Origin of the sequence: Micromonospora sp. NPDC005206 (assembly GCF_040608175.1) — a bacterium.
Taxonomy (GTDB): Bacteria; Actinomycetota; Actinomycetes; order Mycobacteriales; family Micromonosporaceae; genus Micromonospora.
In genome coordinates, this window is record NZ_JBEXHU010000017.1 from 64333 (window position 1) to 179675 (window position 115343).

103 protein-coding genes and 3 pseudogenes (2 of these 106 only partly in view) are annotated in these 115343 nt (G+C 70.9%); 57 read left to right on the forward strand and 49 right to left on the reverse strand.

Features of this window, described 5'->3' with window-relative positions; genetic code table 11:
* The 3 genes in view from ABZU69_RS25155 to ABZU69_RS25165 are tightly spaced (at most 29 nt apart) and all read left to right on the forward strand, a layout consistent with a single transcriptional unit that may run on beyond the window.
* Nucleotides 1–321 carry the final stretch of an iron-siderophore ABC transporter substrate-binding protein gene (locus tag ABZU69_RS25155; protein WP_354966803.1) on the forward strand. Its footprint begins 663 nt before the window's first position, so 321 of the gene's 984 nt are visible here — the last part of the coding sequence; the start codon falls outside the window, past its left edge; it ends in the stop codon at nt 319–321.
* 5 nt (nt 322–326) lie between these two features.
* Nucleotides 327–2429, forward strand: coding sequence for an iron ABC transporter permease (locus tag ABZU69_RS25160; RefSeq protein WP_354966903.1), 2103 nt, complete (start codon nt 327–329; stop codon nt 2427–2429).
* A 29-nt stretch (nt 2430–2458) separates the two neighbouring features.
* Nucleotides 2459–3364, forward strand: a complete 906-nt coding sequence (locus ABZU69_RS25165; protein ID WP_354966804.1) for a siderophore-interacting protein — start codon at nt 2459–2461, stop codon at nt 3362–3364.
* Here the strand turns inward: ABZU69_RS25165 and ABZU69_RS25170 are convergent.
* The 9 genes from ABZU69_RS25170 to ABZU69_RS25210 all read right to left on the reverse strand — a co-directional run bounded on the left by ABZU69_RS25170 (nt 3331) and on the right by ABZU69_RS25210 (nt 15315).
* Complete coding sequence (locus tag ABZU69_RS25170; RefSeq protein WP_354966805.1) at nt 3331–4653, reverse strand: M50 family metallopeptidase; 1323 nt, start codon at nt 4651–4653, stop codon at nt 3331–3333. The two genes, ABZU69_RS25165 and ABZU69_RS25170, sit on opposite strands and share 34 nt — an antisense overlap.
* Nucleotides 4650–5696: a lantibiotic dehydratase C-terminal domain-containing protein gene (locus tag ABZU69_RS25175; RefSeq protein WP_354966806.1), complete on the reverse strand. Its 1047-nt coding sequence runs from the start codon at nt 5694–5696 to the stop codon at nt 4650–4652. The genes ABZU69_RS25170 and ABZU69_RS25175 overlap by 4 nt, the downstream gene beginning before the upstream one ends.
* A complete protein-coding gene (locus tag ABZU69_RS25180) occupies nt 5689–8499 on the reverse strand; it encodes a lantibiotic dehydratase (RefSeq protein ID WP_354966807.1) in 2811 nt (936 codons plus the stop codon). Before ABZU69_RS25180 ends, ABZU69_RS25175 begins: the two co-directional genes overlap by 8 nt.
* Before the next feature lie 79 nt (nt 8500–8578).
* On the reverse strand, nt 8579–10195 hold the full coding sequence (locus ABZU69_RS25185; RefSeq protein WP_354966808.1) for a SagB family peptide dehydrogenase: 1617 nt from the start codon (nt 10193–10195) through the stop codon (nt 8579–8581).
* Between the two features lie 10 nt (nt 10196–10205).
* Nucleotides 10206–12173 (reverse strand): TOMM precursor leader peptide-binding protein, encoded by a 1968-nt coding sequence (locus tag ABZU69_RS25190; RefSeq protein WP_354966809.1) that lies wholly within the window; start codon nt 12171–12173, stop codon nt 10206–10208.
* A 92-nt stretch (nt 12174–12265) separates the two neighbouring features.
* Nucleotides 12266–12451, reverse strand: a complete 186-nt coding sequence (locus ABZU69_RS25195) for a thiazolylpeptide-type bacteriocin (protein WP_089021435.1) — start codon at nt 12449–12451, stop codon at nt 12266–12268.
* A gap of 77 nt (nt 12452–12528) precedes the next feature.
* Entirely contained in the window at nt 12529–12744 is a 216-nt protein-coding gene (locus ABZU69_RS25200; protein ID WP_307871652.1) for a hypothetical protein, read from the reverse strand.
* 190 nt (nt 12745–12934) lie between these two features.
* A complete protein-coding gene (locus ABZU69_RS25205) occupies nt 12935–13117 on the reverse strand; it encodes a hypothetical protein (RefSeq protein WP_046564715.1) in 183 nt (60 codons plus the stop codon).
* Nucleotides 13118–13170: 53 nt separating this feature from the next.
* Nucleotides 13171–15315: a TOMM precursor leader peptide-binding protein gene (locus ABZU69_RS25210; protein WP_354966810.1), complete on the reverse strand. Its 2145-nt coding sequence runs from the start codon at nt 15313–15315 to the stop codon at nt 13171–13173.
* A 445-nt stretch (nt 15316–15760) separates the two neighbouring features.
* Here ABZU69_RS25210 and ABZU69_RS25215 point away from each other — a divergent pair, with 445 nt between their 5' ends.
* From ABZU69_RS25215 to ABZU69_RS25235, 5 genes are all read left to right on the forward strand, one after another.
* Nucleotides 15761–16717, forward strand: a complete 957-nt coding sequence (locus ABZU69_RS25215) for an ABC transporter ATP-binding protein (RefSeq protein ID WP_354966811.1) — start codon at nt 15761–15763, stop codon at nt 16715–16717.
* A complete protein-coding gene (locus tag ABZU69_RS25220) occupies nt 16714–17556 on the forward strand; it encodes an ABC transporter permease subunit (RefSeq protein ID WP_354966812.1) in 843 nt (280 codons plus the stop codon). The genes ABZU69_RS25215 and ABZU69_RS25220 overlap by 4 nt, the downstream gene beginning before the upstream one ends.
* A gap of 17 nt (nt 17557–17573) precedes the next feature.
* Nucleotides 17574–17807 carry a hypothetical protein gene (locus ABZU69_RS25225; RefSeq protein ID WP_354966813.1) on the forward strand — a complete coding sequence of 78 codons (234 nt, stop codon included), beginning with the start codon at nt 17574–17576 and terminating at the stop codon, nt 17805–17807.
* A 129-nt stretch (nt 17808–17936) separates the two neighbouring features.
* Nucleotides 17937–19397 carry an SDR family NAD(P)-dependent oxidoreductase gene (locus tag ABZU69_RS25230; RefSeq protein WP_354966814.1) on the forward strand — a complete coding sequence of 487 codons (1461 nt, stop codon included), beginning with the start codon at nt 17937–17939 and terminating at the stop codon, nt 19395–19397.
* 105 nt (nt 19398–19502) lie between these two features.
* Nucleotides 19503–19982: a heme-degrading domain-containing protein gene (locus ABZU69_RS25235; protein WP_354966815.1), complete on the forward strand. Its 480-nt coding sequence runs from the start codon at nt 19503–19505 to the stop codon at nt 19980–19982.
* A 41-nt stretch (nt 19983–20023) separates the two neighbouring features.
* Here the strand turns inward: ABZU69_RS25235 and ABZU69_RS25240 are convergent, their stop codons facing one another.
* Both ABZU69_RS25240 and ABZU69_RS25245 read right to left on the reverse strand, forming a co-directional pair.
* Nucleotides 20024–21400, reverse strand: coding sequence for an FAD-dependent oxidoreductase (locus ABZU69_RS25240; protein ID WP_354966816.1), 1377 nt, complete (start codon nt 21398–21400; stop codon nt 20024–20026).
* 151 nt (nt 21401–21551) lie between these two features.
* Nucleotides 21552–22256, reverse strand: a complete 705-nt coding sequence (locus tag ABZU69_RS25245; RefSeq protein WP_354966817.1) for a TetR/AcrR family transcriptional regulator C-terminal domain-containing protein — start codon at nt 22254–22256, stop codon at nt 21552–21554.
* 105 nt (nt 22257–22361) lie between these two features.
* On the opposite strand from ABZU69_RS25245, the gene ABZU69_RS25250 reads away from it, so the two are divergent.
* Nucleotides 22362–23075: a DUF4386 domain-containing protein gene (locus tag ABZU69_RS25250; RefSeq protein ID WP_354966818.1), complete on the forward strand. Its 714-nt coding sequence runs from the start codon at nt 22362–22364 to the stop codon at nt 23073–23075.
* Nucleotides 23076–23087: 12 nt separating this feature from the next.
* Here ABZU69_RS25250 and ABZU69_RS25255 read toward each other — a convergent pair whose 3' ends face one another.
* The 4 genes from ABZU69_RS25255 to ABZU69_RS25270 all read right to left on the reverse strand — a co-directional run bounded on the left by ABZU69_RS25255 (nt 23088) and on the right by ABZU69_RS25270 (nt 26564).
* The gene (locus tag ABZU69_RS25255; protein WP_354966904.1) at nt 23088–23465 is read right to left on the reverse strand and encodes a MerR family transcriptional regulator; all 378 of its coding nucleotides are present in this window, start codon (nt 23463–23465) and stop codon (nt 23088–23090) included.
* 159 nt (nt 23466–23624) lie between these two features.
* Nucleotides 23625–24923: a D-alanyl-D-alanine carboxypeptidase gene (locus tag ABZU69_RS25260; protein ID WP_354966819.1), complete on the reverse strand. Its 1299-nt coding sequence runs from the start codon at nt 24921–24923 to the stop codon at nt 23625–23627.
* A 107-nt stretch (nt 24924–25030) separates the two neighbouring features.
* A complete protein-coding gene (locus ABZU69_RS25265; RefSeq protein WP_354966820.1) occupies nt 25031–25939 on the reverse strand; it encodes a hypothetical protein in 909 nt (302 codons plus the stop codon).
* Between the two features lie 13 nt (nt 25940–25952).
* Complete coding sequence (locus tag ABZU69_RS25270; protein WP_354966821.1) at nt 25953–26564, reverse strand: hypothetical protein; 612 nt, start codon at nt 26562–26564, stop codon at nt 25953–25955.
* Nucleotides 26565–26794: 230 nt separating this feature from the next.
* Here ABZU69_RS25270 and ABZU69_RS25275 point away from each other — a divergent pair, with 230 nt between their 5' ends.
* A complete protein-coding gene (locus ABZU69_RS25275; RefSeq protein WP_354966822.1) occupies nt 26795–28951 on the forward strand; it encodes a glycogen debranching N-terminal domain-containing protein in 2157 nt (718 codons plus the stop codon).
* Between the two features lie 70 nt (nt 28952–29021).
* Entirely contained in the window at nt 29022–29966 is a 945-nt protein-coding gene (locus ABZU69_RS25280; RefSeq protein ID WP_354966823.1) for a PfkB family carbohydrate kinase, read from the forward strand.
* Here ABZU69_RS25280 and ABZU69_RS25285 read toward each other — a convergent pair.
* A complete protein-coding gene (locus tag ABZU69_RS25285) occupies nt 29952–30545 on the reverse strand; it encodes an XRE family transcriptional regulator (RefSeq protein ID WP_354966824.1) in 594 nt (197 codons plus the stop codon). The genes ABZU69_RS25280 and ABZU69_RS25285 overlap by 15 nt on opposite strands.
* Before the next feature lie 95 nt (nt 30546–30640).
* Here ABZU69_RS25285 and ABZU69_RS25290 point away from each other — a divergent pair, with 95 nt between their 5' ends.
* The 5 genes from ABZU69_RS25290 to ABZU69_RS25310 all read left to right on the forward strand — a co-directional run bounded on the left by ABZU69_RS25290 (nt 30641) and on the right by ABZU69_RS25310 (nt 36066).
* The gene (locus ABZU69_RS25290; RefSeq protein ID WP_354966825.1) at nt 30641–31276 is read left to right on the forward strand and encodes a class I SAM-dependent methyltransferase; all 636 of its coding nucleotides are present in this window, start codon (nt 30641–30643) and stop codon (nt 31274–31276) included.
* Nucleotides 31277–31567: 291 nt separating this feature from the next.
* Nucleotides 31568–32044 carry a hypothetical protein gene (locus ABZU69_RS25295; protein WP_354966826.1) on the forward strand — a complete coding sequence of 159 codons (477 nt, stop codon included), beginning with the start codon at nt 31568–31570 and terminating at the stop codon, nt 32042–32044.
* A 34-nt stretch (nt 32045–32078) separates the two neighbouring features.
* Complete coding sequence (locus ABZU69_RS25300) at nt 32079–33905, forward strand: glycoside hydrolase family 15 protein (RefSeq protein WP_354966827.1); 1827 nt, start codon at nt 32079–32081, stop codon at nt 33903–33905.
* Between the two features lie 73 nt (nt 33906–33978).
* Nucleotides 33979–35172 (forward strand): erythromycin esterase family protein, encoded by a 1194-nt coding sequence (locus ABZU69_RS25305; RefSeq protein WP_354966828.1) that lies wholly within the window; start codon nt 33979–33981, stop codon nt 35170–35172.
* A 138-nt stretch (nt 35173–35310) separates the two neighbouring features.
* Nucleotides 35311–36066, forward strand: coding sequence for a DinB family protein (locus ABZU69_RS25310; protein WP_354966829.1), 756 nt, complete (start codon nt 35311–35313; stop codon nt 36064–36066).
* A gap of 154 nt (nt 36067–36220) precedes the next feature.
* On the opposite strand, the gene ABZU69_RS25315 is transcribed toward ABZU69_RS25310, so the two are convergent.
* A complete protein-coding gene (locus ABZU69_RS25315; protein WP_354966830.1) occupies nt 36221–36883 on the reverse strand; it encodes a helix-turn-helix domain-containing protein in 663 nt (220 codons plus the stop codon).
* A gap of 72 nt (nt 36884–36955) precedes the next feature.
* Between ABZU69_RS25315 and ABZU69_RS25320 the strand changes: the two genes are divergently transcribed.
* The 3 genes from ABZU69_RS25320 to ABZU69_RS25330 all read left to right on the forward strand — a co-directional run bounded on the left by ABZU69_RS25320 (nt 36956) and on the right by ABZU69_RS25330 (nt 39090).
* Entirely contained in the window at nt 36956–37117 is a 162-nt protein-coding gene (locus ABZU69_RS25320; protein WP_354966831.1) for a hypothetical protein, read from the forward strand.
* A gap of 91 nt (nt 37118–37208) precedes the next feature.
* A complete protein-coding gene (gene folE, locus ABZU69_RS25325) occupies nt 37209–37805 on the forward strand; it encodes a GTP cyclohydrolase I FolE (protein WP_354966832.1) in 597 nt (198 codons plus the stop codon).
* 28 nt (nt 37806–37833) lie between these two features.
* The gene (locus ABZU69_RS25330) at nt 37834–39090 is read left to right on the forward strand and encodes an FAD-dependent oxidoreductase (RefSeq protein WP_354966833.1); all 1257 of its coding nucleotides are present in this window, start codon (nt 37834–37836) and stop codon (nt 39088–39090) included.
* A 51-nt stretch (nt 39091–39141) separates the two neighbouring features.
* Here ABZU69_RS25330 and ABZU69_RS25335 read toward each other — a convergent pair whose 3' ends face one another.
* The 12 genes and pseudogenes from ABZU69_RS25335 to ABZU69_RS25390 form a co-directional block, all read right to left on the reverse strand.
* A complete protein-coding gene (locus tag ABZU69_RS25335; protein ID WP_354966834.1) occupies nt 39142–41415 on the reverse strand; it encodes a S8 family serine peptidase in 2274 nt (757 codons plus the stop codon).
* On the reverse strand, nt 41412–43310 hold the full coding sequence (locus tag ABZU69_RS25340; protein WP_354966835.1) for a copper resistance protein CopC: 1899 nt from the start codon (nt 43308–43310) through the stop codon (nt 41412–41414). The genes ABZU69_RS25335 and ABZU69_RS25340 overlap by 4 nt, the downstream gene beginning before the upstream one ends.
* Nucleotides 43294–43836, reverse strand: a complete 543-nt coding sequence (locus ABZU69_RS25345; RefSeq protein WP_354966836.1) for a hypothetical protein — start codon at nt 43834–43836, stop codon at nt 43294–43296. The genes ABZU69_RS25340 and ABZU69_RS25345 overlap by 17 nt, the downstream gene beginning before the upstream one ends.
* 14 nt (nt 43837–43850) lie before the next feature.
* Nucleotides 43851–44831 (reverse strand): multicopper oxidase domain-containing protein, encoded by a 981-nt coding sequence (locus ABZU69_RS25350; protein ID WP_354966837.1) that lies wholly within the window; start codon nt 44829–44831, stop codon nt 43851–43853.
* 29 nt (nt 44832–44860) lie between these two features.
* A complete protein-coding gene (locus ABZU69_RS25355) occupies nt 44861–46873 on the reverse strand; it encodes a multicopper oxidase domain-containing protein (RefSeq protein ID WP_354966838.1) in 2013 nt (670 codons plus the stop codon).
* A gap of 34 nt (nt 46874–46907) precedes the next feature.
* A complete protein-coding gene (locus ABZU69_RS25360; RefSeq protein ID WP_354966839.1) occupies nt 46908–48053 on the reverse strand; it encodes a multicopper oxidase domain-containing protein in 1146 nt (381 codons plus the stop codon).
* Nucleotides 48054–48222: 169 nt separating this feature from the next.
* Complete coding sequence (locus ABZU69_RS25365) at nt 48223–53436, reverse strand: hypothetical protein (RefSeq protein ID WP_354966840.1); 5214 nt, start codon at nt 53434–53436, stop codon at nt 48223–48225.
* Between the two features lie 378 nt (nt 53437–53814).
* Complete coding sequence (locus tag ABZU69_RS25370; RefSeq protein ID WP_354966841.1) at nt 53815–54906, reverse strand: HAMP domain-containing sensor histidine kinase; 1092 nt, start codon at nt 54904–54906, stop codon at nt 53815–53817.
* Entirely contained in the window at nt 54878–55546 is a 669-nt protein-coding gene (locus ABZU69_RS25375) for a response regulator transcription factor (RefSeq protein ID WP_354966842.1), read from the reverse strand. Before ABZU69_RS25375 ends, ABZU69_RS25370 begins: the two co-directional genes overlap by 29 nt.
* 478 nt (nt 55547–56024) lie before the next feature.
* Nucleotides 56025–56273 carry a hypothetical protein gene (locus tag ABZU69_RS25380; protein ID WP_354966843.1) on the reverse strand — a complete coding sequence of 83 codons (249 nt, stop codon included), beginning with the start codon at nt 56271–56273 and terminating at the stop codon, nt 56025–56027.
* 622 nt (nt 56274–56895) lie between these two features.
* Nucleotides 56896–57583, reverse strand: a pseudogene (locus ABZU69_RS25385) (leucine zipper domain-containing protein); the annotation flags it as partial.
* A 109-nt stretch (nt 57584–57692) separates the two neighbouring features.
* Nucleotides 57693–59048, reverse strand: a complete 1356-nt coding sequence (locus tag ABZU69_RS25390) for a hypothetical protein (RefSeq protein WP_354966844.1) — start codon at nt 59046–59048, stop codon at nt 57693–57695.
* Nucleotides 59049–59411: 363 nt separating this feature from the next.
* Between ABZU69_RS25390 and ABZU69_RS25395 the strand changes: the two genes are divergently transcribed.
* The 8 genes from ABZU69_RS25395 to ABZU69_RS25430 are packed head-to-tail and all read left to right on the forward strand — an operon-like array spanning nt 59412 to nt 68484.
* Nucleotides 59412–60458, forward strand: coding sequence for a LacI family DNA-binding transcriptional regulator (locus tag ABZU69_RS25395; RefSeq protein WP_354966845.1), 1047 nt, complete (start codon nt 59412–59414; stop codon nt 60456–60458).
* A 39-nt stretch (nt 60459–60497) separates the two neighbouring features.
* Nucleotides 60498–62093: an FAD-dependent oxidoreductase gene (locus ABZU69_RS25400; RefSeq protein ID WP_354966846.1), complete on the forward strand. Its 1596-nt coding sequence runs from the start codon at nt 60498–60500 to the stop codon at nt 62091–62093.
* Nucleotides 62094–62118: 25 nt separating this feature from the next.
* Nucleotides 62119–63402, forward strand: a complete 1284-nt coding sequence (locus tag ABZU69_RS25405) for a sugar ABC transporter substrate-binding protein (RefSeq protein ID WP_354966847.1) — start codon at nt 62119–62121, stop codon at nt 63400–63402.
* Nucleotides 63403–63413: 11 nt separating this feature from the next.
* The gene (locus ABZU69_RS25410; RefSeq protein WP_354966848.1) at nt 63414–64361 is read left to right on the forward strand and encodes a sugar ABC transporter permease; all 948 of its coding nucleotides are present in this window, start codon (nt 63414–63416) and stop codon (nt 64359–64361) included.
* Entirely contained in the window at nt 64351–65193 is an 843-nt protein-coding gene (locus tag ABZU69_RS25415) for a carbohydrate ABC transporter permease (protein WP_354966849.1), read from the forward strand. The genes ABZU69_RS25410 and ABZU69_RS25415 overlap by 11 nt, the downstream gene beginning before the upstream one ends.
* Nucleotides 65190–66086, forward strand: a complete 897-nt coding sequence (locus ABZU69_RS25420; protein ID WP_354966850.1) for an ROK family protein — start codon at nt 65190–65192, stop codon at nt 66084–66086. The genes ABZU69_RS25415 and ABZU69_RS25420 overlap by 4 nt, the downstream gene beginning before the upstream one ends.
* Nucleotides 66087–66133: 47 nt before the next feature.
* The gene (locus ABZU69_RS25425; protein ID WP_354966851.1) at nt 66134–66841 is read left to right on the forward strand and encodes a putative N-acetylmannosamine-6-phosphate 2-epimerase; all 708 of its coding nucleotides are present in this window, start codon (nt 66134–66136) and stop codon (nt 66839–66841) included.
* Between the two features lie 2 nt (nt 66842–66843).
* Entirely contained in the window at nt 66844–68484 is a 1641-nt protein-coding gene (locus tag ABZU69_RS25430; RefSeq protein ID WP_354966852.1) for a DUF4127 family protein, read from the forward strand.
* Between the two features lie 295 nt (nt 68485–68779).
* On the opposite strand, the pseudogene ABZU69_RS25435 reads toward ABZU69_RS25430, so the two are convergent.
* Nucleotides 68780–69190 (reverse strand): annotated as a pseudogene (locus ABZU69_RS25435) (copper homeostasis protein CutC); the annotation flags it as partial.
* A 119-nt stretch (nt 69191–69309) separates the two neighbouring features.
* Between ABZU69_RS25435 and ABZU69_RS25440 the strand changes: the two are divergent.
* From ABZU69_RS25440 to ABZU69_RS25455, 4 genes are all read left to right on the forward strand, one after another.
* Nucleotides 69310–69642 (forward strand): GNAT family protein, encoded by a 333-nt coding sequence (locus ABZU69_RS25440; RefSeq protein WP_354966853.1) that lies wholly within the window; start codon nt 69310–69312, stop codon nt 69640–69642.
* Between the two features lie 31 nt (nt 69643–69673).
* The gene (locus ABZU69_RS25445) at nt 69674–70054 is read left to right on the forward strand and encodes a VOC family protein (protein WP_354966854.1); all 381 of its coding nucleotides are present in this window, start codon (nt 69674–69676) and stop codon (nt 70052–70054) included.
* Nucleotides 70055–70215: 161 nt separating this feature from the next.
* Nucleotides 70216–70992 (forward strand): hypothetical protein, encoded by a 777-nt coding sequence (locus ABZU69_RS25450; protein WP_354966855.1) that lies wholly within the window; start codon nt 70216–70218, stop codon nt 70990–70992.
* A complete protein-coding gene (locus ABZU69_RS25455) occupies nt 70931–71233 on the forward strand; it encodes a LuxR C-terminal-related transcriptional regulator (RefSeq protein WP_354966856.1) in 303 nt (100 codons plus the stop codon). Before ABZU69_RS25450 ends, ABZU69_RS25455 begins: the two co-directional genes overlap by 62 nt.
* 88 nt (nt 71234–71321) lie before the next feature.
* Here ABZU69_RS25455 and ABZU69_RS25460 read toward each other — a convergent pair whose 3' ends face one another.
* From ABZU69_RS25460 to ABZU69_RS25470, 3 genes are all read right to left on the reverse strand, one after another.
* Nucleotides 71322–74279: a M4 family metallopeptidase gene (locus ABZU69_RS25460; RefSeq protein ID WP_354966857.1), complete on the reverse strand. Its 2958-nt coding sequence runs from the start codon at nt 74277–74279 to the stop codon at nt 71322–71324.
* Between the two features lie 305 nt (nt 74280–74584).
* Nucleotides 74585–76087, reverse strand: coding sequence for a guanitoxin biosynthesis pre-guanitoxin forming N-methyltransferase GntF (gntF, locus tag ABZU69_RS25465; RefSeq protein ID WP_354966858.1), 1503 nt, complete (start codon nt 76085–76087; stop codon nt 74585–74587).
* A 253-nt stretch (nt 76088–76340) separates the two neighbouring features.
* Complete coding sequence (locus ABZU69_RS25470; RefSeq protein ID WP_354966859.1) at nt 76341–78041, reverse strand: AMP-binding protein; 1701 nt, start codon at nt 78039–78041, stop codon at nt 76341–76343.
* A gap of 99 nt (nt 78042–78140) precedes the next feature.
* Here ABZU69_RS25470 and ABZU69_RS25475 point away from each other — a divergent pair, with 99 nt between their 5' ends.
* Both ABZU69_RS25475 and ABZU69_RS25480 read left to right on the forward strand, forming a co-directional pair.
* The gene (locus tag ABZU69_RS25475; RefSeq protein WP_354966905.1) at nt 78141–81653 is read left to right on the forward strand and encodes a BTAD domain-containing putative transcriptional regulator; all 3513 of its coding nucleotides are present in this window, start codon (nt 78141–78143) and stop codon (nt 81651–81653) included.
* A 167-nt stretch (nt 81654–81820) separates the two neighbouring features.
* Nucleotides 81821–82837: a hypothetical protein gene (locus tag ABZU69_RS25480; protein WP_354966860.1), complete on the forward strand. Its 1017-nt coding sequence runs from the start codon at nt 81821–81823 to the stop codon at nt 82835–82837.
* 65 nt (nt 82838–82902) lie between these two features.
* Here ABZU69_RS25480 and ABZU69_RS25485 read toward each other — a convergent pair whose 3' ends face one another.
* Nucleotides 82903–83394: a DUF2231 domain-containing protein gene (locus tag ABZU69_RS25485; protein ID WP_354966861.1), complete on the reverse strand. Its 492-nt coding sequence runs from the start codon at nt 83392–83394 to the stop codon at nt 82903–82905.
* 145 nt (nt 83395–83539) lie between these two features.
* Nucleotides 83540–84037 (reverse strand): YcxB family protein, encoded by a 498-nt coding sequence (locus ABZU69_RS25490; RefSeq protein ID WP_354966906.1) that lies wholly within the window; start codon nt 84035–84037, stop codon nt 83540–83542.
* Nucleotides 84038–84083: 46 nt separating this feature from the next.
* Here ABZU69_RS25490 and ABZU69_RS25495 point away from each other — a divergent pair, with 46 nt between their 5' ends.
* Nucleotides 84084–84452, forward strand: a complete 369-nt coding sequence (locus ABZU69_RS25495; protein WP_354966862.1) for a YciI family protein — start codon at nt 84084–84086, stop codon at nt 84450–84452.
* Nucleotides 84453–84610: 158 nt separating this feature from the next.
* Here the strand turns inward: ABZU69_RS25495 and ABZU69_RS25500 are convergent, their stop codons facing one another.
* Entirely contained in the window at nt 84611–85888 is a 1278-nt protein-coding gene (locus tag ABZU69_RS25500) for an RNA polymerase sigma factor (protein ID WP_354966863.1), read from the reverse strand.
* A gap of 100 nt (nt 85889–85988) precedes the next feature.
* On the reverse strand, nt 85989–86420 hold the full coding sequence (locus ABZU69_RS25505) for a YciI family protein (RefSeq protein WP_354966864.1): 432 nt from the start codon (nt 86418–86420) through the stop codon (nt 85989–85991).
* A 426-nt stretch (nt 86421–86846) separates the two neighbouring features.
* On the opposite strand from ABZU69_RS25505, the gene ABZU69_RS25510 reads away from it, so the two are divergent.
* Both ABZU69_RS25510 and ABZU69_RS25515 read left to right on the forward strand, forming a co-directional pair.
* Nucleotides 86847–87815: an NAD(P)-binding protein gene (locus ABZU69_RS25510; RefSeq protein ID WP_354966865.1), complete on the forward strand. Its 969-nt coding sequence runs from the start codon at nt 86847–86849 to the stop codon at nt 87813–87815.
* Nucleotides 87812–88087: an FAD-dependent monooxygenase gene (locus ABZU69_RS25515; protein ID WP_354966866.1), complete on the forward strand. Its 276-nt coding sequence runs from the start codon at nt 87812–87814 to the stop codon at nt 88085–88087. Before ABZU69_RS25510 ends, ABZU69_RS25515 begins: the two co-directional genes overlap by 4 nt.
* A 155-nt stretch (nt 88088–88242) precedes the next feature.
* On the opposite strand, the gene ABZU69_RS25520 is transcribed toward ABZU69_RS25515, so the two are convergent.
* Nucleotides 88243–88587 carry a DUF1801 domain-containing protein gene (locus ABZU69_RS25520; protein ID WP_354966867.1) on the reverse strand — a complete coding sequence of 115 codons (345 nt, stop codon included), beginning with the start codon at nt 88585–88587 and terminating at the stop codon, nt 88243–88245.
* A 241-nt stretch (nt 88588–88828) separates the two neighbouring features.
* Here ABZU69_RS25520 and ABZU69_RS25525 point away from each other — a divergent pair, with 241 nt between their 5' ends.
* The 3 genes from ABZU69_RS25525 (at nt 88829) to ABZU69_RS25535 (ending at nt 90728) form a co-directional block, all read left to right on the forward strand.
* Nucleotides 88829–88990 (forward strand): hypothetical protein, encoded by a 162-nt coding sequence (locus tag ABZU69_RS25525; RefSeq protein WP_354966868.1) that lies wholly within the window; start codon nt 88829–88831, stop codon nt 88988–88990.
* A gap of 255 nt (nt 88991–89245) precedes the next feature.
* Complete coding sequence (locus ABZU69_RS25530) at nt 89246–90427, forward strand: low temperature requirement protein A (RefSeq protein ID WP_354966869.1); 1182 nt, start codon at nt 89246–89248, stop codon at nt 90425–90427.
* Nucleotides 90428–90485: 58 nt separating this feature from the next.
* Complete coding sequence (locus ABZU69_RS25535) at nt 90486–90728, forward strand: helix-turn-helix transcriptional regulator (RefSeq protein ID WP_354966907.1); 243 nt, start codon at nt 90486–90488, stop codon at nt 90726–90728.
* Nucleotides 90729–90774: 46 nt separating this feature from the next.
* Here ABZU69_RS25535 and ABZU69_RS25540 read toward each other — a convergent pair whose 3' ends face one another.
* Nucleotides 90775–90918, reverse strand: a complete 144-nt coding sequence (locus tag ABZU69_RS25540; protein WP_354966870.1) for a hypothetical protein — start codon at nt 90916–90918, stop codon at nt 90775–90777.
* 70 nt (nt 90919–90988) lie between these two features.
* Between ABZU69_RS25540 and ABZU69_RS25545 the strand changes: the two genes are divergently transcribed.
* A complete protein-coding gene (locus tag ABZU69_RS25545) occupies nt 90989–91726 on the forward strand; it encodes a VOC family protein (protein ID WP_354966871.1) in 738 nt (245 codons plus the stop codon).
* Between the two features lie 430 nt (nt 91727–92156).
* Entirely contained in the window at nt 92157–92630 is a 474-nt protein-coding gene (locus ABZU69_RS25550; protein ID WP_354966872.1) for a hypothetical protein, read from the forward strand.
* 21 nt (nt 92631–92651) lie between these two features.
* On the opposite strand, the gene ABZU69_RS25555 is transcribed toward ABZU69_RS25550, so the two are convergent.
* The 3 genes from ABZU69_RS25555 to ABZU69_RS25565 all read right to left on the reverse strand — a co-directional run bounded on the left by ABZU69_RS25555 (nt 92652) and on the right by ABZU69_RS25565 (nt 94499).
* The gene (locus ABZU69_RS25555) at nt 92652–93626 is read right to left on the reverse strand and encodes a hypothetical protein (RefSeq protein WP_354966873.1); all 975 of its coding nucleotides are present in this window, start codon (nt 93624–93626) and stop codon (nt 92652–92654) included.
* Between the two features lie 116 nt (nt 93627–93742).
* Entirely contained in the window at nt 93743–94048 is a 306-nt protein-coding gene (locus tag ABZU69_RS25560; protein ID WP_354966874.1) for a DUF302 domain-containing protein, read from the reverse strand.
* Nucleotides 94049–94349: 301 nt separating this feature from the next.
* A complete protein-coding gene (locus ABZU69_RS25565; protein ID WP_354966875.1) occupies nt 94350–94499 on the reverse strand; it encodes an alpha/beta hydrolase in 150 nt (49 codons plus the stop codon).
* A gap of 83 nt (nt 94500–94582) precedes the next feature.
* Here ABZU69_RS25565 and ABZU69_RS25570 point away from each other — a divergent pair, with 83 nt between their 5' ends.
* The 8 genes and pseudogenes from ABZU69_RS25570 to ABZU69_RS25605 all read left to right on the forward strand — a co-directional run bounded on the left by ABZU69_RS25570 (nt 94583) and on the right by ABZU69_RS25605 (nt 101958).
* Nucleotides 94583–95392 carry a hypothetical protein gene (locus tag ABZU69_RS25570; RefSeq protein WP_354966876.1) on the forward strand — a complete coding sequence of 270 codons (810 nt, stop codon included), beginning with the start codon at nt 94583–94585 and terminating at the stop codon, nt 95390–95392.
* Nucleotides 95393–95737: 345 nt separating this feature from the next.
* On the forward strand, nt 95738–98215 hold the full coding sequence (locus ABZU69_RS25575; protein ID WP_354966877.1) for a M14 family metallopeptidase: 2478 nt from the start codon (nt 95738–95740) through the stop codon (nt 98213–98215).
* A 480-nt stretch (nt 98216–98695) separates the two neighbouring features.
* On the forward strand, nt 98696–99751 hold the full coding sequence (locus ABZU69_RS25580; protein ID WP_354966878.1) for a CapA family protein: 1056 nt from the start codon (nt 98696–98698) through the stop codon (nt 99749–99751).
* Nucleotides 99752–99881: 130 nt separating this feature from the next.
* A pseudogene (locus ABZU69_RS25585) lies at nt 99882–99971 on the forward strand (transposase); the annotation flags it as partial.
* Nucleotides 99972–100066: 95 nt separating this feature from the next.
* On the forward strand, nt 100067–100423 hold the full coding sequence (locus tag ABZU69_RS25590) for a hypothetical protein (protein WP_354966879.1): 357 nt from the start codon (nt 100067–100069) through the stop codon (nt 100421–100423).
* A complete protein-coding gene (locus ABZU69_RS25595) occupies nt 100420–100863 on the forward strand; it encodes a MerR family transcriptional regulator (protein WP_354966880.1) in 444 nt (147 codons plus the stop codon). The genes ABZU69_RS25590 and ABZU69_RS25595 overlap by 4 nt, the downstream gene beginning before the upstream one ends.
* A 291-nt stretch (nt 100864–101154) precedes the next feature.
* A complete protein-coding gene (locus ABZU69_RS25600; RefSeq protein ID WP_354966881.1) occupies nt 101155–101487 on the forward strand; it encodes a YnfA family protein in 333 nt (110 codons plus the stop codon).
* Between the two features lie 273 nt (nt 101488–101760).
* A complete protein-coding gene (locus ABZU69_RS25605; protein WP_354966882.1) occupies nt 101761–101958 on the forward strand; it encodes a hypothetical protein in 198 nt (65 codons plus the stop codon).
* 67 nt (nt 101959–102025) lie between these two features.
* Here the strand turns inward: ABZU69_RS25605 and ABZU69_RS25610 are convergent, their stop codons facing one another.
* The 5 genes from ABZU69_RS25610 to ABZU69_RS25630 all read right to left on the reverse strand — a co-directional run bounded on the left by ABZU69_RS25610 (nt 102026) and on the right by ABZU69_RS25630 (nt 106875).
* On the reverse strand, nt 102026–103294 hold the full coding sequence (locus ABZU69_RS25610) for an MFS transporter (RefSeq protein WP_354966883.1): 1269 nt from the start codon (nt 103292–103294) through the stop codon (nt 102026–102028).
* Nucleotides 103294–104712, reverse strand: coding sequence for an FAD-dependent oxidoreductase (locus ABZU69_RS25615; RefSeq protein WP_354966884.1), 1419 nt, complete (start codon nt 104710–104712; stop codon nt 103294–103296). Before ABZU69_RS25615 ends, ABZU69_RS25610 begins: the two co-directional genes overlap by 1 nt.
* Before the next feature lie 75 nt (nt 104713–104787).
* Nucleotides 104788–105285 (reverse strand): N-acetyltransferase family protein, encoded by a 498-nt coding sequence (locus tag ABZU69_RS25620; protein ID WP_354966885.1) that lies wholly within the window; start codon nt 105283–105285, stop codon nt 104788–104790.
* On the reverse strand, nt 105285–105614 hold the full coding sequence (locus ABZU69_RS25625; RefSeq protein WP_354966886.1) for a metalloregulator ArsR/SmtB family transcription factor: 330 nt from the start codon (nt 105612–105614) through the stop codon (nt 105285–105287). Before ABZU69_RS25625 ends, ABZU69_RS25620 begins: the two co-directional genes overlap by 1 nt.
* Before the next feature lie 10 nt (nt 105615–105624).
* Entirely contained in the window at nt 105625–106875 is a 1251-nt protein-coding gene (locus ABZU69_RS25630) for a M28 family peptidase (protein ID WP_354966887.1), read from the reverse strand.
* 508 nt (nt 106876–107383) lie between these two features.
* On the opposite strand from ABZU69_RS25630, the gene ABZU69_RS25635 reads away from it, so the two are divergent.
* Nucleotides 107384–107761 (forward strand): metalloregulator ArsR/SmtB family transcription factor, encoded by a 378-nt coding sequence (locus ABZU69_RS25635; protein WP_354966888.1) that lies wholly within the window; start codon nt 107384–107386, stop codon nt 107759–107761.
* Here the strand turns inward: ABZU69_RS25635 and ABZU69_RS25640 are convergent.
* Nucleotides 107733–108845: an NAD(P)/FAD-dependent oxidoreductase gene (locus tag ABZU69_RS25640; RefSeq protein WP_354966889.1), complete on the reverse strand. Its 1113-nt coding sequence runs from the start codon at nt 108843–108845 to the stop codon at nt 107733–107735. The genes ABZU69_RS25635 and ABZU69_RS25640 overlap by 29 nt on opposite strands.
* A 62-nt stretch (nt 108846–108907) precedes the next feature.
* Here ABZU69_RS25640 and ABZU69_RS25645 point away from each other — a divergent pair, with 62 nt between their 5' ends.
* The 5 genes from ABZU69_RS25645 (at nt 108908) to ABZU69_RS25665 (ending at nt 112821) form a co-directional block, all read left to right on the forward strand.
* The gene (locus ABZU69_RS25645; protein WP_354966890.1) at nt 108908–109237 is read left to right on the forward strand and encodes a metalloregulator ArsR/SmtB family transcription factor; all 330 of its coding nucleotides are present in this window, start codon (nt 108908–108910) and stop codon (nt 109235–109237) included.
* Nucleotides 109238–109443: 206 nt separating this feature from the next.
* Nucleotides 109444–110145 (forward strand): helix-turn-helix domain-containing protein, encoded by a 702-nt coding sequence (locus ABZU69_RS25650; protein WP_354966891.1) that lies wholly within the window; start codon nt 109444–109446, stop codon nt 110143–110145.
* Nucleotides 110146–110382: 237 nt separating this feature from the next.
* Complete coding sequence (locus tag ABZU69_RS25655) at nt 110383–110790, forward strand: arsenate reductase ArsC (RefSeq protein ID WP_354966892.1); 408 nt, start codon at nt 110383–110385, stop codon at nt 110788–110790.
* Between the two features lie 175 nt (nt 110791–110965).
* On the forward strand, nt 110966–112042 hold the full coding sequence (arsB, locus tag ABZU69_RS25660; RefSeq protein ID WP_354966893.1) for an ACR3 family arsenite efflux transporter: 1077 nt from the start codon (nt 110966–110968) through the stop codon (nt 112040–112042).
* 134 nt (nt 112043–112176) lie between these two features.
* A complete protein-coding gene (locus ABZU69_RS25665) occupies nt 112177–112821 on the forward strand; it encodes an arsenate reductase ArsC (protein WP_354966894.1) in 645 nt (214 codons plus the stop codon).
* A 231-nt stretch (nt 112822–113052) separates the two neighbouring features.
* On the opposite strand, the gene ABZU69_RS25670 is transcribed toward ABZU69_RS25665, so the two are convergent.
* Nucleotides 113053–114594 (reverse strand): FAD-dependent monooxygenase, encoded by a 1542-nt coding sequence (locus ABZU69_RS25670; protein ID WP_354966895.1) that lies wholly within the window; start codon nt 114592–114594, stop codon nt 113053–113055.
* Between ABZU69_RS25670 and ABZU69_RS25675 the strand changes: the two genes are divergently transcribed.
* Entirely contained in the window at nt 114526–114861 is a 336-nt protein-coding gene (locus ABZU69_RS25675; protein ID WP_354966909.1) for a hypothetical protein, read from the forward strand. The two genes, ABZU69_RS25670 and ABZU69_RS25675, sit on opposite strands and share 69 nt — an antisense overlap.
* 220 nt (nt 114862–115081) lie before the next feature.
* Nucleotides 115082–115343, forward strand: partial view of a PLP-dependent aminotransferase family protein gene (locus ABZU69_RS25680; protein WP_354966896.1) — the beginning only. The gene runs 1178 nt beyond the window's last position; 262 of the gene's 1440 nt are visible here — the first part of the coding sequence; it begins with the start codon at nt 115082–115084; the stop codon falls past the right edge of the window.

The window sequence follows — 115343 nt, forward strand, 5'->3', positions numbered from 1 at the left end:
GGCGCGCTCGTCTCCCAGATCGGCATCCAGCTCGGCCTCACCAACGCCTGGACCGGCAAGACCGACGAGGTGTGGGGCCTCGGCCAGACCGACGTCGAAGGCATGACCGTCCTCAAGGACCCGAACCTGCACCTCTTCTACAACGCCTCCGACGGCGACGACGTGTTCGCCGACGGTCTCGCCGGCAACGCCATCTGGAAGTCGCTGCCCTTCCTGCAGCGGGGCAACCTGCACAAGATGCCCGACGGCGTGTGGACCTTCGGCGGTCCGCTGTCCGGCAAGCAGTACATCGACCAGCTCGTCAAGACCTACACGGTGTGACCGTGCTGATCGCACCCCCGCGCCCGGAGCCGGCCACCCGGCCAGCTCCGGGCGGGCGGCTGGCCGTACCCCGCGTCGTCGCCGTCTTCCTCGCCGCGACCCTGCTGCTGCTCGTGGTCGGCGCGGTGCACCTCACCCAGGGCACCTCCACCGTCGGCGCCCTGGACCTGCTGCGGCTCGCCGCCGGCGCGGACGACGAGGCGGCCCGCGTCCTGGTCGCCTCCCGGCTGCCCCGACTGCTCGCCGGGCTGGCCATCGGCGTCGCGCTCGGTGTCGCCGGAGCCGCGCTGCAGTCGATCGCCCGCAACCCACTCGCCTCCCCCGACACCCTCGCCGTCAACGCGGGCGCCCACCTGGCGATCGTCTCGGTCGCCGCGTTCGGCGTCTCGCTGCCCGCACTGCCGGCCGGCGCACTGGCCTTCTGTGGAGGACTGGCCGCCGCCGGCCTGGTGATGGCCATGTCCGCCGGTGGACAGACGGGCACCACCCGACTCATCCTCGCCGGCTCGGCGACCGCGGTGGCGCTCAGCTCGGTGACCACCCTGCTGCTGCTCCTGTTCGAGCAGGCCACCATCGGTATGTTCGCCTGGGGCAACGGTTCTCTGGTGCAGAGCGACCTGGTCGCGCTGACCCAGCTCGCCCCGGTGATCGTCGGCGCGATCATCGTGCTGGTGCTGCTCGGCCACCGCCTGGACATCCTCGCCCTCGGCGACGACACCGCCACTGTGCTCGGCCTCGACGTCCGGCGTACCCGACTCACCGTCACCGTGCTGGCGGTGCTGCTGTCCGCCGCGGCGGTGACCCTCACCGGCCCGGTCGGCTTCGTCGGCCTGTGCGCCCCGGTGATCGTCCGGCTGCTCGCCCCCGTGGTGCCCGGGGTGCACCGGCACCGCGTCCTGCTGCCGCTGTCCGGCATCGCCGGGGTGGTCATCGTGCTCGGCTCGGACGTGCTGCTGCGCGCCATCATGGGCGGGCAGGCCGGGGTGGAGGTTCCCACCGGCGTGGTCACCACCCTCTTCGGCGCGGCGATCCTCATCTGGTTGGCCCGCCGGCACCGCGACGCCGGCCCCACCCGCCGCCCGCCCGGCGGGCACGCGGCCGTCCGGTCCCCGGCATCCCACCGCACCGTCGTCGCCGTCACCGCCGTGGTCACCGTCGCCGCCGTGACGGTCGGCATGCTCGCCGGCGACACCTGGGTGCTCCTCGGTGACTTCGTCAACTGGGTCAACGGCACCACCGGGCCCGCGTACACCTTCGTGCTGGACCAGCGGTGGCCGCGCGTCGCGGCGGCGGTCCTGGCCGGCGCGGCGCTCGCGGTCGCCGGCACCACCGTGCAGGCGGTCTGTCGCAATCCGCTCGCCGAACCCGGCATCCTCGGCATCACCGCCGGCGCCGGACTCGGCGCGGTCGCGCTGCTCACGTTCGTGCCGCTGGCCGGCGTGTGGGCTGTCTCCGGCGTCGCCGGGCTCGGCGCGATGCTGGCGTTCGCCCTGGTCTACGGCCTCGCCTGGCGGGGCGGCGGGCTCAGCTCCGACCGGCTCGTGCTGATCGGCTTCGGCGCCTGGCAGGGCGGCACCGCGGTGATCACGTACCTGATCGTCGCCTTCGACCCGTGGAACACCGGGAAGGCGCTGACCTGGCTGTCCGGTTCCACCTACGGCCGCACGTCCACACAGGTGCTTCCGGTGCTGATCGCCCTGCTGGTGCTCACGCCGGCGGTGGTCGCCGCCCGGCGCGAACTCGACCTGATGACGCTGGACGACGACACCCCCCGGGTGCTGGGCGTCCGGCTGGAGCGCACCCGGCTGGTCGCGCTCGGCGCGGCGGCGCTGCTCACCTCCACCGCGGTCTCCGCCGTCGGGGTCATCGGCTTCGTCGGCCTGGTCGCCCCGCACGCCGCCCGGGCGCTCGTCGGCGGCCGCCACTCCCGGGTGCTTCCGGTGGCCGCCCTGCTCGGCGCGGCGCTGGTCAGCATCGCCGACACCCTCGGCCGGACGTTCATCGCTCCGGCCCAGATCCCCGCCGGCCTGGTCACCGCCATGATCGGCACCCCGTACTTCGTCTGGCTGCTGTGGCGCTCCCGCGCCGTGGCGAACCACCCCCGATAACACGCCGGCCCGAGCCCCAGAGAGGCACCATGACCGAGACCATGCCCATCACCCCGTGGCGCCTGTTCACCGTCGAGGTCCGCGCGGTACGCCGGCTGAGCCCGTCGTTCGTCCGGGTGACCTTCACCGGGTCGGACCTCGACCGCTTCGCCGACAACGGTTACGACCAGCGGATCAAGCTGGCGCTGCCGCTGCCCGGCCAGCGCGAGGTGCGTCTACCGGAGGGACCGGACTGGTACGCGAAATGGCGAGCCCTGCCCGAGCACCTGCGCAATCCCGTACGCACCTACACCGTACGGGCGGTCCGGCCGGACCTGGCCGAGGTCGACGTCGACCTGGTGCTGCACGGCGACAGCGGCCCGGCGACCCGCTGGGCCGCGAGGGTGCGCGCCGGCGACGAGATCGCCATCCTCGGGCCGGACGCCGGCTACGACGGTGACCACGGCGGGATCGAGTTCCAGCCGTCAGCGGCGGGAAGCCTGCTGCTGGCCGGCGACGAGACCGCCGTACCGGCCATCAGCGGCATCTGCGAACGGCTTCCACGCGATGCGCGTGGCACGGTCGTGCTGGAGGTGCCCGACATCGACGACGTGCTGCCGCTGGCGGCTCCGCCGCGAGTCGAGGTCCGCTGGCTGGTCCGAGGCGCGGACGGGCACGGCAGCAGGCTGGTGCCGGCCGTCGCCGCCGCGGCGGGGGAACTGCTGGCCGGCGACGCGACGGGGGCCGCCCAGCCCGTCGCGGACGTGGACGTCGACACCGAGATCCTGTGGGAGGTCCCGGACGAGGTGCCACCGGTTCCGCTGTACGCGTGGCTGGCCGGGGAAGCCGGCGTCATCCGGACCCTGCGCCGGCACCTGGTCGCGGAGCGGGGTCTCGACCGACGGGCCGTGGCCTTCATGGGCTACTGGCGGCTCGGCCGCGCCGACCCGGTCTGAGTCGTCGCCGTGCCCGCCGCCGAAGCGCCCCCGCCCGCCGCCGAAGCGCCCCCGCCCGCCGTCGAAGCGTCACCGCCCGCGGCGCGTCGACGGCGGGCCAGGTAACCGGCGAACACCAGCAGCAACAGGGCCTCGGCGAGCAGCACGACGACCGCCCGGCCAGGCCCGAGCCAGCCGGACAGCGAGACATACCAGAACCGCACCAGCAGCGTCAGCACGGTCACCGCGAAAGCCGCCGATGCCAGGCCGTATCCGGTGTAGATCAACCGTTCCCGGCGGCGGTAACCGGCGACCGTGGCAGGGCCGCCGCGCAGCAACCGACCCCAGAACCGGTAGGTGTCGGCCCGCAGGTCAGCCAGGTTGAGGGCGTGGCTGAGCATGTGGTAACCATCCAGGCGCAGGAACGGCACCAGGTTGAGCGCGGCGGTCGCGGCACCGAAGAGCAGCATGGTGCCGGCCAGGTCGCGCAGCGCGCCGGGCCCCACCCAGGCCCGGATCGCGGCGAACGGCACCAGGGCCAGCATGCTGACGAACACGCCGGCGAACGCGGTGGCCACCCGCCGCCGGGGGGTGAAGAGCACGATGTCGTCGACCTTGCAGTACGGCGCCAGCAGCGGGAACCGCCACATCACCCCGATCTCGGTGACCCGCCCGCCGAAGTGCCGGCAGGTCAGCCCGTGCGCGCACTCGTGCAGGAAGACGATCACCCAGGTGATCACCACCGCCGCCACGATCGCGGCGAGCGGGCGGTGTCCGCCACCCACCCCGTCCATCAGGTCCCGCAGGTGCACCGCGACATAGCTGGTCACGGCTATCACGGCCAGCAGGGCGGGCAGCACGAACCCCCAGCTGAACAGCGCGCCCAGCCGAGGAAGCAGCCGGGTGAAGAGCCGGTCCGGGTCGAAGAGCGGCCACCGGGCCGACAACGGCCCGCGCCGGGCCTTCGCGGCGCCCTCGGCAGCCGAGGCGGTCAGGCGGGCGATCGTCTCCGGGTCGGTGGCGTCGGCGAGCAACTGACGGCGGTGCAGCATGCCGAAGAGCTGCTGCCAGTTCTCCGGCCCGAGCCGGCGGCGGTACGTCGCGGCGTACTCGGCGGCGAGATCGTCGAGCGTGCGGGTGCCGTCCATCCGGGAGAGCAGGAAGTGTTCCCGTGGCCCGACCCGGTAGTACCAGCCGGTCTCGCCGTCCTTGACGTGGTGCACGAGCTTCTCGCCCCGCCACTGGCCGGGGCCGAGCACGACCGTGGCGCGCAGACGGGGGCGGGCCCAGGTGGCGTCGACCGTCGTCATCGCGCGCCGGCCGGTGCGTCGTCGAGCAGCGCGGCACGCATCAGGTACGACAGGTAGATCTCGTCCAGGATGCTCACTCCGAGCCGGTTGTTGGTCATGTGCACGTACGAGCTGAGCAGGATGGGCAGCGCGGCGTCGAGATCCGTGAGCGGGGTGGGCTCACCACCGCCGCGCTGGAAGACCAGCTCGCCGTCTCGGGCCAACGCCACGACCCGCTCGCGCAGCGCGCGACAGTGCGCCAGCCAGCGGCCCTCGACCCCACCCACACGCGCGGTCGACTGCTCCCGGGCCGCCACGCGGATGTCGGCGAGCCGACCCCGCAGCGCGGCGTCCATCCGCCGGTAGCTGGTGTCGAAGCTGGCGTGGTAGTCGTCGCTCGGCTCCGAGTAGGAGACCTCCCAGAACCGTCGGTACTCGTCGAGGAAGCCGGCTATCCGCCGGTCGTCGTCGAGGAAGACGGCGCACATCATCATGGCGAGCTGGGCGGAGAGCCCGAGCAGCACCGGACGGACGTGCACGTTCGTGGTGGCCAGCAGGTCGAGCACCACGTCACTGGACTGCTCGAAGTGCCACTCGGCCAGCTCGACGCCGGCGGGACCGCCGTACCGGCCGTACTCCCGTTCGTACGGGATGTGGTGGTAGCTGTTGTTCGCCCGCATCGGCATGACGCCGTCCGGGCCGTACTCCTCGTCCCACCGCTGTGCGCCGTACTCGGCGAGGAACATCTGCTTGTACAGGTCACCCAGCCCCGCGCTGTCCACCTCGTAGAGCGCGGGCCGGCGGCGCAGGAACGCGCCGATGGCCGCGTCCACCCGGGCGCGGACCACCGCCGGGTCGACGCCGGGGGCGGGCAGCACCCGCAACCGTACGTGCGGGCCCTCCATCCAGTACTTGATGAAGAAGTACCGGCTGATCAGGCCCTCGGCGCGCAGCTCGTCCACCAGCGGACGAACCCCCTCGACCAGCATGGGGTTGGCGTTGCTGGCGTAGAAGACGTGCACGCTGAGCCAGCCGTGGGCGGTCGGCGCGGGGTGGTCAGTCATGGTCTGCTCCAACTCGGACACCGTTGAGTTCGACGGTCAGTTCGGTGACGTACGTGCCGGTGCCGTCGCGCAGCACCTGCTCGTCGCGGCCCGGCAGCATCTCGGTCAGCACCAGCCGGCTGCCGGCGGCACGCGCCGTCGCGTCCAGCAGGTGCAGGGAGAAGTGGCTGTCGAAGTCCACGTAGAGCGGCTTGTGGTCCGGCCGGGCCCCACCCTGCGCGGCCGGCCCGGCGGCGTCGTCCCCGGCCGCCGGGGCGAGCCGGGTGCCCTCCGGGGTGGCGAACACGCGGCGCGGCAGGCCGTTGTCGCGCCGCCACCGCTGCCACCCGAGGAACCACTCCGCGTCGCTCTGCCCGGCCGTACGCGGCGGCAGGTGATCCGGGTGCAGCTTCCACATCCGCCGTTGCAGCACCAGGTCGCCGTGCACGATGCGGGGGTATCCGGCGATGCCCCGGCCGGGCAGCGGCACGGTCGTACCGGCCCACAGGTCGGGTTGGGCCATGCCCAGGTAGGCGAAGGTGAGCAGCACCTGTTGCACCTCCGGCAGCGCCATCGGCAGCAGGAACCCGAGGTAGACCGGGATGACCTCGGCGTCGAGCCGCCGCGAACGCAGCAGCAGCCGGTCGGCGACCGGGTCGTGCTCCACGCTGAGGTCGTCCATGTCGATCTGCTCGGCCGCCGGCCGGTGGCTGATCTCCCCCGGGCAGACCAGCTCGTACGGCGTGACCACGGGGTGCAGGTTGAGGTTGGTCGCGTCGTACCCGCCCTTGAGCTCGGCGAGCACCGCGCCGGGCGGCTGGAGCCGGACGAGTTCGGCGCGGAGCGCGCCGGCGAGGTCCTGCTCGGCGAAGAGGTGCGCGAAGCGGGAGAAGAGCAGCGTCATGCCGGAGTAGACCCGGTTCACCACCACCCGGTGCCGTCCACCCTGGTCGGCGAGCTGGAGGAAGAAGGACCGGGGGTCCAGCGTTCCGAGTGTCTGCGGCACCATGGCGGCGATGTCGGTCATGAAGGCGTCGTCCAGGGCCAGCTCCTCGGCGCCGGCCGGCAGCCGGTCGTACGCGTCGTTCATCCGCCGGGCCACCTCCAGCCGGGCGTCGTCCAGCGCGGTGATCTCCTCCTGCCGGAACCAGTTCTCCTGCCGCACGTAGCGGTTGTCCGCGTCGAACGCCCGGCGGCGCATCATCCGGCCGCTGTAGTGCTCGAAGAAGTCCTGCTGGAACTCGTGGGCGAAGGTGAGCAGGTCGTCGCAGCGACCGCCGGCGCCGTACCGGGCCCGGAAGAAGCCCTTGGTGGCCAGCCGGCGGGGCAGGTTGATGTCGAACACCGGCATGATCCGGGCGAGCGCCCGCAGGCCGGGTAGGACCTCCCGCTCCCAGCGCTCGCGGTCGGCGGTCACCGGGGCGCCGGTGTGCCGCGTGGCATCCTCGTAGACCAGGGTGCGGGGGGCCGGGACATCGGGGCGGCCGAGGTCGGTGTGGGCGGCGATCAGCTCGTCACGGATCCCGTCGAACGCCCGGCGACGCCCGGGCAGGTCCGCCACCGGATAGGCGGTGGCCAGACGGTTCGCCGTCGCCACCCGCTCGGCGAGCCGGTCGGACCAGTCCCGGCCGATCCGCCGCAGCGCCGCCGCGTACCCCTGGACCGGGTCGTCGGCGTGGATGTCCAGTTGCAGGTTCGGCACCACCAGCAGACCGACCCGGAGCAGGTGGTGCAGGTACTGGGCGATCTCCTCGGCCGGGCGTCCGTCGCTGGTCAGCTCGGTGACCAGGTCGTCCATCCGTCGTACCAGTCCGCCGTCGAGCGCGTCCAGGATGTCGTGCAGCACCCGGCCGGTGGGGAGCACGAAGAGCGACTCGTGGATCGACTCCAGGGTGATCGCGGCGTCGCCGTCCTCCGAGCTGGTCCGGCGGCGGCGCAGGTAGCGCAGCCGGCCGTGGGCGATGCGCCAACCGCTGGTCACGGTCACCGGAAGGTCGGCGCGGAGCGTCTCGTCGGCGAGCACGATGCTCGACAGGCGACCCAGCGCCGCCAGGTTGAGCCGGGCGCTGCCCCGCGTCGCCGTGACCGCCTCGTCGGTGCTCGGCGCGTCGGTGCTCGGCGCGTCGGTGCTCGGCGCGACGTCGAGGAGCCGGCCGGCGCCGGTTTCGAGGGTGCCGACGTTCACGGTGGTCAGGGTGCTGAACGGGCTGGTCTTCGCGGCAGCGCGGTAGGCGTACTCCAGCAGCGACCGCTCCACCCGGCGGGCCCGTTTGCCGAGCGGGCCGGTCCCGGTGAGGTAGCCGGTGAGGTACCGGTCCAGCGACGGGGAGGCGAGCAGGATGCCACCGCGCAGGTTCGGGTCGTCGGCGAGGGCACGCAGCACGGTCCGCCGCCGCCCCAACTCGTCGTCCAGCACCGCCCGGCCGGCGGCCAACTCCCGGCGGTACGCGGCGAAGGTCTCCAGCCAGTGGGCCAGGTCCCGGTGGGTGTCCGGCCCCAACGCGGCGACCGGCCAGGCCGACGGGTCGGCCGGTCGGGGCGGGCGGAGGTTGAACACGTCCCGGCGCAGCCGGATCAGCCGCTGCCGCAGCCCGTCATCGGTCAGGTTCCGGCCCACCGCGACCTGGAGCGCGTCGGCCAGGTCCCGGCCGGTCACCCGGAGCCGGTCCTCCAGGTCGAGCACGCGGCGGGACCAGTCGGCGGTCCGGTCGAAGGCGAGCTGGTCGGCGACCTCGATGGGCAGTCCGGCGGTGCGCAGCATGAACACCCCGGGCATCCGCCAGGAGACCGGGGTCACCGGGGGTGCGGGCAGAGACACCGTCACGGGTTTCTCCTTCGTCGACGGATGGTCACGGATCGGGCGTCCGCCGCTGGCGTCTGCGGAGCGGCGCGGGACGGGGTCGTCACAGTCGGTACGCCAGGTCGGCGGTGGCCTCGGGATGCCGCCCGAGGAGCAGGAAGAGCACGGTGCGTTCGTCGGTGCCGTCCAGCCCGAGGGCGGTGTTCATGGCGACGTTGTCGAAGCCGAGCACCGCGCCGCAGCCCAGGCGTTGCGCGGTGGCCGCGCAGTACGCCCGCTGGGCGACGGTGCCGACCTCGGCGTTCAGCATCCGGTAGCCACGGGGGCCGAACACGTCGAGGACCGCGTCCGGCCGGCCGGAGATGGCCAGCACCGCGCCGACCTGACCCATCGTGTAGTTGGTGAGGAAGTACTGCTGCTGCAGGAAGGCGGACATCCCGTCCTCGGGTTCGGGGCCGGCCGGCAACAAGGCGTGCCGCCGCTCGCAGTAGGCGTAGCCGCCGCCGGGCAGCCCGTCGACGTGGTTGGCGAAGACCCAGAGCCGGGTCAGCTCGGGCCCGCCGTCGGTTCGCTTGATGTCCGCCGGGTAACGCCGGGCGGCGGCGGCGAAGGCGAGCGTGGTGCCGAGGTCGGCGGCGGTCAGCTCAGGCGGCCGACGGAACCGGCCGAAGCTGCTGGACCGGCTGGCCAACACCGCCGACAGTGGACGGTTGAGCCGGTCCAGCTCCGGCTCGGGCAGCGCGACCGGCTCGCCCGGCAGGTCCCGGGGAGCGGCGGAACCGACGGTGTCGGGGGCGGGAACGGCCGACGTGGCCGCCGCCCGGTGGACCGCGGTGACCGCGGAGAAGTCCCGCACCCGACGGGACCGTTCGAAGGCGGGGTACCGGGCGCGCACCCGCGCGACGGCGTCCGCCGGCACCACCGGTGGGCGCGTGTCGGCGCCGGTCCAGTCCATCGGCACGACCGCGAAGATGCTCTCCGCGTCGCTGTCCAGGTCGAGCAGCCGGTCCAGGGGCGCCGGATCGAAACAGAGCAACCGCCGCAGGGGTACGCCCAGCGCCGGTGCCAGCAGGTCCCAGGAGCCGAGCAGAGCCCCGAGGTCCTGGGTGACCACGTGATAGCAGAAGCTGTTGTACTTGAACGAGTTCTTCCAGAACCGGATACCGGCCAGCAGGTAGCTGTCGCCGGCGGTCCCCGGGCCGTCGGCGCCGAGGGCGGCGCGGACGGTGCCGGTGACGTCGCCGAGCAGCAGCCGCTCCAGCACGTGCGCTCCGGTGTGGTAGTGGTAGACGCCCGGCAGCAGCGGCCCACCCGCCCCCACCACCAGGTACAGCTCCACCGGGTACATCCCGCCCCCGGACGCGGTGCCGCGTCCCCACACCGCGTGCTCGAGGTGCGCCCGCTTGGCGACGTCCTGGTTCCAGTTGACCGTCATCCGCCGGTCCAGCACCCCGTACGACAGGCGCAGCAGGGCGGCCAGCCCGGCCAGCGACCAGCGGGTGGTCGCCGGCAGGTTCTCCCCGGTGTGCAGGTCGCTCAGGGTGGGCAGCTCGGGCAGCTCGGCGGGCAGCGGCAGCCGGGACGCGCCGCGGTAGCTCTTGTGCCGGGACGGCTGGTCGGCCCAGTCCACCTCGTGGTTGAGCGGTTCCATCGGGGTCCGGGCCCGGCGGAACACCGCCTCGGTGTAGTCCCGGACGACCTCGCGGGCCTCCTGCTGCATGTCGCTGCTCCTACGGAAAGGGGTGCGGGTGGGGGTTGCGGCCGGTGGCGCCGAGCCCGTCCGGTCCGTGCCGGCCCCGGGCCAGGTACCGCTCCAGCCGGTCGCTCCACAGCACCCGCTGCCGCTGCCAGCCGAAGTCGATGGGGACCAGGGCCGGAGCCACGACGGCCATCGTGTGCACCCCGGCGACCTCCTGCTCCGGGCAGGTCTGGTCGACGGCGACGACGTCACCGCCGAGGCTGGCGATCAGGCCGGCGAGGTACGTCATGTCCGCGCGCAGGTCGTCGTGGTCAGGTCGGACGGCGAGCCAGTCGCCGTAGAGCTCCGACATGGTCCGCAGCGGCGGGTCGTCCAGGAGGAACGCCGCGTGTCGCGCCATCTCCGGCAGGCCGTAGAGCAGCGCGTGGTGGCTCAGCTCGGTGACCCGGGTGTAGTCGCGGACCATCTCGCGCAGCTCGGGTTCGCTGGCGGCGACCCGCTCGTCGAAGCCGGGGACGTAGGAGGCGGTCTCGCAGAGCGCCGCCCGGACCGCGTCGTCCGGGTCGAGGCTCGCGCCGGCGGCGAAGCAGAGCTGGCCGAGCCCGTCGCCGCGCTTGACCGCGACCGCGGTGACCACCGGGACCGGCAGGTCGGCGCGGGTGTCGAAGAGCCGGATGTCGTAGCCGAGCAGGTCGACCCGGTCGAGCATGAAGTGCACCCGCTCGTCGCGGCAGGTCGCCGGGTCGATCTCGGCCAGCCGGGCCGAGCCGTACCAGGCGAGCAGGAAGGCGTCCCGCTCGATGAGTTCGAGCATGCCGTGCAGCAACGCTTCCTCCGGGCAGCTGCCGCTGGCGCAGCCGTTGGAGCACTCCTGAACGAACTTGCGTTGGTCGGTGCGGCGGTCCAGGTAGTAGACGATCTGTTCGGGAACGAGGCGGGGCGTGCTGTCGCGCAGCGACCACCCCCAGACCCAGTGCATCGGCTCGTCCGGCGAGTACGGGGTGTAGTAGAGCCCGTGCCCCTGGTAGAAGGCCGGGTGGTAGCCCAGGCCGGCCGGGTCGAGCGCGTCGGGGGCGAGGTTGGCGTAGCTGTCGAAGACCTCGGTGCGCTTGGCCCGCGGGAACTGGCCGGCGTAGCGTTCCAGCCCCTCCAGCAGCGCGTACGTCTCACTGCCGCCGTAGCTGTTGTCGTGCCCGCTCCACCACATCTCGTGCAGGTCGTACCGGCTGCGGACCCGGAAGTAGCCGGTGACCGGTGCGGTGGCGGTGGCGTTGTACGCCCGCAGCGCGTTGCCGCCCAGCGCCCCGGCGACCGGGTTGGCCAGCGCAGCGACCGGCAGGTCCAGCTCGCCGGCCGCACGCAGCCGGTACGCGGTCGGGTCCGGCTTGGGCCGGCGGGTCAGCGGGATCACCGCCGCCTCGGCGGTGTCCGCACGGGTGGTCGCGCAGGCGGGGCATTCGGAGTCGGCGAGCACCTCGACCAGCGTCGTCTCCAGGGTGTCCATCCGCAGCTGGTGCAGCCGCGCCACACCGGGGCGGTCGGCCCGGGAGCGGCACGCCTGCCGGAACAGCTGCCAGAGAGCGTCGACCGCGAACGGCGTGAGGTGCGGCAGGGGCGCCACCGTCCCGACCTGAGCGCCGTGCTCCAGGGCGTGCCGCTCCTCCCGGAGCCGGATGGCCTGCCAGCGCCGTTGGACGCAGAGCGGGCACGGCCCGGGTCGGGTCGGCACCGGGTCACCGGCGCCGGTCCAGCGGGGGCCGACCAGCGCGGTGGCGCCGTGCAGCCAGATCGGCACCACGTCGCCGGTGAGCCCCTCGCCGCCGTCGGCGTACGCGTCGGTCAGGCCGAGGGCGGCGATGCGGACGGTGATCCCGGCGGGTGACGGGCCGTCGCCGGCCGGCTGGCCAGCGTGGTTCTGGAGCCGCTCGTGGAACGCCTCGCCGAGCTGCTTGAGGCTGGCGTCCCACCCGGTGGAGGTGGTCCGGACATCGACGATCATGCGGTTCACCTGTCTGCGGTCGCTGCGGGTCTGGTGTCGGGACCGGGGCTCCCCGCCGGCGTGGCTCGCCGGCGGGGACGACTGCGGTGCGGTTACCCGCCGCCGCATCCGGTGCTGGTGCTGCTGCTGCAGCAACTGGATGTGCTGCAACTGCAGCAGCTGGAGCAGGAACAGCTGGAGCTGGACCAGTCCATGACCATCGCGTCGATCGCGTCGACGTCCTCGATCTCGAACGTCTCGGTCTCCAACGCGCGGAGTTCCTCCGTCAGATCCGGCATTTCCCTCTACCTCCCCTCGGGGCGTATGCGGGCCTCTGCGTCGTCCGACCGTCCGGAGCGGCCGGTGGCGCCGAGGCTCAGCTGGTGCTGCTGCAACTCGACGAGGTGCAGCTGCAACAACTGGACGTGCTGCAGCTGGAGCAGCTCGACGTACTGGTGCTGCTGCTGCAGATGTCCATGTGGTCAGCGGACAGATCGGCGATGTCCTCGACCTCGAACGTCTCGGTCTGCAGGTCCCGCAGTTCGCCGCGGACCGATTCGGACAGCGCGGCGGATGACAGGGGTTGTGTCACGGGCCTCTCCTTGAGCCGCGGTCGGCGCCAGTCGTGGTGGGTCTGCGTCCGCACCACCACGGTGGAGCCAGCGGAGGCACGCAGGGGCTACTCGCCGGTGTCGGCCGGCGGCGGTTGGTGCGTTCAGATGCGACGTCCCACCGGGGACTGGACTGCGTCAGCGCTGTGGGGGTCAACCCCGTTCACCCGGTCAGCCGCAGCTGGAGGTGCTGGTGCTGGTGCTGCAGCAGCTCGACGTGCTGCAACTGCAGCAGCTCGAGCAGGAGCAGCTGGAGCTGGTAGCGGCGAGCGCCTCGCCGCCGTCCTCAACCTCCTCGATCTCGAAGGTCTCGGTCTCCAGCTCGCGGAGCTCGTCGTTCAGGGTGATCGGCATGTTTCCACCTCCTTCCACGGTGCGTGCCTCGCTCGGACCACTGGTGTGGTGGTTCAATCGGCCGCCAGGCCGTCGTGCCGCAGCAGGACCACGCCGCTGCGGAACGCGCCGCTGGCCCGCAGGTCCCGGGTGGTGGTCTCGATCAGCAGCGCGCTGATCCCCCGCTCGGCGAGGGCGGCGAGCACCGCGTGCCGGTCGGTGCCGCCGACCGCCGCGGTGCCGTTGGCGGCGCGGCCGGTGAGGGTCGCCGGATCGAGGTCCGCGAGCACCGGATCGCCGAGGTCGGCGTCGGTCCCCTCGAAGTGCCGCACCTGGATTCGTCCGACCAGGTCGCGGAGGGCGCTGAGCCGCGTGGCGACCGGGTCGAAACCGCCGGCGAGCCGCCAGTCGCGGTCCCCACCGCCTGGTGCCTCGCTGACGGCGAGCACGGCGTGCGCCGGTGCCGCGCCGGGAAGAGCGAAGACCGCGAGCTGGTGGCCGAAGCGGTGGGCCGCCTTCACCACGAACGCGGTGTCCTCGTCGGCGACCAGCTCCTCCTCGCCGAGCGCGGCGAGACCACCGTCGCCCCGCATCGCCGCGGTCAGGGCGTGGTACGCCAGCGCGTCCGCGAGGCCCTGATCGATGACGCCGTCGAGACTGTCGGCGGCCGCCGCGCCGGCGTGGGTCCGCTCGGCGAGGCCCTCGCCGTTGGCAGCGGAGGTGGGCAGGGCCAGTGCCGCCGGAACCCACACCCTCTCCGGACGGCCCAGCACGGTCGCCGGCAGCCAGCGGACCGCTCGGCGCGGGTCGTACGGCACCGCGCCGGTCGCGCTGTGCAGCTCGGTCCACGGCACCGGTTGCCCGCCACGCTCACGCAGTTGCTCGGCCGAGGCCAGGACGCCGGCGCGTGGGTCGGCGTACCGGGCGGCGTGGTCACACACCGCCACCCGGTAGGCGGCCAGCCGGGCGCTCAGCACGGTGTGCACGTCGAACGCAGTCACCTCGCGTGGCCCACGCCGGCCGGGCAGCCGCAACCGGGCCGTCTTCAGCGGCGCCTGCTCCAGCGGGTCGTCCACGAACCGGGTGAAGACGCCGGCGTTCGGTGACACCAACGCCTGGGCACGCTGGTAGGTCTCGTCGTCGGAGCTGCCCGCCCCGGCCGGCTCGGGCACGTCGACGTCCCGACAGACCGGGCAGGCCGGATGCGGCAGCACCCGTTCCCGGGCGGCCTCCAAGGTGGACCGGTCCAGTAGCAGCACGCCGTCGGCCGTGTCCGGCGCCAGCGCGCCGGTGAGGACCCGGAACAGCTCGAACGCGGCGGCGTTGCCGACCATCCGCGCGGTCACCTCCGGCAGCGGCGCGGGCGCGTCGGCGCCGGGGCCGACGGCGAGCTGCCGCCAGAACTCGGCGGCGACGGCGGCATCGGCGGCGGCGGTGAGCCGCAGCTGGGCACAGAGCCAGCAGGGGGTCCCGCCCGGTTCGACCGTCGGCCCCACCACCGCCCGCTCGTCGTCCCAGACCACCGGAACCAACAGCGGGCCGTCGCGGTGACAGGTGCGAGCCAGCTCGGCCAGGCCGGCCAGGTCCGTCCGGTCGGCGCAGTACACCACCGCGTCCGCTCCGCTCAGCTCGACCGGGCCGTCGTGCACTCGCAGCGCGGCCGCCAGACCGTCGTCGCGCAGCTCCTCCACCTCCGGCCGCAACGCCTCGGCGTAGCGCGACGGGTCGTCGTACGGGTACAGGTCAAGGTGGAGGCACCCGTTGCGGAGCAGGCCGCTCGCCGCGGCCAGCAGGGTCGCTCCCCCACCGACCAGCGCCACGCGGGCGGTGTGCAGGCGCAGGAAACGGCCGGTGGGATCGTCGGCGAAGTGGTCGATGAACTCGATCTGCGGGGCGAACCGCCGGCCCACCGCCTCGGCCAGCTCCGTACGGTCGCCGGCGTCCTTCGCGAAGCCACGGGCGAGCAACGCGCGGACCAGGGTGAGCACCGTCTGCCGCTGGCCCTGGTCCAGGGACGCGGTGAGCTGTCCCAGGGTGTGCTCCCCGGTCAGGTACGGGCTCAACGAGGTCAGCCAACGGAAGGCGGACCATCCTTTGATCAGGAAGGCGGTGTCCGGCCCGCGCAGGTAGGCGCCGGCCGGCGCGTCCAGGAAGACCACGTCGTGTCGCAGCTTGGGTCGCACTTCCAGGTTCTCCGCACCGTCCCGCGGCAGGCTCATCCGGGCTCCTATGCCAGCGATCACCATCGACTCGAAAGTGTCTACATGCTGCCCATGGTCAATTCATTCGTCAACAGATTGTTTCGTCGAGGGCAGCGGCGGGAGTCAATTGGATGGCACTGAGCTGCGGCTAGGGGAAATTTTTCCGCACCCCACCGCTGCGGGCCTTCCGGCACCGATCAACCTCCGCTACTCTGTGGGCGTCATCGGCACCTCCGCAGGTCAGGGACTTTTACATCGTTCCAGGCAAAGGCGGGCCGGTGGCGCGATCCCGAGGCTGGCGGTGCCCCACCGCCACCGCGACCGTGCCTTAACGGTCAGTTAGTTGACTGTGCACAATTAACCGTGTGTTGTGGGTCGGGAATCAGTGAGGACCGTCAGATGAAGACGATGGAAAATCTCCTCGGCGGCATCCGCCACACCGTCCGACGATTGCGGCAATCCGTTGGGGAATGACCGATTCGCCATCGAATTGCACGACGTCACCAAGCGTTATCCCGGCGACGTCACCGCGGTCGACCGCCTCGACCTGCGGGTGCCCGAGGGGACGGTCTTCGGCTTCCTCGGCCCGAACGGCGCCGGCAAGACGACCACCATGCGGATGCTGGTGGGGCTCGTCCGACCGACCTCCGGCCGGATCCGGGTGCTGGGCCAGCCGCCTGGCACCCCGGACCAGCTGGCCCGGGTCGGTGCCCTGATCGAGTCACCGGCGTTCTATCCCCATCTGTCCGGTGTGGACAATCTGCGGTTGGCCGCCCGCTACGCGGGAGTGCCCGACAGCGCCGCCGACCGGGTGCTGGCCGAGGTGGGCCTGACCGGACGCGCACGCTCGGCGTTCCGGACGTACTCGCTGGGCATGAAGCAGCGGCTCGGGGTGGCGGCCGCGTTGCTCAAGGACCCGAGCCTGCTGATCCTCGACGAACCCACCAACGGGCTCGACCCGGCCGGTGTGTCGGAGATCCGGGAGCTGCTCCGGTCGCTCGGGCAACGCGGGCGCACCGTGCTGCTCTCCAGCCACGTGCTCGGTGAGGTGGAGCAGGTCTGCGACCGGATCGCCGTGATCAACCGCGGCCGCCTCGTCGCTGACGGCACCTCGGACGAGCTGCGCGCCGCGCTCGGCGCCGGGGAGCTGCTCATCGCCGCCGATCCGGTCGACAAGGCCGCCGCGTGCCTGCGTGACCACCGGAGCGTCCGCGGGGTGGAGACGGTCGACGGCCGGCTACGGGTCAGCGCGGATCCGGCGCTGGCCGCGGAGCTCAACCGGCGGCTGGTCGAGGCGGGCATCGACGTACGGGAGCTGCGGCCGGTGCGCCACTCGCTGGAAGAGGCGTTCCTGGAGCTGACCGGGCCGGACCGGGCCGGTCGGGAGGAGTCGACGACCATGACGGGGGGCAACCGGTGATCGCCTCGGTACGCGCGGCCTGGTTCGCGGACCGGAAACGGCCGGCGGTCTGGACCGTCACCCTCACCTGGATCGTGTTGGCGCTCGCCTTCGGCGTCGGCGTCCCGTACCTGGTGCACCTGGCGCTGGCCGGCGATCCGGAGCAGGCGGCCTCGGCCGCGTCCCTGCTGGACGCCGTGCTGCCCGGCCAGCTGGTCACCACCGGAATCGGGCTGTTCCCGCTCTTCGGTGGGGCGATCGTGGTGATCCTCGGCGCTCTGGTCGTGGGCAACGAGTACCGCTGGGGCACGCTCAACCTGATCTTCACCCAGCGTCCCCGGCGGGCGCAGGTGCTGGCCGGGCACGCCGTCGCGCTCTGTGCCCTGACCCTGCTGCTCGTCGCGCTCACCTTCGCCGCGATGGCCGGGGTCACCGCGCTGCTCGCGCTGATCGAGGGACGCGGCCTGGACTGGCCGGCGACGAGTGACCTGGCGGGGGCCGTGGGGGCCGCCTGGCTGATCTGCAGCGCGCACGCCAGCGTGGGTTACTTCCTCGCGATCGTGTTCCGCAGCACCGCCACGGCCATCGCCGTCGGCCTGGTGTGGACGCTGGTGCTGGAGAACGCGATCAGCGGCCTCGCCCTGGTACTGAGCCCGCTGGAGACGGTCCAGAAGCTTCTGCTCGCCCCCAGCTCCGGCGCGCTGGCGGGCGCGCTGGGAGCCCCATCGCAGTTCGACGGGGGCACGCCAGGGGTGATCGAGTCGACCGGCGCCGGGCTGCCCGCCGCCGTCCTGGCGGGATACGTGGTGCTGATGTTCGGCCTGGGGATCTGGCTCGCGGCACGCCGGGACGTCAACTGATCGGAAAGGATGTCGAGATGGACTTCCTCCTTGCCTTCGCGTTGACCGGACTGGTGGCCTGCGGTGGCTGGATCGCGTGGGCCGTGGTCCGCGCCTTGGCCCGGGCACGCGACCGGCGACACGAGCTGCGCCTCGCTCAGGCCCGGTCGGCGGTCGAGCTGCGCCAGGCGGAGCTGACCGCCCGTGTTCGGGAGCAGGAGCTGGCCAACGAGACCTACCAGGACTTCGTCCGGCGCCACCCGGAGAGCTGACCCCGGGCGGCTTCGGGGCGAGCAGGGTGTGTGGGGTGCAGCGGAGGCCCTGCGGTGCGTACAATTCCGGGTCGGACTTGGGGTGGGCCGGCTGGATCCGGCGCAGGGAACGGGACGAGACAGACACGCATGACGGCGGACAACGGTACGGAAATCGGTCAACCCGGGATTGACCGGAGCCAGCTGGAGACCTGTCTCGGCGTCTTCGAGGCGTTGGAAGCTCTGCCGTCCGATCATCCCGACGTGGTGCGGGTGCAGCGCGCCACTGCGAAGCTCTACAAGGTGATCAAGCAGCGGCGACGCGAGGAGCGGCGCGACGCCATCGTGACGGCCGACCGCGCGGTGACGGCGGCCACCGCCACGGGCGCCCCCGGCCGGATCGACGATGAGACGCAGGGCATCCCGCTCGCCTCGCCCACCGCGTGCGCCACGGCTGGCGTCCTGCACAATCCGCGCGGCTGCTACGTCTGCAAGCAGCGCTACCGCGAGGTGGACGCGTTCTACCACCAGCTCTGCCCGTCCTGCGCCGCGCTCAACCGGGAGCGCCGGGACGCCCGCACCGACCTGACCGGCCGGCGCGCGCTGCTCACCGGCGGCCGGGCGAAGATCGGCATGTACATCGCGCTGCGGCTGCTGCGTGACGGCGCGCACACCACCGTGACGACGCGGTTCCCGCACGACGCGGTCCGCAGGTTCGCCGCGATGCCGGACAGCGCGGACTGGCTGCACCGGCTGCGGATCGTCGGGATCGACCTGCGCGACCCGGCCCAGGTGATCGCCCTCGCCGACTCGGTCGCCGCACAGGGACCACTCGACATCCTGATCAACAACGCGGCGCAGACCGTACGGCGCTCGCCCGGGGCATACTCGCAGCTCGTCGCGGCGGAGGCCGCCGCCCTGCCGGAGGGCCCGCTGCCGGAGCTGATCACCTTCGCCAAGTCGGGCGGCCAGGGCACCCCGGCGGGCAGCCTGACCGCCGGGCCGCAGTCGACCGCGCTCACCCCGCACGCGCTGACCGCGCTGGCGCTGACCAGCGGCTCCGCCTCGCCGGAGCGGATCGCGGCGTCCACGGCCATCGACGCCGGCGGTCTGGTACCCGACCTCGACTCGGTCAACAGCTGGGTCCAGCGGGTGCAGGAGGTGGACCCAGTCGAGCTTCTCGAAGTGCAGCTGTGCAACGTTACCGCGCCATTCGTGCTGGTCAGCCGACTGCGACCGGTGATGGCCGCCGCGAAGGCCCGCCGCAAGTACGTGGTGAACGTGTCGGCGATGGAGGGCCAGTTCGGCCGTGGCTACAAGGGGCCGGGGCACCCGCACACCAACATGGCCAAGGCCGCGCTGAACATGCTGACCCGGACCAGCGCACAGGAGATGTTGACCGACGGCATCCTGATGACCAGCGTCGACACCGGCTGGATCACCGACGAGCGGCCGCACCCGACGAAGATGCGACTGGCGGACGAGGGCTTCCACGCCCCGCTGGACCTCGTCGACGGTGCGGCACGGGTGTACGACCCGATCGTCCGCGGCGAGCAGGGCGAAGACCTGTACGGCTGCTTCCTGAAGGACTACGCCCCCTGCGCCTGGTGACCGCCACGTCGGTCACGACGGTCCGCTGCGCTGCCTCCTCGAACCCACTACCAGCGGGTTTGCGACAATCAGCAGGTACGCCCACTCGACGAGGAGAAGGTACGCATGCCATCTGACCACGACCCGTGGCCCACGCTGGACGAGCTGCTGCGCGAGGAGAGCGAGCTGGAGCTCGCGGGCCTGTCGGAGACGGACGCGTACGAGCTGGGGACGCTCGCCGTTGCCGCCGCGAGCGAGCAGCGGCTCCCGATCGCGGTGGGTGTGTGGCGGGCCGGGCGCCAGCTGTTCCACAGCGGCCTGCCCGGCTCCACCGCGGACAACGACGTGTGGCTGCGCCGCAAGGGGCGCGTGGTGATGCGGTTCGAGCACTCGTCGCTGTACATGGCCCGGCTCTGCCAGGACAAGCAGGTGACGCTGGCGGAGAAGTACGGCCTGCCGGCCTCCCGCTACGCGGCCGCCGGGGGCGCGGTGCCACTGCGTGTTCGCGGCACCGGCGTGGTCGGCTGGATGGGCGTGTCCGGCCTTCCGCAGCTGGACGACCACCGCTTCGTCGTCGACATCCTGCGCAAGATTCAGCAGCAGTAGTCGCGCGCGGCGGCCGCGTGACGCCACCTCGGGCGGACCGATCAGCGCGCCCGCCGGTTGGCGCGCAGGGCGCCCAGGATCACGCGGGGTGCGGCCAGCGCGAGCGGGTGCTTGCGCATGGAGACGACCTCATTGAACCGTCGCGCGGTCGCCACGTCCGTGACGGTCGCCCTGACGATCTGATCGCTGGCCCAGTTGGAGAACCGGTAGCCACGCGGGTAGGGGCCGTCGACGTGCGGCAACGCCAGGTCGGCGGAGGTCGACGTCGACCAGGCGGCGTCGACCACGACCTTCTGCAGGGCGAGGTACCGGCGCGCGGGCGCGCTCAGATCCGGGCCGGACCGCAGGTACGTCGACAGGCAGGCCGCGTGCAGAGCCGCCGCGGTCATCCCCTGCCCGTACACCGGGTTGAACGACGCGACGGCGTCACCGGCGCTGACCAGGCCCGCCGGGAAACGCTGCACCGCGTGGAAGTCCCGCCGGCGACTGTCGGCATGGTGGTAGGTCTGGACGTCGCCCAGCATCTCGTTTCCGGCGACCGCACCGAACTCCGGTGGGAACTGCTCCCGCAGCCGACGGACGAAGTCCTCCGCCGTACTTCCCGGGCGGCTGTCCCCGTAACCGGCCATCATGGCCATCCACCGGCCGCCCTCGATCGCGAAGAACGCGGCACCGACCACGTCCAGCGACATCTTCGGCGTGTGCAGCGCCAGCACGACCGTCGAGGCCGGGTCCGCCTCGGGACGTCGGAACAGGGCGGTCGCGTAGTTCAGGTGCACGGTCATCCGCCGTGTGGCGGGTCGGTCCCAACCGGCCTGCTCCAGCCAGTCGGAGAGCCTGCTCGAACGCCCCATGGCGTCCACCACGATGTCGCCGCTCTCGACCCCGGGAACCCCGCCGACCTCGCAGCGGACACCGCTCGCCACGGCGCCGTCGAACACGAGACCGGTGGCGCGGGCGGTGACCGTCTTGACGTTCGGCAGCCGCAGCACCTGCTGGCGGATCAGCCCCTCCAGGAGAGGGCGACTGCCCGCCAGGCTGTCGGCGTCGTCGGGGACGATCACCTTGAGACGGCCGTCGAGGTAGTTCCGCCTCGCAGCGGGCGGCGCCTCGATCGCTCCCTGGGCCAGGGCCTGCTCGCGGAATCCCGGGAAGAGGCGCTCGAACTGGACGAAGCCGCCGGGCAGCAGCGCGTGCAGCTGCGTCCCCTGTGGCACGCCGGGCCTCCCGCCCGTCACCTCCAGGTCGTCCCGGTCGATGATGACGACGCTCTCCGCGTAGTCGGACAACACCCGGGCGGCCAGCAGTCCGGCGATGCTGCCGCCGAGCACGACGGCCTTGCCCATGACCGGGGACGCCTGGTCGGGGGGCAGCACGGCATTGAGCGCGGCGAAGACCCGCGCCGGGGAGAGGGGCATCGTGCTCTCCAAGGGGTACGAGGTGTGGCGCCCTCCCCCGTGTCGGTCCACGACAGTGTGGACGGGCCGCCGGGAAGGGCTGTTCGACAGGGCGCCCGACGATCGTTGCACAGGCCTCGGCCATTGCCCGACACGCAGAGTCTGTCGTGAATTAGCTCTTTGTCGCGGCCTGGCCGCGGAGGCGTTCGAGCCCGTCCAGGAGCAGGTCGAGGGTGAACTCGAATTCGAGCTGGCTGTCACACCAGCCGAGCGTGGGGTCGGTGCCGTCGTGCATCTCGGTCGCCACCATGGCCGTCAGGTGCGGCAGGGCCGAGGCCATCGCGGCCAGGTCGGCTTCCGCCATGTCGGCCTCCATGCTCGCGCCCGCCGCCGGGCTGAAGATCTCCTGCGCGAACCCGAGCGGCAGGCTGCCGAACGCGTGCAACGCGCGGTGCGCGAGGTGGTGCGAGAACCCGGCCCGGAGAAGGGTTCCCACGACCCCGTCGTAGTACGTGTACAGGCCGACGGGGATGGCACGGCGCGAGCCCAACAGCTCTGGCATCCACGGGTGACGCAGCATGATCTGCCGCGCCGCGAGGAACTGCCCGCGCAGTCGCGTACGCCAGTCTCCGTCGTCACCGTTCGCGAAGAGGCGGCCAACCGCGGCGTCGATCTCCGCGATCACGGTCTCCACGACGCCGTCGAGGAGTGCCTCCTTGGCGGGCAGGTGGTGGTAGAGCGACATGGCCTCGACACCGAGGTCGCCGGCGAGGCGGCGCATCGTCAGGGCCGGGATTCCCTCCGCATCCGCCAGGGCGACCGCCGCCGACAGTACGCGCTCACGGTTGAGCGGCTGCCGAGCCGCCTTCGCTGCCATCTGTCCCCCCACTCTTGCCAGCACCTTACATCGTATGGTTGCCTTACGTTGTAAGGGAGTCACCACCACTCCACGATCCGGTACGGCCTCCCCGAAGGAGCCACGATGCCCGCCCTGACCCGTACCGCCCGCGCAGCCGGGACGCTCTACCTCGGCCTGGCCGTCTCCGGCGCACTCGGCTTTCTGCTCATCCGGCCGCGCCTCTTCAACGCCGACGACCCCGGCGCGACGCTCGACAATCTGGTCCAGCACGAGGCACTCGCCCGGGCCGGCGTCGCGTTCGAACTGCTCATCGTAGTCACCCAGGCCCTCGCCGCCGTCTGGTTCTACCGGCTGTTCCGCACCGCGGACGCACGCGCCGCCAGCGCCATCGCCGCGTTCGGCCTCATCAACGCGGTCGTGGTCCTCGTCAGCGCGGCGCTGCTCGGCACAGCGCTCGACATCGCGCTCGACCCCGTCGGCGATGCGGCAGCCACCGTCCAGCTCCTCTACCTGATCAGCGGAAACCTGTGGGCCGTCGGGGGGCTGTTCTTCGGCCTGTGGCTCATCCCCATGGGCAGCTGCGTGCTCCGCTCGAACTGGATGCCACGCCCGCTCGGGTACATCCTCGTCGGCGGCGGCATCGGATACCTGCTCAGCGCGTTCGTCGGATACCTCGCTCCTGGCGCTCAGTCCGTCGCCGACGCTCTCGTCCTTCCGGCGACGGTTGGCGAGTTCTGGATGATCGGCTACCTGCTGACGCGCGGCGTCCGTGGCCACGCGCTCGACCAGGCACCGTCCGGCGGGCAGCCGGAGGCCGCGCCACAGACCATCTCGTAGGACCCGGGCCCGCTACGGCGCTTCGGCCTCCATCCGGGTACAGCCGCTGGCCGGGCTCTCGCTGGACGCGATGACGGCGTCGAGCCGATCTCTGACCTGAGTCAGTTGGGTGATCTGCTGCTCGACGCGGTCGCGTTCGGCGTTGAGCAGGGCGCGGGACTGCGGGGTGTTGACGTTCGCGTCGACGCAGGGCAGCAGGTCCAGGATGGTCCTGCTGGACAGGCCGGCGCCGTACAGCATCTGGATCAGGTTGACCCGGTCGACGGCACTGTCGGGGTAGTGGCGCTGGCCGCCGCTACTGCGCGCCCCGATCAGCAGCTCCTGCTCCTCGTAGTAGCGCAGGGCTCGCACTGACACGCCGGTCCTGGCGGCGAGTTCACCGATCCGCACGTCCCGCACCCTGGTTGTGGCGCTGGCCACACGGCTTGCACCTCCGGAGCGCCCACGTCAAGGCGTCCCTCGCCGGCGACCCGAGCGCCTTCTACACCGCCACCGTCGGTTGACGGCAGCGGCACACCACCGCTGAGCGTCGAACGTCTCGTCCGACGCTCAGCGGTGGCGGCGAATGCGTTCCCAGCTGGTCGGCGGTTCCATCGCGGCGCCGGTCCGCAGCGTCGTGACGACCGGCTCGCCGACGCCGGCGGTGACCGTGAGCTGGCCGTGCTCGGCGCCAGCGGCGATCCGCGACGACACCTCGGGGATCTGCGCGTCAAGCCGTACCCGCAGGCCGGGCCAGCCGACCACCTCGACCTTCTCGCCGGCGCCGATGGTGCTGCCGGCACCCAGCGGGCCGCGCACGGTGGCAACCTGCTCGCCGGCCTCGACGAGCGTGTGGACAGCGAGCGCGGCCGCTGTCGAGCGCAGCAACGACCGGGTCACCGCGAACACCCGGTCCAGCTGGACCGGGGTGTTGGCGCCGGGTTGGCCCAGGACGGCACCGACGACGCGGAGCTTCCGGCCGCCCACGGTGACCACCGCCGCGAAGACGAGACAGCCGCCGGCCTCGTCGGTGGAGCCGGTCTTGATGCCCACGACACCGTCGCGGCCGACCAGCTCGTTGTAGTTCCGCACCGTGCCGGCCACCGGAATGGTCGCCTGCTTCTGCTTGACGATCTCGGCGAACGCCGGCAACGCCATCGCCCGGCTCGCCAGGATCACCTGGTCCCGCGCCGTACTCACGGTGTCCGGGTCGAGGCCGGAGGGGTCGGTGTAGTGGGTGTCGGACATGCCGAGGTCGTCCGCCACTGCGTTCATCTTCTCGACGAAGGCGGCGACGCTGCCCGAGTCCCAGGCCGCGAGGATCCGCGCCATGTTGTTCGCCGAGGGCAGGAGCACCGCCTGCAACGCCTGCCGCTCGGTGATCACCTCCCCGGCCCGCACCTCCACGAGCGACTCGCCGCGTGCATTCTCGGCCGGGTACGCGGCCGCCTGCGCGGCACTGACCGTCAGTTTCGGCCCCTGCTCACCGACAGCGAGAGGGTGCTCGGTGAGGATCACGTAGGCCGTCATAACCTTCGTCACGCTCGCGATCGGCAGCCGCTTCGACCCGCCGAAGGCGCCCATCGTCCCGAGCCCGTCCACCGAGATCATCGCCTGGCCCGTACGCGGCCAGGGCAGTCGCGGCGCCGTACCGGGAATGGCCATCGACGCCGGCAGGGTCAGCTCGACCGTCGGGGCGGGCAGCGGGTCGCGCAGCGGCGCGACGGCGTACAGCCCGCCACCGAGGAGCAGCAGCAGGACCAGCAGGCTGCCCAGCGCCCACGGCAGGCGACGCCGGCCGCCCCGGACCGGCGACGCTGCGAGCAGCTCGCTGAGATCCTCGGTCGGCGATTCCGTCGGACCACCCATCGTGTACCTCCCCCGTGATGGAACCCCGGAGGTTAACAGTCCCGGTCGGCCCGTAGCTGGCCGCGCTTCGGCCCGGTGGTCACCGGTCCGGCGCGGCCGCCGGCTCCTCAACGCGTGGCGCCGCCCGGGCGACCCGGGCCGGTCCCGGAGCGCCGGTGACCGACGCGTGGCGCCCGTACCACCGGCGAATTGCCCGCTCCCGGGCGGAAGCTCCGCGCCGCGTCGGCCACCGTCTCGTCAGGGTCACGCCCGAGAGCGTGCCGGATCCGCGACGGGATGACCTCGGACTTCGCCATCGCCAGTCGGACCTGCACCGAACGGTCGTCGACCAGGCGTTCCAGATCCGCCTCGTCCAGCTCGACCGCCCGCACCAGCGCGGCGCGGACGTCGACCACCGGGTCCTGGGCGAGCACGCTGCGCTGCGCGGCGGTGGTCCGCGGGTTGCGGGCGACCCCCTTGCGTACGCGCGCGGTGCGGTCGGCCATCAGGGCGGTGATCACGTCGGGGTCGTGGGTGTGGGTGGCGAGTCGTTCCCGTACCTCGGGTGAGACGTCGTCGATCAACCTTGCGGCCAGGTCGGGCTCCAACCCCCGGGTCTCCGCGAGGAGACCGCGAAGCTCCTTGTCGGGCGCCGCCGCCATCACCTGGCGAACCGACTCATCGCAGGCCGGGTTGCCGGCGACCGCCCAGCGGACCCACCGGTCGGCGTCCTTGACGAGACGCAGGAGATTGCCGACCGAGGTCGACGTGTTTCTCGCAACGGCCTCCCGGACCTGACGATCAGCGTCCCGGGTCAGCGATCGCAGCGCCTGCGCGGGTGCGTCGGTCCGGGACGCGACCGCCTTACGAACCACCGCCGACGGGTCCGACGCCAGATCGATGAGGGTCATCTGTGGCGTGGCGGGGTCCTGCGCGAGCGCGAGCTGCGCGTCCGCGCTGCCACCGGTCACAGGATGGTTGGTGGTGCCTGAACCGCTCTGACGGTCGGGCCCGCCGACGTCCTGCTGCTTACCCATGGGCGCAATCATGTCACGGGCCGACCGGGCCAACACGAGCGTGACCAGCCCGTTCCCGCTCTGCCCGCCGCCGGACCGCGACGACCACCGCCAACGCGGCGCCGACGAGCACGCCGAGGGGCGCCAGGATCGAGGCGGCCAGCCCGGCCAGCGCCTCCGAACGCGCGCCGTAGAAGCGGGGAGGATCGCCGATCGACAGCGACGGCGTCCCGTCCGCCGCCGAGGCCGTGCAGGTCAGGGTGTACGTGCCGGTCGGCCTGGCGCCCACCAGCACCACCGCTTGCCAGCGTTCGCCGTCCGCCTCCAGGGTGAGGTCGTCGAAACTCATCGAGACCATCTGCCACTCCTCGAGCTCCTCGGCCTCCACCCGTGCCGGTGCGCAACCCACACCCGGTGCGTCCGGGCCGCTGGCCTTGGCCCACACCATCTTCCCGCCCTCGGGAAGGTGCACCGTGAACGGCTGTCCGGACGTGACCGGCTGCCCGAGTTCACCCCCGAACGGAACGAGGAACAGCGCCGCCGCGGCGGCCAGCACACCGCCGGCGGCGATCAGCGCCGCGACGACGTACCAGATTCGGCGGGGCCGGAGCGGATCGGCGGAGACGGCGCCCGGAGCGGGATTCATGAAGGCATGATCGTCGGTCACTGATGGCCCGTGCCATCCCGCTCATCGTCGAACGTTGGCGTCGTTCGGTGTGCGCCACCGGACCGAACCGGACAGTCGGGCCGGTACCGCACAGGACGGCGCTCGGCGATCGTATTCGCGCAGCCGCCACTGGCAGCGAACGCGGCGGGATGACTTGCGTGTGGCCGGGAACCCGGTGCGGTGACGTCAGGCAACCTGAGGAGGTGTGGGTGACCGCGACATCACGGCGGCCGACGCCCGTGGATCCGTGGCCGGACATGTCGGCGGGGCGGGTGTCCAGCGGCGCATCCCGAGACCTGCCTCCGGAGTTGGGCCCCGACGCGGTCGGTGTGCTGGAGGGCCGTACGTTCATGTTCTCCGACGCCGCGGGGAACGTGCCGAGGGGCTCGATCGGCGGTCTCGTCCACGACGACACCCGGTTCCTCAACCAGTGGGAGCTGACGATCGATGACGCCCCGCTGCTGGTGCTCTCCTCCGGGACCGTCGACGCCTACTCGGCGGCGTTCTTCCTGGCGAATGCCGACCTGCCCCACCTGCCCGCGAATCGGGTCGGCGTGCGGCGGCAGCGCTTCGTCGGCGACGGCCTCTATGAGCGCGTCGAACTGCGCTATTTCGGCATCGAGCCGACATCGATCCGGCTGCGCCTGGCGGTTGGCACCGACTTCGCCGACCTGTTCGAGATCAAGGAGTCCGGCCGCGACCGCACCCCGGACATCACCCGCCAGGACGGACGGGGCGCCTCGGCACTCGGGTTCCACTACCGCAACGGCAGCTACGCCGCCTCGGTGAGCGTCGAAGCCGACCCACCTCCCGACCTGGTCGACGGCGATGCCCTGGTATGGAACCTGCGCCTCGAGCGGGGACAGAAGTGGAGCTGTGAGTTGCGTGTGCCGCTGTGGTGCGGCGGGGAGGACCGCCGGCCCGTGGTGCGCGGGTTCGGCGAGACGTTCGATCATGGGCCGGAGGACCCGTCGACGCGGTGGGCGGCGGAGAAGCCGCGTCTGCACGCGGAGGCGGATCTGTTGCGCGACGTCTACCACAGGTCGGCGATCGATCTGGTGTCCATGCGGCTCGAGAAGACCATCGCTGGCGAATCGGTCGTCCTCTTCTCCGCGGGTCTGCCGTGGTTTCTGACCACCTTCGGCCGCGACACGCTGGTCACGGCGTACCAGACCATGACCTGCGGCTCGGAGGTTGCCCGGGGAGCACTCATCGTGCTGGCCGACCACCAGGCCAGAGTGTTCGACGACTTCACCGACCAGGAGCCGGGCAAGATCCTGCACGAGTACCGCTCGGGTGAGCTCAGCCAGCTGGGCATCAAGCCCTACCGTCCCTACTACGGTGCCGCCGACACCACGCCACTCTGGCTGATCCTCCTGTCCGAATACTGGCGATGGACCCGGGACGCCGAGCTGGTGTGCCGGCTGCGCGAGAACGCCGAGGCCGCGCTGCGGTGGATCGACCGTCACGGTGATCGCGATGGCGACGGCTACGTCGAGTACGCCACCCGCTCCACCCAGGGCCTCGGCAACCAGTGCTGGCGAGACTCCCCCGACGGTGTGCAGTACGCCGACGGGACGATTCCCGTCCTGCCGATCGCCACCTGTGAGACACAGGGCTACACCTATGACGCGAAACTGCGCATGGCGGAACTGGCCGACGGGCCATGGCACGACCCCTCGATGGCCCACCGCCTGCGCGCCGAGGCCGCAGGCCTGCGCGAGAGGTTCAACCGGGACTACTGGATCCCCGAACGGGGCGGCTACTACGCCGTCGGCCTGGACGGCGACAAACGGCCCATCGACTCGATGACCTCGAACATGGGTCACCTGCTGTGGAGCGGCATCGTCCCCGAGGATCGAGCCGGACAGGTCGCGCGACAGCTCATGTCTCCGGAGATGTTCTCGGGATGGGGCGTACGCACCCTGTCGGCCCTGGACATCGGCTACAACCCGATCGGCTACCACGTCGGCACGGTGTGGCCGCACGACAACTCCATCATCGCCGCGGGGCTGGCCCGTTACGGCTACCGGAAGGAAGCGAACCGGATCGCGATGGCGATGCTGGAGGCCTCCCGGGACTCCGATCACCGGCTGCCCGAGGCGCTCTCCGGCTACGACCGGTCCTTCGGTCGCCAGCCCGTGCCGTACCCCACCGCCTGCAACCCGCAGGCCTGGGCCAGCGGGGCGCCCCTGCTGTTTCTGCGCACGATGCTCGGCCTCGAGCCGGGCGAGGACGGGCTCCTCGCCGACGCCCACGTCCCCGACGAACTCGGACGGGTCGGCATGCACCGTGTGGCGGTGGCCGGCCGACACTGGAGTGTCGATGCCACCGGTTCCCACTGCCGCGTCTCGCCCGCAGACTAGGGCCGCGTCGGGTCGGTCCGCTCGTCTCGGCAAACCGGTAGCCATGACCGGTACGGGGTAGAACAGCGACATGAGCAGTCCCCGCGCGGTGGTGATCGGCCAGCTCGCCCGCGATCTCGTCCTCGAGATCGACCACTGGCCGGAGGTCGGCCAGGCGGCCGACGTCCGGGGGCGGCGCGAGATGCTGGGCGGCAAAGGCGCCAACCAGGCGGTAGCGCTCGTTCAGCTCGGCGTGACGGTGGCGCTGGTCGCCGTGGCGGGCGACGACGACATCGGCGACCATCTGCTCGCGCAGGCCACCCGGGACGGGGTGGACGTCACTCAGGTGGCCCGCCGGCCCGACACCTCCACCGGGCTGATCGTGGAGGCGCTCGACGGAGCCGGGCGGTGGCGGTACCTGCAACACCTGCCCGACGAGGTACTCCTCACCGCGGCCGACGTCGAAGCCTCCGCGGAGCTGCTGTGCGCCGCGGACGCCGTACTCGTGCAGTTGCAGCAGCCGCCCGTGGCGGCCCTCACCGCCGCGCGTCTGGCCCACGACGCTGGTCGGCTTGTGGTGCTGGACGGTGCACCGGCCAACGACAGCGACGGCCCGGCGTTGCTAGCCGCGGCCGATGTCGTCCGCGGCGACGCGCACGAAGCACGCTTGTGGACGGCAGCGCCGACCGACGACATCGACCGGCTGCTGACCGCCGCCGGCGACATCCTGGCGGCCGGGCCGCGGCTGCTCGCCTTCGGCGTGGACGCCGGGAACCTCTTCGTCTGGCGCGACCAGCAGTGGGGCGACGGGCACCTGCTCGTCCCGCTGGCCGATCAGAAGGTGGTGGACACCACCGGAGCCGGCGACGCTCTCGTCGCCGCGCTGACCGCGGCGCTACTGCGTGGCGACCCGCCCCCGGTCGCCGCCCGATACGCCGTCGCCGCGGCCGGGGCAACCGTCCGATATCCCGGCGGGCGGCCGAACCTGACGGCAGACGCGCTTCGGGCCGCCCGTGCACCCCTACTCGGGGCCTGATCCTGGTGCTACGCGGACGTGCGCGCGTTCTCCCTGCTTGCCGATGAGGCTGAGGAACTCGACGGGACCGGAGCTGGTGGACCCGAACCAGTGCGGGGTTCGGGTGTCGAACTCCGCGGCCTCCCCCGGTTTGAGGATGAGATGGTGCTCGCCGAGGACCAGGCGCAGCGTGCCGTTGAGGACGTAGACCCAGTCGTAGCCCTCGTGGGTGCGCAGGTCGGGTTCGCGGTCGTCGGCCCCGGTCGGGAGGACGAACTTGTAGGCCTGGATGCCTCCGGGCCTACGGGTCAGGGGCAGGATGGTCGACCCGTCGCCGCCGGCGATGGGCCGCAGGTTGATGCGGGGGTCGCCGGTTGGTGGCGCGTCGACGAGCTCGTCGAGAGTGACGCCGTAGGCGCGAGCGAGCGGGAGTAGCTGCTCGAGGGTGGGGCGTCGCAGGCCCGCCTCGAGCCTGGACAGCGTGCTGGCGGAGATGCCGGTCTCCTCCGCGAGGTCGGTGAGCGTGAGGCCGCGGCGGAGCCGCAGGTGCTTCAGCCTCGGCCCGACAGCGTCGAGCGTGCGGTCCAGGTCGTTGCCCATACCCCCATTTTGCCATTTGGCAAGAAGTTTTGCGTATCGCTCGACTGCCGGCCACAGTCGTCAAGGACACGCGAAGACGGTGAAGGGGTGGCCCGATGACGCACGGATTCGACAAGGACTACTGGGAGCGGCACTGGCACCAGGCGCACCGGGACGGACCCGCGGTGATGGCCGGGAGTACGCCGCAGCCGTACCTGGCCCGCGAGACCAGCAGCCTGGTCCCGGGCACGGCGCTGGATGCCGGGTGCGGCACCGGCGCCGGCGCGATGTGGCTCGCCTCGCACGGCTGGCATGTCACCGCGGTCGACATCGCCCCCGAAGCCCTCGCCCGCGCCGCCGAGCGCGCGGCGAACAGCGAGGTGTCCGAGCGCGTGCAGTGGGTTGAAGCGGACCTGACCGTCTGGGACCCGGGCGTGCGGTTCGATCTGGTCACGACGCACTACGCGCACCCGGCGATGCCGCAACTGGCCTTCTACGACCGCCTCTCTGCATGGGTGGCGCCCGGCGGCACCCTGCTGATCGTCGGGCACCTGCACACCCCGGGAGCCACCGGGCACGGGCACCACCCTCCCGCCGAGGCATCGGTCACCCTCGCGGACATCACCGCGGGCCTGGACAGCACCGCGTGGGACATCACCACCGCCGAGGAGCACGTCCGCACGGTCACCGGCTCTGGCGGCCACGCGGGTCCGCTGCACGACGTCGTCGTGCGCGCCACACGACGCCCCTGATCAACACCGCGTCCTCGATGCGGGAACGTCGCACCCCGAATCGGTCCGTGGGCGCCGTCCCGGCGCCATCTCGGCGAGCAGGCAACATGCCGTATCCCGGTGACTTATGGTGAAAAGCCGGCGCGGCCCCTGTCGTCCGAGGTGGTGCGACGCGGGCGTCCAGATCAGGACCGTAGACCTTTCACGTTGTTCAGCCGAAGGACGGACCGATGACCGAGAGAACGTCACGGTGCCGCGTGCCGACGGCTCGGAACCACTGTCCGGCCGTTCAGGCCCGGTCGCACCGCTGAGATGGACTGGGCCGGATGGGGTTTGTTCGGGCTGGTCGCCACCGCGGTGCTCACCGCGGCGCTGACCACTGCCCAACTGGCCGGCCTCACCCGCCTCGACTTTCCGCTGGTCCTCGGGACCCTCGTCACCGAGGATCCCGACCGGGCCCGGGTCGTCGGCTTCTTTATCCACCTCTGCGCCGGTCAGGGCTTCGCCCTCGGCTATGCGGCCACGTTCGCCCTGCTGCACCGCGCCACCTGGTGGATCGGGGCGCTGCTCGGGACCATCCACGTCGGGATCGCGCTGACGGTGCTCCTGCCGCTGCTTCCGGGCGTACACCCGCGCATGGCCTCCCAGCGGGCGGGCCTGACCAGCACGGCCGTGCTGGAGCCGCCCGGCCTGTTCGCCGTCAACTACGGCATCCAGACTCCCGCGGTCGTGGCCGCCGTCCACGTGCTCTACGGGGTGGTCCTCGGGCTGCTCCTACAGGCCGATTGACCCGCGCCGCACGACCCGTCCGGCGGCGATCTCCATGACCGGCGCGAACGACACGAACTGTCCCCGGGACCCGGCGCCGATCAGCGACTACGGGCTGCTCGGTGACACGCGCACCGCTGCCCTCGTCGCCGGTGACGGCGGGATCGACTGGCTCTGCGTGCCTCGCTTCGACGGCGAGCCCCTGTTCGGCAGGCTGATCGGGGGCGCCGACGCGGGAAGGTTCCGGGTCGGCCCGGCCGGGCCGGCCACGGTCGTCGAACGGCGCTACCGGCAGTACACCGCCACCCTGGAGACGACATGGGCGGTGGGCAGCGGCCGGCTCACCCTCACCGAGGCCATGGTGACCGAGGTCAGCGGCCGCCTGCTGCCCACGACACTGATCGTGCGGCGTCTGTCGGCCGCTGACGCGGCGGTCGACGCCGTCATCGAGTTCGATCCCCGCTTCGGTGTACGGCACCGTCGGCCCCGGATCCAGCGTCGGCGCGAGGCCCTGGTGTGTGAGTGGGGGTCCCTCGCGGTCTCGCTGGGCAGCACACCCGGGCTCACCATCGAACCAGGCCGGCCTACCCGGATCAGGGTCACGCCGGGCCGTCCGGTCACACTCGTGCTGGCCGTGGCCCATCGCGAACCGCTGATCCACGTCGAGCCGGCATCGGCCTGGGACCTGCTGAGCGAGGACGAAGACCGCTGGCGGTCCTGGACAGCCGACATCGACGGGTCACTGCCTTTCCGGGAACACGTCGTACGAAGTCTGTTGACCCTGCGGCTGCTGACGTACTCGCCCTCGGGGGCCCCGGTGGCCGCACCCACAACGTCTCTGCCCGAGGATCCCGGCGGGATACGGAACTGGGACTACCGCTATGTCTGGCCCCGGGACGCCAGCATCGGCGTGAGTGCCTTCCTCAGCGTGGGAAAACCCGACGAGGCCCACGGTTTCCTCGCGTGGCTGCTGCACGCCAGCCGGCTGGAGCGGCCACGCCTGCCGGCGGTGCTCACCCTGCACGGGCGCCACGTGCCGGCGGAACGGGACCTGGCCGGCTGGCCCGGCTACCTCGGCAGCGTCCCGGTACGGATCGGCAACGGCGCCGCCGGGCAACACCAGCTCGACGGTTACGGCTGGGTGACCGACGCCGCCTGGGCGTTCGCACAGGCAGGGCAGAGGCTCTCCAGCGAGACGTGGCGGGCGGTGCGCGGCTTCGCCGACGTGGTGGCCCGTTGCTGGCAGGATCCCGACGCCGGCATCTGGGAGGTCCGCGAACCTGCCCAACACGTCCATTCCAAGCTCATGGGCTGGCTCGCACTGGACCGCGCGCTGCGCATCGCCGACACGCACGCCCTGCCGGACCGCCAACGTCGACGCTGGCAGAAGGCACGAGACGCCATCGCCGCCGAGGTCCGGGCATCCGGCTTCGATGCCACGGCGGGCAGCTACATGCGCAGATACGGCTCGGAGGACCTCGACGCGGCCCTGCTCGTCCTGCCGCTGCTGAACATGGACAGCGTCGAGTCACCCCACGTGCAGGGCACCATCGACGCCATTCGGGACCAGCTCTCCGCCGGCGGCCCGCTGCTCTACCGCTATCCGCCGGGGTCTGACGGCTTTCCGGGCACCGAAGGCGCGTTCCTGCCCTGCTCGTTCTGGCTGGTTCAAGCCCTCGCCCGCACCGGGCGCCGCACCGAGGCGGTCGAGTTGTTCGAGACCATGCTCGGCTACGCCAGCCCACTGGGCCTCTATCCCGAAGAGCTGGACCCGGCGACCGGCACCCATCTTGGCAACTACCCCCAGACGCTGACCCACGCCGCGCTCGTCCAAGCCGCACTCGCCATCCGGGACGCCCCCAACAGCCAGCTACCGCTTTGAGGGTTTTGCCTCGCTGTGCTGCTGACATCTGCTGGAAAGTCTGCACCGTTGGTTCAACGATACCGTTCAAGGCATGACTGCTGGCAGCACAGACGCCGTCCACGCCGTCGACGCTTCTTCCGTCATGGCGTTGTTTCCGGCCAGACCACGGCTGCTCGCCCTGGGTGAGCCGACCCACGGCGCGGGAGGTCTGCTCGACCTGCGGAACGATCTTTTCCGGCACCTCGTCGAGCAGGAGGGCTACCGGACGATCGCCATCGAGAGCGACTGCCTGATGGGCCTGATCGTGGACGACTACGTCACCTCGGGCACGGGCACCCTCGACGAGGCCATGGAGCGCGGCTTCAGCCACGAGTGGGGCGCCTTCGCGGGCAACCGGGAGCTGGTGCGCTGGATGCGCGCGTACAACGACGGCCGGCCCGTGGCAGAGCGGTTGCGCTTCGCCGGTTTCGACGGCCCGCTGGAGATCACCGGCGCCGCGAGCCCCCGGCAGGCGCTCACCGCACTCCACGCCTACGTCACCACCTGGGTCGACGCCGACCTTCTTCCCTGCACCGCGGAGACGCTCGACCGCCTGCTCGGCGCCGACGACCGGTGGACCAACCCCGCCGCGATGATGGACCCGTCCCAGTCCGTGGGGCGGACGCCCGACGCCGAACAGCTGCGGCTGCTCACCGACGAGCTCGTAGCGCTGCTCGACGCGCAGACGCCCCACCTGATCGCGGCGTCCGCACGCGAGGACTGGCACAGGGCACGCCTGTACGGGCGCACCGCCATCGGCCTGCTGCGCTACCACTTCGCGATGGCCGACACGTCACCCAGCCGCATGGCGAGGCTGCTCGGCGTACGGGATTCCATGATGGCCGCCAACCTGCTCGCCATCGCCGAGCGGGGCCCGGCGCTGGTGAACGCCCACAACGGCCACCTTCAGCGGGACAGGAGCAGCATGCGGATGGGCGACCTGCCGGTCCAATGGTGGGGCGCCGGCGCGATCGTCGACGCCCACCTGGGCCAGGGGTACGCCTTCCTCGCCACAGCACTCGGCACGATCCGCCACCATGGCGTGGACTCCCCGCCCCCGGACACCATCGAGGGACTGCTGTACGCGCTGCCGGAGGACCGTCACGTCGTCGATGCCGGCCGACTGGCCTCCGCCCTCGCCACGGTGACGCCCGCTGCCCGGGTGTCCCCCTGGTTCGGCTACTCCCCGCTCGACCCGGCCCACGTGGCCAGCACCGACGGGATCGTCTTCGTCAAGGACGCCTGACGGAGCAGGGCTCGTCGGCGGCGTCCAGCGTCGACTACTGGTACGCGCGCCGCCCCGACGACCGCGGCCCGGAGGGCGACGGGTTGTCGGACAGGCGCGCTAGCATCGCCGCGATCGCCAAGAGGGTAGGAGGACGCCATGGCCCGGGACGACGCCGCGACGTTTGTCGACAGGGACCTGCGGGGTTCGAGGTTCACCAGGTCGACGCTGGCCGGCGCCGTGATGCGCGGCGTCGACGTGCGGAGGCTCGACATCGATGCGCCGTGGCTGGCCGACGGTGCGCTCCTGGTCAACGGTGTCGACGTCGCGCCGCTCGTCGAGGCGGAACTCAACCGGCGGTTCCCCGGGCGCGAGCTGAGGCAGGCCACGGACCCGACCAGCCTCCGCGCGGCGTGGGCGGCGACCGAACGGGCCTGGGCGGCCGCAGTCGACCGGGTGATGTCCATGCCCGAGGGTGCCGCCGACGTCTCGATCGGCGGCGAGTGGTCGTTCGCGCAGACGTTGCGCCATCTCGCGTTCGCCACCGACGCGTGGCTGGGCAAGGCGATCCTGCGCCTGCCGCAGCCCTTCCACCCGCTCGGCCAGCCGCACGTCGAGTACGAGACCGACGGCTTCGACATGTCGGTGTTCTCGACGGAGCAGCCGACGTTCGCAGAGCTCCTTGAGGTGCGTGCCGAGCGGCAGGCCAGCGTTCGGGACTTCCTCGCGACCATCACTCCGGAGCTGCTCGCCGAACCACGGCCCACCGCATGGTCACCCGACCACCAGGAGCCGGTCCTGCACTGCCTTCAGGTGATCATCGACGAGGAGTGGGAACACCTCCGCTTCGCGCTGCGTGACCTCGACGCGCAGGACCACGCCCCCGGGTCCACGCGCACACGCGTCCTCGCATGACCTTGCACTGAGCCGGCGCAGCCGAGCCGGCGCAGCCGAGCCGGCGCAGCCGAGCCGGCGCAGCCGAGCCGGCGCAGCCGAGCCGGCGCAGCCGAGCCGGCGCAGCCGAGCCGGTGCGGGCGACCTCCGACAGTTTCAGGCCTGGGGCGTGTTCTCAGAGGTGCTCCGGCGGGCCGTCCAACCGGACGCAGCAGGCCCCGGGACGCGGCGCGAGCCGGGGCAGCAGGTCGGTGCGTCCCGCGCCGTCGATCATGCCGGTGAGGAACGCGTGGTTGAGGCCGCACACCAGGGCGGTCTGCCGGGTGGCGAGGGCGTGGAACGGGCAGTTGCGCAGCAGCACATGGTCGCTGAGCGTCTCGGGTTCGAAGCCGAGTCCGGCGAGCACGGGGATGAGATCCTCGCCGGAGTCGCGTACCCGTGCTCCGATGTCCCGGCCGCGTCGCCGTGCGTGCCGTCGCGCCGCCTCGGGGGCGTCGTGCGGGTCGTCGGCGACCGCGTCGGCGAGGATCTCGGCGATGAGCTCGTAGCGGCGTTCGGGAACGGTGATCGCCACGCCGTCGCCGGCCGCCTCGTAGACCTTCGGCGTCCGGCCGCGGCCCCGGGGCTGATCGGTCGGCCCCTGGTAGTGGGCCCGCAGCAGACCGGACTCGACGAGCTTGTCGAGGTGGAACGCGGTGAGGTTGCGGGACATGCCGTGCGCCTCGGCCGCCTCCTCCCGGGTGACGGGGTGGTCGGCCCGGCACACGTAGTCGTACAGCGCCCGTCGGGACCGGTCGACGAGCGAGGCCATCGCGCTCCAGCGCTCGCCCGTGCTCACAGCGCCGAGATTATCACCAGCGAAGGCTATTGAAATTCCTGCCGCGCTGGGGGAGCATGATCGATAACACCAATGAGCGTTGGTGAAAACATCCAGCTTCGCCTTCGACCTTCCGCAAGGCTGACCGTCGCCGGTCACCTCGGCGGCGAACTGGTCCACCGGTACGGCGTGCACGTCGCCGACGAGACCATCCGGGCGCAGGGCCACAACAGCACAGACAAGGAGAACTCCTGATGGGCATCGCCGCACTCGGCACCTGGATCACGCACGGCTCCCCGACTGGTCCCGACCGCGCCCGCGGCCCTCGGCGTGGGAGGTCGCTGAGGTGAGTGTCACCGCCCTTCGGGTGCAGCACGAGCGTCCCCGCCGCGACCCGGCCGCCGCCGAACGGGCGGCGGCGGAGTTCCTGACCGCGCTCGGCGTCGACCTGTCCGCCAACGGGCTCGCCGACACCCCGGGCCGGATGGCCCGCGCCTACGCCGAGCTGCTCACCCCGCGCGAGTTCCAGCTGACCACCTTCGACAACGACGAAGGCTACGACGAGCTGGTGCTGGCCCGGGCCATCCCGATCCGGTCGGTCTGCGAACACCACCTGCTGCCGTTCGTCGGCGTCGCGCACGTCGGCTACCTGCCCGGCGAACGCATCCTGGGACTGTCCAAACTGGCCCGGGTGGTCGAACTGTTCGCCCACGGCCCGCAGGTCCAGGAACGCCTGACCAAACAGATCGCCGACTGGCTGACCAGCCAACTGCGCCCGCGCGGCGTCGGCGTGGTCATCGAAGCCGAACACCTGTGCATGACGTTGCGCGGCGTCCGGGCCGTGGGCAGCAGCACCATCACCTCCACCCTGCTCGGCACCCTGCGCGACGACCACCGCTCGCGCGCCGAGTTCTTCACCCTGGCCGGGGTCGGCCCCCGCTGATCGACGCACCTCGAAAGGAGCTGGACCGATGTCGAAGACCGGCACGTTCGTGATCGTGGGAGCCGGGCTCGCCGCCGCGCGGGCCGCGCAGACGCTGCGGGAGGAGGGCTTCGACGGCGGGCTCGTCGTGATCGGCGACGAGTCGGAGCGACCGTACGAGCGGCCGCCACTGTCCAAGGGTCTGCTGACCGGAGGCGCCGAACCCGACAGCGTGTACGTGCACGACGCCGGGTGGTACGCGGAGCACGACGTCGACCTACGCACCGCCGTGCGTGCCGTCGCCGTCGATCGCTCCGACGGGGAGGTCCAGCTCGCCGACGGCCAGCGGATCCGCTACGACAAGCTGCTGCTGGCGACCGGCTCCAGACCCCGCGACCTCGCGGCACCCGGCGTCCACCTGGACGGGGTGCTGCGGCTGCGCACCCTCGCCGACAGCCGTCGAATCGCCGCGGCGCTGGTGGACGGCGCGCACGTCGTGATCATCGGAGCGGGGTGGATCGGCCTGGAGGTCGCCGCCGCCGCCCGGCAGCGCGGCGCCACCGTCGACATCGTCGAAACGGCCACGCTGCCGTTGCGCCGGGTGCTCGGCGACGAGATCGCCCAGGTGTTCGCCAACCTGCACCGGGACCACGGCGTCACCTTCCACTTCGGCGCCGAGGTCCGCGAGATCCGCGGCACCGGTCGAGTCTCCTCGGTCCTGCTGGCCGACGGAACCGAGGTGCCCGCCGACTCCGTGGTGGTCGCCGTGGGCGTACAGCCGAACACCGAGCTGGCGACCGCGGCCGGCCTCACCGTCGAGAACGGAATCGTCGTCGACGCGTCCCTGCGCACCGCCGACCCGGAGATCTACGCCGCCGGTGACGTCGCCAACGCCTACCATCCCGTGCTGCGCCGGCGCCTGCGCGTCGAGCACTGGGCCAATGCACTCCACGGCGGCGCCGCGGCGGCCCGCGCCATGCTGGGGCAGCCCGTCAGCTACGACGACCTGCCCTACTTCTACACCGACCAGTACGACCTGGGAATGGAGTACGTCGGACACGCCCCGCCCGAGGCGTTCGACCGGGTCGTCGTCCGGGGCGACGTCGCCAAGCGCGAGTTCATCGCCTTCTGGACCGCCGGCGGGCGGGTGCTCGCCGGCATGAACGTCAACGTGTGGGACGTCGTCCCGTCGATCCGGCGGCTCGTCGCGACAGCCCAGCCGGTCGACCTCGACCGACTGGCCGACCCCGCCGTGCCGCTCGACGAGCTGCAGCCGCCCTCGGCACCCGGGACGCAGCTCGGATAGGCGGCGTTGAGAACGTGCACGACGCTCCGGGTTGGCGTGGTCGGCCTCCTGCTAGCGGACAATCAGCGTCGCGGTGGCCTGGTGGACCAGCGAGCCGCTGGTGCCGGTGATGACCATCGCGAACGTGCCGCGCGGGGTCCGGCTGGCGGTGTTCACCCGCAGGGTGGAGGCGCCGGCGGCGCCGACGGGGTTCGGCGTGAAGCTGGCCGACGAGCCGGTTGGCAGCCCGGTTACCGACAATGCCACGGTGCCAGCGAATCCGCCGATCGCCGAGGTCGACACGGCGTAGGTGGCGGTCTGGCCCCGCTGCACCGTCGCCGCCGACGGCGAGACAGTAAGCGAGAAGTCCGGTGCCGGGGTGACCACCAGCGTGACTCCGGTGGAGTGGCTCTTCGAGCTGCTCGTACCCGTCACCGTCAAGGCGTACGTCCCTGGCGGCGCCGACCCCGACGTCGCGATGCGCAGGCTCGCGCTGCCCGGTCTGACGACGACCGACGGCGAGAAGGATCCCGTGCCGACCGAGGCCGGCAGGCCGCTCAGGCTCAGCCCGACTGTGCCGGTGAACCCGTTCAGGCCGGTGACGCCGATCGTGTAACCGGTGCTGCCGCCCGCGACGACGCCGGCGGAGGTCGGCGCGGCGACGAGGCCGAAGTCGGGCGGCGGGCTCACCACCAGCAGCATCACCGCCGTCCGGCTCAGTCCGCCGCTGGTGGCGGTGAGGGTCAGTGGGTAGGTCCCGGCCGCGATCGTGGGCGCCGTGGTGACGGCCACCTGGGCGGAGCCCGTTCCACCCGCGATGACGGCCGGGGTGATCGTCCAGGTGGCCGCTGTGCCGGAGAGGCCGCCGAGCGCGAGCGCCACGTCCCCGGCGAAGCCGTGCACGCCCGAGACGGCGACGGTGTACGTGACCGTGCCGCCCGGGACGGTCGTCGCTTCGGGAGGCGACGCCGCCACGTTGAAGTCGGGCGCCGTGGCGAGCCACTGGTAGGCGGCGAGCGCGTCCACCCTGCCGTGCCCGTACGTGTTGTCCGGTCCGGGCTCCCCCAGATCCACCGCGGCGCTCTCCAGCGCGCTCTGCTGGCGGTCCGCGCCGAGGTCGGGGAACGCGCCGAGCAGCAGGGCGAGCACCCCGGCGACGTGCGGCGCGGCCAGCGACGTGCCGGACACGTCACGATAGCCGCCGTACAGGTCGGTGGTCCGAACGCCGACGCCGGGCGCGCTGAGCCGCGGCGCGATCGCCTGGGCACACGCGGACGGGCCGCGACTGCTCGATGGGTCGATGACCCCGCCGTCGTCGACGGCGCCCACCGAGAGGGCCTCCGGGTTGTTGGCCGGGCTGAGCACGGTGGAGGGATCGGGCCCGTAGTTGCCGGCGGAGAAGACCGGCAGGATGCCGGCCGCCCGCAGGTTGCGCAGGTCCGGCTGGAAGTCGAGATTGCACCCGCCGATGCTGCCGCTCCAGGAGTTGTTGACCACGTCGGGTGCGTCCGGCGTGGCCGGGTTGCCGTCGGGGTCGAGCAGCCACTGGAAGCCCAGATGGATCCGCGAGGTGGTGGTGCTGCCGTGGTCGTTGAAGATCTTGACGGCGATCCACTTCGCGCCCGGCGCGACGCCGATCGACGTGCCCCCCGCGGAACCTCCGACCAGCACGCCCATCGTCGCCGTCCCGTGCCCGTTGACGTCGGTCGGCGTCGCCGGGTGTTCGCCGTTCGGGTCGTACCAGCTGTTGCTGCCGCCGCGCCAGCTCGCGGTGAGTTCCGCATGGCTGCCGTCCACTCCGGTGTCCATCGTCGCCACCACCGTTCCCTGGCCGGTGAGGCCGAGGCTCCACAGCGCCGGGGCGTTGACCGCGGCGATGTTCGGCTCCACGGGGGCGGCTGTGGTCGACGGGCCGGCCGTCGACGGCGGGGCCTGGACCGTACGGTCAGGGCGGATCTCGCGCACGTCGGGCCGTGCCGCGAGTTCGGCGATCACCGACGGCTGGGCGACTATCGCGACCGCGTTGACCACCCACAGGGGCAGCACGTCGGCCACCAGGCCCTGCCCGCGTCGCCGGGCGAGCAGGCCGAGCATGCCGGTCTGATCGGCGCCCGCCCGAGCGCGCAGGGCACGTACGAGCGCGACCGTGCGCCGGTGGCGGCTCGGCGCCACGACCGTGTTCGGGTCGACCTGGGACCTGAGCACGACGATGGCCCGCACCATGCCGGCACGTTCCGCGGAGGCCGTCGGGCCGGCATCGGCGGACGCCGTCCCGGCTCTGGGGCTCGCCGTCCCGGAGGCCATCAAGGCCACGGCGAGAGCGGCGGAGACAACGGTTCGCCTCATCGGGCATCCTCCCGGATCCTCTGCGCAACTTCGCCGGTGGGCATGGCTGCCGGCCGGCGGCGCCGCACGGCCGTCAGGCGCCAGCCGGCGAGCACTGCCAGTAGGCCGAGCACGGCGGCCGCGGCAGCGTTGGCGATCGGAGCGAGCCGGTCGCGGGACGGCGGCGGCGCGGCCGCCGGTGCGGATAGCGACCATTGGAGGGGCACCGTCAGGCGCGCTCCGCCGCGGTGGATCACCGCTGTGACCTGTACGAGGCCGGGTCTGGACAGGTTGCCGATGCCGAAGTACCGGCCCGGCTCGATCTCGCGCAGGGGCACGGCGGTTGATCCGCGGTCGAACTCGACGGTGACGTCCTCGATTTCCGCCGGTGGTGGGCGGCGCGAGCTCGCGGCGAGAACCGTGAACCCGTTGGTGCCGGGCTGATTGGGGGTGACCGTCACCGAGACCACGACGTCGCCGACGGATCCGTTCCGCGTGACGGCGGTGGGGGCGCCGGCGTCGAGGGCCGTGGACTGCCTCGGCGGAGGCGTCTCGACCAGCGCTCCCGCCAGGAGCAGGAGCACGACACCCGCCGTGGCCTCGGCCGCGAGGAGCCGTCGCGACGGCGGTGCGGCGAGCCGGGCCGCTGTCCGCCCGTGCAGTCGGAGGGCGCTGGCCAGGCCGAGGCCGCCCGCCACCGACAGCAGCACGCCCTTGGCGATCAGCAGCCGGCTGTACGTCGTGTCGACCAGCGCGCGCACCGACTCGACCTCGCGCCCGGCGCTGTAGAGTCCGGTCGCCACGACCAGCGCCACGCAGACGGCGGCCAGCACCGTGAAGCGGTGACCGACGGCCTTCAGCAGGTCGCCCCGGCCGGCGGCCGGTCCACCGCGGCGGGCGAGCACCACCGCCAGCGTGACAACGCCGCCCAGCCACAGGCAGGCGGTCAGGGCGTGCACGGCGATCGCGGCGACTGCCACGGTTCGCGTGGCCCCGACCGATGCGGCGTGGCCGCCGAGTGCCTCGACCGTCACGGCGACCGACCCGAGCAACCCGACGGCCACCCACGGTGCCGGGCCGCGAAGGTGCCGCCCTCGGGCCGGGGATCGCAGGGCGGCGGCGACGGCGGCAAGGGCGAGCAGCATCGCCTCACGGGCCAGCCAGAGGTTGCCCCAGCGGGTGCCGGACAGCAGGGTGGCGGCCGTCGAGAAGCCGAGCGGACCCGACCGGTACGTCTGGGCGACCAGGTCGGCACCGCCGACGACCGCCGCCAGCCCGCCCGCGCCGGCCGCGAGCGTGAGCGCCCGCCGACGCGCCTCGTCGACGGCAACGCGGATCGGCTCAGCCGCCGCTGCGCCGACGGGGCGGAGCACGACCGCGGCGACTGCCAGTCCGCCGATCAGCCCGGCGAGCAGGCACAGGCCGAGCCACCGGCGGACGATGTCCGGTGGCGGCGTGCCGTCCCGGAATTCGGCGGCCTGCAGCGCCGGCGCACGGGGCGACGGGCTCCCGACCGTGAAGATCACGACCCCGTCCGTGGTGTGCCCGTCGTCCTCTGCGAGGACGCGCCAGGCGATGCCGTACGTCCCTGGTGCGAGCGTTGGCAGCTCGAGCACGAGCTGGCGAGGGCCCCGGCGGTCGGTCGCGATACGAGTACCCTCGACGGCCTGCCCGGTGCTGTCGAGCAGCGACGCGGCGCTGAACTCGGGCGAGATGTCCTCGCTGAAGCGCAGCAGCGCGACACGGGGCACCGCGGTGACGGTCGTGCCGTTGGCGGGCTGCGACTCGACCAGCACCGCGTGGGCGGCCGCGGGCCGCGCCGGCAGGAGGACGAGCAGGAGCGCACCGGCTGTGCCGAGCAGCCGCAACCAGATGCGGGCATCCGGCCGGCGGGCCGGGTCAGCGGACCGCGACATGCTCCACCTGCGCATTGCCCAGCAGCACGCTGACCCTGCCGCCGCGATGGATCCAGTTTCCGGGGTTCTCGAACACCAGGTAGTAGGTCACGCCGGTCCGGTACGCGCCGGTGTGGGAATGGTTCATCAGCAGCTCGTGGGCCACGAGACCGGTCCGCTCGTCCACCACGGCCGGTGGGGTGCCCGCGTCGTGCAGGGTGTTGGCCAGTTCCGGGTCGACGATCGTGAAACGCAGGTCGACCAGTCCTCCCCCACCGGTGACCGCCACCCGGGTGATCCGAACGCCGCTGCGCTGGCCGAGACTGTCGGCGTCCACGACCGGCCGCGCCCAGGCCGCCGGGACGGGGTTGTCGGCGGTCTTCGCGTCGTCCGTCGAGGCGCGCCAGGCCGACAGGGCGAACGCGGTCAGCGCGATCGCCAGGACGAAGCCGGTGAGCCCCCCGGCGAGGCGCGCGTGCCGCCCGCCCCAGCGCCACCGGCCCCTTCCCGCAACCGGGGTGCCGCCCCGATCGAGTGGATCGCTCATGGCCGTACCTCACCTCAATGGTGGATGAAAGTCAGCATCCCGCCGCCGGTCGCCGGGGTCGGGCCGGTGCCGGTCTGCACGCCGTTGGTGAGGTGCTGCTGGCGGTTGTACAGCGGGAATCCGTGTGGGCTCGGTCCGGACCCGGCCGGCATCGTGGCGATCGCGTCCTCGGTCGCGCCAGCCGGGATCGTCTCGGCGTTCGCGTCGAAGGGGACGTTCAGCGGCCGGGCGTCGCGGGCGAGCACCCGCTCGTGCATGCCGAGCAGCAGCATCGTCGTGTTGTCGTAGCCGGCGTTCAGATAGCGCAGCAGCACGCGTTGTCCGGCTGCCGCCGTGATGCCCGGTGCCGTGTCCGGGTAGGCCCTGCCGTTGATGAGCCAGTACGTCGCCCGGTAGGCGTGCATGTCGAAGGTCGCGGGTGCGGCGTTGAAGGCGGGGTCGATGGCGCTCAGGACGAGCAGGGCCTCCACGTCGTACGCGGTCGTCGTGGAGTTGTAGGCCTGGTTGGGCGTCGCCGGCCGGACAATGAGCGCACCGGAGAGCCCCATCGCCGCCTGGCGTCCGGCATCGCCGCCGCTGCCGTACAGGTAGGTGCCGGGCGCGTTGGCCGTGAAGGTACGGGTGACCGTCGCGCCGACGGCGGCGTCGGCCGGTCCCGCGTTGAAGGCGATGCCCGGGATCTCGAACGAGAGCGGGTGGCCGGCGGGGAGGTTGTTGGTGACCGCGAGCGTGACGGTGTCCCCGACGTTGACGGTCAGGGGCGGCCCCGGCAGGACCGGCGTGACGCCGGCACAGTTCCCCGGCGTTGCCGTCGTGCCGAAGCCCCAGATCGGGACGTTCACTCCACCGGCCAGGGTGACGCTACCGGCCTTCGCGCACACGTTGATGGACACCGGTGCGGCCGAGACGCTCGGGCTGCCAACCCCGAGCCCGGCGGCGATCAGGACCAGGACGAGCAGACTCCTGGTCGTCGTCTTCCACGCATGTGCGCGCATCGCCGATCTCTCCTTAACCTCGCGGCCGGTCATGGCGAGTCGTAGGTGAGGGCCATGAGGTTGCCCCATGTCGAGAAGGGGGTCGGGTTGGGGGCCGTGTACCGCTGCGTGTGGACGAGCACGCGGACCTGGCCGCCGTTCGCTCCGGTGCCGACGTAGGCGCTGGCGGGTCCGGCCAGCGTCCACGTCGAGGTGAGGTCGCTGGATCCGACGGTCCGCGGCTGCGTCGGCGGTGGCGGAAGGGTCACCCACCCGGCAGAGGTCGCGGACGAGCAGCCCGCCGCACCCGCGATCGTCCAATTGCAGATCTTGACCGTCTGCTGCGGCTGGTTCGAGCTGATCGTCACGCATGTGGTGGCGGTCGTGCTGCCGCAATTCTTGCCCTTATAGGTCACCTTGAGGTTCTGGGCTCCGGCCGGAATGCCGGTGAACGCCGCGTACCAGTCGGTTGCCAGCGGGGTGATCGTGGCGCCGCTCAGGTGGCTCGCCGCCACCGTGCCGAGTTGGCCCCGTGCCACCGTCCAGGTCGTGGTGCCCTGTCCGCCCGTGACCAGCAGAACCTCGTTGTCGATCCGAACGTGGTAGGTGCCCGAGGCGGGGAAGCCGGCGGCCGAGGAGACGGTGATGCTCGCCTGCGTGGCGGTCGTGGCCGTCGGCCGGGTCGTCGTCCTCGGGTTCACCATGTAGTACCTGCTGTCGTCCGCGGCGAGGTCGGAGACGCTGCCACCCTTGAGCGCACCGCCGACGATGGCGCCCGACGTCGGGTAACCCGTGCACCCGCCGGACGGATCGACCCGCAGCAGGGTGGCCATACCGCCGAAGCCTTCGTCGAAGTTGGTGAATTCATTGAGCGCGTGGCTGTGCCACGGGAAGTACCACTCGCCGCAGATGTTCTGCGACACCACCCCCGTCGGCAGGGTGCCCTTGTAGCCCAGGTATGGGCTGCCGCCGTACCAGGTGTTGCCGTCCTTGAACGTGACGTCGCGGTAGTTGGGCGGCGGCACCGGCAACGGGTGGGTGTTGGGATCCCACTGGTCCTGGTCGTCCCAACGCAGGAGGAAGTCCTCGGTCTGCCCGGAGCCGATGGTCTCGCCGAAGTGCTCGGTGGACGCCGAGCCCCCGCCGGGCGCGCGCAGCGGCCGGCCGTCCTGCGCGATCAGGGTGGTGTGGTTGCCGTGCGGGTGGAAGGGATGGTTCAGGGCACCCACGTTGATCATCCTGACCAGAGCGGGCGGAGTGCCGGGCGACGTCGGGCGGATCCGCACCAGTGCCCCGTACGGCTGGTTGGGCAGCAGCCCGGAGCCGTTGTCCTGGATGGTGTCCGGGAAGTCCCGTCCGTTGATGGCGAAGTAGCGATCGCGCCGGGCGTTGACGTCGTACGTCGCGCCGGTCTCCACCGCATGGTGCAGCTCTGGATCGATCTCGCTGAGCAGCAGGAGGTACTCGCGCGAGGGGTCGAACGCCGTCGTGGCGTCGTAGGCGTAGGCGGGGCCGAGGCTCGGCCGCACGACCAGAGCGCCGTAGAGGCCCATCTCGATCTGCTTGGCGATGCCCGAGCCGCTCTCGTACAGGTACGTGCCCGGACTGCCTGCCACGAAGCGGTAGCTGACGGTCCCGTTCGTCGCCGCCGCCTCGGTGGTCAACAGACTCGTGGCGCCGCCGGTGGCGGTCACCGCCGCGTCCTGGCCCGGGAACACGATGGAGGCGGGCTCTGGCAGGTTGTTGGTGAGGTTGACGACGACGGTCTCCCCCTGGGTCACGCACAGCACCGGCCCCGGGCTCTGGAACTGCCCGCTGTCGGGGGCGTCCGCGTTGGCGTAGCTCCACATGAAGACGCTGTTGCCGTCAGGTGTCTCGATGTAGCCGGTCTTCGCCACCAGGTTGAAGGTGTGGGTGCCGCCCGCGACGGTGCCGGGGGTGCAAACCATCCCGACCTTGGGCGCTTCGGTGGGAAGCGCGTCGGCGGGTCCCGGTACAAGCAGCGCCGAGCCGGCGGCGAGCGTGACGACGGTGACCAGCCGTTGGGCTCTCTGCCTCATCATGGCTTTTCCTTCCGCGACGCGCGGCCACGCCCACTCAGACATAGGTCTGGCCCACAACGGTTTGGGCCGGAAGGGGACGGGTCGGCGAGTAGACCCGGACCTCGGTGATCATTCCCCCGGGTCCCGGGGCCGCTGAGCCGAAGTTCGAGAGCTTCCGCCAGTCCCGGTTCTTGAGGTAATAGACGTTGTAGCTTCCCCAACTGTCCGACCCGGAGGGGCGTGCGGTGTCGTACGGGGGCGCGTCGAACAGGACGTCTCGTGCCTCTCCCGGTCCGACGTAGAGGGTGTTCGTCCAGTACGACGTATCGACGGCGCCGTTGCGCAGCAGCGCCGCGTCCTGCCCGATGACATGCATCGGAATGCCCGGCAGTTGCATGCTGTGCTGCTGGTAACCGAGATTGGCCAGCCGCAGGAGGGCCCGATCACTGGGGTTGACCTGGACGAGCGCGGAGTTCGGCTGGCTGTAGTCCAGGGCGCCGCCGTAGTTCGGGTTCGGCGTGGCGATGCGCATGGCGGTCGGCAGGCTCGGGCTGTCGTTGGGCAGCACGGTCTGCGGGTAGACCCGGCCGTTGATGGTGAACCACTGCGGGTCGTAGTCGGTCGGAATGGACTCCTGGATGTCCCGGTCACCGTCGTGAAAATCTGTCCACAGCTCGTTGAGCAGGAGCGCGAAGTGGCGGTGGTAGCCGGTCGACCCGTCGCCGTCGTTGTACGCGAACCTGGTGAACCCGCCGATCGAGGTGCCGTCCTGCAGGGGCCGGACGAAGACGATCCCCGTCATTCCCATCTCTACGTGCTCGACGTCCTCGAAGTGGCAGTGGTACATGTACGTGCCCTCACGGTGCGGGCGGTAGAAGTAGGTCAGCTGTTTGCCGATGGGCACCGCCACCGACACCTCGGGCACACCGTCGTTCAACGGCGACGGCAGGTCGAAGCCGTGCCAGTGGATGGTGTGGGAGTCCGTCAGGTCGGGGCGCTGCAACAGACCCAGGTTCGTCAGGGTGATCCTGATGTCGTCGTTCTGCAGGAACTCGAGGGTCGGTGCGGTGTGCTTGGTGTGCCCCTTGTAGGTGGAGATGAGCTCCGCCACCGACAGAGAGGGGTCGACGGGAACGAAGCCGAAGATGTAGAGGGGGTTGCCCTCCCGGCCGGGGACGCTGAGGTACCCGTCCGTGGCCACCAGGGACAGCTCGGTCGTTGCCGCCTCCGCGCGGCGGGCGCCGAGGGGACCGTACGCCGCGGTCGTGCCGACGATTCCGCCGGCAGCGACTCCTGCCGCGCCCCAGCCGACCGCTCTGAGGAACGCTCTCCGTGTCGAAGTTCGCGCCATGGCTTTCACATCGGACTCCTCACTGGCCGCTCGGGGGGACGAGCACCGTTATTCCGGCCAGTTCGTCAGCGCCCAGATCCCACGGTGTGGTGTCCCGCCCCGACAGCCGCAGCTGCGGACGGCTCTGCCCGTCGATGTCGCCGGGGGTTCCGGTGGGAGCGCCGATCGCGGTGGCGGAACACGCCGAGATGCTCGCCGGTACCGGGGTGTTGGAGCAGCGCACGCCGCGGTCGATCGCCGGCGAGGTGACCTGGAGGTGGTAGTCACCGGTCAGTCCGACCGGCGGGTCCTGCCCGGTGATCGTCACCGCCGCGGTCTGCGGGTCCAGCCGCGACCCGGACACGGTCAACTCGTTGACGAACGGCGTCACGAACAGCGGGTTCTCGCCGATCCGGTTCGCCTGGCCACCAGGCAGTGCCCGCAGCACGCCGTCCGGTCCCAGGATCTGGCCGTTGGTGAGCGTGGAGTACCGGGCTGTGAACGTGTCGGCGTTGTTGGTCGTTCCGCGCACCTCGAAGTCGATGAACCCTCGGTCGACCAGGGTGGCTCCCGGGCCGGGCTGGCTCAGGGTGAACGCGTCGTTGTTCCAGAAGATGTTGTTGAACAGCGCCACCGGGTTGGAGAAGCGCGGCGAACCGGCGGGCAGCGTCGCCTGGAACAGCGGGTCGTTCGCCTCGGAGGCCAGGCCGGCGGAGTGCGGGTTGCCGTCCGAGTCCTCCGACGATCCGGTGGAGACGTTGTTGGCCACGGTGTTGTTGACGATCGAAACGTTCGACGAGTCGTCCAGCGTGATGGCCCCGCCGACGTCCGCCGCCCCGTTGTTGTTGATCATGTTGTTGCGGATGTTGATCCGCGCGGTGAGGGCGTCGAGCACGAACATCCCGCCGCCGTCGTCGCCGGAGTAGTTGCTCTGGACCAGGTTGCGGTCGACGTCCACCGTCCCGGTCCCGTCTCCCAGCGCGGCCGGCGAGCCCACCGGCAGCTCGGTCTCGATGGCGATGCCGGCGCCGGAGTCGACGGAGTCGTTGTAGAAGATCTGGTTGTCGTGGATCCTGCCGCCGGGGCTGAGGCCGATGTGGGAGACGCCGGCTCCGTAGTTCACGCTGAAGTTCGAGCAGATTATGTTGCTCGCCAGCTCGTACCCGTTGGAGCCGTAGAACAGCCCCACGGCGCCGGCCTGGGTCAGGCCGCCGTTGCCGGTCAGCCGGTTGTTGGCGATCCGCACGTTGTAGTTGTGGTTGACCCGCGCGCCGGTTCCGCGCGGCCCGGCGTCGTACGGCTGGCCGAGCGCGATCCCACCGGCGACGATCCCGCCGTTGTTCTCCAGCACGTTGTTGGTCAGCTGCATGTTGTTGGCGGAGGCCTGCAGCTGGATGCCGCCCGCCCCGTCGCCCTGACCGGTGGTCAGGCCCAGGCCGTCGATGCGGGCCCGGTTGAACGCCGCGGTGAGGCCGGTGCCGATGTCGTACGCCGTCGCAGTCTTCGCCAGCACGGTGATGTCCGCGCCGCGCAGCACCGGGTGGTTGCCGACCAGGCCGTTGTTCGTCACTCCCGCGTAGGGCGAGTTCGCGCTGATCGTCGCGTCGTAGTCCGATGCGTTCTGCTGGAAGTACCGGCCGTCGATGACGGTGCCGGGGACGTTGAACCGCGCGTCCTCGGGGTCGCGGGCCTGCAGCTCGTGGGCGCCGATGATGCCGCCGGGGCCCCGTCCCTGCAGCTTGAGCGGCTTCCACAGCAGCACGTTCTCGTTGTAGACGCCGGGCGAGAGCACGAGCAGGCTACCCGGGACGGCGCTGTTGATCGCGTTCTGCAGGGCGTGCACTCCGCCGTTTCCGGTGGCCGGCGGTGGCGGTGGCACGTTCACCACGGTCGGCGTGTAGGTGACGACGTCCGTGCCGGAGCCGTTGCTGCCCAGCACGTGCAGCGTGATGCCGTTGACGCTCGACACGCCACCGTTCGCGTCCGCCGTCGTGATCGTCAGCTGCTTCGGCCCGGGCCGGAAGGTGGAGCTGAGCGCCGGCACATTCAGCACGATGTTGTCGGGCGTGGAGCCGCTGCCCGGGGTCCAGCTGACGATGCCGCCGTTGGCCCGGGTCAGGGTCTGCACCTGGCCGGTGCGGCCGTCGGTCAGTGTCGCCCGGACGCCGGTCGTGCCCGTGGCCGTGCCGGGTGCGCCGATGAAGTCGGCCTGGACGGTGATCTGCCGGCTGCCGGCGGCCGGCACGACCGGGGTGGAGATCTGCAGCAGCTCGGGCCGTGCCGGGACGGCGGGGTCCTCGCATGCGGTGCCGGAGATCGGGTCCAGCGGCAGGTCGAGCTGCGTGGTCAGGCCGGGCCACGCCTCGGCCGGCGTAGTGGCGACAAGCAGGTTCGGGTTGAAGTTGGTGTTCGGGTGTTCCTTGGTCCCGGGGTCGTCGACCTTGACCAGGTACATGCCGGGGCACGGGCCCTGTGGGATCGGGCAGTTGAACGTCTCGGTGGAGGGCACGAGCACCTCGAACGAGCCGTCGGCGCTGGTGGTCACGGTCGTCAACAGCCGCCAGGTGTTCGCGTCGTACGGCTGGTTGACGTTCGGCACGGTGTCCACCCGGGCGTAGATGCCGACCGGAATGCCGGCGATCGGCCGCGGCTCGCCGTACCACGGGGACAGCTTGTTGCGCTCGAAGTAGATGTCGTTGAAGACCTGTCCGACCAGGCGGCCGGGCAGCTGCACGTCGCCGGTCCGGTGGTCAGCGGCGTTCGTGCCGTTGGGGTCGGTCCGGAAGTTCGTCATGAGGAAGAAGTCGGCGTTGGCGTTCTGGCCGTTCTCGAGAACGACCAGGCGCTTGTCGCACATCGGCCGGGACGTGCTGGTGGCCTGGTTCCCGGTGTAGTAAACGCTCCGGGGGGTCAGCGTCGACTGGTCGATGACGTGGCTGTCGCCGGCGCACGGCGGCGGTGGGATCTGCGGAGCGAACTGGTTGCCGAGGTCGACGTTGACGTCTTCCTCCCGGACGATGTGGTACAGGCATCCCTGGCCGCCGCCGGGGACGGCGCCCTTCGGGTTGCTGATCCGCTGGGTGGCGCCCGACGGGTTGCAGGCACGGGTGTCTGCCGCGTCCTTCGGCATGACCACATGGGTGATGTACGTGCCGGCCACGAGCGGGTGATCGGACGGATCCGAGCCGTCCGTGCACAGGTCCGTTCCCAGGTTCAGGCCGCTCGGGCAGTAGTCGGCGAAGGCGTAGCCGCCGTCGAAGGCCCCGTCCTTGGTCTGCTCGCCGGTCAGCGGCACCTCGAGGCAGTTCGGCCCGATCTTGGGGTTGAACTGGGCGGTGATGTCCGCGCCGCTGATGTCCCGGATGGGGTTGCAGCTCTGCGTGAAGTTGTTGCCGTCGGGCTGCGGGTCCTGGCTGGCGTTTGGCTGCTGCCAGTGGTCGGTGACGTACCGGTTGAGGACCACGTCGTCGGCCGTGTTCGGCTGGCGGTCGGGCCCGGGGCCTTCGAGCAGAACGGTGACGTTGGGAATGCCCGGCTCGTAGTCCTCGGCGGCCTGGAACCGCGCGTCGAACTCGTTGCGCGTGGTGGCGTTGAAGGTGATGCCGACGATTTGGCCGGGCGTACCGGCAGGGTAGTCGCGCTTGCCGAAGTCGACCGTCGCGCGGTGTCCCTCGAGCAGGAGCTGGTTGTGCAGCAGACCGCCACCCTGGTTGGTCGGCACGCACGGGTTGGCCGGTACGGCCGGGGGCGCCACGCTGCAGGACGGGGTGACCGCTCCGGTGTGCTCGTCGTGCACGGAGGGGCCGGGGTAGGCGGTGAAGCGGGCGAAGCCCTGCTCGTTGACGATCCACCGGCCGAGTGGGCCGCCCTCCGCCGTCGGGTACTCGTAGTGCCCACGGGCGTCGGTGAACGTCGCTTCCTTGATGGAGCCGTCCCGCCACCGCTGGTCCACGTCGGTGGTCGGGATCGGCGCGTCGAGGCCCGCGTCGTACTTGCCGTTGTTGTTCAGGTCCTTGTAGACGTGCCCGTCCAGCCAGCCGAACCAGCGGGACACACCCAGGCCGACCTCACCGTCGTCGCCGGTGTCGTTGACGTCGACGGTCTGTCCTGCGCCCACGGTGAGGGGTTTGAAGCGCATGATGTAGCTGAGCTGCTCATCCCAGACCGACAGGTTGTAGGTCCCCGCCGGGACGTGCGGGATGTCGAAGTTACCGTCCTCGTCGCCCCGGCCGATGTAGACGGTCTGGTCGGTGGTGCTGTCGGACAGCGCGACGAACGGGTTCTCCACCGGCTCGTTGTAGGTGCCGGTCGTGTAGGGCGCCCATTCCACCCAGTTGCGCGCCCTGCCCGTGATCTCGCCCGTGCCGCTGGTGGCGAACGGGGTGGGAGAGCACACGAAGCCGAACCAGTACGCGGTGCGGTTGTTCGGCGGTTCCCACAACTGCTCGCCCGGAGCGCCGGTGCCGTCGCTGCCCTCCTCGACGGGGGCCAGCAGCTGCAGCCCACCGTCGATGGTCGTGGTCTGGTACCACCGGCTGTCAGGGTCGCTGTTGCAGGGCTGGTCCGGCGGATGCACGTCGATGAAGTACGTCGCCGGCCCGAGGTCGTCGAGCTGGGTGAACCCGGTGTCGTCGGTCAGGCAGTTCCCGCCGCAGAGCGGATTGTTGTTGTAGTCGACGGTGACCGCGTTGCCGGTCTGCTCCTCGAGCCCGACCTTGAAGCCCTCCAGACCCGCCTCTTCGGTGTCCGGAGCGCCGTTGGCCCACGTGTTGTCCTCGAACACGAAGACCCGGATCTTCCCCAGCGGCAGCGGGTGGTCCTCGCTCTGCTCGGTCAGATCGATCCGCGCGGTCAGCGTTCCGTCAGTAGCGGCATCGATGGGCAGCGTGATGTGCTTGCCCCACATCTTGTGATCCAGCGAGCGGACCGAGATCAGGTAACGTCCCGCGGGCAGCTTGACCGTCGGACGGCTCTGGTCGCCTTCGGCCACGATCGGACTGTTGCTCTCGGTGTTCAGGACGAGCGGATCGCTGGCCAGCTTGGTGTTGTCCGCGTTGATGATGTACGTGAAGTTCGCCAGCTGCCCGGCGGCCGGGTTGTCCCGAGCGGTCGCGAAGTCGCGCGCGTCCACGGTGACCGTGCAGCCCCCGGCCGGACACGCGGTGGCCGCCAGCGCCGACGAGGCGCCGGTGAATCCCATCACCGGTGGGAGAAGAGCGGCGACCATGAGGACGACCGTCGACGGTGCGATCACGCGGCGAGGTCGCCGGAATCGCCGGCGTACCGCAGGGAGAAGGATTGGCCCCGACCGTGGATCGACTCGGCCCGGACGGCGATTGTCCGGGGTCGCAGCCGATCGTCTGCTCGAAGGCCGTGGACACCACGTCTTCCATGCTGTCCGCAGCGCGCTCGTCATCGTCGCCCTCGACCGATCTGGTCGCATCGGCTCCACCTCCCGGCGCGACGCTCGGCACGGATCCCCAGATCAGGGCACAGGTCGTGCGTCACACTGATGATGGAGCCCGGAGGTCGGCCCGCGGCGTTCGTGACAGGTTTGTCATCTGGCTGTCATGCCGGAGGTCCGTCGGCCCGGATCTCGCGCAGTTGTCCTGCGCCGGGCGTTCGGGCCGCCTCAACCGCCTGGGGCGGAACCCCGCTGCTGGGGCGCGGGCGCCGCATCCGTAGGCGCCTGCTGCGCGACGAAGCGTGGGAAGACCATTGAGATCCTCGTACCTACGTCGGGCTCGCTCTCCACCCGCAGCGAACCGCCCCACGAACCGACGACGGCTCTTACGATCGCCAAGCCGAGTCCCGTGCCGGAGTACATGCCCGGGGGGGCCGGTGACGCACCCGCGTTGCTCAGCGCCTCGACCTGCTCCGGATACATTCCCTTGCCCGAGTCGGCGACCACCATGGTCCAGCTGTTTCGCGTGCCGATTCCTTCGACCTCGATCCGGTCACCGGTTTCGGTGAACTTGACCGCATTGTCAAGAAGGCAGTCGAGAGCCATCTCCAGACGGTCCTGATTGATCGACGCCATCTCGACCGTGGAGCACACGCCCCACTGGCGATCCGCAGCGGGCCGCCACCGCCGCACGATGCCAGCCAGCAGCAGGTCGACGTCTCGCATCTCGCGGACGTACGGCCCGTCCAACTGCATGAGGGTCACCAGCCGGTGGGTTATGCCGGCCAGCCGGTCCAACTCCTCCAGCACGATTCTAGTGTCCTCCCGGATCACGGGATCGGAAGTGGCAGCAGACACCAGCTCGGTGTGCCCACGGGCGATCGTGATCGGGGTTCGCAATTCATGTGACGCAAGCCGTACGAAGCGGTCCTGGGACTCGGCGCGGCGGCGCTCGACATCGGCAAGTCGGGCGACCTCGGCCACCATCTGCTGGCGTCGCCGCACATGCCAGACCATGACGCCGAACACCGCAGCCATCAGTGGCACCTCGGTGACTTCCTCCCACCCGATGGCGGCCGCGGCGGCATGGTGGACGAGGATGTATCCCGTGGTGAGCGTGACGGCGGCGAGCACGACGACCATGACAACCGGGCGCCAGGTGGTCAGTCCGTACACGACCGACAGCCCGATCCACACGAGATGGAAGGGAACTGTCTCCTTTCCGGGTAAGACGTACATCAGGCAGCTGTTGACCATCGCCGTGGCGGCCCAGGCGGCGAGGAGAAGGCGGTCATTCCGCGATGAATCGATACCCGACATTGCGTACTGTCTCCACCCGCTCGGGGGTGTCCAGCTTTGCTCTGAGCCGGCGAACGTACACGTCGACCACGTTGCTGCCTGGGTCGAACAGTAGCCCCCAGACGTCGGCCAACAACTCGGCCCGGCTGCACGCCTGCCCGGCCCGCTCCATCAGGTGCTGAAGCAGAAGGAACTCCCGCAGCGACAGCTCGACCGGCCGGCCGGCCACCGAGGCGCGGCGCAGCCGAAGATCCAGGCGGACCGGCCCCACGGACAGGGAACGCTGCGCCGGACCGGGGGCGGGGCCGCGCATCCTCGCCCGTACCCGGGCCACCAGCTCCGCCACCGCGAACGGCTTGACGAGAAAGTCGGCCGCTCCCGCCTCCAGGCAGGCGACCCTGATGCCGATCTCCGGCACCGCGGACACGACGAAGACCCGCTGGTCGGGGCGGGAGCCAACGAGCCGGTCGAGGATCTCGACACCGCTGATGCCCGGCAACATCAGATCCAGCACCACAAGATCGAACTCGGTGGCGAGGGCCGCGTCCAGACCGTCCCGCCCGGTTCCGGCCCGCTCGACGACGTGCCCGTCGTCACGCAGCGCCCGCGACACGAGCCGAGCTATTCGGTCGTCGTCCTCCACGACAAGTACCAGCCCCACCGGACACCTCCGTCGGCGCCCGCAACATAACCGCCCTACCCTGGGTAGCCAAGACTTCTGTCGTAGTTCAGGCGCGGGTTGCGCCAATACCGGCACGGTCCACCGCTGCAGCGCCCGAGGGGCGGCGTGGGCTGCGGGTACGCGGTCGCGATCTCGGCAGGGCGCGCCGAAGGGCACGCCGCCCACGATTACCCCGTTGCCATCGACCGGTTGCCGTCGACGCGGAAGCACCCCGGTCGAGCACGTGCCCTCGTTTACTGGGTCGCAGCGGCTTGGGCGGCGCGTTACCTCGGGGGCCGCCGGGAGATACTCGCGAGCGGGGTGGAGTTGCCCGCCGTGCGTCGCGGCCGGCGTGCCGCAAGGCTTGCGCGCCTGTAGACGCTGACCTGCGTTGAACGCACCGAGGCCCCGCTCCCGGGTCGGCACGGGGCGATGCGCGGGCCACGAGAGCGGGGTCGGGTAGTGCGATCAGCGCTACTCAGGGGTAGCAGACACCCCCGTCGTCGAAGTGGCTCTTGCCGCCGCTGGCGTCACGGGCGTTAAGGGCGCCCGTGGGCTTGTTCTGCGGGTTGATCTTGGCCGGCCCAAACTTGCCAAGATGAGGTTCTACCTGGCCCGTGCGGACGCAGTCATGCCCGTAGTTGAGGCCGGGGCTGGCCTGGGCGGGTGCCGCGAAGCCGATTACGGCAATCCCGCCCGCCGCCAACGCGGCTGCAAGTCTCCGCATGGTTCCCCCGTTCTGCTGCCTTCGGCCGGGCCTGGTCGGCCCAGGGAAGCCTGGGCAGCAGCTATAAGTTATGGGTTCGCTACGGTGCGTATCGGGGTTATGCCGAGTTTGGGGTGAAGCGCAAGGGGACGGGCCACGCCCATCGCCTCGGGACCACCACGCCGTGGTGGTGGAGATGCGGTCCGTCGCGCCGCGGCACGACAGAGGTCACGCGTAGCCGACGAGTGTCGCCGAGCTGCTCACGGACAGCTACTAAGTCCTGGCGTCGAATGGCCTGGCCACCTTGGTGACCCGGCCGTGCGAGCTCGAACCGTACGTCACGCTAACGCTGCGTAGTGCAACGTCATTGCCGAGACAACCATCGGCAAGCGGGGAGCCGCAGGGGCGGCCGGACGACGGCGAAGTGGTGGCGCGAGGCTCCCTACCTCTTCCGTAACCGCTCAGGCAACGGCCTCGTGTGCACGACGGCCAGCTCACGGTTCTGCCGGGTGAGTGCCGTGTAGAGCGGCCCCTGACGGCCGAGGTCCTGCGGGAAGTCGGCGGGTTCGACCACGACGACGCCATCGAACTCCAACCCAGGGGCGGTGTCCGGGTGGGCCACCGTCACCTCGCGGCCCGAGTCGACGCCGCGGGCGGCGAACCAGCCGACGGCGTTGCGTAACACCTCGATAGCCGTGGCGGCTTTCTCGTCGTCACGGATCTCGGCGTAGGCGACCCGGGAGTGATCATCGACGACGGTGTGCACGAACGCCGTACCCATCTGAGGTTCGTAGACGCCGTTACGTGCCCCGGTCCGCCGTGCGGTGGCCTGGCGGTTGCGCCCGCCCTTGCTGGCGGCCGACGAAACGCCACCCGCCGCCGTCGGGGATGTTGCCGTACTTGGTGACATCCACCTGCAGCATCGCGCCCGGATGCGGGTGTTCGTAGCGGCGGATCGGTTCCCCGGTGACCCGGTCGATGTGTGACAGCCGGTGGAGTCGGCAACGCGTCAGCACCGCGTGCACGGTCGAGGCCGGCATGCCCAGGCGGCCGCCGATCTGCACGGGTCCGAGGCGCTGTTTCCACCGCAGGTGCACGATCTTGCGTACCAGCGGACGCGTGGTCCGGGCCGGGCTGCGGTGCGGCCGCGACGAACGGTCCTGCATGCCCTCGGCGCCCTGCTGCCGGTATCGCTGCGCCCAGCGGTTCGCGGTCGGCCAGGACACGTCATAGCGTTCGGCTGCTCGGGCGACCGACCAGCCCTCATCCACGATCAGACGCGCCAGGCGCACACGTGCGCGAGGGGTCAGGGCAGCGTTAGCGTGGGACACGAAGGCCTCCTGTTGCCAGAGCGGTTCCTAGACAGCTCCACTCCACAACCGGAGGCCTTCACCTATTTCAAGATCCCAGCCGTGTCACCAACGTCCATGGACAGAACACCTAGTTGCTGCCCTGGTCGTGCGGGACGGTGACGGTGACGGTGCAGCCCACCGGCCGTCCGATCTCGTCGTGACCGTCATACGTGAGGTGGTACATCCGGTCCCCGCCATTCCCGGCGCGTTCGGCCCGTAGCTTGCCACTCGCGTCCGGCGTGCCGACGGCGAAGCCACTCACGTCCGCGGCCTCACCACCGGTCACGCCGGTCAGGGTGAACGCGTTCGGGCCGAGGACGCCGTCGTGCAGGTCGACTGTGACGTTGACGTCGACCAGCTCATGGTTCGGCGGCCATAGGACCGGCCGGTCCACGGCACAGTCCAGCTGCCGTACCGGCAACGGGTTTGCCAGGGTGGCGGTGGCGTGCCCGATGGTCGCGGTGAGCCGGCCGCCGGCCTCGTAGTACATGTGCGCGGTACGCCCATCGAAGTAGAACGTCGGCGCGGCCGAGCGGCCGAGGTCGGGCGCTGCGGACATCGAGTCGTGCACGATGCCGAGGTGGATCTCCTGGTCGAAGTCCTGCCCGACGTCCACCGCGTGCATGTTGCCATCGGCTGCGTGGTAGATCACCAGGTTGCGGTCGTTCCAGCGCAGGAAGAACGGTCCCGAGGCGTTCGGCCCTTCGATGCCCTGCGGGGTCACGATCGGTTCGGGTTGCATGGTCCAGGTCCGCGCGTCGTTGGAGACCGCCCAGCGGATCCGCCGCGACACGGGCCCGGTCGGTCCGGGCAGTGCAGCGGTCGGATTGTCCATGAAGAGCATCAGGTACCGGGTGCCCAGGCGGGGCACGGACTGCTCGAACACCCGGGCGTAGGAGGTCTCGCCACCGGTCGTGTCGTTCCGGCTGACCGCCGTCCCGCCGTAGCTGAAGTGGATGCCGTCGTCGGAGGTGGCGTACCGGGTGATGGAGTTCTCGCCGTGGAAGTAGAGGAAGAGCTTGCCCTCGCCCTCGATCCACACCGCGTGCGGCGAGGAGATGTGGCTGACCGTCGCGTAGTACGGCAGCCAGGTGTTGCTGATCAGGGGGTTGGCGACGTACTCCGTCCACGGACCGTTGATCGAGTCGGAGTACGCGAGGGCGATCCCGCCGGGACGCTCGTGCGGCGCGTAGTACAGGTAGTAGGCGCCGAGCGGGTTGGGGAAGTAGTCGGCGGCCCGGATGACGCTCGGGAAGATGAACTCGTTCGTCGGGTTGTAGGTGAGGGTGCCCTTGTCGAACGCGGTGCCCTGGTAGGTGAACTGGGGGAAGCCGAGCCCGGGTTCGGCGGCTGCCGGCCGGGCGCCGGCTACTGCGGCGAGGAGCAGGCCGGCACTGGCGGCCGCCAGGACAGCGCGTCGGGACGGGGCGGATGGTCTCGTCATGCGGCTTCCTCTTCGGTCGGTCGGATCGGCGGCACGAACGGCGCGGCGCGGCGCGGTGTGACGCTCAGTAAGAACACAGGGGACACCGATCGGCTGGCAGCCCTTGGCACCACCCGAGCTAATACGTATTAGCATCTATGTTTCTCGAATATTGCGCGCCCGGCGGCGACTCTGTCAAGAGCCGGCTCGCGGCCCGGGCCAGACAGCGACCCGCCGCGAACCTCGACGGCTAATACGCATTACTCCAGCAAGTTCACCGTGCCGAAATCTTGCGTCCACCCCTTGACACACGCCGGGCCACCGGCCAAGCTCCTTCCCAACGCCGACCGCTAATACGCATTAGCAACACCGGAAGGACCCGACGTGACCGCTCCCCCCAGACGTGTCACCCAGCGTGACATCGCGCGGATGGCCGGCGTCAGTCAGGCGACGGTGTCGCTGGTGCTCAACAATCGGACCGACGCCGACGTCCGCATCGCCCCGGAGACCCGGGACCGGGTGTTGCGGGTCATCGCCGAGACCGGCTACGCCGCCGACCCCGTGGCCCGCCGCCTCGCCTCGCGGTTCAACCGGATCATCGGCGTCTTCACGTACGAGCCCGCCTTTCCCAGCGGCAGCCGGGACTTCTTCCACCCGTTCCTGCTCGGCATCGAGGAGTACGCCGAGCGGGTCGGCTGCGACCTGCTGCTGCTCACCAGCGCACCGGTGGTGGACGGCCGGCGACGCATCTTCCACCAGGACAACCGGCTACGTCTGGCCGACGGGTGCATCCTGCTCGGGCGCGAGATCGACGGCGCGGAGCTGCACCGGCTCAACCGTGACGGATATCCGTACGTCGCCGTCGGGCGCCGCGACGACGCCGGCGGGCCGGTCCCCTACGTCGGCGCCGACTACGCCTCGGCGGTGGCCCAGCTCGTCGAGACGGCGCTGCGGCACGGTCACCGCCGCCTGACGTACGTCAGCATGGGCACCGCCGCGGAATCCTCCGAAGACCGGCTCCGTGGGTTCCACGCCGCCGCGGCGACCGCGGAGAGCGCCGGGCAGATGTCGGCAGTGGCCGCGGAGGCCGAAACAACCGTCGACACCCTGCTGGCCGACGGGACCACCGTCGTCTTCGTGGAGGACTTCGCCACGGCGGTCGCGCTGGAGTCGGCCACCCGTCGGCGTGGCCTGACCGTGCCCGGCGACCTGTCGATCGTGACCCTCGGCGACCCGACGGCCCCGGTCCCCACCGACATCGCGTTCACCGGGTTCCGCATCCCCCGCGAGGAGATGGGCCGACAGTCGGTCGAGGTGCTGACGGGCGTCATCGATGGCAGCGCGGCCGGCGTCCAGCAGCGACTTCTCCCCTGCGAACTCGTCGAGGGCGTCACCCTCGGCACCCCCGATCCGGCGGTCGACCGGCGCTGAGCGGTCGGCCGCGCAACTGGAAGGAAACACGTGGTACTCATGCGTACGGACGTCCTCGTCGTCGGGGGCGGACTGGGCGGCGTCGCCGCGGCGCTCGCCGCGGCCCGGGCCGGCCGGTCCGTCATCCTGACCGAGGAGTTCGACTGGCTCGGCGGGCAACTCACCAGCCAGGCCGTCCCGCCGGACGAACACTCCTGGATCGAGCAGTTCGGCGCCACCGCCAGCTACCGGGCGCTGCGCAACGGCATCCGCGACTACTACCGTCGCCACTACCCGTTGACCGAACGGACCCGGGCCTGGACCGACCTCAACCCCGGTGCGGGTTGGGTGAGCCGGCTCTGCCACGAGCCGCGGGTGGCCGTCGCCGTCCTCGAACAGATGCTCGCCCCGTACCTCGGTTCGGGCCGGCTTCGGGTGCTGCAGCCGTACCGGCCGGTCGCCGCGGAGACCGACGGGGACCGGGTGACCGGCGTGACGCTGGCGCACCGCGACCGGGACGAGCGGATCGACGTGGTCGCGCCGTACGTCCTGGACGCCACCGAGACCGGCGAGTTGCTGCCGTTGACGGGCACCGAGTACGTCACCGGGTTCGAGTCGCAGGCGGACACCGGTGAGCCGAGCGCCCCGGCCGAGGCCCAGCCGATGAACATGCAGGCGGTGTCCGTCTGCTTCGCCCTCGACCACGTCGACGGTGACCACACCATCGACCGTCCCGCGGGGTACGACTTCTGGCGCGACTACAAGCCCGACTTCTGGGGTGACCGCCTGCTGTCCTGGAAGTCACCGCACCCGCGGACGTTGGAGATCGTCGAGCGCAGCTTCACCCCCAACCCGGACGACGACCCGCTGAGCGTCAACGCCGATCAACGCGTCAACCCGGGCGATGGCAACCTGTGGACGTTTCGGCGGATCGCCGCACGGCGCAACTTCACCGACGGCGCGTACGGCAGCGACATCACCCTGGTCAACTGGCCAATGATCGACTACTTCGAGGGTCCGGTCATCGACGTGCCGAACGCGTCGTGGCACCTGACCAAGGCCCGCGAGCTGTCGTACTCGGTGCTCTACTGGCTGCAGACGGAGGCGCCCCGGCCGGACGGCGGCACCGGCTTCCCGGGCCTGCGGCTGCGCGGCGACGTGACCGGCAGCTCGGACGGCCTGGCCCAGGCCCCGTACATCCGCGAGTCCCGCCGGATCCAGGCCGAGTACACCGTGGTCGAGCAGGACCTGTCCCTGGCGGTCCGGGGCGACCACGGCGCGGTCAGCTACCCGGACGCGGTGGGCGTGGGCATGTACCGGATCGACCTGCACCCGTCGACCGGTGGTGACAACTACATCGACGTCGGCTCCTGCCCGTTCGAGATCCCGCTCGGCGCGCTGATCCCGAGCCGGATGGAGAACCTGCTGCCGGCCGGCAAGAACATCGGCACCACCCACGTCACCAACGGCAGCTACCGGCTGCATCCGGTCGAGTGGAACATCGGCGAGGTCGCCGGCCTGCTCGCCGACTTCTGTCTGGCGCGGGGCGAGTCCCCGCGTGCGGTCCGCAACACCCCCCGTCTGCTGGCCGACTTCCAGGACCGCCTGACCGCGGCCGGCGTGGAACAGCGCTGGCCGCAGATCGCGGGCTACTGAAAACACCCCCGGTGAGGAGAAGATTGTGAGAGCAGGAAAGGCCCTGCGCGGCGTCGCCGTCGCATTGACCGGTGCGCTCGCCCTGACCGCCTGCGGCGGCGGTGGCGAGGCCGACGACAGCGGTCCGGCGAAGCTGCGGATGACCGTCTGGTCGGCCAACGAGGCGCACCTCAAGCTGTTCAACGAGATCGCCGACGAGTACCGCAAAAGCCACCCGGACGTGGCCGAGATCAAGTTCGACCCGCTGCCGTTCGACACCTACACCACGACCCTGACCACCCAGATCGCGGGCGGGAACGCGCCCGACCTCGCGTGGGTGTTCGAGAACTCCGCCCCCGACTTCGTCTCCTCGGGCGCGTTGCTGCCCCTCGACGACACGCTCAAGAAGGCCGAGGGTTACCAGTACGAGGACATCTCCCCCGCCACCCTCAAGCTCTGGCAGGACGACGGGAAGCTGTACGCGTACCCCTTCTCCACCTCGCCGTTCGGGGTCTTCGTCAACACCGACCTGCTCACGAAGGCCAAGCAGAAGACCCCGGCCGAGCTGATCGCGGCCGGTCAGTGGACCTGGGACAACGCTCTGGCCACCGCCGCGGCGACGGCGGCGAATTCCGGCAAGGCCGGCCTGGTCATTCGGGACTTCGACTACAAGGGCTGGGACAACCTGTCCACCTTCTGGACCGGGTGGGGAGCCCAGGCATGGAGCGAGGACGGCAAGGCCTGCGGCTTCAACAGCCCGGAGATGGTCGACGCGATGACCTCCCTGCACAAGGCCACCTTCACCCAGAAGGCGCTGCCCGGCCCGGGCACGACCGCCGACTTCTTCGCCGGTGACTCGGCCATGACGATCACCCAGATCTCCCGCGCTTCGCTGCTGAAGGACGGCGGCTTCGGGTGGGACCTGGTGCCGCTGCCGGCCGGGCCGAAGGGGAACTACGCGGTGGTCGGCCAGGCCGGCCTCGGGGTGATGAAGAAGAGCCCGCACGCCAAGCAGGCGGCCGACTTCCTGGCCTTCTTCACCAACCCCACGAACTCGGCCAAGCTCGCCCAGTTCTTCCCGGCGCCCCGACAGTCGCAGCTGACCGCCGAGACGCTCGCCAAGACGAACCCGAAGCTCAAGCCGGAGCAGCTGCAGAAGGTCGTCATCGACGGCATCACCAACGGCGTGGTCAAGCCCAGCCACTCCGGGCAGGCCGAGCTGAGCCAGCAGGTCCGCGCCGGCCTCGACCCGCTGTGGCAGCCGAACGCGGACGTCAAGGCCGTACTCGACGGCGTCTGCGCCAAGATCCAGCCGCTGCTGGCGAAGTAAGGCCAACGATCATGACCCAGACGGACACCAGGGTGGGCTCGGCTGTTGCCGGGCCCGCCCCGGGCCCGGCCCGGCCGTTCTGGACCAGCCGCCGCCGGGACCAGCTCACCGGTTACCTGTTCATCGCCCCGCAACTGCTCGGCAGCGCCGTCTTCGTGATCCTGCCGCTGATTCTCGTGCTCTGGTACAGCCTGCACGAGTGGAACGTGCTCGCCGGGACCTTCGACTTCGTCGGCACCGACAACTACACGGCTCTCGCCGATGATCCCAACCTCGGCGCGGTGCTGCGCGCCACCGGGCTCTTCTCGGTCGGCCTGGTGATGCTCAATCTCAGCCTGGCACTGCTGCTGGCCGTCCTGCTGAACCAGAGGCTGCGGGGCACGATCGTGTTCCGCACGCTGTTCTTCTCCCCGGTGGTGGTCTCGCTGGTGGCCTGGACCATCGTCTGGGGCTTCCTGCTTCAGGACAACGGCGGGATCAACGGGCTGCTCGACACCGTCGGCGTGGACGGGCCGAACTGGCTGCGCGGCGAGGGCACCGCGATGGTGTCCGTGATCGTCGTGCAGGTGTTCAAGAACGTCGGCCTGAACATGGTGCTGTTCCTGGCCGCCCTGCAGGGCGTGCCGGCCGAGCTGTACGAGGCTGCGGAAGTCGACGGGGCGAGCCGGATGCGCCAGTTCTGGCGGATCACCGTACCGCTGATCAGCCCGACGATCCTGCTGACCTCGATCATCACCGTGGTCGGGTCGCTGCAGGTCTTCGCGCAGATCGCGGTGCTCACCCAGGGCGGACCCGGCACATCGACGACGGTGCTCGTCTACTACCTGTACCAGCAGGCCTTCCAGTTCCATCACTTCGGCTACGGCGCCACGCTGTCGATCGTGCTGTTCGCCATCGTGCTCGCCCTCACTGTGCTGCAGTGGCAGATGCGCAAGAGGTGGGTCTTCCATGAATCGTGACCTGTCCCGGCGGACCAAGCTGGTGCTCTACGGTGTGCTGCTGGTCCTGGCGATCCCGTTCGTCTTCCCGACCTGGTGGATGGTCACGTCGTCGCTGAAGCCGGTGGCGGACATCTTCGCCTTCCCGCCGCAGCTCCTGCCGACCAACCCGCGGTTCGACGCCTACCAGCGGGTGTTCGAGTTGCAGCCGTTCGGGCAGCAGTACCTGAACAGCCTCTACATCGCGCTGGTCGTCACGGTCGGCACCATGGCCGTTGCGGCGCTGGCCGGGTACGCCTTCGCGCGCATCCGGTTCCGGGGCCAGAACGTGTTGTTCCTGGTCGTCCTCGCGGGCCTGCTCATTCCGAGCGAGGTGACGATCGTGCCGCTGTTCCAGATGTTCTTCAAACTCGGCCTGGTCAACACCCACTGGCCGCTGATCCTGGTGCCGATCTTCGGCGCGCCGAGCGTCCTGGCGACGTTCATCATGCGGCAGTTCTTCATCAGCCTCCCCGGTGAGCTGGAGGAGGCGGCCCGGGTCGACGGGCTGGGCCGCTTCGCCACCTTCTGGCGGATCGCCCTGCCGCTGTCGCGGCCGGCACTGGGCGCGGTGGCCATCTTCACCTTCCTGCACAGCTGGAACCTCTACCTGGAACCGATCGTGTTCCTCTCCTCTCCGGAGAAGTTCACCCTGCCCCAGGCGCTCACCCAGTTCGTCGACGCGTACGGCGGCCCCATGTGGGACGTCCAGATGGCCGCGGCGTCGATGACGGCGCTGCCCGTCCTGGTGGTCTTCGTCATCGCGCAGAAGCAGTTCGTCGAGGGCCTCGCGCACACCGGCCTCAAGGGATGACGACACCAATCGTCGGCATCGACATCGGCGGCACCAAGACGGCGGCCGCGCTGGTCGACCGGGCCGGACAGGTGCTGGAGCGCCGCGAGGTGCCCACGCCCGCCCGGTCCGGGCCCGGGGCCGTGCTGGACTCCGCCGCCCGGCTGGCCACCGACCTGCTCGGCGCGGCCGCCGGGCCGGTGGGGGTGGGCACCGCCGGCACGGTCGACCCCGCAACCGGCGGCATCCGGTACGCCACTGACAGCCTGCCCGGCTGGGCCGGCACCCCGGTCGCCGACGCGCTGGCCGCCCGGCTGGGTCGACCCGTGCGGGTCACCAACGACGTGAACGCCGCCGCGCTGGGCGAGTGCTGGGCCGGCGCCGGACGGGACCGCGCTCATGTGCTGCTGGTGGCCGTCGGCACCGGGCTGGGCGGGGCGGTCGTCCGCAACGGCCGCGTCGAGGCCGGTGCGCGCGGCGCCGCCGGCGAGGTCGGACATCTGCCGGCCCCGGGCGCCGAACTACTGCGGTGCGGGTGCGGCCGGTACGGGCATCTGGAGGCGATCGCCTCCGGCAGCGGGCTGGCCGCCGCGTATGCCATCGAGACCGGCACCCACGTCACTGGGCGGGACGTGGCGGACCGCGCCGCAGCCGGAGACGGGGTCGCCCAGCGGGTCGTGGAGCGGGCCGGAACCGTCCTCGGCGCGGCCCTGGCGGGGTTGGTGGCCCTGCTCGATCCGGAAGCTGTCCTGGTGGCCGGCGGAGCGGCCGGTCCCCTGCTGCCCACCGCGTCGGCCGCCTACTCGGCCGAGTTGCCCGCGGGCTGGGCCGACGTTCCGCTGCTGTCCGCCACGTTGGGCGCTGACGCGGTCGTGGTCGGCGCGGCCCGACTGGCCATCGACACACAGGAGTGAGCGGTGCTGACACGAGCCGGCACTCGGATCAGTGAGAGGACCAGCGGGTGAGCGTGCTTGACGACCTGGCCGGCGGGCTGGTGGTGTCCTGCCAACCGCTGCCCGACGATCCTGACGACCCGATGCGGGACCCGTACGTCCAGGCCCGGGTGGCGGCCGCGGTGGTACGCGGCGGCGCGGTGGCGGTCCGGGTCAACGGACCGGACGACGTCAGAGCGGTACGCGCCGCCGTCGACGTTCCGGTGATCGGGTTGTACAAGCACGGCACCGAGGACGTCTTCATCACCCCGACCGCGGCCCACGCGCTCGAGGTGGCGCTGGCCGGGGCGGACATCGTCGCGATCGACGCCACCGACCGCCCCCGACCGGACGGACGCCCCTTCGCCGACACGGTCCGGGTGATCCGCGAACGGACCGACGCACTGGTCCTGGCCGACGTCTCCACCACGGCTGAGGGCGTCGCCGCCGTCGAGGCCGGCGCGGACGCCGTCGCCACCACGCTGTCCGGCTACACCCCGGCCAGCCCACCGACTGACGGGCCCGACCTCGGGCTCGTGGAGCGACTCGTCGCACTGCTGTCCGTGCCGGTGATCGCCGAAGGGCGGTACCGCACCACGGAACAGATCCGCCGGGCCTTCGAGGCGGGTGCGCACGCGGTGGTGATGGGCAACGCCGTCACCTCACCGCTGTGGATCACCCGCCGGCTCGTGCCGGCCGTCCCCCGCGCGGCGAGCGCCCCGAGAAAGAAGGAGTGACCATGAGAAGACGTACCCTGCTGGCCACCGGCGTGGCCGGGCTGACCACCGTGGCCATCGGCCGACCCGCATTCGCCGGGCCCGCCAACCGGCGGCTGACCGTGGCACTGGTCCCGCTGGACGACCGGCCGGTCAACACCTACGCCCCGCAGATGACCGCGGCGAGCGCCGGCGCCCAGGTGCAGCTGCCGCCACGGGAACTGCTGGGCCGCTTCTTCAACCCGGGCGACGGGGCCGCCATCGCCCGCTGGCTCGGCACCACCAACGGCGTCGACGGGTACGTGATCTCGGTCAGCATGCTCGCCTACGGCGGCCTGATCGCCTCCCGCACCGCCGCCCCAACCCTGGCGGCCGCCCTGGAGAACCTGGCCGCGATCCGAAACCTGCGCTCGACCCGGCCGGGGGCGGTGATCGAGGTGCACGACACCATCCAGCGCCTCGCCATCACCAGCACGGGCACCGAGCTGGACCAGTACCGCGACCTGCTGGTCAGCTGGGCGAAGCTCTACGACCAGGTGGTGAACCTCGGGCAGGAGGAGCTGCGGGCCCAGCTCGACGCCGTCCGGGCGCGAATCCCCGACCAGGTCGTTGAGGACTATCTCGCCGCTCGGGCCCGCAACCACCAGGTCAACCGGCTGATGGTCGAGTGGGTCGCCGACGGCACCATCAGCCACCTCGTGCTCTCCGAGGACGACACCGCGCCGGTCGGCCTGGCCCGAGCCGAGCGGGTGGAACTGGAGGCGCTTGTCGCTCAACTCGGCGTCGACGACCGGGTGGAGATCTTCCCCGGCGCCGACGAGGTCGACGCGTTGCTGGTCGCGCGGGTGATCGCGGCCGGCACGGCGCCCACCTACCGCGTGGAGTACGCCGGCGTCTCCGGCGAGGACTGGACCGCTCAACTGGAGGGCATCCCGTTCGCGGAGAACATCCGCCGGCACGTGGCCGCCGTGGGGGGACGGGTCGTCAGCGGCGACACGGACATCGTGCTCGCCGTGAACACCCCCTCGTCGGCACCCGGGCAGCGGGCCGCTGACCTGGACGCCTTCGTCGCGCGGATCGGCAAGCTGCTGGCTGCCGGCACCCCGGTCATCGTGGTGGACCCGCTCATCGTGAACAAGGCGGACCACGAACTGGTCGCGCGGATGGAGAGCGGCCTGGATCTCGCGGCGCTGCTGTCGTACTCGGGATGGAACACCGGCGGCAACGCACTCGGCCTGGCGCTCGGCCACGGCACCGCCCGGTGGGCGTACCTTCGCTCCTCCGGCAGCGGATTCGGTGTGCCCGAACTGCGCGGGCCCGGCCAGGCGCACGCCGAGTACCTGCTCTACCGGCTCGTCAAGGACGACCCGTGGAAGAACATCGTGCAGGTCGAGGCGTACGCGCACGCACGGGCGCAGGGCTGGGACCCGCTCGCGCTCACCCCCGAGCAGAAGACCTACTTCGACGGCTGGGTGAGCGAACGGCTGGTGCCGCTGACCGAGCGGTACTTCGCCGACCACTTCGCCGGGCACCGCATCGTGCTGGGCCAGCGAGGCGCGAAGACGTTCACGGCGACCCTGGCTCGCTTCGAGTCGGCGCGTGTCGAGCTGCCGTGGGACCGACTCTTCGAGGTGATCCTCGAGCCTCGGCTGCGACTGTCCTGACCGGACGGCCGGTCGCGCCGGGGGTTGACCCGCCGGCGCGACCGGTCCGGTGCCGTCGTCAGCCCGCGCGCTCGCGGTGCTGGCGCGCCTAGTGGTGCGGGCGGTTCGGGTCCGTCGCCGTCCCCCGTGCCGTCCGTCCCGACCGCCCGGGTGTGCCCGTCGGCCGGCGTCAGGGCGTCGCTTCGATGATGCGCAGGTCGGGGTCGGCGCCGTCGCCGAGCGCCCGCAGCGCCTCCTGGTAGGCGGGTGTCTCGTGGGCGGCGAGCGCCGCGCCGACGCTGACGCCGCTTTGCGCTCAGGAGGGCACAGCAGCCCGTGTGGCGTCGAGGACCCGGCGTACCTCGTCGCCGTCCGTGGCCTCGCGCCCGTCGCGCCGCACCGGTGCCCGCAGGTGCACCTCCCGCGCGCCGGTCTCCGCGAGCACCTGCCGGACGTTGTGCGACCGGATGCCGCCGCCGGCGATGACCCGCAACCGGTCGACGGCCCGATGCCGCAGCGCGGCGATCCGTGGGGCACCGGCCAGCGCGCTCGGCGCCCCGCCCGAGGTGAGCACCGCGTCGGCCCCGAGGTCGATGAGTTTTTCGATCGCCCTCAGCTGGTCGCCGACCTCGTCGAAGGCCTTGTGCACCGTCACCGGCAGCGGTCCCGCAGCCTCGATCAGGCGCCGCAGCACGGCCAGGTCGAGGCCGCCCGCGGCGGTGAGGGCAACGGCTCGCCGGCCTGTCCGTTCCCGACGGCTGGGGCGCACCGGCCCTCGGTGACCACGACCACGACGAGGGTGGAGTGGCCTCGACACCTTGACGATGCCCGTCCGGCGCGAGTGGATTGGGCGTACACGGCCGGCGGGCAGCGAAGCCGCGGCCGTCCAAGGGACAGGATCTACACGACACTCCTCTCGAAGGAGACGCGGGACGGCTGGACCACCTTCAGACGCTAGACCTGAACCGCGTGCAGGCGGAGACCGATACACGCAACGTGGCATCTGCCCGCGTGCTGGAGAAGCTCGGGTTCGTGCGTGAAGGGACGTTGCGCGAAGACTGCGTCGTGAACGGCGAGGTCTCGGACTCGTGGGTCTACGGGCTGATCAGGCGAGAGTGGCCGACGAGGAAGGGACACGGTACGGACATGACGCTTCCCTCGCGCGGGCGGCCATACTGACCGTGCGGGCCGGGGCCCGACCACGAAGGAGGTGACCGCTGTGCCGATCGGTCGGCTCCACCATCTGATCGTCGACTGCCTGGATCCGACGGTCGAGGCGCGTTTCTGGAGCGCGGTCCTCGGCGACCCGATCACCTACGCGGACGAGGACTTCGCCGTCGTGTCGGCCAGCACGTCGGCGTCCGGGCTGGCGTTTCAGCGCGCCGCCGACCTGACGCAGCCGACGTGGCCGGAGCCGGCGGTGCCGCAGCAGATGCACCTCGACGTGATGGTTGACGATCAGGCCGCGGCAGGCGAGGCAGTGCTCGCGCTGGGTGCGCGGCGGTTGCCCGGCGAGCACGTGTACGCCGATCCGGCCGGCCACCCGTTCTGCCTGATCAGACGCCCCACCTGGGCGCCGCCCGTGAACTGAGCTCAGCCCTGGCTGTTACGGCTGGTAGAACTTGCACCGGCTGCACGGCAGCCTGGGCCACCGCAGTCCCGCCGACAACGAGGCCGCCCTGGCGGCCTGACCACCACACCGGTGGTGTCCGCCGCAGCGGAACGAGTCAGACCACAGGAGTGTCACAACGTATGGACGGAACCGCAGGCAGCCCGTGGGCGGTAACCGGTCTGGATCCACTGGCCGGACTGGTGTTGGAGCACCTGGTATCCGTGCCGTCGGCGGACGCCACCGAGGTGGCGGCCGCTGTCGGGGTGTCCTCGGCGGAGGCGGAACGAGCACTGCGGCACCTGGCGGACTCCGCACTGGCGCTGCAGATCGACGGCACGACACCGCGATGGGCGGCCGGCCCCCCACGGTCATCGCTCAGCGCCCTGCTGGCCCGGCGGCGGGCCGAACTGGCCCGTGTTGACGGCATCGTGGAGCGGCTTCACGAGGTGTACGAGGCGGTGTCCGGGCCGCGCGCTGCGCACCTGGTGGAGGTGCTGGAGCGCGAGGACGAGGTGCCGGCGCGCTACGGTCAGCTGCTGAAGGGGAGTTCGGTCGAGGTACTGCATCTGGCCAAGCCGCCGTATGTGACGGCCGCGCAGCCGTCCGTCGGGGAGTCGGGCGTGGCGCCCGGGGTGCGGATGCGGTCGGTGTACGAGACGGAGGGCTTCACCGACGCGGTGTCGCTCACGACGGCGCTGCGCGGGACGGGTCAGGGCGGGGAACTGCGGCTGGCGGCACGGCTGCCGGTGAAGTTGGTGGTGTTCGACCGGGCGGCGGCTCTGCTGCCGGTGCGCGGGGACCGCCCGGCGGCGGGTTCCTTGGTGGTGCACCCCCCCCGCGCTGGTGGTGGCGCTGGTGGCGCTGTTCGAGAGCGTGTGGGAGCGCGCCGAGCCGGTGTCGCTGGCGAGCCGACATGACGGGCCGGCTCCGAAGGGCGGTCCGGCGACCGAGGGGCCGGACGGGCGAACACGGGAGATCCTGCACATGATGGCGACCGGGATGAAGGACGAGGCGATCGCCCGCGTGCTCCAGGTGAGCCGCCGTACGGTGCAGAAACATGTCAGCGAGGCGGGTTCCCTGCTCGGCGCCCGGACCCGGTTCCAGATCGCGCTGCTGGCGGCGGAGCGGGGGTGGCTCAAGGGCCCGGTGGGGAATTGACCAGGCCATGTCCTGAACGCGACGCCGCGCCGGGACCGCCCTGAGGGGTCCCGGCGCTTCGTCGTGGAGCGCGCCTCCTAGTAGGGGCTCACTTGCAGGACTTGGCTCCCTTCGCGTACGCCAGGCCGAAACCGCCGGCCGACGAGTCCATGAAGATCACCTCGCGCCCCGTGCCCGCCGTCGCGAACATCTGGGCGCCCGGGCTGCACGACGCCGGGCCGACGTACTTTCCGTTGAGCGTGTACTGCTTGAGCTTCGGATTGAGCGAGTTGTCCGGGTAGCCGCCGGTCGAGAGCCAGAGGTCCGCGGGGGCCTCCTCGGTAACCGTGAGGGTCGTGTCGGACAGCGTGAGGACGTCGGCGCGGATCGCCTGCGGGGAGTTCTCCTCGAAGAGCAGGTGGCTGGTGCCGGTGGCGAAGTCGAACAGCCGCACGGAGTCGTTGAACGTCCCCTGGCTCCACTCGCCGTCGACGTACCTGCCGTAGTCGCGGTTGATCACCCAGGCGACGCCGGTGGCGGACACCTGGGGGTAACTCATCGTCTCGGCACCAGGGTCACCGCCGGCGAAGGTCGTCTTCCCCGTCGCGATGTCGTACACCTCGACGCCCAGCGACCACCAGTTGCCGTTGGCGTCGGGCTGCGGGTAGTCCTCGTACCGGACGTAGGAGATCTTCCCGTTCTTGACGCTCGGCGCCGTCGCGTTCCCGAGCCAGTCGGGGTGGGCGAGGGTGTGGACGGTCCGCGAGCTGCCCTGCAGGTAGCGCACGACGTCGCGGTAGCCCTGCTCCGGGTCGTACTGGCTCCACGTGACGACGGTGCCGTCGAAGCTCAGGCCGTCGATCCGGTACGGGGAGCTGTAGAGCTCCTCGACCTGGCCGCCGCCGACTGGCGCCGACAGGATGTGGTCGACCTCCCACGTCGGGGAGTCGGGGTCCGCCTCGATCGACAGCCACACGACCCGCTTGCCATCGGTGTGCGGGAAGCTGTGCATGTTCCCGTCGTCCGGGGAGATCCGGTACGGCGCGACCTTGCCGTCAATGCGGCCCATCCAGATCGACGGCGGCTGGGTGTGGTTCGCGTCCGAGCGCGGCACGGTGAACCAGCCGCCGGCCATGCTCGCAGTCATGTCGACGTACATCCCGGTGTTGAGCCGGTCGACGAGGAGGTCGGTCTTCTTGCCGTAGAGGTTCGCCTTCCACTTCGCGGTGATCCCGCGCGAATCGAACGCCGCCCGCACCACCTTGAGGTCCTTCTGACTCAGGCCGGAGGACTTGGCGGAGGCGAGCACCGCCTCGCGGGCGTCGACGAAGTCGGACATCGGCGTGAGGTAGTCGGTGAGCGCCCGGTAGACGATCTTGTCGGCGACCGCGCCACCGAATGCCTGACGCAGGTCCCACAGCGCCCCGGACACGATCGTCGAGTTGAGGTGCACGCCGCCGTCGTCCATCTGCGGCGTGTCCATGAGGTGCTGGAAGTTCGCCGTGGTGGCGCCGTCGTCGAGGTTGCGCAGGGCGCACTTGGTGGGCGCCAGGGTGCGGCAGAGGTCGCCGCCGATCAGGCTCGCCTCGGGGTCGGACATGGGCGTGCCGGCCGCGTCGAGGTCGATGGCGTTGCCGAAGTAGTCGGCGATCGCCTCATTGAGCGCGCCGGGCTGGCCGGCGTAGACGAGGTTGGCGGAGTTCTCCACCACACCGTGCGTCATCTCGTGGCCCACGACGTCCGGGTCGGCGGCCAGCGGCAGGTACTCGTCGTCGCCGCTGCCGTACACCATGCGGGTGCCGTCCCAGTACGCGTTGACGAACGGGTAGCCGCCGTAGGTAATGCCCACGATCGAGTTGATCGGCATGCCGTCATCGTCCAGGCTGTTGCGCCCGAGATTCGTCTGGAACCACTCGAACACCTTCGCGGCGTCCCAGGCCGCGTCCACGGCGCCGGCGTCGGTCAGGTCCGCGCCGAGTGTGCTCGACGGCGACGCGAACGGCCCCACGCCCTCGGGCAACTGGCCGTCGAGCAGCTCGTAGTAGTCCCGGCCCCGAGCGTCCCAGGTGGTGATCGGCACCGTCCGGCCGTCCGGGAGGGTGTGGGTCTGATCGATCATGAGGTAGGAGCTCGCGTCGTCGGTCCGGACGAGCGGGACCGGCACCGTGGCGCCGTGCAGGCTCCTGCCCTCGCCGACGACCGGCGTCGTGCCCTTGCGCGACGGGAGCGCCTTCGTAACGGCCCGCGGCGCGACGGCGGTCCCGCCGGCGGCCAGGGCGGCGGCCTGCTGCGCGGTGGCGAAGGGCTTGATCCGGCTGACGCTGAGCAGCGTCACGCCGTTCGTCGCACCCACGTACACGTCGCGGAGCACGGGCTGGCCCGTGACGACGTCCTTGCCCTTGACGAGCACGCGCCGGGCGAGCACGCCGGTGCCAGTCGGCATGACCACGAGACCCTGGTCGGTGCCGCTGAGATCGGCGTGGGCGGCGTCGGGCGTCGTGCCGGGCCGCGGGGCGCCGGCCACGACGGCCGCACCGGGGTGCAGGCTCTTGCGCACGTCCTCGACCGCTCGGGAGACCGCGATGTGCGCGGGCATCGGGGTGCTGGTCGTGTCGACGTCGAGGTCTGTGAAGTAGGTGCCCGACGTGCCGGTCACCGCCCGCTTGCCGGCCTTCTTCTCCATCCGCACCACGTACTGGGCGCCGAACACGGGCAGACCCTTGTACTTCTGGTTCAGCCGGACCGTCTCCCGCGCGCCCTGCGTGTCGATGTTCGCGGTGGTGAGCGTGCCGGCCGGGTCGGCGATCCGGTAGCGGTCCTTGTGGCCCGCGAGGTGGGCCTTGGCGGCCTTGTCCGGTGCGATCGTGGCGTCGACCTGGTCGGCCAGGTCATCGACGAGCGCGGGGGCGTCCGTAGCGGGTGCCACGGTGGCCGGAACTGAAGCCTCCGCGGCGGTCGTCGTGCCCGTCGGCGACGGGGTCGCCGCGGTCGCGGCCTGGGCGGTGGTTCCGAGGAGGGCGGCCGTCGCCAGGACGGCGAGGGCGGGTGGTGCCTTGAGTCTGCGCATCTGTGCTCCTGCAAGGTGGTCCAGCGCCCGGCCGACTCCTTGCGGCACGGGGTTCGCTCACCCTCACCGCGGTGTCGCCATCGACACAAGGACGACTTTGCGCATCTGCACAAGTCAGAAGCCCGTCGAGGGAGAGCCGATCCGAACGGCACACCTGGTCGGGGCCGATGGTGGGCGCAGTGTCATCCCTGCACCCCGCACCGGTTCATGGCGACGAGGAGCGGCCGTTGGCAAGGGCTCGTTTCCCCGCGTGGCTCAAGGCCCGGTGCCCCGGCGCGACCGAGTTCGCTGCGCGGAGACTCCGTTCAGATGGGCGGGCGGCGGGACAGCAGGCATCTAGTCAGCGCCGCGGCGAGGCCGGCCAGCCCGGCTGCCGCGAAGCCGCCCGCTGGCACGGAGACGTCGATCGCCAGCCCGACGACCGGGGATCCGAGCGCGAAACCCGCGCTCAGCGCCGAGGATTGCAGACCTGTCGCCTCACCCCGCACGCTGGCCGGCGCAAGCCGGCTCACCGCGTCGGCCACCGTGGAAAGGGTTGGCGCGGTGAGAAGCCCGGCGCCGACCAGTGCCAGTCCCGGCGCGCCGTTCGCTCGCGGCCGGACGCGCTTGCGGGCCCAGCACAGGACGATGGCCGAATAGCCGTGTGAGCTCTCCTGGGCGACCTGCCGGACCTCGATCGACCCGTCCAGCGGCCCGAACTCCGGCCGCAGCACCGCCCTGAGGTCGTGTTCGTCGACATCAGCACTGGGAAAGGTCCTTTCCGCGACGAGGTAGCCGCGACATCGGCGCAGGGCCGCGGTGACGAAGAGACCCCCGGGCTGGACCAGGCCCGTGATGTGTCGCATGAGGAGCTGCCAGGTGGGCCGGTCGTCGGTGGCGGAGTCCGCGCAGTAGGCGCTGACCACCGTCGCGTACCGGCGGTCCACCGGGCGGGCGTGCCGGCCGTCCACCCGGATCAGCGCGGTGATCTTTCCCCTGACGAGGTCCTCGCGGGCGGCCACGTCCTCGTCGGTCGGGCAGCTGATCCCCTCGCACCGCAGGGTGTGGCGGACGAACGGTCGCCAGTCGTGGGCGTCGGGTTCGCGGTCGATCCACCGCTGGATCTCGCGGAGGTTGGCCGGCAGATAGTCGCCCAGGTGAATCTCCGATGCCACCTCGGCTGCCGCGAACACGTGGTGCAGGGTGGGCCCGACCCCGAAGAACAACACGGGTTGACCGCGCTCCGCGTGGCGCATCGCCTCGACGAAGAACGCGATGGTGGCGATCTCGTCCGGTTCGACGGCCCGGTAGTAGCTGGCGAGGTACTCGGCCGGTACCCAGTCCGTGTCGAACGAGGCGTACCGGTGGCGGCGGCGCCGGAGGAATGCTCGGGTGAGACGGGCGAGCCCGTACTCGTACAGCGCGGCACCGAGGTTCGCGCCGCCGAGGAACACGAGTGCGTCGTTCGAGCTGATCGAGTCGCTGAGCGCGGCGACCCCGAAGGCACCCGCGTAGTAGGGCACCTCCTTGGCGACCTCCGTACCGGCGTACCCGATGGCCGCCGCCACGCGCGGTGCGCGGGCGCTGTTCGTCATCCGCCGGATCACGTCGTACGCCGCTTTGGACAGCACGTTGGTGCTGGTTCCGGTCGTGGCCAGGAGCATCCAGTTCGCTCGCACATTGGCGGTGAGGCCGATCCCCCAGACCGCATAGCTCGCGACGAGAAACGCCACCACCCACTGGCGGTCGAGGCCGCTGAACAGACCGGAGGCGACCAGGCACGTGCCCGCGGCCACCACGCTCGCCTCCAGCGCGTAGGCCGACGCCACGGTGGCGGCAAGGCTGACGGTCCACTTCCTGAGCCCTCGGTGCTCCGTCGGCGGGCGTCGCGGTGGCCGAACCGCCTGCGCCACGGGAATCCCGTTCATACCGGTGTCGCCGCTCGGGCCGGTCGAGGGCCCGGATCCCAGGCCACCGACTGAAACACCGCGACCACCAGCGCACAGACCGGTTGCCCGGTGCAGCGAGCGCCCGCTGCCAGTTGGGTCGGACCACGGCCGACGGCCCCGGCCACCAGGATGTTCATCGGTTCCCGCCAGCCGAGCGGAGCTCGGCCGGGGATGCCTGCGCGGTCCGCGTCCGTTCCGACCGGACGCGCTCGGCCTCGACCAGCACCCGGCGCGAGAGCTTGCCCGACGGCGCCCTCGGCACCGATGGGGTGAACCGAACGGCGTGCAGCCGTTTGTAGGGGGCGACCCGCTCGGCCACGTAGGCCAGCAGTTCCTCGGCTGTGGCCGGTTCCCGCAGCACCACGTACGCGACCGGCACCTCGCCGGCGTCCGCGTCGGGCCGAGGCACCACGGCCGCGTCGGCGACCGCCAGGTGGGTGCGGAGCAGGTGCTCCAGCTCGGCCGGCGCGACCTGGTACCCCTGGTACTTGATCAATTCCTTCAGCCGGTCGACCACGTACAGGTAGCCGTCCTCGTCGAAGTAGCAGAGATCGCCGGTGTGCAGCCAGCCGTCGGCGTCGATGGTGGCGGCCGTGGCCTCCGGTCGGTCGCGGTAGCCCCGCATGAGCTGCGGGCCACGGATCCACAGCTCGCCGGCGCGTCCGGCACCGAGGTCGCCGCCGCCGTCCGGGTCGACGACGCGCGCCTCGGTGTTGGGTACCAGCCGGCCGACCGACCCGCGCCGCGGCTCGTCGAGTGGGCCGACGGTGACCATGGCGCTGGCCTCCGTCATGCCGAGGCCCTGACTGACCACACAGCCGAGCCGCTCGGCGCACCGCTGTTCCACATCGGCGCCGAGAGGTGCCGCACCCACGCCGAGGCTTCTCAGCGACGACAGGTCGTGCCTGTCCACCAGCGGATGGTCGGCCAACGCCGTCGCCAGCGGCGGTGACACCACGGTGACCGTCACCCGATGTTCCGCAATGGCCCGAAGGAAAACCTCGAAATCGGAGTTGGCCAGGGTGACGACGGTGGCGCCCGCCGCCAGGCTGCAGGGCAGCAGGAAGTTGAACCCCATGACGTGGAAGAACGGCGCTGCGGCGAGGACCACGTCGTCCTCGCGGAAATCGATCACCGCCTGGCTCTGGCGGACGTTCGTCACCAGGTTCGAGTGGGTCAGCTCCACTCCCTTGGGCAGGCCGGTGGTGCCGCTCGAGTAGGGCAGGGCGGCCAGCTCGTTGTCGAGGTCGCTCGTCACCTCCGCCGGCGGATGGTGGTGGGCGATCAGCTCGCGGAACGACGTCGCGCCCGCCGCCTCCCCGAAGACCAGCACCTCCTGGACGCCGGCCAGCTCGGCGGCCGCCAACGCGCGGTCCAGGAACGGCGGGACGGTGACCAGCATCCGCGCCGCGGCGTCGGTGAGCTGGCCGGCCAACTCCTCGACGGTGAGCATCGGGTTGGCGCCGGTGACGATCCCGCCGGCCGCCATCGTCCCGTAGGCCGCCAGGGCGTACTCGGGCAGATTGGGGCTGTAGAGGGCCAGGACGGCACCCGCCGCGAAGCCTCGGGCGACCAGGCCGGCCGCGACCCGCTCCACACCGGTGGCGAGCTGGCGGTAGCTGATCGTGCGGCCGGTTGCGCCGTCGATCAGGGCCGGCTTCTCGCCGAGGCGGGCGGCGTGCCGCAGCACGAGCGATTGCACGGTGGTACCGCCGACCTGCACCTCGGGCAGGTCGCTGCGGAACGGGTGGACGACTGCCATGGTGACTCCCCTGCCGTGTGCGACCACACCAGCCGGCGGGATGCCGCTGGTGGACCGGGTTTCGCCTCTCATGACCCGACCGTAGGGAGCCGTCGTGTGCAGACCGTTTCCCGACCGTTTTCGCAGCGTGGATCGCGATAGAGTTCTTCGCGGACGACGACGGCGGTGGCGATGCGGGACCAGGAGTTGCGTGTCCGGGTGCTCGGCGGGGCCGAGCTGACGGTCGGCGGCCGTCCACTGGTCGAGCTGGCCTCTGCCAAGGCGACGGCGCTCCTGTTCTACCTGGCGGTCACCGGCACCGCCCACTCACGCTCGGCGCTGGCCGGGTTGCTCTGGAGCGACCTTCCGGAGCCGACGGCCCGGGCAAATCTGCGGCTGGTGCTGACCAAGCTGCGTCGGGTCGTCCCGGAGCATGTGGCAGTGAGCAGGCAGACCATTGCGCTGGCGGACAGCCGGCAGGTGTGGGTCGACGCTGTGGAGGTGGGCCGGGTGGCCGCCTCCGATCAGGACGACGACGAGCTGCTGGAGGCCGTCCGGCTCTGCCGAGGCGATTTTCTCGAGGGTTTCGGCGTCCCCGGAGCCCCGCTGTTCGACGAGTGGTTGGCCGACCGGCGCGCCGCGGTCCGAGCGGACATGCTCGCGCTCATGGACCGTGCCGTGCGGCGGGCCAGAGACCGGCGGGATGCTGCCGGCGGCATCGAGGTGACCCGTCGTCTGCTGCAGCTGGAGCGGCTCCACGAGGAGGCGCACCGCGCGTTGATGTGGTTCCTGGCCGTGGGCGGTCAGCGCAGCGCCGCTCTCGCCCAGTACGAGACCTGCCGCTACCTCCTCCGGGAGGAGCTGGGCGTCGAGCCGGCGCCGGCCACGCTCGCTCTGCGGGACGAGATCGCCGGCACCGGTGGGTTCACCGCGCTGGGTGTCCTCCCGGCCACGGCGAACCCGGCCCGGTCGGCCGGGTCGCCGACGTCCGACCTGCCTCGCCCGCTCACCGCGCTGATCGGTCGGGACCGGGAGCTGGCGCGTCTGCATGAGCTCCTCGACGATCCGGCGTGCCGGCTCGTGACCCTCGTGGGCCCCGGCGGAATCGGTAAGACCCGGCTGGCGGTGGAGGTCACCGCGAGTCGGCGGACGCGGCATCGTGGCGGGACGGTGTTCGTGTCGTTCGTGGGGACCAGCGCGGCCCGCCCGGACGAGGCCGCCGACCTGGTCGTCGCCGGCCTCGCCCGCGCGCTGGAGATAGAGCTGGCCGTGCCCCGCGAGCCACTGGACCTGCTCACCGACCAGCTCGCCGGCCGCGAACTGCTGCTGGTGCTCGACAACCTGGAGCACCTCCGGGACGCCGCGGGGGTCCTCGCCGAACTGCTGCGACGAGCACCGGGTACGCAGCTGCTGGTGACCTCCCGGCGGCAGCTGGGGCTGGGCGTGGAGTGGCTGGTCGAGGTGCCCGGCCTGCCGTACCCGCCGCCGGGCGCCGACGCGGACGCCGCCGGCTACGAGGCGGTGCAGCTCTTCCAGGAGCGGGCGCGGCCGCTGCGCCCCGGCTTCCCCGCCGTCGTCGACGCCGAGGGCGTCGGTCGGGTGTGCCGGCTGGTCGCCGGTGTGCCGCTGGCCATCGAGCTGGCCGCCCGCTGGGTACGGTCCGCCAGCCCGGCCGCCATCGCCGACCGGCTCGCCGACGGGCTCGAACTGCTCGAGACGACCGCACCTGACGTGGAGCGGCGGCACCGCAGCCTCCGCTCGGTGATCGACTGGTCGTGGCAGCTGCTGACCGACGAGGAACGCCGGACCCTGCGTCGGTTGTCGGTGCTGCGCCGCAGCTTCGACCTCGCGGCCGCCGGCGCCGTGGCGGACGCCGGACTGCCGATGCTGGCCAGCCTGGTCGACCAGTCGCTGGTCGCCGTCGGTGGGGACGACCGCTACGAGATGCATGAGCTGCTCCGGCAGTACGCCGCCGAGAGCCTGGCCACGGACCCGGTGGAGGAGGCGCGGGCGCGGTGGCGCCACGCCGAGCACTATGTCGCGCTGCTCCCCTCACCGGATGAGGCCCGCGCCGAGGGCCGGCCGAGTCTGGAAGTCGAGCAGGAGAACCTGCGCGCCGCCACCGACTGGCTCATCCTGGACGCCGACCCGACCGCGCTCGACGCCCACCTGCTGCGGCTGTGGGCGCTGTACCGGCGCCTGGGCTGGTTCCGGGAGGCTCAGGTCTTCTTCGGCGCCGCCCTGGAACGCCAGGGGATCACGACCCTGCAGCGGGCACGCTGGCACCGCATGCTCGGCGAGACGCACCAGCAGCTCGGCGAGGCGAACGCCGCGCGGTACCACCTGGAACGGGCGTTGGATCTGCTCGGCGCCCGCGTGCCGGCGTCGACGACGGGCCGGCTGGGGATGCTCACGTCACAGGTGGCACGCCGGACACTCCGGGGCCTGCGGCCGGGTGGTGCCGTCGCCCGTCGTGCGGAGCGGCGCGAGGCGGCCCGGGAACGCGCCGCCACCTGCTTCACGATCGCCGAGATCTACTGGGTGCTCAATGAGCATTTCCCGATCCTCGCGGCGTCGATCTCGTCGTTGAACGATGCCGAACGCGCCGGGGACCTCGATCTCATCGTCCGGGCGCAGGCCGGTCTCGGGATGACCGTCGGCACCCTGGGGTTGCGCCAGCTCGCGGGCCGACACCTCCGCGCCGCGAGCGCCGCCGTCGAGCGCACCAACGACCCGCTCACCGCCTGCTGGGTCGGCATCGTGGGCGGGCTGCACTGGACCGGCGTCGGCGACTGGGCGGCGGTCGAGGCCGGCGCCGCCAGGGTCCTGAAACTGCGGCGCCGGACACCGATGCACCGGTGGGCCGACGAGGTGCTGCTGATCACCGCGGTCACCCGGTACCTCACCGCCCGCTATTCGCAGGCGGCCGCGGCGGCCGTCGAGGCGATGGCTTCCGGCCGCGACCGCCGCGATCCCATCGTGCACCTGTGGGGTCTGCTCGTCCTGATCGAGACGGCCCTGCGCGCCAACCCCGACGACGCGGCTCTGGCGGGCTGGTCCGAAGAGGCCGCACAGCTCCTGCCGGCAGCAGCCCGGATCGACGCCGCCCGCCTCCACGTCGCCACCGCCCGCCAACACCTCGCAGCCGGGCGGCGGGCGGACGCGTGGCAGGCGATCCGCACCGCCGACCACCTGATGGGCCCACATCAGTCATTCGAGCAGTACGCCATCGAGGCGCACGCCGGCGTCCCCGAGGTCTGTCTGACGCTGCTCGAACAGGCCGGCTCTCGGGAAAATCCGGCTGGCGGAGCGGACGAGCCGGACCCCGCCCACCTGCGCGCGACCACAGCGGTCGCCCTGCGCCGGCTGCATCGCTACGCCCGCACGTTTCCCATGGCCCGTCCGAGAGCGCTCATCTGCCTGGGCTGGTACCACTGGCTCGACGGCCGCGCCGGGGCCGCCCGCCGGGCGTGGGTCCGGGCGGTACGCGAAGCCGAGCGCCGTGGGATGCCCTACGAACTGGCGCGCGCCCACCACGAACTCGGCCGTCACCTCGCCTCGGGGCAGCGGTCCACCCTTGGGCTCACCAGGGCCGAGCACCTGGATCGGGCGATCGCCGGATTCGACGCCGCCGGGTGTGGCGCCGATCTGCGCCGAGTTCAGGCGCTCGCCGGTTACTTGTCCGGCCGTACCATCTCCCGGTGATCTCCCCCCGCCGACGGCTGGCCGCCGCGTCCATTCTCCTGGTGTTGGAGGCGGTGGCGTTCGGGCTCGTCGTGACCGAGTCCGTGACCGGTGCGATCGCCGCCGTTGCCATCACCTGCGTGTCGTTGTGGGTGCACCTCGTCCTGCACGAGTGCGGACACCTCGTCATGGCGAAGCTGCTGCGTCTGCCGGTCATCGCGGTCCGTATCGCACCCTTTGGCGGGTGGCGGAACGAAGTGTCGGTCCGGCCAGCGCCGTCGGCGACCGCGTTACCGCTGCGGATGGTGCTGTTCTACCTCGGTGGCCCGATGGCGAACCTGTGCACTGCGGCGGTGCTCTGTGCCGCGGCGGCGTTGACGAGCACGGCGTTGACACGCCTGGCGCTGTTCGGCGCAGCGCTTTTCGCGGTGCTGCTCGGGGTGGTCAACCTCATTCCCGGGACTTCGCCCCGCAGTGACGGCCGCAACCTGCTGCGCTGGCTCCTCGCGCCAACAGCCACCCTTGCCGCGCTACGGGCTGGCTACTACCAGGGGGAGGTGAGCAGCACGTTGCGGACGATCGCCCGAGGGCAGGTCGACGACGATCGTCTCGGAGATCCGGCTCGCGACGGCAACGACCCGCGACTCGCGCTCGCCGCCGTCCACCGGCGCTGGAGCACGGGCCACACGCAGTCAGTGGCGGACCTCATCGCCGACGCCGAGCGGCTCGCGGCGTTGGCTCGCGCCGACCGCACCGATCCCATGACCGCCGCCGCAATCGGACAGGTGCTCACGGTTCAGTTCGGATTGTGGTACCTGTACGCCGCAGTGGTGAACGAATCGCCGGTCGAGCACCCAGAGGTGGTGGAGATCTCGGAGCTGGCGCAGCTCGCCTTCCACGTGCAGCCGCACAAGCTGTCCGCCCGTGTCGCCATGAGCCTGGCTCACCTGCTCAACCAGCGCCCGGAGCAGGCGCGGTCACTGCTTCTCGACATTCGGCCGGGTGTCGACCCGCCGAATCTGTGCAGCGTCGCGTTTCTCCTGCGGGCCATCGCCGAGTGTTACCTGGGCAACCACGCCGATGCGGACGCCCTCACCAGGGCGGCCGGCGGCGACCACCCGCAACTGACGCAGGTCGTTGCCGCGATCCAGGCTGCGGATCCGGTGCCGCCCCTGTTCGCCCCGGCACCGATGGCGGACACCTGATCGCGAGGAAATGTCCGCGGCACCGGTTCGGCTCGACAGATCGGCCGGTCGGCGTGGCGCCGGGGTCAGGCGCCGCGCGACGGCGCGCGGCGCAGCGAGCTGGTCGCGTTCACCCCGGCCTTGTCACTCACCCCGATGCCCAGCCGCTCGACCAGTTCCCCGCCCAGCCAGGCAGTCCCCAGGGCCAGGATGATGCCCGCGAAGCTCAGGACCAGCGCGGCGGCGTTCGGTTCCCAGTTCTCCCGGGACAGACGCACCAGCCAGCTCACCGCGAACAGGATCACGACCACCAGGTTGCCGACGCCGTGCGCCGCGCCGATCCGCTTGGCCCGGGTGCCGGCTGGGATGGCACTCCAGTCGATGAGGCCGAACAGGGCGGCGACCACGCCGCCGATGACACCCGCCGCGATGGTGTACGCGGCGGAGATCTGGAATCCGGTGCGGTCGGTGATCAGATAGAGGATGTCGAAGATGACCGACGTGGCGAGGAGCCCGAGCGGGAACACGATCAGCATGGGATGGATCGCGTGACCCATCGCCTTGGCTCGACTTTCCACCACTACCTCCTGTCGGGGCGACAACCGCGCCCGCATACCCGGACCGGACGCCGATACACCCGGCGGGACAGTTCGGTTTCAACGGCCGCCGACGGACCGAGCGTTCAGGTGAATGGCGTCGCGTATGACCGCGGCCAGGGCGGGTTCACCGTCGTCGGAGCAGCCCTCGTTTGGTTATGAAGGCTCGCAACGTCTCGGCATCCTCGGCCGACATCAACCAGCGTGGGATCACGGTCGCCGGCATCCGGCCGACGTACACGATCCAGAACTCCGGGGTATCCCTCACCTCGGCGACCCCGTCCCATGCGATGCCACCGGACTCCGAGCCGCTGCGCATCATGATGTTGTCATCGGTGATGTCGTAGGCGCCCTCGACGGCGTAGCGACTGGAGCGACGCCGGGCGCGCCACCGCACCCACGGCCAGTACAGCATCGACAGCAGGCCACCCACGACCATCGCCATCCACAGCGGCGAAGTCTGCTCACCCCACCCGGACCCCCGCGAGACGGCCAAACCGATCGCCCCGACCGCCGCCAGCACCGCACCGATGTAGCCGAACCTGCGCAGCCGGACCCTGCCGAGCGCAGCGGCCACGCGGCCTGGGTAGGCGGGATCGGCTGGGATGTCAAAACGGATGTGCACGCCAGAACGATAGTGTCCCCACCCGCCGGGACAAGGGAGCCATGGGATGACGCGATACTTGATCTCGTTCAATGACGGCTCGATGGACCACATCCCCGACGAGGATTGGCCCGACGTGGGCAAGGCATCGCACGCGGTAGTCCAGGAGGCCGTGAACGCCGGCGTGTTTGTGTTCGGCGCTGGACTCGAACGCCAGAGGGCGAGCGTCGTGGCAACGGACGGGATGGTCACCGATGGCCCTTACCCGGAGACCAAGGAGGTCATTGGCGGGTTCGTGGTCGTCGACGTGGCCTCACGCGAGGAGGCGCTGACGTGGGCTGCCAAGATTGCCGGCGCTTGCCGCTGCGCGCAAGAGGTTCGGGAGCTCATGCCCGATCCCGAAACAGACGCGATGCTTCGCCGGGCTGACATGTGATGGTTTAGTTCCGACGGTGTCGGATCGAGGAAGACTCGCCACGTCAGAGCAAGACTTGCGTCGGAGTCGCTCTCATCGCGGCTGCGCACCGTAGGTTGGTGTGGCTCTCATCTGGCGTGCGCCCCGCCGGTCACCGCGGCGGTGAGAGGCTCAAGAGGTCAGGGATGGTCCGTTCGCAGCGGCTGATCGCAGGCGGCGGCACGATCCAGCAGCAGGCTCCGCTCCCGCTCGTTGCGGGTCAGCGACGCCGCCCGCTCGAACTCCGCCCGCGCCTCGGCGTGCCGGCCCAGCTTGACCAGGAAGTCACCGCGTGCACTGGGCAGCAGGTGGTAGTTCTGCATGGCCGGAAAGGCCATCAGCTGATCCAGCAGCGCCAGCCCGGTCGCCGGCCCGAACGCCATGGACAGCGCCACCGCGCGGTTCAGCTCGACCACCGGGGACGGCATCGCCTCGGCCAGATTCTCGTAGAGCCAGGCGATGCGCTCCCAGTCGGTGTCCTCGAAGCGGCGTGCCCGGGCGTGGCAGGCGGTGATGGCCGCCTGCAGCACGTACGGGCCGGGCTTGCCATCGATCAGGGCCTCGGCACGCTCCAGCGCGGCCAAGCCGCGGCGGATCAGCAGCTGGTCCCAGCGGGCCCGGTTCTGGTCGCCCAGCAGGATCGGCTCGCCCCCGGGGCCGGTGCGGGCGACCGCCCGGGAGGCCTGGATCTCCATCAGCGCCAGCAGACCGTGCACCTCGGGCTCGCGCGGAGCCAGCCGGGCCAGGACCCGGCCCAGCCGCAGGGCCTCCTCGCACAGCGCCGGCCGCATCCACTCGTCGCCGGTGGTGGCCGAGTAGCCCTCGTTGAAGATCAGGTAGACGACCTCGAGCACCGAGGAGAGCCGGGCCGCCAGCTCGTCGCCCTGCGGTACCTCAAACGGCACCTGGGCGTTGGCCAGGGTCTTCTTGGCCCGCACGATCCGTTGCGCCACGGTCGGTTCCGGCACCAGGAAGGCCCGGGCGATCTCGTCGGTGGTCAGGCCGCCGAGCAGCCGCAGGGTCAGTGCGGCGCGGGCCTCCGTGGACAGCACCGGATGGCAGGCCACGAACACCAGCCGCAACAGGTCGTCGCCGATGCCGTCGTCCTCGGCGACCATCGCGCCGATGTCCGGGGTGGATTCCTCGAGTTCCCGGCCGACCTCCTCGACCTTGCGCTTGAAGGTCTCGTTGCGCCGGATCTGGTCGATGGCCCGACGCTTGGCGGTCGTCATCAGCCACGCGCCCGGATTACGCGGCACGCCCTCCGCCGGCCACTGCTCCAGCGCCGCGACCAGCGCGTCCTGCGCCAACTCCTCGGCCACGCCGATGTCGCGGACGAGCCTGGTCAGTCCGGCGATGAGCCGGGGCGCCTCGATCCGCCAGGCAGCCTCGATCGCGCGGTGGGTGTCAGTGGCCACGGCCCCCGTCTACCCCACCGCGCGATCGGACGCAAGCACGCTCATGCCACGCGGGCGGGTTCGGTCCTGAGCCGAACCCGCGTCTCCCAGGCTGCGGTGATCAGTTCCCGGCGACCGTCGCGCGCCGCCTCTCCACGGCCGCCTGCTGCTCGGCGGTGAATTCCTCGCCGAAGTCCTCGGCGTGGAAGACCCGCCGGATCTCGATGTTGGTCTGCGCCCCCACGCCCGGGTGCTGGATCGGGCAGCGCTTGAACCACTCGACACACTCCTCGAGCGACTTCATTTCGACCATGTAGTAACCGGCGATGAGCTCCTTGGTCTCGGTGAACGGTCCGTCCACCACGGTCTTCTTGTCGCCGTCGAAGTAGATCCGGGCACCCTTGGCGCTGGACTGAAGGCCGCCGGCGTCCAGCAGCACGCCGGCGTCGACCATCTCCTGAATGAACTTGCCCATCGTGTCGAAATCCTCGGTGGCGGGCAGCACGCCGGCCTCGCTCGCCGCGGTGGCCTTGGTGATCACCATGAACCGCATCGCTGTCTCCTCATGTCAGGGTGCCATCTCACCTACGCGTCGAACGGCGGTCGGCCCGCTCGACACCCTGCCAGAAGTTTTTTCCGCCGCGCTTGGCAACGCCGCGCTCGGCGGGTCGGCGGGTCCGCTGCCCACCACGCGAAGGCGGCCGGTCCGGCCTAGCGGGCGCGCGACGGCGGCCAGCGCTGGCGGGACGACCCTCCCCCCGGTTCGGTTGACTCCTGACCTGTGCGGATGTGTTCCTCACTGGAAGGATGTCTGTATGCCGAAGGCGTTCCCGCCGGAATCGCGTCGTGATGCGGTCGCGGTCGCCCGCGCGGGTGAGACGCCGATCGCCAAGGACCCGCACACGCGGCCTGAACTACTCAACCCCGCGAGTCACTCCAACCCGGGACGGTACGCCGGCAAAGCTGGAAGGCGACAGGGTTGAGCAGCGATCTGCGCGTGGCGGTGGCCGGTGCCGGCCTCGGCGGGTTGTGCCTCGCCCAGGGGCTCGTGCGGGCCGGCGTCGACGTCCAGGTCTACGAACGCGACGCCGCGCCCGACGTCCGCCGCCAGGGCTACCGGCTGCACGTCGACGCACGCGCCGGCCTGGCACTCGACAAGTGCCTGCCGCTGAAGCTGTTCCAGCTGTTTCTCGCGACGGAGAGCCAGCCGAGCAGGAAGTTCACCGTGCTCTCCGCCCAACTGCGCGTCCTGCACGAGACACTCACCGACCCGAACCGCGACCCGTACCAGCCCGAGACGCTCAGCACGTTGGTCAACCGCGTGACGCTTCGCGAGATTCTCGGCGCAGGCCTCGACGATCGGATCCACTTCGGCCGCGAACTCGACGAGTACGAGCAGGACACGGCCGGTGTGACCCTGCGCTTCGCGGACGGTTCGACCGAGCGCGCCGACGTGCTCGTCGGCGCGGACGGCGTGCACTCGGCGGTCCGCGGCACGATGCTGCCCGACGTGACGGTCGTGGACACCGGGTCGCGCATCATCTACGGCAAGACGCCGCTCGACGACGAGACGCGACGGCTCGTCCCGGCGGCGCTACGTGACGGGTTCACCGCGATCATCGGCGGCCACATCGGCTTGGCGACCGGACTCGTCGAGTTACGCCAGCCGCCGCCGGAGGCGGCCGCCGCAATCGCCCCAGGGGTGAGGCTGAGCCCGACCGGCGACTATCTGATGTGGGGCGTGTCCGCGCAGCATGACCGGTTCCCGGAGTCAGACGCGACGATGACCGGGATGGACGCGGTGGCGCTGCATGTCGTCGCGTCCACGGCGATCCGTACGTGGCCCCCGACCTGCGCGCGCTGCTCGCCAAAGCCGCGGTCGACGAGACGTTCCTCGTCCGGGTCCGCAGCGCCGAACGCGTCCAGCCGTGGACGCCGAGCCGGGTGACCCTGCTCGGCGACGCGATCCACGCGATGAGCCCGGCCCGCGGCTCCGGCGCGAATACGGCCCTACTGGACGCGTCGAACCTGTGCGGTGCGCTCACCGGCGGCGGCACCGACATCGTCGCAGCAATCGGCGCCTACGAGGAGAAGATGCGCGACTACGGCTTCACCGCAGTCGAGGCGTCCCGGCAGGCAGAGACGCGTACCGCCCGCTGGGGGAACTCGCTGTGGCTCTGGATTTTCAACCATCTGCCGAAGCCACGCTCCCGCACGTGACGGCCGGGCGCGGGTTTCCGCCACCGGGCAGGGCCGTAGGACCGACGCCGCGATGCGCACTCGGTACGACCTCGGTGTAGGTGCCGGACATCGGACGGCCGCGGCCTGGGCTCGCGATGCCAGGACCAGGCCTTGCCCGGCACACACCCGGCCAGCTACAGGGCAGTCGCGGTCTTCTCCAGGATGCTGGCAAGTGCGCCGTAGTCGACGGTTTGCCCATCTCTGATGTCAACGGCTTTGCGTTCACCGTTGCCCAGAGCCCGAAGAAACCCCTTGACCTCAGGAACGTCCGTTGCGTTGAACATCATGAACGAGACCTTGTCCTTGGCCACCGCGATGACGGCCGCGTAGTGCCCGTTCTTGAGGTAGTGCGGCTTGCCGTACTGGAGCCGCTCCTCGACATCTGGAATGGTCTGGCCGACCATTGCACGTAGTTTCTCGCACACATCGATCTGCCGCGGCTGCGCCTTGTTGATGTACTGGGTGACATCGTCACTCAAGGTCTTCTCCTTCATTGTCGTTGCCAGAAATGACGGTCCATATCCAGACCGATGCACGACGACCAGCTGGGTCTCATCGTAGATCCGGATCGTGCCGGTGTACCGCCCCGTTCACCCGTCACCGACAGGAGTCCGGGAGTCCTGCTCCCACCCGAGGAGGTCTCAACCCGGTCCGCAAAGCCGAGCCTCCACGACAGGGTCGGATAGCCTGCGCCGACCGCGACGACAACGGAGCCCGACCATGAAGCTGCCGCCCGGAGCCACCGGCTTCAACCCGCGCTCCAGCCACCGAGCGGACTCGATCCGGCCCATTGCCGCGTGTCACCACGCCGCCCGCGCCATCGGCGCAACCGTCACCGGCGTGACCCGTAGCCTGAGACAACGAACAACCAAGATCATCTAGTCGGACGTGTCACGAATCAAATGACAGCGATCCGTACCGCATCAAGTGGAGCCCGACATCGCCGGAAGCCGGCTGTCCGGTTCTCAGGACCTGCGTGACATATCGGAATAAGGAACTCACCGGCGTCGACTGTCGCCCGTCCGTGTAGCGCGGGTCGCTCGATTTAGTCCATGGCGGCACGTCCGCGGTCATCGCCGCTGCCGCATGTCAGAATGCTCCCAAACGTGGAGCAGAGCTGGCAGAACGGGCGAGCCGATGACGACGGGCAGGGCGTCCGAGCTGGTGCGGAAAGCCGAGGATCCACAGCGGGCCACGTTCCTGGAACTCTTCTTCGACCTGGTGTTCGTCCTCGCGCTCGCTCAGCTCTCGCGCGGCCTGGCCGAGGATCTCGGGTGGGGCGGCGCCTTCCGGACGCTGGTGCTGTTGGGGGCCCTGTGGTGGGTCTGGTCCAGCACCGCGTGGCTGACCGACCGGACGGACCCGCAACGAACGGTAATCCAGGCGCTGGTCATCGCGACCATGGTCGGCAGCCTGGTGATGGCGGCCGCGGTGCCCGAGGCATTCGGCGACACGGGCCTGATCTTCGCGGGCGCCTACGTCGCCATCCAGCTCGGCCGCGGGCTCGTCCTCGTGGTCGTTCTGCGTGGCCACGAGCTGCAGCGCACCGGCGTGCGCGGGCTGTTCTGGTACGGCCTGTCGGCGCTGCCGTGGTTCGCGGGGGCGCTCGTGCACGGTACGGCGCGTGGTGCGTTGTGGGCACTCGCGGTGGTCCTTGACCACACGGCAGGCAGAATCGGCTTCCCCACCCCGGGGGCGGGCCGTACGCCCAGCGAAGATCTTGTGATCTCGGGCGAGCACCTGTCCGAGCGCTACCGGCAGTTCTTCATCATCGCGCTCGGCGAGCTGATCTTCGTTACCGGACTGGCCCTGAGCAGCAGCGGCTTCGCGCCGGACAGGGTCGCCGCGTTCGCAGTGTCGATCGCGACCACCGTGCTGCTGTGGCGGATCTACATATACCGCGCTGGGCAGGTCCTGGCCGAAGCGATTGCCGTGTCTGGCGACCCGGTCCGCCTCGCCGGAACGGCGTCATACGCCCACCTGGCCATGGTGGCCGGCGTGGTCGCTACAGCCGTCGGCGACGAACTTGTCATCGCAAATCCACTCGGGCACACCCCACCGGCCTGGATCGCCGTCATCCTCGGCGGACCCGCGCTGTACCTGGCCGGGCGCGCCCGCTTCGAGCACGCGGTATTCGGCCGCGTATCCCGGTCCCGACCAATCGGCGTCCTTGCACTGGCCGCCCTGACACCGGCGATGCTCCCCCTGCCACCAGTCGTCGTCGCCACCGCCGCTGCCCTCGTCCTGACCGGGATCGCCATATCCGACGCAGCCCGCGCCCGCGGACGGCCGCCCGAGCCGCCGTCACCACCCGGCTAGCCAGAGGTTTCACCCATGTCTCGAGACTGATCTGTTACGCACGTCCCGCAAAGAGCTACTGGCAACCGGGGAAACCGTAGGCAAGCGGACGGCCGGAACTGGCACAGAACTCACCAGCCAGGAAGCCCAGATCTCCAGGCTGGCCAGAGACGGGCACACCAATCCTGAGATCGCCGCCCAGATGTTCATCAGCCCACGCACGGTGGAGTGGCACCTCGGCAACGTGTTCAGCAAGCTCGGCGTCAGGTCACGCAGGCAACTCCGCACATTGCTCTCTCCTTCGCAACCGCCGCCGACGTAATCAGCAGCGGTCTCGCGATATCTGGCAAGGAGACCCGCGCGCGAACTCACGCCCAGCTTGGGGAAAAGGCCTTGTACAGGTGGGTCGAGACGGTACGCGGCGGCAGCACGAGTCGCGCGGCGATCTGCTTCGTGGCCGACTCGTCCACCGACGTGCAGCGGTGTCCCGCCTGGTGCTTTCCGATCGTCACCCAGTCCTCCGCCCTGCGAGGCCACGTCTCCATCTCCCGGATCGACCTGATTTCCTTTAGCATCGTCGGCGTGGCAACGCGGCTGGTTCAAATCAACATGAAGGCTCGGGACGACTCCGCGCTGGGCGGCTTCTGGGCGCAGGCGCTCGGCTGGGAAGTCTCCAGCGAGGGACCCGGCGTGACCAACCTCGAACCCGAGGGCTTCGTCTACCCCGACCCCGTCGCTGTCTGCATCGACCTCGTCGTCTCCCCGGAACCCAAGACGGTGAAGAACCGCGTGCACGTCGACCTCGCCACCACCTCGGCGGCCCATCACGCGGAGGTGATCACGCGCCTGAAGGATCTCGGCGCAACACCCGCCGACGTCGGCCAGGGCGACGTCCCATGGACGGTCATGGCCGATCCAGAGGGCAACGAGTTCTGCGTGCTGGACTGGCACGACCCGATCCGAGACACCGGACCGATCGCCACGGTAGTGGTCGGCTGCGCGGATCCGCGTGCCATGGCCCGCTTCTGGGGCGAGGCCATGGACTGGACCCTGCACGAGGTGACCGACCACAAAGCGGTACTGCGCTCCGCCAAGGGTCTCGGCCCATATCTGCAGTTCCTCCGCACACCCGACGTGAAGACCGTGTGGAACCGCGTCCATCTCGACGTCCGCCCGTACCCGGGTGACGACCTGGAGGTCGAGGCGGCCAGGCTGCGCACTCTCGGCGCCACCGCCATCGACCTAGGCCAGAACGAAGTCCCGTGGACGGTCCTCGCCGACCCCGAAGGCAACGAGTTCTGCCTCCTCGCCCCAGGCTGAGCAAAACCCTCTTCACCCGCTCGCTACGGCAACGGCGCGGACGTGCGACGGCCGCCGCGCCCCGGGCGGCTGCCGACCCACCAGCTGCCCACCCAACGGGCTGTCGTTCTGCGGCGGTCCTCCGGGCTTCCCGCTGTCCGCGCCAGCTGCCGGGCCTCAGGCGTGACGGCCGCAGAGCGGCAGCGGCCGGCGAGCGCCCTGGCGGCGCGTGCGGCCCGTTGCGGCCGCCTTGGCCCGCGTGACAGGACTCCCCGCGAGCTGCGGCACGGCTTCGTGTGGCGGAGAGCTGGAAGGCAGCGTCCCGGTTGCCGACGGCGTTTGGCACGCGCGGGTCGCGGCAGAAATGACGTGGCACGGGGTGGGTATGCCGGACATCGCGGCCAGAGGTCGGCGGGACGCGGGCGATAACGGACAAAGCCGAGGTGATCTCATGGCAAGGAGCTGGCTGGCCAGTCTGACGAACGGGATCGTGGCCGGTGCCGCCGGCACGCTCGCCCGCGAACTGTTCAGCAATCTCGACGTGGGCGTCCGGGCTCGCCCGATGAGCGACACGCACGAGCGTGCCGTGCAGCGGATGGTGGATCTGGCCCACGTGAACCTGGGGCCGGCAGACCGGGCGGCGAAGCGGCGTGCCGGGTTCGGGCCGGTGTTCGGATTCGTCAACGGAGTGTTGGCCGTGTCGCTCTTCGCGGCGCTCGCCCACCGGCGGCGGCCACCGCTGCCGGTGGCGGCGGGTGTGATCGGGATCGGCGGCATGCTGGTGGCCGACGGGTCGATGGCCGCGCTCGGGGTGACGGACCCGCGCCGCTGGGGCGCCGAGGGCTGGCTCGAGGATGCCCTACCGTACGTCGCGTACGGCCTGGTCGCCGCCGCGACGTTGAAGCGGCTGGACCGGTGCGGCTGACACGGCCCGGCGCATTGGTGTTCAGCGGTCCGTTCGAGCGGGTGCCGGAGCCGTTGGCAGCAGTTGCCCGCGGGCCGCGGCGACAACCGTCCGGACGGCGATGCCGCCGATCAGCACGGTGATCGCGGCCAGCACCAGGTACGCGTAGACCCGGTGCCCGGACGGCCGGGTGTCGGCGATCCAGTGCAGCGTGGTCGTCGCCACCGCCGCGAACGGGAACGTGAACGCCCAGAACGTGGGGGCGAACGACAAGCCCAGGTACGCGGGGAGGAGCCGGACCTGCGCGAGGACCATCAACAGCCCGTACCCGGAGACCAGCGAGACGACAAAGTCGATCCGCGCCCCGTTGAGAGCAAACAGCGCCACGGCGGCCAGCGCAGGGGGCGCCACCTCGATAGCCAACGTCGGAATCAGCGCTGGCGGCAGCGGCGGCCGGAAGAACAGTCGGTTGAGCGTCAGCGAGCCGATGACGAGCCAGCAGACGAGCCCGAGTCCCAGCATGAGCAGTGAGAGCGGGCGCTGCCCGACGACGGCGGTGGTGGCGGAGGCGACGAGTCCACCGGCCACGGTGGGCAGGAAGTAGCCGGGATGCATGCGGTCGAGGTCGAGCGGGCCGTACATCCATTGGCCGGTTATCCATGCACCGAACAGCACAGTGAGGACGACGAACACGTCGACGACGATCCGGGCAGCGCCGAGGTGGCGCGGCGTGAGGCCCTGCGCGGCGAGCAGCATCGGCGTGATCACCGCGAGCGAGGCGAATGGGGCGAGCACCGGATCGAGCAGGTCAGCGACGAGCGCGCGGCGGACCGACAGGGTGTAGGCCGCGTAGCCCGCCGTGGTGGCCAGCCAGACCGCCGCCGCGAGCACGAGCAGGGCGTCGCCGACCCAGGTCGGCGCGCTGCCGCCGCCCGCCGCGACGGCCCAACTGCCCGCCAGGCCGGCCAGCCCGAAGGGAACGCCGAAGACGGTCGGCGGGACACGGACGGCGGCCATCGGCACCTCTCCTGCTCGGGCCTTGGGTCCACGCTGCCGACGCTCACCGCCCCCAGCGACGAGCGGTGCCGGGGTGGCCTGTTGCGGGCTGTGTGGGCGGCCGATTCGGGCCGTGCTCAGTGGCCGTCGACCGCGGAGGCGATCTTGGCCGGGGCGTTCAGGGGTGCAAGCTGGTCCTCGCCCAGTCCGTACCGCTGGGCGAGGTACGCGGGGTCCTGCCAGGTCACCAGCGAGCCGGGCTGGCCGTCGTTTCGCACCATGAGTCGCATTGGCAGGTCGATGGCGATCTCGGGACGGGCCTGCATGAGCGGAGTGCCCGCCTGCGGGTTCCCAAAGATGATTACCTGTGTGTCGGGCATACTCAGCCCGGCCTTGCGCGCGGCCGCCGCATGGTCGACCACCGCCGCCACCGCAGCGCCCACGCGTTCCGCCTCAGCCCGCAGCGCGGAGATTGTCTCTCCGACATCGTAGGCGCTCCGCCTGGTCACCAATCCGTCGTTCACGGCCGACCCCCGCTCACCGTGTCGCTGGGCGAATCCATCTCATCTTGCCCGCAACAGAGGCCGGTCTGGGGATGTTCGCCATAAAACGGCTGTGGGAACTGCTCGTACCTTCGCCGTCGGCGACGCCCCAGCTGTCGAGTAGGAGGCCGGTCCGACCTTCGTCGGCCCGAGCGAGCTACCTACCGTGTGAGCCGGGGCGTCGCCGCGACGACTCGTTGCGTCAGGCCGGGGCGGCCGGACAGCTCGCGCCGGTTGGCGGTGTGGCTCTTTCGATGAGGTACCGCTCGACGTGACTCCGGACGCACTCCGTCCGTGGGTAGCTGCCGTGCCCCGACCCCTCGCTCACGCTACGCCGAACGGCACCGCACACCTACACCATCGGCCCACGACAGCGGGGGTTCCCGGGCAATAAACTTGCGACTTTGAATCTGGTCCGGGGGACGGCGGCGGAGAGTGCCTAAAAAGAAGATGTGGGTTGAGTACGACGACGGATCGCGTCTCTCGAATTCGCAGAAGAAGCCCGGCGAGTACAGCCCCCTGACCCGTGAAGACGGCACCAACAAGCTCGGTCACGTCACGCTGAGCGACATCGACGAGGACGATGAAGAAGATCCGTCGATGGCGTACGTCTACACCATGGATTCGAGCGAGCCCGACAGACCGCCGGCACCGGCGGAGCCGTGGTTGTCGGATCGGGAGAGGGAGATGCTCGTCGACCTGCTCCTCCTCGGCGCCACCACCGCCGTGGACAAAGCCAAACCGCATGTGACGAGATGGCTGGAGCAGGCGGTGCCGGCCGTGAGGTCGACGTGGAATCGGTTCAGATCTCGCGAGCCCGGCCGGTCGGCCACCCGTGCCGAGCATGCCGCGGCGGCAGAGGCCGCAGCTCCGCCCGAGAGGCAGGAAGTGGTCGCCGCGCTCGAGGCGTACCGGGCCAGCATGAGCACCGAGGAAGCGCGGAACCGTTTCCTGGCGGCCCTCGTGACCCGGCTGTACAGCGAGGAGCAGCTTAGAGTGCTCCGGGAGGCCCGAATCGAGGATGTCGATGGCCTCTTGGAACTGGACAGCACGGTGGAGCCGCTCACCGCCGAGCAACTCCGATCCGCCATCACGGCGCTGCTCGATGAGGATCCGTCCCTGGTCGGCGACGGTGCGCAGGCCGAACTCGGGAAGATTCTCGGTGCAAGCCGCCCCGCAGCCGCCCGCGTACCCCTGGCCGGCGAGCCGTCCGCAGAGCCGGTCCGAACCGACCGCAGGATGTAGCGGGGACTGCCCGCATCTGGAGAATCGTCAGACGATGGCCGCCTCACGCTGAGCACCACCCGCCGAAGTCCACGCAGGACTGCTCCGAACGTCAGTAGCCGAGCTTGAACGACTAACTCAAGCAATGCTCAAGATCGGGCTCACGCGCGCCGTCGATGCGAAGAATTTGCATACACTCACCGCGTCCAGGTCGCTCACAGCCCGCATGCGCCTCTTACGACGACGACCGTCGTCGTACCCAGGCTCACCGCGGGCGACCTCAGCATATCCATCCGAATGGTTCGGTCCGGCCCGCTCGTGGGCCGGCCACGCATCAACCACAGGCCGAAACAGAAGGAGGGAAGCATGCACCGCAGACGACTGCGCATCGCGCTTCTCGCGCTGCCCGCCCTGGTGGCGAGCGTCCTCGTCGTGCCCGCGCCCGTAGGCGCGGATCCCGCGGCGTCCACAGCCACGACGGGTTCGGGGCGGTCCCACCTCGAGGACCAGGAGTCGGTACGCCTCGTACGCATCCAGCTGACCGGTGCCGACATGCTGGACAAGGTGGTCGCCGCCGGCTTCGACCTCGAGCACGGCCTCAGGCGCGTGCCCAGCGGCATCGAAGGCGAGGCGGTGGTAACCGCCGAGCAGATCGCCGAACTCGAGGCGATGGGCGTCGAGATCCTCGGTGACGACGAAGGGTTCGCCTGGAGCGAAGAGGCCGACGGGGGCATCCAAGCCTCCCGTATGCAGGCTGCCCAGCCGCTCAGCCACGAGGAGACGGTACGGATCGTCCGCGCTGACTGGTTTACCACGAAGGGCCAGGGTTTCCTCTACGTCGAGGCGCGGACCACCGAAGGGCAGCAGGCTGACCCGATCGTCACCATGCAGCTCGAGAACGAGTCAGGCCGGCGCACCTCGTTCGGCTTCGCCCGGACGATGAGCCGGTTCGTCGACTCCGGGCAGTACATGTTCCACCGGAACCTGTTCAAGCTCGACGTGCGCCCGAACCAGATCCGGGTCACGAGCTCGACCGGTGGCGTCACCACCGGCGACGTCTCCGACTGGCTCGAGGACGCTCCGCCGCCGCTGACGGAGAATCGGGGCTACAAGTCGGACTTCGTCGACGGCTACCGGAACCCGCAGCAGCTCTACAGCCGCGCCAAGGAGATCGCCCGGCAGTACCCGGACATCGCCGAGATCGTCTACCTGCCGAACCAGACGAATGGCTACCAGCGCAAGGCGCAGGCCACGATCGGCGGTACCGGGCAGTCTGCGGTCGTCGTCAGCTCGACGGCGTGGGGCCACGAGGGTGGCAACGACATCACCGTCGAGTTCGTGGAGCGGCCGGGCGCGAACCTTCCGCTCACCGTCGAGGTGGCGGGCAAGGCGGTCCGCGTCCTCCTCGCGAAGGACGCCTCCGCCGGGGGCTCGAGTACGGCTACCGAGGTGGCGGCGGCGCTGGAGGCCCAGTCCCAGGGCCTCATCGACCGGGCCCACCCGTACCGAACCAACGCGGGCACCGGCATCGTCGCGCCGACGTCCGGCCCGGTCGCGCTGACCGACTTCCTCGACCAGAAGCGCGTCGGCGCACCGGAGGGCGAGGTGCCACGTGGCCCGGCCACGATCCCCGTCCTGCGGATCGGTAAGCACCGCGACGGCAGGAACCCCGGTGTACTGATCCAGGCGCAGGACCACGCCCGCGAGTGGGTGCCCGCGACGACCTCGCTGGAGTCGGCCGAGCGTCTGGTGCACAACTACAAGTCGGACAAGGAAACAAAGAAGATCGTCGAGAGCACCGACATCTTCTTCATCCTGTCCAACAACCCCGATGGGGCGAACTACAGCTTCTACAACTTCGCCTCGCAGCGCCGGAACATGACGAACCACTGTCCGGATGAGAACGCAGATCCGGCCCGGCGTAACTCCTGGGGCGTCGACCTGAACCGGAACTACCGGGTCGGGTCGGGTCACGACGGCTACTCGGGTGCGTCGACCAGCTGCGTCAGCGACACCTACCAGGGACCGGAGAAGCTGTCCGAACCTGAGTCGGAGAACATCATCTGGCTGGTCGAGAAGTACTCGAACATCAAGTTCATGATGTCGGTGCACTCCAACGGCGGCCAGCTGTTCTGGCAGCCCGGTGCCTACATCGCGGACGGCCGTATCACCACGCCGCGCCCGCCGCTGGGTGACGAGGCGTTCTACTGGCAGTCGGCCGGCAGGATCCTGTCGCAGGTCAAGGCGCACCGGGAGACCGTCGTCACGCCGGAGAACGTCGGCGGCTCGTCGGACGTCCTCTACTCCTCCGCGGGCAACGTGCGCGAGGACCTCTACCACACCTATGGGATCTACGCCTTCGGCTGGGAGGTCGGCGGCTCGGTCTACAACCCGGCCACCGGCAACTGGCAGGGCGGCTCGTTCCAGCCGGCGTGGGAGGGCGATCCGAACCTCGTCAGCGGCCACGCCGAGACGATGGAGTACGCCAACGGAATCATGGAGATGTTCCGGGTCGCGGCGGACTGGGGCAAGGACAAGAAGGACCCGACGTCCAAGCTCGTTCCCGGCGGCGGAAAGTACTCCAAGCCCGTCGACGTGCGCTTCGAGACGAGCGAGCCGGCCACCATTTACTACACGACGGACGGCAGCCGGCCCACACTCCAGTCGCCACGCTACGAAGCGACCGAATTCCGAGAGCCGGGCGAGGTGTTCCACGTGACCGAGACGACGACGTTCCACTGGTTCTCGGTCGATGCGGCGGGCAACATCGAGCAGAACTACGACCCGACGAAGAGCGACAAGCGCAACAACTACCGTAAGGCGACCATCACGATCCGCAAGTAAGCGCCCATCTGGTCCGAGCGGGGTCGCGGGTCAGTCATGTAAACCCGGTTGGATGAGATTGGTCCGCCGGTACAGGTTCACCTCGAAGACCTGTACCGGCGGACCTCCCTCCAGGGACCCGTTAGCGTATCCGCCGTCGTCGCTCCCCCGGTCCACGCCGCGGGCGGACGGCAGTGTCGCCGCTCTGGTCTGGGCCTCCGTCCCCCTCGACCAGTCCAACCGCGACGGCGGCCCCGCGCTCGCCCGGCAGATCCGCTGGCCGTCGAGGGTGCCGCCGGCCGTACGGTGACGGTGACCCGGCTCGACCGTTAGCACGGCGACGTCACCACACTGGCCGAGCGACTCGGCGTGGCCGACTGGCCCGTCGGGGAACAGTGGGACGCGTTGCGCGCCGCCGGCTCGCTTTCCAGGCAGGTCAGGCCGACGGCAATGCTGGCCAAGTCGGCCTAGGATCGGGCGGGGTTCTGTACGCTGCGCTGAGTGACATGGGCACGATTCTTCGTCGCGCTCGCGGCGACCTTGACTGTTGCGGCATGCGATGCCGTCCGGACCCCGCCGGCCGGTGCGCCAACCCGCTCCGCCCCTGCGGCCTCCCCGTCACACCCCGCCGAGATCACCTTGGCCTTCGCGGGCGACGTGCACTTCGCCGGCCGTACGGCCGATCTGCTGGGCGACCCGGCGACCGCGTTCGGTTCGATCTCGTCGACCCTGTCGGCCGCAGACCTGACGATGGTCAACCTGGAAACTGCGGTCACCACACGCGGGACTCCCGAGCCGAAGGAGTTCCATTTCCAGGCGCCAGCAAGCGCGTATGACGCGGTGAAGGCCGCCGGCATCGACGTCGTGTCGATCGCCAACAACCACACGTTGGACTACGGGCGCACGGGGCTGGCCGACACCCTGGACGCAGCCAGGGCCATCGGGTTGCCGACCGTCGGGGCGGGCCCCGACGCGGCAGCGGCGTACGCGCCGTGGATCACCGAGATACGCGGTACCAGAATCGCTGTCCTCGGCTTCAGCCAGGTCTCCGAGCTGTGGTCGGAGTGGAAAGCCACCGACAGCCGGGCCGGCATCGCGATGACCCGGGACCTGCCGCGCGCCACCGCGGCGGTGCGCGCCGCCCGGCGCCAGGCCAGCGTGGTCATCGTCTACGTCCATTGGGGGACGGAGGGCGACGCGTGTCCACCCGCCGAGGCTCGCGCGTTCGCTGCTGAGATGGCCGAGGCGGGTGCCACGATCGTGGTCGGCACCCACGCCCACCTACTGCTCGGCGACGGGTGGCTCGGCAAGACTTTCGTCCAGTACGGACTCGGAAACTTCCTGTGGTGGCGTGACGACGCGTACAGCAACGACACGGGGGTGCTGCGGGTGACCCTCGACGGTTCGGCGATCCCGAAGACGGAACTGGTACCCGCGACGATCTCCCGAGGCACCGGTCGACCCGAACTCGCCGGCGGGGAGGACGCGGCCCGGATCCGCCAGAAGTACGCGGGCCTGCACGCCTGCACCGGACTCACTGCGAGCCCCACCCCATAGTCGGGCGAAGCACGGCCGGGCAAACCTGATGTCTGAAGGATCGATGGCTGTCGTGGATACTCCCGCAGTGGCGAAGAACGGGCTGGGATAGCCGGCGGACGGTGTCGACGCGGACCTGATCGCACCCCACAACGGTGCGCGGTCCAAGACGGTGCTCACGGTTGTCGGGCCGGTCGAGATCGACGCGCCCCGGGACCGCGATGGCAGCTTTGCCCGGGTTTCCTCGCTGCCAGTTGACTTTGTCGGGCCGCCCGAAACCGAAGCTCGCGCGAGCGGCTTGCATCTTGTACCTAGGTACAGGTCTACCGTCGGGGCATGACCGAGATGAAGGCGCTGGGTGAGGATCCGTGGGTGCCGCAGGCGTGCACGCTGCCGACGGTGGAGCGGCCGTTGCGGCTGGCCGAGTTCGATGACCTGTTCGCCTCAGCGGTGGTCGGAGTGGAGCGGGTTGACCGGCTGCGGGTGCGGCTGGAGCTGCGGCCCGAGCCGACGGTAGCCGGACGGGCGGCGGACCTGGTTACAAGGGAAACCGGGTGCTGCTCGTTCTTCACCTTCACCTTCACCTTGACGGCGACCGGCGGGCAGCTCGCCTTGGACGTAGCGGTGCCGGCGGGTCACGTCGACGTACTCGACGCTCTCGCCGCACGCGCCGGGCTCCAGGACGTCGCGTGAAGCCGGGGCTGCGGTCGGGGCAGGTAGCGGAGGCGGCGGGGGTGAACCAGCAGACGCTGCGCTACTACGAGCGGCGAGGTCTGGTGGCCGAGCCAGATCGGACGTTGGGTGGGCATCGGCTCTACCCGCCGGAGACGGTCACGGTCCTGCGGGTAATCAAGACCGCGCAGCGGCTGGGATTCACCCTGGATGAGGTCGCGGACCTGCTGGACGTGGGTGTTCACCGGCATGGTCGACGGCCCGAGGCCGGGTTGCAGGCCCGCGCTCAGGCGAAGCTGGTCGAGGTGGAGCAGAAGATCGCCGACCTGTCGGTGATCCGGGACACGCTGCGCGAGGCGGTCGCCGCTGGCTGCGACGACCTGGTCGCGTGCGCGGACAGCCCGTGCTGTCCGCTTCCGTTCGTGGAACTAGCCAAGGGAGCTGATCTTGTCGAGGGTTGATCCACGTCGATTGTTGCCGTCCGGGTTGACCGGGCTGGCCGGCGTCGCATGCGCGGCATGCTGCGTGCTGCCGCTGCTGCTGGCGGCCGGGCTCCTCGGCGGTGCCGGCTGGGCCGCCGCCACCCGGGCGATGCCCGGCGTCGCGGTCGGTTTGGCAGTCGCGGCGGGCGTCGCCTGGTGGTGGGCGGCCCGGCGGGGCCGGCACCGCACCGGATGTGCTGGTGGGAGCTGTGCCTGCGCCGAACCGCCTACACATCGGTCGCCGGAGGAGACCTCGGTAGGTTCCTCGTCGTGACCCTCGCGCGTTCCCTCGTCTTGTTCGTCCTGGCTGCGCTGGCCGAGATTGGCGGGGCCTGGCTGATCTGGCAGGGCTGGCGGGAGCATCGCGGGTTGCTGTGGATCGCTGCCGGGATCGTGGCTCTCGGTGCGTACGGTTTCGCGGCGTCGTTGCAGCCGGACCCGAACTTCGGCCGGATCCTGGCCGCCTACGGCGGAATCTTCGTCGCCGGCTCCCTGGCCTGGGGCGTCGTCGTGGACAAGTTCCGCCCAGACCGGTGGGACATCACCGGCGCGGTGATCTGCCTGATCGGCGTCGCCGTGATCATGTACGCGCCGCGCGGCTGACACCGCCACGAACCCGCCGCCAACTGCTTGCCAGCCGACGTACCACCTTCAAGCCGCGCCGGAATTGCCGATCTGGCGAACAGAGCTTCGGCAGCCTCCAGCAACGTTCGCGTCAGCCGATAGCCCGGACGGCCCGGGCCAGACGCGGCGTCCCGTTCTAGTCAGCCAGCAGGAGTGGGACCATGGTCGGGCATCCCGCCGGTCGGGACGAATGGGAAGGCAGCCGGACCGGTCGTATCACCAGGCGCCTAGGAACGACGTACCGTCGCTTGGGTGGACGTGTTGCTGCGCGGCGGGCCGGGTGACGGCCAAGTGGTCCGCGGCGGCGGGGAGAACGTCCTGTGGCAGGCGTGCCTGTACGAGATCACGTCCGAGGTAGCTCTCCGTCGCGGACGTGATCTGCGGGTGTACCGACACCGCCCCGATTGCTGCGAGCCGCACGGGCGAGGCTCCGAGGACAAGTGTGAGTGACGCTGTTAGACCCGACGCCCGTGTGGCCGTGTAGCGGTTCGGCCCGGGCGCGTATGGGTTGATCGCCTCAGGTCTGGGCGGTGAAGGGTTGTGGCGCAGGGGTTCTCGCTCGGGTGGTCATGCCGATGGCGGCGAGTGCGCAGCAGGTGGCGACCGCGGTGAGCAGCAGTGTGTATCCGCCAGCGGTATGCAGGAGGACGGCGGCTGCCAGGGGTGCGGTTGCTTTGGCGATGGTGACGGGGGCGGCGAGGCGTCCGGCGATGGTGGCGTAGGCGGTGGTGCCGTAGCGGTCGGCGAGTAGGGCTGGGGTGGCGAGGCTGGTGATGCCGAAGCCGAGTCCGAAGCCGACGACGGTGATGACAGCGCCGGCGCGGGTGTCGGCGAGCAGGGGCATCGTGAGGACGGCGGCGGCCTGGGTGGCGAAGACGACAGCCACGATCGTGGTGACGCGTAGGTGTCGGCGGGCGGCGGTCAGGACGAGTCGGCCGGTGACCGACAGGACGCCGAGCAGACCGGTGGCGGTGGCGGCGAAGGTGGCGGGGTGGCCGCGACTGATCAGGTAGCCGACGAGGTGGACGGTCATGGTGCTGGTGGCCGCGCCCTGGGAGATGAAGGTTGCGGCCAGGACCCAGAACCGGGCGTCGCGCATCGCGGCCTTGACGATCGCGCGCCGCTGGGCGTCGGCCGGCAGTGCGGGGTCGCCAGGTGCCGTCGTCGCTGTCGACCGGGGTCGGCGGATGGTGAATGCGTGCAGGGGCACGGTGACCAGGCCGTGGATGACGGCGAGGACGAGGAGCGCGTCGCGCCAGCCGAGGTGTGCGGCCAGGAGGCCGGTCAGCGGCATGAAGATGGTGCTGGCGAAGCCGGCCACGATGGTGACGGCCAGCAGGGCCGTGGCGCGTCGGTCCGGGGTGAACCAGGCGATGATGACGGCGAAGGCTGGCTCGTAGAGAACCATCGCGCCGGTGACTCCGATGCCGATCATGACGGCGTAAAGCTGGCCGATGGTCTGCACCTGGGACCAGGCGACGAGCAGGGCGGTCGCGGCGATCGACCCGATGGTCATCAGCGCGCGCCCGCCGCGGTGATCAAGCCACCGGCCGACCGGGATGGCCATGAGGGCGCCCGCGAGGACGGAAACGGTGAGCGCGCCGGTCACGGCGGTGGTGGAGGCGCCGAGGGTGGCGGCCATGGGACGGAGCAGGACCGGGTAGGCGTAGTAGAGGGTGCCGTAGCCGACGGTGGAGGTGATGGCGAGGGCGGCGACGATTCGCCAGCCGTGGCCGTGGTGCCCGCCGACTGTGGGGTCGGCGGGCACCCTCGTGGTGGTGGGCATCAGCTGCCGCAGCAGCCGCCGGCCTGACCGCCAGCGGTGGCGGCGTCGAGGGTGACCAGGTTCAACGGTGCGGACAGCAGACCCCCGGAAATGCCGGTGGCCAGCCCGCGCGCCGCCGGCTCGGCGGCGGGCGTCGGCCCACAGCAGCTGTCGCCGGTGGCGGAGTCGGCGGGGTTGCTGTTGCACACCCCGGTTTCGGGCAGGTCGAGCTGGACGTCGCGGGCGGCAGTCCAGTCGCCGGCGAGGGCCGCGACGACGGAGCGGACCTGCTCGTAGCCGGTGGCCATCAGGAACGTCGGCGCGCGGCCGTAGGACTTCATGCCGACGGCGTAGTAGCCGGTCTCCGGGTGGGCGAGCTCGTTCACGCCGTGTGGGGGCACGGTGCCGCAGGAGTGCTCGTTCGGGTCGATCAGCGGCGCGAGGGCGCGGGTGGCGCCCAGCACCGGGTCGAGGTCCAGGCGCAGCTCGGCGGCGATCGAGTGATCGGGGCGGAAGCCCGTCGCGGCGACGATCCGGTCCACCGTCACTGACTCCTCGCTGCCGTCCGCATGCCGCACGACGACGGTCACCCGCCCGCCTGTCGGGGTGAGGGCGTGCACGGAGAAGCCGGTGAGCAGCCGGATCCGGCCGGCGTCGACGTGCGCGCGCAGCCGCGAGCCCAGGGCACCGCGCGCGGGCAGCGCGTCGGCGTCCCCGCCGCCGTAGGTCCGCGTCGGTGAGGTCGTCCGGATCGCCCAGGTCACCTCGGTGCCCGGCGTGGATTCGGCCAGCTCGGCCAGGGACAGCAGCGTGTTCGCGGCGGAGTGGCCGGCCCCGACCACGAGGGTGTGCCGACCGGCGAAGCGGTCCCGGGCCGCGCCAAGGACGTCGGGCAGCGCGTGCTCCAGGAACGAAGCGACAGTGGTCTCGCCGCGAGCGGGCAAGCCGGACGCGCCCAGGACGTTCGGCGTGCCCCAGGTGCCGGACGCGTCGATCACGGCACGGGCCAGCAACTCGTCGCCGTCGGCGAGGCGGATCAGGAACGGCGTGGACTCACGGCCGGCGGTGCGCAGCCGGTCCAGGCCCAGCCGGCTGATCGCCTCGACCCGGGCGCCGTAGCGCAGGTGCGGCTTGAGCTGCGGCAGCTCCGCGAGGGGTTGGAGGTAGTCGTCGACGAGCTCCGCCCCGGTCGGCAGGGCCTCCGGGTCAGGGGCGAGCCAGCCGGCCTCGTCGAGGATCCGGCGGGCGGCCGGGTCGATGTTGTAGCGCCACGGGGAGAAGACCCGCACGTGGCCCCACTGCCGCACGGCGGCACCCGGGGTGTCCCCGGCTTCGAGGACGGTGAAGGCGATGCGCCGCTCGTGTAGGTGCGCGGCGGCGGCCAGGCCTACCGGTCCGGCGCCGATGACCACGACGGGCAGCTCGTTCAGGGCGCTCATCAGTCAAACTCCTCTGTGTTGATAACTGTCGAATCAAATAGGTAGACGGGCCCCGCTTGCAGGGGCGAGGGTTGGTCAGGTGACGGCGGGGCTGCGCCGCTCGAGCAGAACGACGTCGCGCCAGCGGCCGTGGTGGCGACCGACCCGCTCGCGCACACCGATGACCCGGAAGCCGGCCCGCTCGTGCAGGGTGAGGCTCGCGGCGTTCTCGGGGAAGACTCCGGACTGGATGGTCCAGATGCCGGCGGCTTCGGTGGAGGCGATCAGAGTGTCCAGCAGCAGTCGGGCGACGCCGCGGCCCTGCGCGGCGGGGTCGACGTAGACGGAGTGCTCGACCACACCGGCGTAGACCGTGCGGCCCGAGATGGGTGCGACAGCGATCCAACCGATCACCGTGTCGTTTCCGTCGGTCGCCACGAAGCGATGCTCGGGCAGCTTCGCCGCGTTGAAGGCCGCCCAGGTGGGTGCGGTCGTCTCGAAGCTGGCGTTGCCGGCGTCGAGTCCGGCCTGGTAGATGGCCAAAACCCGGTCGGCGTCGGCGTCCCGCAGGGGGCGCACCGTGATGTCGGCCATCAGCAGGCTCCGTTCGGCTGGGGGGCGGGTCGGCCCATGACCACGTCCGCGGCGGAGGGGAAGCAGTCGACGCAGGCGTCGTTGATCCGGTAGTGGCGGGCGGTGCCGGCCGGCTCGACGAGGACGAACCGCACCTCGGTGAGGATCTTCAGGTGCTGCGAGACGGTGGACTGCGCCAGGCCGACGGCGGCCACGATCTCCCCCACGCTCATCGGCCGGGCGTGCCGGGCGAGGTACTCCACGATCTGCACCCGGGTCGGGTCGGCCAGTGCCCGGAACCACGACGCGTACGTCTGCGCGGTGGCCCGGTCGAGCAGCTCGGCCACCACACCGCCCCCTTCATCGTTTATCGCCGATTGACGATGAAAGTGTAGCGGGTGCGGGCGCGGCGAGGGACACGGTCGCGACAACCAGGCGGGCGATGGCCGTCAGGGTGTGCGGGTCGACGCGATCCGGGGTGTCGGCCGGGCTGTGGTAACCGGCCATTCCCGCACCGATGCCCACGGCCGCGAGCCCGGCGGCGCCGTAGCGGCGGTTGTCCGACGCCACCGGCCCGGCAGTGAGGGCAAGGCTGGTGTGTCGACCGGCTTGGTCGAGCAGGGCGAGCAGTCGGTGGGCGGGCCCGCCGGCCTCGACCGCGGCGGCCTGGTCGAGGCGGCCGGCGCCGTCGACGTTGATGACCAGCGGATTGCCGCCGCCGTCACGCAGTTGGGAACTGTGGTGGGCGGATCCCAACGCCCCGATTTCCTCGGCGTCGAGCAGCGCGACGGACAGTCCGAGGTCGTCGGGGAGTACGGCGGACAGGACCCGGGCGGCCTCCAGGACCACGGCGACGCCGCTGGCGTTGTCGGACGCGCCGGGCTGGCGCAGGCCGGGGTGGTCCCCCACCCCGTCGTAGTGAGCGGTCAACAGCAGCTCCACCGTACGGGGCGAGGGTGGGCCGAAGGTGGCGTAGATGTTGACACCGGTGGCGTCGGCGCGGCGCAGCGGGGTGTTTGCGCTCATCCAGCCCTCACCGGCGGCGTCCAGGACCACAGGGTGCGTGCGCGGGTCCAGCGTCAGGACCGGCAGGGGTCCCGGGTCCGGGCCCGCGAGGGTTGTGTACTGCCATCCGTCGGCGTCGACGGCGCGGCTCAGGAGCAGACCGGCGGCCCCTCGGGTGTCCCGGTAGGCGTCGAACAGGCTCATCCCCGCTGGCACGACCAGCCAACGGCCGGTGGGCTCATCGCTACCGGCCACGCCCAGCAGGCCGCGCCTGACCTCGATGGTGTCGGCGGAAGCCGGGTGGATCGACACCTCACGACCGAAGGTCAGATCCGCCGACCCGGCGCCGACACCCCATGCGACGGTCGGTGCGGCGTAGATGTCCGGCACGGCTCGGACCGGGAAAACGTCGGTGTCGACCCTCGCGCCGAGCGCGGTGAGGTGGTCGGCGAGCCAGGCGCGGGCGGCGGCCCCGCCCTGTGTGCCGACCCGCCGTCCGGCGAAGTCGTCCCCGGCCAGGGCGGCGACGCTCGTGGTCATCCGCCTGGCGGACACGGCCGCGAGCCGCGCCGCCATGGCCGCGGGCGGGCCGGCTGCCGGGGTCATCCGCAGCACCCCTGTCCGGTGCGCACGGCGTCAGCCTTCGCTGTGGTGCCGCAGCATGAGTCGGCCGCCTCAGCGGCCCGTTGGGTGCCGCAACACGGGCCGCCGGTCGCCGCTGTCTCGCCAGCGGGCGGGAGGATCGAGCCGACCCCCTGCGCGGGGCTTCCGCAACAGGAACCCGACCCGGTCACGGCCAGGGCGGCGGCCGGGTCGCCGGTGAAACCGCCGGCTGTCCTCTGGGTGTTCTCGCTCATCATGACGTCCCTTCCCTTCCTGGTTACCGTGAGCCGGTCAGGGTGTAGTAGCTGGTGCGGAGGTGGTCGTAGCTACGCTGCGCGCGCTGCGCAGCGGTGGTCGCCGTGGCGCAGGAGTCACAAAACCGCGCTCCCGCTCGATCCACCGCTGAGCGCCGACCTCTGGAGAACATGACAGTCCCTTCCCGCGACGTCTGTCTTGACGTCCGTCTAAGCAGAGAGTTGCACGTTGATTAGAAGGATGTCAACCTAGAGGCATGTCAAAGCAAGGCGCGCCCCTCGCTCTCGTGGATCTGACCGCTGACACGCCATGCTGCCCACCACTGGCTCAGCGGCGGGTGCCGGCCGAAACCGCAGCAGTGCTTGCTCCGGCCTTCAAGGCCCTGGGCGACCCGGTGCGGCTGCAGCTGATGTCGATGATCGCCTCGGCGGAGGGCGGGGAGGCGTGCGTCTGCGACCTCACTCCCGCCTTCGACCTCACCGGGCCGACCATCTCGCATCACCTCAAGACGCTGCGCGAGGCCGGCCTTGTCGACGCCGAGCGACGCGGGACGTGGGTCTACTACCGGGCCCGCCCGGCCATCCTGCGCCAGCTCGCCGCGCTGCTCACGGTCGAACCGACCCCCGCTGCGTAAGGCGCGTCCGGCGCCGCAGCCCTCCGTGCAGGGCGCGGGTGAGGGCGGTGACGACGTGGATGGCGTCGAGGCCAACGCCGCGCAGAGTGTTGGACGAGAACGACCGCTGGAACTCCAAACCGAGGTAGACCAGCCCGGGGTGGGTGGTGGAGACACCGCCCGCATGCCGGGGCAGACCGTCGCGCTCCAGGGTCCCGAGTGCAGCGAGGTATCCGAGGTTCGGACGGTAGCCGGTCGCGAAGATCACCGTGTCGACCGCCTCGTCAGTACCGTCAGGCCAGATGACGCCGTCGGCGGTGAAGGCGGTGAACATCTCCCGGCGGGCGAGCAGGCCCGAGGCGATGGCGGCGCGGTAGACGCCGGTGTCGAGCACTGCGGCGTGGCGGACGAGTCGGGTGAGCACCGCCCGGGGCAGGAGGTCCGCGCCGGTGACGTGGATCCAGTGGTGCAGATCCCGGCCGCGGATGCGCTGGGGCATGAACTGGATCGGCGCCCGGGTGGTGAGGGTGACCCTCGCATGTGGCGCGAGCTCGTAGGCGACCTGGATGGCAGAGTTCCCGGCGCCCACGACGAGGACCCGCTTTCCGGCGTAGGGCTCGGGTCCTCGGTAGTGCGCGACATGTCGCACCTCGCCGACGTAGGTGTCTCGGCCGGGCAGCACCGGCAGGTACGGGTTGCTGAAGGAGCCGCTCGCGGCGACGACGCCCGCCGCGGCGATCTCGTCGCCGCTGTCGGTCTGGACGAGGTAGCCACCGCCTGGGCGTGGGTGCACAGCGGTGACCCGGGTGCCGGTGCGGATCTCGGCGTCGATGCTCCCGGAATAGCGGCGCAGATAGGCGACGACCTCGTCGCGGGCCGGGTAGCGGTCGGGGTCTGCGCCGTCGAACGCCATGCCGGGCAGCGAGCTGTATCGGGCCGGGGAGAACAGGGTGAGGCTGTCGTAGTAGTCGGGCCAGGACCCCACCGGCGCGGCGCCTGCCTCCAGGACGACGGGACGCAGGCCAGCGGAGAGGGCTGCGCGAGCGGCGACGAGACCGGACTGGCCGCCACCGACGATGACGACGGGTTCTGAAGAGGTGGTCACTCCAACATCATATCGTCGTTTTGTTGAATGACAATATGATGATGATGCGAGAAGGTGGGGCCATGGATCAGCCAGAGCCCGCAGCGGTGGCGCCCGGCGCCGGACCAACCGGGCTGGCGCCGGACACGCAGGAGTTCCTCAAGGCGCTGGGCAGCCCAACGCGACAGCGGATCATGATGCTGTTCTCCCAAGGCGCCGAGCTGTCGGTCGGGGAGGTCGCCGAACGCACGGGCATCAGCCAAGCGACGGCGTCGCAGCAGCTGACGCTGCTGCGCCGGGGGCGGATCGTGACCTCACGGCGCGAGGGGAAGACCGTGTACTACCGCGCCGACCGCAACGGCGCCGTCGCGGCGCTGGCCGAGCTGCAGTCATATCTCATGACTTGCTGCTGACCCGAAGGCGGAGACGCCAACGACACCACTCCCCCAGCTGGTCGCCCATCGGCGCGAACCACCCACGGAAGCAGGCCCTGCCAGATCCAGGAGTCAGCCTGCCCCGGCCCAACCTCCACCCGGCCCGGCGCTCTCAGCGTGCCCCCATCGAGCACTGCCTCGTCGTCATTTGACAACGCCACAGTAGCTCAGTATTAATTGACTCAATGACTACTGAGCTAGATTCCCTGCAGGGGCGGGCCCACGTCCATGCCGCGCTCGGGGATCCGGCGCGCCTGGCGGTCGTCGACGCGCTCACCCTGGGCGATGCCTCCCCTGGTGAGATCGCCCAGGAGCTGGGGATGCCGACGAATCTGGTCGCCCACCACGTCAAAGTCCTCACCGAAGCCGGGCTCGTTGTTCGCGGCCGGTCCGAGGGAGACCGCCGTCGCACCTATCTGCGGCTGCGGCCCGAGGCCCTAGCCATGTTGATGCCGGCGCCGTTGCCCGAGGCGGGTCGGGTGGTGTTCGTCTGCACCCACAACTCCGCCCGCTCGCAGCTCGCCGCCGCCCTCTGGTCCGACCGCACCCACACCCCAGCGGCGTCCGCCGGAACGAAGCCCGCCGAGCGGGTTCATCCGCGCGCTGCCGCCGTGGCCCACCGGCACGGGCTGCGGCTGAACCCGACCGGCACGGCGCACGTAGCGGACATCGTGCGCGACGGCGACCTCGTCATCGCGGTCTGCGACAACGCCCATGAGGAACTCACCGGCCCCGCCGCGCCCCGGCTGCACTGGTCGGTGCCCGACCCGGTCCGTGTCGACACCGACGCCGCGTTCGAGGCCGCGTTCGCCGACCTCGCCGCCCGTGTCGAACGCATCGCCCCCATCGTCGCCCCCGCCGCGAGTTCGGCCAGCCGCGATGACTGACACCAGCCCGTACGTGCGCGATGAACGAGCGCAACCCGGCGCCCAACCGCACCCCGCAAGAACCAAGTCGCAGCACGGTGAGGCGGAAACGTATCGGAGCCTGGTGAATACCTCGCGTTCCGCCAGCCGTTACCAGCGGCTCGACCGCAACAGCGACCCCGCCCGCGCCCTGGCGGCGATTCCCGACCAGGCACTAATCAACCGGCCCGGCGCCCCGTGCTGCAAGGAAGGCTCCTGATGTCCACCAAGCCCAGCGTTCTGTTCGTCTGTGTGCACAACGCCGGCCGCTCCCAGATGGCCGCCGGCTGGCTACGCCACCTCGCCGGCGACACCGTCGAGGTCCGCTCCGCCGGCTCCGCCCCCGCCGCGACGGTCAACCCCGCCGCCGTGCAGGCCATGCGGGAGGTCGGAATCGACATCACCGCCCAGACCCCGAAGCTCCTCGAGTACGCCACGGCCGAGTCCTCGGACGTCATCGTGACCATGGGCTGCGGCGACACCTGCCCGGTCTTCCCCGGCAAGCGTTACGAGGACTGGAAACTCGACGACCCCGCCGGCAAGGGCGTCGAGTCCGTACGCCCCATCCGCGACGAGATCCGCAGCCGGGTGGAGAAGCTCCTCACCGAGTTGCGCCCCGTCCTCTGACCCTGACCGCACCGCCCGCCCGGCCACTGGACCTACCACCGGCTGCGGCCGGCAGCGGTCCACGCACTCGGCCAGGGCCTCGCCGCCCTCGCCTACCAAGCGCCACCGGCGCCGAGGGCAGACGGCCCAGTGGACCGGACGCACCCACCCCGGAACCAACAGAGGAACCGACCACATGACGACATTGGCCACACCGGCGCGCACCACCCCCCGGCTCTCGACGCTGGATCGGCTCCTGCCGGTATGGATCGGCGCCGCCATGGCCGCCGGGCTGCTCCTCGGCCGGCTGATCCCCGGTCTCGACGATGCCCTCGACCATGTCAAGATCGGCGGGATCTCCGTACCCATCGCCCTCGGTCTGCTGGTCATGATGTACCCGGTCCTGGCCAAGGTCCGCTACGACCGCCTCGACACCGTCACCTCCGACCGGCGCCTACTGATCTCCTCGCTGGTCATCAACTGGCTGATCGGCCCCACGGTCATGTTCGCCCTGGCCTGGCTGCTCCTACCCGACCAGCCCGCGTACCGCACCGGCCTGATCATCGTCGGCCTCGCCCGCTGCATCGCCATGGTCATCATCTGGAACGACCTCGCCTGCGGCGACCGGGAGGCCGCCGCCGTCCTGGTCGCGCTCAACTCCGTCTTCCAGGTCCTCGCCTTCGGCTTGCTCGGCTGGTTCTACCTCACGGTCCTGCCCGGCTGGCTCGGCCTGGAGCAGGCCGGACTGTCGGTCTCCGGATGGGACATCGCCGGCAGCGTCCTGGTCTTCCTCGGCATCCCCCTGGCCGCCGGCTACCTCACCCGCACATTCGGCGAACGCGCCAAGGGCCGCGACTGGTACGAGGCGAAGTTCCTGCCCCGGATCGGACCGGTCGCCCTGTACGGGCTGCTGTTCACCATCGTGTTGCTCTTCGCCCTGCAGGGCGACGCGATCACCGCCCAGCCCTGGGACGTCGCCCGCATCGCGCTCCCCCTCCTCGCGTATTTCGCGATCATGTGGTTCGGCTCGTTCGCTATCGGTCGAGTAATCGGCCTGAACTACGAACGCACCACCACGCTCGCCTTCACCGCGGCCGGCAACAACTTTGAACTCGCTATCGCCGTGGCGATCGGCGTGTTCGGCGTCACCAGCGGCCAGGCCCTCGCCGGAGTCGTCGGGCCACTGATCGAGGTGCCGGTCCTGGTCGCTCTCGTCTACGTCAGCCTTGCCGCCCGCCGACGGTTCTTCCCCACCGGAGTCACCAATGCCTAGCTGGGCTCCGGCTCCGGCCGCCAGCGGCGCGAGGTCGCCGGTCGGTAGCCGTTCGGAACCAGCTACTCCGGCGGCAGGCCCCACCCGGATCACGACGGCTCATTGGCCAGCGGCTGGCACCGTAGGAACCAGTGATGGACGGCCCGTTCGACGGTGCGGACACCCGGGATGTCGACTACGTGCTCGGGCAGATCGGGAAACGGCTCTCAAGTCGGTTCACCGGCGTGTTCGGCCCGGAAACCGTCGAACGGTACGTCTTCGAGTCCTACATGTACCTGCACCGAACCGTCCGCCTCCAAACCCACCTGCCCGCCCTGGCAGAGAACTTCGCCGCCGAACGACTCACCGCCCTGGCGCAGGTCGAAGGCAGCATCGACAAACCCGTACCCGAGGTGCTGTTCCTCTGCGCCTACAACGCCGGCCGTTCCCAACTCGCCGCCGCACTCGCCGACCGGTACGCGCAAGGCAAGGTGCACGTGCGGTGCGCGGGCTCGCACCCGGCGCACTGGCTGGACCAGAACGTCATCGAGGCGCTCGGCGAATGGGGCGTCGACATCAGCCGGGCGTACCCCAAGCCCCTGACCTCGGACATCCTCGACGCGAGCGACGTGATCGTGACCATGGGCTGCGGCGACGCCTGCCCAGTCCTCGCCGGCAAGCGCTACCTCGACTGGGACATCCCCGACCCCGCCGGACAAGACCTGCCCTTCGTCCGAACCGTCCGCGACGACATCGACGCCCGCGTGCGAGCGCTGATCGACGACCTCACCCTGAGTTGATCTCAGAAAGTGCGAGGGCTGACAGGCGACTGTTCTGTTCGTGTGCGGGCACAACGTAGGCCGCTCCCAGATGGCCTCCGGCTGGCTGCGCCCGCTTCCGGCAGTCCCGCTCGGACGGACGGGGTTCCACCGACTGGCAGGCGCCACGCTCGTCGACCGGCTGACCTTGACGGCGACTGCCACGCTGTCGCTGCTCCAGCACAGTGCGGCCGGTGACAGCAGCGAGCAGGGTTACGAGCCGAGCCAGCGGTCCAGGTAAGCGATCAGCCCGGTCAGGTCGGTGCCACCAGCCCGGTAGCCGATGTGCCCATCGGGACGGACCAGCAACACCCCATGAGCGCCGGGGCCGAGACCCAACCGCCGCAGCGCCGGAGCAGCGGACGTGGGGGCCGCTCCGGTGGCGTCGGGCTCGGTCAGCCGGTGCACGGCGAGCTGATCCCGGGCCAACCCCGTGATGTCGCCGGCCGGCCAGGCAGCGGATGGTCCGCACAGCAGCAGGTGCCATCCGGGCGTGGAGGTGAGCCCATGCAGTGTGCTGGCGTCTCCGGTGCCGGGCAGTGGGACGTCGGGCAGCCGGTCGCCGGGTCGTGGACCGGTGCGCGATGGGCGCGGCCCTTGCCACGACAGCGGGCTGTTCCGGTAGCTGATGCCCAGCTGCGAAACCGTCCGGAAGGCGGAGGCCCGCACGAACCGAGACGCGAGCACGACCGGGATGAGAGCGGGGGCGATCCTGGTACGAGCGAACCGGACGGCCGGATTGGTGGACGTCGCGACAGTGAACGCCCGGTCGCTGAAGCGCAGCACCATCCGGCCGACCGGCGCCCGTTCGGTCTCGTAGGTATCCAACAGCGTCGAGGTGGCGTCGCCCCGCAGGGCCTGGGCGAGTTTCCAGCCGAGGTTGACGGCGTCCTGGATGCCGGTGTTCATGCCCTGAGCGCCGGCGGGGCTGTGGATGTGCGCGGCGTCGCCAGCCAGGAACACCGCCCCGGCCCGGTAGTGGGTGGCGGCGCGGTGGTGCAGCCGGAAGTTGGTCATCCAGACAGGATCACGCAGGCGCACAGTCGCATCGGTGTACGTGTCAGCGAGTGCCTGCACCTCGCCGAGGGTGACCGGGGCGTCTGATGAGACCACCTCGGCGGGTGGCCGCATGACCAACAGCCGCCAGGTGCTCGGGTGCCCGAGTGGGAAGAAGAACAACATCCCCCGCCCGGACAAGAAGACGTGCGCCGCCCCAATGTCGAGGCCGTCGGCCTCCAGATCAGCTAGGACGAACGTCTGCGGATACGCAGCGCCCTCGAATCCGATTCCGGCGAGGTGCCGCACAGCGCTGTGCGCGCCGTCGCAACCCACCACGAACCGGGCCGCCACCCGCTCCGCCGGGCCGTCCCCATGCCGCAACGTCGCCACCGCACCGTCGGCGGCACGGTCCAGCCCCACCAGCTCGACTCCCCGTTCAATGTCAAGCCCCACCGCCGCCAGGTGCTCCCCCAGGATGCGCTCGGTCTCCGCCTGCGACAGGAACAGCAGATACGGATACGCGGTTCCCGACAGACCCAGGTCGAACAGCGGCACGGCAGGCGCCCGCCCCCGCGCGTGCAGACACAGCCGCACCGCGCGGTTCCCGACGGCCACCAGCTCCTCGGTCACCCCGAGACTGGCGAGTACCTCCAGAGTGCGGGGCTGAATCGCCAGTGCACGGGACTCGTGAACCCGGTCGAGCGAACGGTCTACCACCCGGACCCGCACACCCAAGGCGGCCAATTGCCCGGCCATGGCGAGTCCGGTTGGCCCCGCCCCGACCACCAGAACCTCGACGGCCCTCACCGGACATCGACCCGTCGAGATCCGTCGATCGCGACCGGTGCTGTCAGCGGACCGGCTGAGGTCCCGAAGGCGATCACGTACTCAATGCCGATCATCCAGATCCCCTGGCTCGACGCGCGACTGACCAGTCTCGACCCGACGGTAACCCCATATCGCCAACAGCATCACGGACGCGATCCAGCCCGCGGCCAGCGGCGCACACGCCTCACCGATTGAGGTGGCCAAGGTGGGTGGCTCTCGGCGGTTCGCTGCCAGGCGCGCCGTTCTGCGTCGGGCGCCGGGCGTGTGGTGGCCGGGGACCAGCTGGGTGGGCACGTGGGCGAGTTTCGTCCAGTCCAGTCGCGCGGTACGTGCTCGGGGAGCCGCTCCGTGCCATCGGTGATCGTCATGCCGGCGACGCTACGTGGTCGGTTGGACTGCGATATGGTCTGCTTTCGTGGCAGATTCGCGGGCCAATTCGGAGGCCAGATCAGCGTCGGTGTTCGGCGTCGACCTACATCTGGACCTGACCGGCCCCGGCCTGCGCGCCGGGCTCACGGACGCCCTGCGGGAGGCCATCCGGACCGGACGTCTGGTGCCCGGCACCCGGCTACCGTCGTCCCGCTCACTCGCAGCCGATCTTGGTGTCGCCCGCAACACCGTTGCCGACACCTACGCTGAGCTGGTCGCCGAGGGCTGGATCACCGCCCAACAGGGCT

Coding starts and splice junctions, on each gene's coding strand:
- ABZU69_RS25165 (WP_354966804.1), top strand. CDS start 2,459: ATGACCGAGACCATGCCCATCACCCCGTGGCGCCTGTTCACCGTCGAG.
- ABZU69_RS25170 (WP_354966805.1), bottom strand. CDS start 4,653: ATGACGACGGTCGACGCCACCTGGGCCCGCCCCCGTCTGCGCGCCACG.
- ABZU69_RS25175 (WP_354966806.1), bottom strand. CDS start 5,696: ATGACTGACCACCCCGCGCCGACCGCCCACGGCTGGCTCAGCGTGCAC.
- ABZU69_RS25185 (WP_354966808.1), bottom strand. CDS start 10,195: ATGCAGCAGGAGGCCCGCGAGGTCGTCCGGGACTACACCGAGGCGGTG.
- ABZU69_RS25190 (WP_354966809.1), bottom strand. CDS start 12,173: ATGATCGTCGATGTCCGGACCACCTCCACCGGGTGGGACGCCAGCCTC.
- ABZU69_RS25195 (WP_089021435.1), bottom strand. CDS start 12,451: ATGCCGGATCTGACGGAGGAACTCCGCGCGTTGGAGACCGAGACGTTC.
- ABZU69_RS25205 (WP_046564715.1), bottom strand. CDS start 13,117: ATGCCGATCACCCTGAACGACGAGCTCCGCGAGCTGGAGACCGAGACC.
- ABZU69_RS25210 (WP_354966810.1), bottom strand. CDS start 15,315: ATGAGCCTGCCGCGGGACGGTGCGGAGAACCTGGAAGTGCGACCCAAG.
- ABZU69_RS25225 (WP_354966813.1), top strand. CDS start 17,574: ATGGACTTCCTCCTTGCCTTCGCGTTGACCGGACTGGTGGCCTGCGGT.
- ABZU69_RS25230 (WP_354966814.1), top strand. CDS start 17,937: ATGACGGCGGACAACGGTACGGAAATCGGTCAACCCGGGATTGACCGG.
- ABZU69_RS25235 (WP_354966815.1), top strand. CDS start 19,503: ATGCCATCTGACCACGACCCGTGGCCCACGCTGGACGAGCTGCTGCGC.
- ABZU69_RS25240 (WP_354966816.1), bottom strand. CDS start 21,400: ATGCCCCTCTCCCCGGCGCGGGTCTTCGCCGCGCTCAATGCCGTGCTG.
- ABZU69_RS25245 (WP_354966817.1), bottom strand. CDS start 22,256: ATGGCAGCGAAGGCGGCTCGGCAGCCGCTCAACCGTGAGCGCGTACTG.
- ABZU69_RS25250 (WP_354966818.1), top strand. CDS start 22,362: ATGCCCGCCCTGACCCGTACCGCCCGCGCAGCCGGGACGCTCTACCTC.
- ABZU69_RS25260 (WP_354966819.1), bottom strand. CDS start 24,923: ATGGGTGGTCCGACGGAATCGCCGACCGAGGATCTCAGCGAGCTGCTC.
- ABZU69_RS25265 (WP_354966820.1), bottom strand. CDS start 25,939: ATGGGTAAGCAGCAGGACGTCGGCGGGCCCGACCGTCAGAGCGGTTCA.
- ABZU69_RS25270 (WP_354966821.1), bottom strand. CDS start 26,564: ATGAATCCCGCTCCGGGCGCCGTCTCCGCCGATCCGCTCCGGCCCCGC.
- ABZU69_RS25280 (WP_354966823.1), top strand. CDS start 29,022: ATGAGCAGTCCCCGCGCGGTGGTGATCGGCCAGCTCGCCCGCGATCTC.
- ABZU69_RS25285 (WP_354966824.1), bottom strand. CDS start 30,545: ATGGGCAACGACCTGGACCGCACGCTCGACGCTGTCGGGCCGAGGCTG.
- ABZU69_RS25290 (WP_354966825.1), top strand. CDS start 30,641: ATGACGCACGGATTCGACAAGGACTACTGGGAGCGGCACTGGCACCAG.
- ABZU69_RS25295 (WP_354966826.1), top strand. CDS start 31,568: ATGGACTGGGCCGGATGGGGTTTGTTCGGGCTGGTCGCCACCGCGGTG.
- ABZU69_RS25300 (WP_354966827.1), top strand. CDS start 32,079: ATGACCGGCGCGAACGACACGAACTGTCCCCGGGACCCGGCGCCGATC.
- ABZU69_RS25305 (WP_354966828.1), top strand. CDS start 33,979: ATGACTGCTGGCAGCACAGACGCCGTCCACGCCGTCGACGCTTCTTCC.
- ABZU69_RS25310 (WP_354966829.1), top strand. CDS start 35,311: ATGGCCCGGGACGACGCCGCGACGTTTGTCGACAGGGACCTGCGGGGT.
- ABZU69_RS25320 (WP_354966831.1), top strand. CDS start 36,956: ATGAGCGTTGGTGAAAACATCCAGCTTCGCCTTCGACCTTCCGCAAGG.
- ABZU69_RS25330 (WP_354966833.1), top strand. CDS start 37,834: ATGTCGAAGACCGGCACGTTCGTGATCGTGGGAGCCGGGCTCGCCGCC.
- ABZU69_RS25335 (WP_354966834.1), bottom strand. CDS start 41,415: ATGAGGCGAACCGTTGTCTCCGCCGCTCTCGCCGTGGCCTTGATGGCC.
- ABZU69_RS25340 (WP_354966835.1), bottom strand. CDS start 43,310: ATGTCGCGGTCCGCTGACCCGGCCCGCCGGCCGGATGCCCGCATCTGG.
- ABZU69_RS25345 (WP_354966836.1), bottom strand. CDS start 43,836: ATGAGCGATCCACTCGATCGGGGCGGCACCCCGGTTGCGGGAAGGGGC.
- ABZU69_RS25350 (WP_354966837.1), bottom strand. CDS start 44,831: ATGCGCGCACATGCGTGGAAGACGACGACCAGGAGTCTGCTCGTCCTG.
- ABZU69_RS25355 (WP_354966838.1), bottom strand. CDS start 46,873: ATGATGAGGCAGAGAGCCCAACGGCTGGTCACCGTCGTCACGCTCGCC.
- ABZU69_RS25370 (WP_354966841.1), bottom strand. CDS start 54,906: ATGTCGGGTATCGATTCATCGCGGAATGACCGCCTTCTCCTCGCCGCC.
- ABZU69_RS25380 (WP_354966843.1), bottom strand. CDS start 56,273: ATGCGGAGACTTGCAGCCGCGTTGGCGGCGGGCGGGATTGCCGTAATC.
- ABZU69_RS25390 (WP_354966844.1), bottom strand. CDS start 59,048: ATGACGAGACCATCCGCCCCGTCCCGACGCGCTGTCCTGGCGGCCGCC.
- ABZU69_RS25400 (WP_354966846.1), top strand. CDS start 60,498: ATGCGTACGGACGTCCTCGTCGTCGGGGGCGGACTGGGCGGCGTCGCC.
- ABZU69_RS25410 (WP_354966848.1), top strand. CDS start 63,414: ATGACCCAGACGGACACCAGGGTGGGCTCGGCTGTTGCCGGGCCCGCC.
- ABZU69_RS25415 (WP_354966849.1), top strand. CDS start 64,351: ATGAATCGTGACCTGTCCCGGCGGACCAAGCTGGTGCTCTACGGTGTG.
- ABZU69_RS25420 (WP_354966850.1), top strand. CDS start 65,190: ATGACGACACCAATCGTCGGCATCGACATCGGCGGCACCAAGACGGCG.
- ABZU69_RS25430 (WP_354966852.1), top strand. CDS start 66,844: ATGAGAAGACGTACCCTGCTGGCCACCGGCGTGGCCGGGCTGACCACC.
- ABZU69_RS25450 (WP_354966855.1), top strand. CDS start 70,216: ATGGACGGAACCGCAGGCAGCCCGTGGGCGGTAACCGGTCTGGATCCA.
- ABZU69_RS25460 (WP_354966857.1), bottom strand. CDS start 74,279: ATGCGCAGACTCAAGGCACCACCCGCCCTCGCCGTCCTGGCGACGGCC.
- ABZU69_RS25470 (WP_354966859.1), bottom strand. CDS start 78,041: ATGAGAGGCGAAACCCGGTCCACCAGCGGCATCCCGCCGGCTGGTGTG.
- ABZU69_RS25475 (WP_354966905.1), top strand. CDS start 78,141: ATGCGGGACCAGGAGTTGCGTGTCCGGGTGCTCGGCGGGGCCGAGCTG.
- ABZU69_RS25480 (WP_354966860.1), top strand. CDS start 81,821: ATGGCGAAGCTGCTGCGTCTGCCGGTCATCGCGGTCCGTATCGCACCC.
- ABZU69_RS25495 (WP_354966862.1), top strand. CDS start 84,084: ATGACGCGATACTTGATCTCGTTCAATGACGGCTCGATGGACCACATC.
- ABZU69_RS25505 (WP_354966864.1), bottom strand. CDS start 86,420: ATGCGGTTCATGGTGATCACCAAGGCCACCGCGGCGAGCGAGGCCGGC.
- ABZU69_RS25525 (WP_354966868.1), top strand. CDS start 88,829: ATGAAGCTGCCGCCCGGAGCCACCGGCTTCAACCCGCGCTCCAGCCAC.
- ABZU69_RS25530 (WP_354966869.1), top strand. CDS start 89,246: ATGACGACGGGCAGGGCGTCCGAGCTGGTGCGGAAAGCCGAGGATCCA.
- ABZU69_RS25550 (WP_354966872.1), top strand. CDS start 92,157: ATGGCAAGGAGCTGGCTGGCCAGTCTGACGAACGGGATCGTGGCCGGT.
- ABZU69_RS25555 (WP_354966873.1), bottom strand. CDS start 93,626: ATGGCCGCCGTCCGTGTCCCGCCGACCGTCTTCGGCGTTCCCTTCGGG.
- ABZU69_RS25575 (WP_354966877.1), top strand. CDS start 95,738: ATGCACCGCAGACGACTGCGCATCGCGCTTCTCGCGCTGCCCGCCCTG.
- ABZU69_RS25590 (WP_354966879.1), top strand. CDS start 100,067: ATGACCGAGATGAAGGCGCTGGGTGAGGATCCGTGGGTGCCGCAGGCG.
- ABZU69_RS25610 (WP_354966883.1), bottom strand. CDS start 103,294: ATGCCCACCACCACGAGGGTGCCCGCCGACCCCACAGTCGGCGGGCAC.
- ABZU69_RS25615 (WP_354966884.1), bottom strand. CDS start 104,712: ATGAGCGCCCTGAACGAGCTGCCCGTCGTGGTCATCGGCGCCGGACCG.
- ABZU69_RS25620 (WP_354966885.1), bottom strand. CDS start 105,285: ATGGCCGACATCACGGTGCGCCCCCTGCGGGACGCCGACGCCGACCGG.
- ABZU69_RS25630 (WP_354966887.1), bottom strand. CDS start 106,875: ATGACCCCGGCAGCCGGCCCGCCCGCGGCCATGGCGGCGCGGCTCGCG.
- ABZU69_RS25635 (WP_354966888.1), top strand. CDS start 107,384: ATGTCAAAGCAAGGCGCGCCCCTCGCTCTCGTGGATCTGACCGCTGAC.
- ABZU69_RS25645 (WP_354966890.1), top strand. CDS start 108,908: ATGGATCAGCCAGAGCCCGCAGCGGTGGCGCCCGGCGCCGGACCAACC.
- ABZU69_RS25650 (WP_354966891.1), top strand. CDS start 109,444: ATGACTACTGAGCTAGATTCCCTGCAGGGGCGGGCCCACGTCCATGCC.
- ABZU69_RS25655 (WP_354966892.1), top strand. CDS start 110,383: ATGTCCACCAAGCCCAGCGTTCTGTTCGTCTGTGTGCACAACGCCGGC.
- arsB (WP_354966893.1), top strand. CDS start 110,966: ATGACGACATTGGCCACACCGGCGCGCACCACCCCCCGGCTCTCGACG.
- ABZU69_RS25665 (WP_354966894.1), top strand. CDS start 112,177: ATGGACGGCCCGTTCGACGGTGCGGACACCCGGGATGTCGACTACGTG.
- ABZU69_RS25670 (WP_354966895.1), bottom strand. CDS start 114,594: ATGGCCGGGCAATTGGCCGCCTTGGGTGTGCGGGTCCGGGTGGTAGAC.